This window comes from Streptomyces sp. NPDC057486, from assembly GCF_042802415.1.
GTDB classification, from domain to species: Bacteria; Actinomycetota; Actinomycetes; order Streptomycetales; family Streptomycetaceae; genus Streptomyces; species Streptomyces yanii.
Map to the genome: position 1 here is coordinate 47,501 of NZ_JBHVEE010000002.1, position 114,844 is coordinate 162,344.

Consider the following 114,844-nt stretch of genomic DNA (forward strand, 5'->3'; position numbering starts at 1 on the left):
ACGCTGGAGACGGCGCTGGCGGCGGGCGTCACCCTCTTCGACACCGCGGACGTGTACGGTCGCGGCGCCAACGAGACGTTCCTGGCGCCGTTCGTCGCGGCGCACCGGGGCGAGATCACCCTCGCCACGAAGTTCGCCATAGAGCGGACCGACGACCCGCAGTACCGGGGCGTGCGCAATGACCCCGCGTACATCCGCCAGGCCGTGGAGGACAGCCTGCGCCGGCTGAACACCGATGTCATCGACCTGTACTACATGCACCGCCGCGACCCGGCCGTCCCGCTGGCCGAGTCCGTCGGTGCGATGGCCGAGCTGGTGCAGCAGGGCAAGGTCAAGCAGCTCGGGCTGAGCGAGGTCACCGGCGCGGAGCTGCGCGAGGCGTACGCCGTGCACCCGATCGCCGCCCTGCAGTCCGAGTGGTCGCTCTTCAGCCGGGACGTCGAGCGCAGCGCCGTGCCCGCCGCGGTCGAGCTCGGGGTGACCTTCGTGCCGTACTCGCCGCTCGGGCGGGGCTTTTTGACCGGGGCGTTCACGGACGCGGCCAAGGACCTGTCGGACGGCGACTTCCGCAAGTACCAGCCGCGCTTCACCGGCGACAACGCGAAGACGAACGCCGCCCTGCTGGAGCCCGTCCACAAGATCGCGGCGGCGCACGGGGCGTCGGCCGCGCAGGTGGCGCTCGCCTGGGTGCAGCAGCGGGCCCAGGTGCACGGTCTGACCGTGGTGCCGATCCCGGGCACCCGCAAGAGCAGCCGGCTGCTGGAGAACGTGGCCGCCACCCGGCTCACGCTGACCGCGGAGGAGCTGGCATTGCTGGAGCCGATCGCGGGGCAGGTGGCGGGGGACCGGTACCCGGACATGAGCTCGACGTCCGCGGCGCGCGAGTAGTCGTTTCCGGGCGGCCGGGGCGCCCGGCAATCGCGCGGCCCTCAAGCGCCGGACGGGCTGGATGTGCGCCGCCCTACGCCAGCCCCAGCGCGAACACGGCGAACCCCGCCGCGAGCAGCCCCGCCGCTGCCCGGCGGGCGTTCGCCGCCCGCGTCCCGGCCTGCCACGGTGCCTCGAAGCGGCGCGCGTACCGGGCGATGAGCACCAGCAGCCCGGCGAACACCGGCATCCACGCCAGCCGCGCCAGGACCCAGCCGATCGTGTCCGGCCCGGTCGTCAGCCCGGGCACCGCACCGGCGAACGACGCCGGGACGGCCGCGGCCAGCATCGCCGTCTGGTGCCAGCACAGGATCGTCATCGCGGACAGATTGATGACGACGACCGGCGCCCACAGCCGTGGACGGCGCAGCAGCCGGCCGATCCGGTCGCGCAGCAGGATCGCCGCGCCGCTCTGCGCCGCGGCCAGGGCGAGGACCAGCAGCGACGGCGGATGCGAATTGGTGCGTGCCTCGCCCGGCACGCCGACCATCGACGCCGGGTAGTGGAAGGCGAGCAGGAGCGCGGCGAACAGCACGGTCCCGCCGACAAGCAGGAACCTGGCGCCCCGCTTCCCGATCCGTCCCTCTGCCCATGAGACCCCGAGCTGGTACGCGAAGAGCCAGCCCGGAAGGATGTTCAGCACGCTCAGCCAGGACGGCATCGCCCCGGCGTACGGTCCGTAGCGCAGGAAGTCCACGGCGGCGACCGCCCCGAGCAGTGGCGCGGCCGCCCAGCCGCCCAGCCGCCGCGCGATCAGCAGGCAGTACGGGGTGAGGGCGGTGACCACTGTGTACACCCCGACGAACCAGAGTGGCTGGATCACCAGCGTCGACCCGGTCCGCAGCGTGTCACCGGGTACCCCGAGCGTGTACAGCACGGGGATCATCGCCGCCCAGACGGCGGTCACCCCCAGCACCGGCCTGCCCAGCCTGGCCATCCGCCCGCGCAGCCAGGCTGCGGTGGTGGACTTCCTGCGTCGGTACGAGAGCACGGAGGCGTACCCGCCGACCAGGAAGAAGATGCCCAGCATCTGGAGGATCCAGCTGACCGGGGCGAGGAATCCGAAGGCGGAGAGCGGGCTGGTGTTGTGAAGTGCGCCGACGCTGTCCAGCCGGAAGCCGCCGAGCAGCCAGTGCCCGGTGGGCACGGCGAGCAGGGCGAGGGCGCGCAGTCCGTCGACGGCACGGTCACGGTTCGCGGGGGTACGGGCGTCGATCCGGGCCGCAAGATGCTTCAGGCTCATCGGCCCGCCCCTTGCGCGATGGCCGCGAAGGCGCGCAGCGAGTCGGTGCCGGGGGCGAAGTAGCCGGTGTGGCCGTGCGCGTCCTCGGCGGGCACCCGGCGGGCCCCGAACTCCGGATCGGCGGGATCGGGCCCGTGACCGAGCCCGGCCACCTCGACGTTCGGGACGTCGTCGATCCAGTCGGTGGCGTCCTTGGCCGCCCAGACCCGGGCGGTGGTGTGCAGATCGGCTACGTCGTCGGCGCGCATGCCGGGCGAGCCGAGGACGACCAGGTCGCTGACGTGGAGCCGGGACGCGGCGAGACCGCACACGACGGACCCGTAACTGTGGCAGAACACGGCGGGTTCGGTGATCCTGTCGGCGGCCAGCCCGTCCGCGAACCGGGTCAGCCGGTCGGCGCCCGCCTCTGCGAGCGAACCGGTCGCAGCATCGACCCCGACGCCGACGGGAGTGGTGTAACCGGCCCAGGCGATCACCGCACTGCCCGTCCCGGTCTCCGCGTACAGAGACTTCGCCATGCCCGCCGGAGTGCCGTACACGTCATGCGTACGGTCGAAGGTCCCGGCGTCGATGTCCGAACCCGGCACCACGACGGAGACCCGGCTCGCGGTCCTCAGGTCCCCGAACACCTCGGCGACCTGTCCGCGCCCGCGCGGATCGAAGGCCAGGATCTGCCGTCCGCGATCGACGCCCAGATGCGCGTACCGGGGATCTTGACCGGCCTGCAGGGAAAGGGCGTTGGCGCGGTAGCGCAACTCGACGGGCACCCCGTCGAGATTGCCGACGACCGATGGATGCCGAACGACCAGCTGCTGCCGCTCGTCCTTGCTCAACCCCCGGAAGAATTGCGCTACTTGGGCGGGTGTGGACCGCTCCGGATCCGGCAGCTTCCGCCCCAGCACACGATCCGACCGCCATGCGGCACTCCCGGGCGGCGGCCCGGTCACGGCCTGCTGTGCATTCCCGGACACCCAGCCGGCGGTCCCGGCCACCACGGTGGTCGCCAGTGCGACCGTGACCAGAGTCCTCGCGTAACGGCGCATCTCGCCCTCCCTCTTCGGCTCGTGCACGCCGTTCGGCGCGACGGGAGGGAAGGTAGGAAGAGGATGGGTGAGAGGGCGTCACACCGGGGAGCCACGTTCGCAGTGGTACCGGGGTAGGGGGTGTACCGGGGGAATTCCCCACCTCACGCGGTCATTCGAGCCGGCTCGGGGCTGATTCGCCCACTCACGCCCGCGGTGCGTGCTCGGGCCCGTCCTGCCCGGTCAGGCCGTGCCCGACCCTACTCGCCCGGCGTCACCAACCCCGACTCATACGCAAAGATCACCGCCTGCGCCCGATCCCGCAGATCGAGCTTGGCCAGCACCCGTCCGATATGCGTCTTCACCGTCTGCTCGGCCAGCACCAGCCGCCCCGCGATCTCCTGGTTGGACAGACCCCGGGCAATCAGCTCCAACACCTCCGTCTCCCGCGGCGTCAGCCCGTTCAGCCGCAGAGCGACGGCATTGCTCCGCCCGCCCACACCGCTCCCGCCCGGCCGTTGCCGCGCGAAGTCCGCGATCAGCCGTCGCGTCACGGACGGCGCCAGCAGCGCCTCGCCCGCCGCCACCACCCGTACCGCCGAGATGAGATCGGCGGGCGGCGCGTCCTTCAGCAGGAACCCGGACGCACCGGCGCGCAGCGCCTCGTACACGTAGTCGTCCACGTCGAAGGTGGTGAGCATCAGTACCTTCGGCCGGTGGACCACCCCCACCGGCGGGTTCAGCAGCTCACGCGCGGCCGCGAGGCCGTCCATCTCCGGCATCCGCACATCCATCAGCACCACGTCCGGACGGACGTTCCGGCTGACCTCGATGCCCTGCCGCCCGTCCGGCGCCTCGCCCACCACATCGATGTCGCTCTGCGCCGACAGCAGCGCCGCGAACCCCGCCCGCACCATGGCCTGGTCGTCGACGATGATCACGCGGATGGTCACAGGTCCTCCAGGGACGAGGGGGTGGCGGGCGACAGCGGCAGCCGTGCGGTCACCCGGAACCCGCCGTCGGGCAGCGGCCCGGTGTCCAGGGTGCCGCCGGTCAACCGTACGCGTTCGCGCATCCCGACCAGCCCGTGTCCGGTCCCCGTCGGCTCCAGCGGCGAACCGGGCCGTTCCGCCCGGTCGTTGGCGACCACCACGGTCAGAAGCTCGCCGTCCGACGCGATCGACACCCGGGTCCGCGCTCCCGGCGCATGCCGGACCACATTGGCCAGCGCCTCCTGCACGATCCGGTACGCGGACAGGTCCACCGCCTGCGGTACGTCGCCCAGGTCCGCGGCGAGCGACAACTCCGCGGGCAGCCCCGCCCGTACCGTCGCCTCGACCAGCTGCTGCAGCCGGTCGAGCCCCGGCTGCGGCGCCCGTTCGCCCTCCGTTCCGTCGCTGCGCAGCACCACGAGCAGCCGCCGCATCTCGGCAAGCGACTCCCGGGCGCTCGCCGCGATCGAGCCGAACTCCTCGACCGCCTCCTCGGACAGCCCGCTGATCCGGTACGGGGCGGAGTCGGCCTGCACCGTGATCACCGACATGTGGTGCGCGACCACATCGTGCAGCTCACGGGCGATTCTGGTGCGTTCCTCCAGCAGGGTCCGCTGCGCCCGCTCCGCCTCGCTGATGGTCTCCTGCTCGGCCAGCCGCCGTTGCGCGTCGCCCCGTTCCCGTACCGCCGCGGCGATCACCAGCACCACCGCACCGAGGACGGGCAGCAGCAGGGCGCTGCCGTTGCTGCGCCCGGGCGAGATCACATGCAGCACCACACCGGCGGCTCCCGTGGCCAGCCAGACGGCGATCGAGGTCCGGCGGGTCTCGCGCAGCCCCAGGGCGAGGAGCAGGAAGAGATACCCGACGATGGCGGGTGGTGTCCACGGCCAGACGGTGTAGGTCGCCACCGGATACCCCAGGAGCACCAGGGCACCGATGATGTCGGCGGGGAAGACGATCCACCACGCCTGCAACGGTCGGTGCGCCAGCATCAGCAGGGGCGCCGCCTGGGCGACACCGAGGGCGCCCGCCACGCCTCCGGGCACCCCGTACTCCGAGATCAGGAAGTTGATCGTGACCGGGATGAGGGTGGCGGCGAGGACGAGGACGACACCGTACGGAAGCAGCCGCTGCCACGGTCTCGGGGCGTCGGCGAACAGCGGAGTCGGAGGGTGGGACGCGTGGGTCAGCCCGTGGGCCGCCTCGCGCAGATTGCGGCGGGCCGCGCTGAGCAGGCCGTCGGCGGGTGGCGGGGGCTGGGGAGAGGAAGTCGGCATGGCCCGATCAGCGTAGGCAGCGGACCCGCCGCGCGGCGTCATACCGGGGTCTCGATCGGGGCCCGGCGCCCCGTACGGAGGTACTACGTGCCCGCCCCTCACGGCCCCCCACGACAGGGAGTGGGGGAGACCGTCGGCCCGCCGCTACAGCTCCGCGAGCAGCTGGGCCTTCTTCGCGCTGAACTCGTCGTCCGTCACGAGTCCCGCCCGGTGCAGCTCCCCAAGGTGCCGGATCCGCTCGGCGATGTCCGCCGGATCGCGGCGCCCCGCGCCTGCCAGGACGGCGGTTGCCGCCACGGGTGCGGACTGGTTCCTGCGTACGGACTCCAGGACGGCGGCGGCGAACGGCAGCGACTCGTGCACCGGGCCGTAGCCGAGTCCGAAGATCACCGCGGCCGGGTCCTGATCGGCCTGGGTGGGCAGCGGGGGTATGGCATGGGGACCGGGTGCGGTGTCCGTACGGGGCGCCCCGCCCTCCGCGGCCGCTTCCGCGCCCGCCAGGGAACCCGCGCTCCCGGCGCCTCGCGGAACCAGCCGCAGGTAGCCGTCGAACGCCTCGGGCGACCGCCACTCGACCCCGCTCAGCTCGGTGACCGGAAACGTCTGGTCGCCCGCCTTCCACTTCGCCGTGGAGGCACCCGTCCAGAACCAGCGGAAGGAGATCCGGTCCCCGTCGAAGCTGGCCCGGCCGTCGTACGCCTTGAACTGCATCGGCGCCTCGGGGGCCGCGACCATGAAACGTTCGGCGGGCTCCCCCGCGTCCGCTCCGAGCAGTGCGCGCAGCTCGTCCGCGTAGTACTCGGCGAGCGTCTCGCGTTCGGCGGGCAGCACCAGCCGGTACGGATCGCAGCCCTGTTTCAGCTGCCCTGCCGCAGCCTCGAGCAGGGGATCGGCACCCGGTCTCGGCACCGCATGCAGCACCACCGTGCCCCGCTTGCCCGGGTTCAGCGTCACCGACGACAACGCCGCATGCGGAATGCGGCGTTCACGCAGGCTCTGGAAGAGCTTCGGCGTGCGAATACCCCGTTCGAAGCGGATGAGCACGGAGTCGGTGTCGAACTCCCAGGTGGCATGAATTCCGGCCAGCACATCACCCATGTGCCTCATCGTATGCGGCACTTGCCCGCACGTCCCCCCTCGGCGTATGCCGCAATTCATGCTCCCTTGCGGCTCTTTACGCGCGTCACATGCCTTCGGCGCCGGAAATTCCCTTGTGACAGGCGCTGTCGGCGCTCGCACAGGTCACCGAGCCGTAGGCGCCCACGCCGATGGCGGCGAAGTTGCTGAGGCTCTCGGTGCCCGGCACGAAATAGCCGCTGTGCCCGTTGGCGTCGCCCGCCGAGACGACGCGCGCACCGAAGCCCCGGTCCACCGGATCGGCCCCGTGGCCGAGCCCGCCGACCTCCATGTTCGGTACGTCCTCGATCCAGTCGTTGCGGTCCCGCATCGCCCAGACCGCGGCCGAGGTGTGCAGCTGCGCGGCACGCTGCACCCGCATGCCGGGGCTGCCCGCGACCGCGATGTCGGTGACCCGGGACGGCAGTTCTCCCGCGGCGACACCGCACAGCACGGACCCGTAGCTGTGACAGAACAGCGAGACCTTCGACGTGCCGGGCAGCGCGCCGACGAGCGCGTTCAGCCGGACCGCGCCGCGCTCGGCGAGGTTTCCCAGGGCCGCGTCCATACCGATGCCGGCGGGCGCGGTGTAGTCCGCCCAGGCGATGACGGCGGTCCGGGTGCCGGGGCGGGCGGCGCGCTCCGCCGCGTACAGCGACTTCGCCATGCCGACGGGGGCGGCGTTGACCTTCGGCCCGGTCCGCTCCAGCGTCAGCAGATTGGTGTCGACACCGGGCACGACCACCGAGATCCGCTCGGCCTTGTCCAGGTCACCGAACACCTCGGCGGCGTGGCCCTTTCCGGACGGGTCGAAGGCCAGGAAATGCCGGCCGTGGGCCAGCATCGACCGGAAGCGCTCCATCCGGCGCAGCGCGTCGGCGCGGCCGTCAGGGGAGAGCCTGACGTCGTGCATGCGCCGTCGCTCGACCGCCCTCGCCTGAACCAGGGCCCGCCGGTTGGCGTGGTAGCGCAGGGTGATCGGGGCGCCGTTCAAATTGCCGACGACCAACGGGTACCTGTCGGCGAGCGCCGTCCGCTGCGTGGCGGTGAGCGTGGCGAAGAACTGCGCCAGCCGGTAGGGCGGTGCATCGGCGTCCGGCAGCGGGTGACCCGCTATCCGCCCCCGCGCCCAGGATGCGAGTGCGATGTCGCGTGGCTCGTGGGAGGGTTGATGACGTACCGCTGTCCAGCCGGTGGTCGCCAGCATCACGAACACGACCGCGACGGCGAGCAGTGCGCGCCATGCGGTGAGCGTGGGGGAGGAGTCGAAGGAAGTCACTCCGGCCCACATTAGGAGACGCGCGACGGCCACCGTGAAGCGGGTGACACACATCACTCTCCTGCAGGGAATTGGAGCGGGTTTCCCTCACGCTCCGTGCGCGCTTCCGGTACGCTCCGAAGGATTTCGTGCCGCTCCCGTCCCGCACGGATCGGCTGTGGTACGGCAGTTGTGAAGTCCGTCATGTTCCGTCATGAGGCGTTCGGCACATGACGGGTCCGGAGCTGTCGGGCGGAAGGCGCAGGCCCTGCGGTCACGGGTTCGACCGGCGCATGCCAGTTCCCCGCGAGCGCCGGGCCCAGTTGGTCCAGATAGTTCTCGGTCAGCGCGCGCAGCGACTCCATGCTCGCGTCCCGCCCATGCCCCCACAGCTGCCCGGTCACCCGCATCACCCCGCAGAACGCGGCGACGGCGACCCGCGGTCGCGGATCCGTCCGGATGTCGAGGCCCTCGCGCCCGGCGATCACCTCGGCTATCTCGGTCTCCAGATCGATACTGCGCCGCAGGTGGGCCGCGAGCAGGGAAGGGGTCGACTCGATCATCCGGTACGTGCGCATGTGGAGTTCGACCGTGACGGTCTCCTCGATCGCCTCACCGATACTGTTCCAGGCGCACAGGACCGCACTGCGCATGGCCTCGAAAGGGGTTTCCCCGGCGGGCCGTTGGCGCAGCTCGGAGAGGAAGCGCGACTCCACCATCTCCTGGACGGCGAAGGCGGTCTCCTCCTTGCTGGCGAAATAGCGGAAGAAGGTGCGCTGGGAGACCTCGACGGCGTCGACGATCTCGTCGACGGTGGTCTCGTCGTACCCCTGGGTGGTGAAGAGGTCGAGGGCGGCACGCAGCAGGGCGTCCCGGGTGCGTCGCTTCTTGCGTTCGCGCAGTCCGGTCGGTTGCTCTGCGGCGCGCCGGTCATCGGTCACTGAGCGGCCCTCTTTCGGTCTCTTTGTCCAGCTCAGGGTACCTGTGAGCTACGTGACAGTTACCGGCTTGTGAAATGGTTTGTCAACTGTCAGCGACTGACACTAATCTCCCCCGCATGACTAGTCAGACCACAGCAGAAAAGGCGTTGCGGGAGCCGCAGGGCACCCCTGCTCCCGCCCCGGCCAAGGGGCTGCGCGGCCACCCCTGGCTGACGCTCTTCTCCGTGGCCATCGGCGTGATGATGGTCGCGCTCGACGGCACGATCGTCGCGATCGCCAACCCCGCCATCCAGCAGGACCTGCACGCCTCGCTCGCCGACGTCCAGTGGATCACCAACGGCTACATGCTCGCACTCGCGGTCTCCTTGATCACCGCGGGCAAGCTCGGTGACCGGTTCGGCCACCGCCAGACCTTCCTGATCGGTGTCGTGGGCTTCGCCGCGGCATCGGGAGCCATCGGATTCTCCAGCAGCGTGGCCCTGGTCATTGCGTTCCGGGTGCTGCAGGGCCTTTTCGGCGCTCTGCTGATGCCGGCCGCGCTCGGCCTGCTGCGCGCCACCTTCCCGGCCGAGAAGCTGAACATGGCGATCGGTATCTGGGGCATGGTCATCGGCGCCTCGACGGCGGGCGGTCCGATCCTCGGCGGCGTCCTCGTCGAGCACGTCAGCTGGCAGTCCGTCTTCTTCATCAATGTGCCGGTCGGGGTGATCGCGCTTCTGCTCGGCGTGGTGATCCTCAAGGACCACCGCGCCGAGAACGCGCCGCGCTCCTTCGACATCGGCGGCATCGTGCTGCTGTCGCAGGCGATGTTCTGCCTGATCTGGGCGCTCATCAAGGGTGCGGAGTGGGGCTGGGGCGACTTCAGGACGCTCGGCTTCCTGGGGGCGGCCGTAGCCCTGTTCGTGGTGTTCGCCCTCTCCCAGAAGAACGTCAGGGAGCCGCTGATCCCGCTGGCGATGTTCCGCTCGGTGCCGCTGTCCGCGGGTGTGGTCCTGATGGTGCTGATGGCGTTCGCCTTCATGGGCGGACTCTTCTTCGTCACCTTCTACCTGCAGAACGTGCACGGCATGAAGGCCGTCGACGCGGGCCTGCACCTGCTGCCGCTGACCGGGATGATGATCGTCGGCTCCCCGCTCGCCGGCCTGCTGATCACCAAGCTCGGCCCGCGCGTCCCGCTCGTCGGCGGCATGGTGTGCACCGCGGTCGCCATGTTCGGGATGTCCCAGTTGGACACCGGCACCGGCACCCTGGCCATGTCCGTCTGGTTCGGCCTGCTCGGCCTCGGCCTCGCCCCGGTGATGGTCGGCGCCACCGAGGTCATCGTGGGCAACGCCCCGATGGAGCTCTCCGGCGTCGCGGGCGGTCTGCAGCAGGCCGCCATGCAGGTCGGCGGCAGCCTCGGTACGGCGGTGCTGGGTGCGGTCATGGCCTCCCAGGTCGACGCGAAGCTCGCTGACAACTGGGCTGCCGCGGAGCTTCCGCCGCTCTCGCCGCAGCAGCTGGACCAGGCGTCCTCGGCCGTCGAGGTCGGGATCCCGCCGGTGGCGTCCGGCACGCCGGGTCCGGTCGCGGAGAAGATCACGAGCGTCGCGCATGACACGTTCGTGTCGGGCATGGGCACGGCCTTCATGGTCGCCGGCGTGGTCGCGGTGATCGCGGCGCTGGTCGCCACGCTCACCAAGCGCGGTGCGAATGCGGAGGCGGGCGCGGGCGCGGGCCACATCTGAGCCCGCCGCCGGCCCTCGCCGACTCCTCGCGCCGAGGAGACCCGAGCGTCAACACAGCGCCCACGACAGCCCCGCCGGACCCGTCCGGCGGGGCTGTCGCCTATCCGGGTGGTCCGGCCCTGCCCCCCTTCCCGTGGCGCTGCCCCGCAGGTCAGGGTGCGTGCAAGTGATCCACACCACCACGGGGGTTGACTGATATGCGTACGACTGCGCTTGCCGCCGCACTGACCGCCACCACGCTCGTCCCGCCGGCCGTACAGGCCTCAGAGACCGCACCGGCCGCACAGACCACCCGCACCACGCAGGTGGCATCGGCTACGAGGGCCGCGCCGGTCCGGCTCGGGGCGTGCGGGACGGGGCAACTCTGCCTCTGGGAGAAGCCTGACTTCACCGGGGCCCGGCAGGTCCACGAACTGTCCACCGTCGACATCGAGAGCTGTGTCCCGTTGCCACCGGCCGGCCAGGCCCAGGCGCTCGCCAACCGCACCGGCCGCCCCGTCACCACCTATCAGTCGGCGGAGTGCGCCGAGACCGGCGAGTTCGAGACCTATCCGGGCGGTGGCACCTGGGTGCCGCAGTCGCCGTACCGGGTCAGGGCCTTCAAGGTCTGGGAGAACTGACGCCGAAGGGCGGCGGACCAGGAGGTCCGCCGCCCTTCGGATCTGTCCCGCCGTGCCTACGCGTCGCCGCCGGCGGCGCCCGGGTCGGCCGCGGTCACGTCCATGAGTTCGTACCGGTCGATCGCCTGCTTCAGCAGCGAACGGTCGACCCGTCCCTCCTTCGCGAGCTCGGTGAGCACCGCGAGGACGATCGACTGCGCGTCGATGTGGAAGTACCGGCGGGCCGCGCCGCGCGTGTCGGCGAAGCCGAAGCCGTCCGCGCCCAGGGACTGGTACGCACCGGGAACCCAGCGCGCGATCTGGTCCGGCACCGAACGCATCCAGTCCGAAACCGCCACGAACGGGCCCTCGGAGCCGGAGAGCTTCCGGGTCACGTACGGGACGCGCTGCTCCTCCTCCGGGTGCAGCAGGTTGTACCGCTCCACCTCGACGGCCTCGCGGCGCAGCTCGTTCCAGGAGGTCGCCGACCAGACGTCCGCCTTCACGTTCCACTCGTCGGCGAGGATCCGCTGCGCCTCGACCGCCCACGGGACCGCCACACCGGACGCCATGATCTGGGCCGGGATCATGCCCTTCTCGCCGCTCTTGTAGCGGTAGACGCCCTTGAGGATGCCCTCGACGTCCACGTTCTCCGGCTCGGCCGGGTGCTGGATCGGCTCGTTGTAGACAGTGAGGTAGTAGAAGACGTCCTCGCTGTTCTCGCCGTACATCCTGCGCAGACCGTCCTTGACGATGTGCGCGATCTCGTAGCTGAACGCGGGGTCGTACGCCACACAGCCGGGGTTCGTCGAGGCGAGCAGCTGCGAGTGGCCGTCCGCGTGCTGCAGACCCTCACCGGTCAGCGTCGTACGACCGGCGGTCGCACCCAGCACGAAGCCGCGCGCGAGCTGGTCGGCCATCTGCCAGAACTGGTCACCGGTGCGCTGGAAACCGAACATCGAGTAGAAGACGTACACCGGGATCAGCGGCTCGCCGTGCGTGGCGTACGCCGAACCCGCGGCGATCAGCGACGCCGTGCAACCCGCCTCGGAGATGCCGTCGTGCAGCATCTGACCGGTCGGTGACTCCTTGTACGCGAGCAGCAGATCGCGGTCCACTGCCTCGTACTGCTGACCCAGCGGGTTGTAGATCTTCGCGCTCGGGAAGAACGCGTCCATGCCGAAGGTGCGGTACTCGTCGGGTGCGATCAGCACGAAACGCTTGCCGATCTCCTTGTCCCGCATGAGGTCCTTCAGGATGCGGACGAACGCCATGGTCGTGGCGATCGACTGCTGACCCGAACCCTTCTTCGCGGTCGCGTACGTCTTGTCCTCGGGGAGAACCAGCGGCTTCGCGCGCACCACACGGGTCGGGACGTAACCGCCCAGACTCTTGCGGCGGTCGTGCATGTACTGGATCTCTTCCGAGTTGCGGCCCGGGTGGTAGTACGGCGGGTAGCCCTCGTCCAGCTGCTTGTCCGTGATCGGGATGTGCAGCCGGTCGCGGAACCGCTTGAGGTCCTCGACCGTGAGCTTCTTCATCTGGTGGGTCGCGTTGCGGCCCTCGAAGTTCGGGCCCAGGGTCCAGCCCTTGACCGTCTGCGCGAGGATCACCGTCGGCTGGCCCTTGTGGGCCTTGGCCGCCGCGTACGCCGCGTAGACCTTCCTGTGGTCGTGACCGCCCCGGCCCAGGTGCAGGATCTGGTCGTCGGTCATGTCCTTGACCATGTCGCGCAGCCGCGGGTCGTCACCGAAGAAGTGCTCACGGATGTACGAGCCCGACTCGGTGGCGTACGTCTGGAACTGGCCGTCCGGCGTGGTGTTCAGCTTGTTGACCAGGATGCCCGTGCGGTCCTGCGCCAGCAGCGGGTCCCAGGAGCGGTCCCAGACCAGCTTGATGACGTTCCAGCCGGCACCGCGGAACTGCGACTCCAGCTCCTGGATGATCTTGCCGTTGCCGCGCACCGGACCGTCGAGGCGCTGCAGGTTGCAGTTGACCACGAAGGTCAGGTTGTCCAGACCCTCACGGGCGGCGATGGAGAGCTGGCCCAGCGACTCGGGCTCGTCCATCTCGCCGTCGCCCAGGTATGCCCAGACGTGGGACCGGGAGGTGTCGGCGATGCCGCGCGCCTCCATGTAGCGGTTCATCCGGGCCTGGTAGATCGCGCCGAGGGGGCCGAGGCCCATCGAGACGGTCGGGAACTCCCAGAAGTCCGGCATCAGCCGCGGGTGCGGGTAGCTGGACAGGCCGTTCGGCGCCTTCGACTTCTCCTGGCGGAAGGCGTCGAGCTGCGCCTCGTTCAGCCGGTCGAGCAGGAACGCGCGGGCGTAGATGCCGGGGGAGGCGTGCCCCTGGAAGAAGATCTGGTCGCCGCCCAGACCGTCGTCCTTGCCCCGGAAGAAGTGGTTGAAGCCCACGTCGTACAGCGAGGCGGAGGAGGCGAACGTGGCGATGTGACCGCCGACGCCGATACCCGGGCGCTGGGCGCGCGACACCATCACGGCCGCGTTCCAGCGGGTCGCGTTGAGGACCTTGCGCTCGATCTCCTCGTCGCCGGGGAAGAACGGCTCGTCCTTCGTGGCGATCGTGTTCACGTAGTCCGTGCTGCGCATCTCCGGCACGGCGACGCGCTTCTCGCGCGCGCGCTCGATGAGCCGGAGCATCAGGTAGCGGGCCCGCTCACGGCCGCGCTCGTCGACGGCGGCGTCGAGGGAGTCGAGCCATTCCTGGGTCTCCTCGGGATCGAAGTCCGGGACCTGGCTCGGAAGGCCGCCAATGATGATCGGGTTGCGATCGGATCCGGAAGCCACGCTGTTCCTTCGCTGTTCGGTGCTGCTCTACGGGGCCTGGTTTCGGGAGGCACGCCCCCGGGATGTATGCATGTACGCCAGCACCATCGTGTACCGCGACGACGCATACGTCATCTCTACCGAGGGGTAACCGCCAGGTGGTGAGACATCATGTCCGGTGCGCCGGGGCGGCCCGGACAGACGGGTTGGATCAAACCGCAACCATACGCCCAACCCTTCCAAGCGTTCCCAAAAGCTGTTCGACTCCGATTGGCGGACCGAAACGGCATAAGCTGTGGAAGGACGTAAAGGGTGTGGACGGCCGTGTGGAGCCCAGTCAGAGGCCTGCCGATCGTGCGGCGACGTGGCAGGGAACGTCACCGTTTAGGCGGTCTCGCACGCTGGGTACTTGCGCGATCCGCCGCGCCCGTGTGGACTACGGCCAACGCCCCGCGCACGCGCGTGGCTGAAGCATTTTCCGAAACATGATCAGGAGGCAACCCGTGAGCGCGACCGCGGACCACGCGGAGGAACGGACCAACTCGGCTGCACGGCTGGGGTTCGAGCCCGGACAGGTGGTCCAGGAGATCGGCTACGACGACGACGTCGAGCAGGAGCTCCGTGAGGGCATTGAGGCCACTACCGGCCAGGAACTCGTCGATGAGGACTACGACGACGTCGCTGACGTCGTCCTGCTGTGGTTCCGCGACGAGGACGGCGACCTTACGGACGCGCTGGTGGATGCCATTGGTCTGATCGACGAAGGCGGTGTGATCTGGCTGATGACGCCGAAGACCGGCCGCGAAGGCTACGTCGAACCGAGCGATATCAACGAGGCCGGCCAGACAGCCGGTCTTTCCCAGACCAAGAGCATCAATGCGGGCAAGGACTGGACGGGCAGCCGTCTGGTCACCCCGAAGTCGGCCAAAGCCAGGCGCTGAACCGCACTCACCACGAGGCCCCCGCCGGTCGTGCACCGGCGGGGGCCTTCGTATGCCCGTTCACATGTCCCCCGCCCGCGCACATCCCTGTCCGCGGGCCCGCCGAGGTCTCTGCGTAGGGTGGGAGCCCACCCGGACAGCCCAGCCCGGTGAAGCATTGAAGGGACGCGTTTCCATGGCGATCGAGGTCGGTACCCAGACCCCGGATTTCGAGCTGAAGGACAACCACGGCCGGACCGTGAAGCTCTCCGACTTCCGCGGCGAGAAGAACGTGGTGCTGCTGTTCTACCCGTTCGCCTTCACCGGCGTCTGCACGGGTGAGCTCTGCGCCCTCCGCGACGAGCTGCCGCGGTTCGAGAACGACGACACGCAGCTGCTGGCCGTCTCCAACGACTCCATCCACACCCTGCGCGTCTTCGCCGAGCAGGAGGGCCTCGAGTACCCGCTCGTCTCGGACTTCTGGCCGCACGGCGCCACCTCCCGCGCCTACGGCGTCTTCGACGAGGAGAAGGGCTGTGCGGTGCGCGGCACCTTCATCATCGACAAGGAGGGAGTGGTGCGCTGGACCGTCGTCAACGGCCTGCCGGACGCGCGCGACCTGAACGACTACATCAAGGCCCTCGACGCGATCTGATCCGGTTCCGGACGATCCCGCGTCGGTGTTCCGGAGGATCTCCCGGCGCCCCGGCCAAAAGCCTGCTTTGGCCGGGAACCGGTCACTAGGATCCACTCGTTGATCCGATGCCAACGCAACGTGGAGGCGCCGGCAGTCGTCGGCCCCCAAGAAACCAATGGGAGGACTCGTGGGAGTCAGCCTCAGCAAGGGCGGCAACGTCTCGCTGACCAAGGCCGCGCCCAACCTGACCGCTGTCGTCGTCGGTCTGGGGTGGGATGCCCGTACCACCACCGGTGGAGACTTCGACCTCGACGCCAGCGCGCTGCTGACCAACGCCGAGGGCAAGGTCGGCAGCGACGGTAATTTTGTCTTCTTCAACAACCTCAAGAGCCCCGACGGCTCCGTCGAGCACACAGGTGACAACCTCACCGGTGAGGGCGAGGGCGACGACGAGGTCATCAAGGTGAACCTGGCCGGAGTCCCGGCCGACGTCGACAAGATCGTCTTCCCGGTCTCGATCTACGAGGCCGAGACCCGCCAGCAGAGCTTCGGCCAGGTGCGCAACGCGTACATCCGCGTGGTGAACCAGGCGGACAACAGCGAGCTCGCGCGGTACGACCTGAGCGAGGACGCCTCGACGGAGACCGCCATGGTCTTCGGCGAGCTGTACCGCAACGGCGCCGAGTGGAAGTTCCGTGCCATCGGCCAGGGCTACGCCTCGGGTCTGCGCGGCATCGCGCAGGACTTCGGCGTCAACGTCTGAGTACGGCCCAGAGAGCGCGACCGGGCCGTTCCTGAGAAGGCGCAGCCCGGGCCGCGCCCAGGGGGCGTCCGGCCATGATCCGCCGTACACCCCCCAGCACGTCCCCGTCCGGCGCCGCACCCAGTGCGGCGCCGGACGCGCTCAACAGACCGTTCATCGACTCGGGGAGGACTCACATCATGGGCGTCACACTCGCCAAGGGGGGCAATGTCTCCCTCTCCAAGGCCGCACCCAACCTCACCCAGGTGCTCGTCGGCCTCGGCTGGGACGCACGATCCACCACGGGCGCCGACTTCGACCTCGACGCCAGCGCACTGCTGTGCCAGTCGGGCCGGGTGCTCGGCGACGAATGGTTCGTCTTCTACAACAACCTCACGAGTCCGGACGGCTCCGTGGAACACACGGGCGACAATCTCACCGGTGAGGGCGAGGGCGACGACGAGTCGGTCATCGTGAACCTCAACCAGGTCCCCGCCCACTGCGACAAGATCGTTTTTCCGGTCTCGATCCATGAGGCCGACAACCGTGGGCAGACTTTCGGCCAGGTCAGCAACGCGTTCATTCGCGTGGTGAACCAGGCGGACGGCCAGGAACTCGCGCGCTACGACCTGAGCGAGGACGCCTCCACCGAGACCGCGATGATCTTCGGCGAGCTCTACCGGTACAACGGCGAGTGGAAGTTCCGTGCAGTGGGACAGGGGTACGCGTCGGGGCTGCGGGGCATCGCTCTAGACTTCGGGGTCAACGTTTCGTAAAGCCGCGCACGGCGCGGGGGAGCCCCGTACACATCCGGGGGAGACCCGTTACATACACGATGGGGTAGCCAGTGCTTCTGAAAACCTTCGGCTGGTCGTTCGCGATTACCGCGCTCGGCCTGGTCGCAGCGGTGTTCTACGGGGGGTGGGAAGCATTCGGTGTGGTCGCGATTCTTTCCGTCCTCGAGATCTCGCTGTCCTTCGACAATGCGGTGGTCAACGCCGGGATCCTGAAGAAGATGAATGCCTTCTGGCAGAAGATCTTCCTCACGGTCGGTGTACTCATCGCGGTCTTCGGTATGCGGCTGGTCTTCCCCGTCGTGATCGTGGCCATCACTGCCAAGATCGGGCCCATAGAGGCGGTCGATCTCTCGTTCAACCAGCCCGAGCGCTATCAGGAACTGGTCACGGACGCCCACCCGGCGATCGCCGCCTTCGGTGGCATGTTCCTTCTGATGATCTTCCTCGACTTCATTTTCGAGGACCGTGACATCCAGTGGCTGCGCTGGATCGAGCGCCCGCTCGCCAAGCTCGGCAAGGTCGACATGTTGTCGGTCTGCATCGCGCTCATCGTGCTGCTGGTCGCTGCCATGACCTTCGCGACCCAGGCGCACCAGCACGGCGGCGGGCACGCGGACAAGGCGGAGACCGTCCTGCTCGCGGGTGTCGCGGGTCTGATCACGTACCTCATCGTCGGCGGCCTCTCCGGCTACTTCGAGAACAAGCTCGAGGAAGAGGAGGAGCGCGAGCACGAGGCCGAGGAAGAGGCCAGGAAGACCGGCAAGAAGCTGTCCGCAGTGGCGCTCTCCGGCAAGGCCGCGTTCTTCATGTTCCTCTACCTCGAAGTCCTCGACGCGTCCTTCTCGTTCGACGGTGTCATCGGAGCCTTCGCCATCACCAACGAGATCGTGCTGATGGCCCTCGGCCTCGGCATCGGCGCCATGTACGTCCGGTCGCTCACGGTCTACCTGGTCCGCCAGGGCACCCTGGACGACTATGTCTACCTGGAGCACGGCGCGCACTACGCGATCGGCGCGCTCGCCGTGATCCTTCTCGTCACCATCCAGTACCAGATCAACGAGATCATCACCGGTCTTGTCGGCGTCGTCCTGATCGGCTGGTCCTTCTGGTCCTCCGTCCGGCGCAACAAGGCCCTGGAGGCCGGGGGCGACGGCTCGGATTCCAGGGCGGAAGTCCCGTCCGGGGTGTGACCCGGTAGGGATTGAGGAACGCTCTCAGCGGGGCGGTCCGTACGGCGACGGTTCTCCGGGAACACCCGGACCCGGCCCGGGGGCCGCCCCGCAGTGATGCGTGCGGGGCCTGGGCACTACCGAGACGTGTGGGGGTTGGGGATGGCGTTCTGGGACAGCCTGTGGCCGGGGCGGGAAGCACAGTTCGAGTCGGGCAACGCGGCGACCAACTCCATCGTGCTGTCCAAGCGGCACGCCACGGTCTCCCTCACCAAACAGGGCGCGCTGACCGGCAACCTGCGGGTCAACCTCTCCTGGCGGATGCGTACGTCCGACATCGAGGGCAGGTCACGGCAGAGCGGGCGGCTGCTGCGGCCCTTCAAACTCTTCCAGCCCGATGTGGTCCAGGCGCACACCCAGGGTGTCGTCAACGTCGACCTGGACCTGGGCTGCATGTACGAGCTGAAGGACGGCACCAAGGGCGTGGTGCAGCCGCTCGGCAACCTGATCGGCGACCTGAACGCGCCGCCGTACATCAGGCTCAGCGGGGACGACCGCTTCGGGGCGCCGTCGGGGGAGACCGTGTACGTCAACCTCGACCAGCGGGACCAGATCAAGCGGCTGCTGTTCTTCGTCTACATCTACGACCAGACGCCGGCCTTCGACCGTACGCACGCCAAGGTGACGCTCTACCCGGGCAACGGCCCGCGGATCGAGATCGAGCTCGACGAGCGGGCCCCACAAGCACGCTCGTGTGCCGTGTTCACCGTGGAGAACGTCAAGGGCGAGCTGATCGTGCGGCGCGAGGTGAAGTTCGTCTACGGCTTCCAGTCGGAGCTGGACCGGCTGTACGGCTGGGGAATGCAGTGGGGGCGCGGCTACAAGTCCCGGGCCTGAGCGGCAGTCTCCCGCCGCGGCGGTCAGGAGCGGACGAACTGGGGGCCCTGCGGCGGCAGCACGAAATTCGGGTCCGGGGCGGGCGCGGCGGCCGCCGCGGGCTGCGGATAGCCGTATGCAGGCTGCGGCGCGGCCGGCTGAGGGTAGCCGTAGGCGGGCTGAGGCGCGGGGGCGGCCGCCGCGGGCTGCGGGTAGCCGTAGGCCGCCGGGGCCGCCGCGGGCTGCGGGTAGCCGTACGCGGGCTGCTGGTGCTGGATCGTGGCCTGCAGGTCGGGGCCGGGCGCCGGTGCCGGGGCGGACAGGGGGGCGACCGTCGGCACGGCCGGGGCCGGATCGGGCTCGGCCGCGGCCTCCGCCTCGTCGACCGAGATACCGAATGCGGTCGCGAGTCCGACCAGCCCGGTCGGGTAGCCCTGACCGACCGCCCGGAATTTCCAGCCATCGCCGCGCCGGTAGAGCTCACCGCAGATGATCGCGGTCTCCTCACCGGTCTCCGGCCGTACATCGAACACGGCGAGCGGGTCGCCGCCCGCCGACGCCGCGTCGTAGAGAAGTATGCGGAGATCGCGGACCTGCTGGAAGGCGGCCCCGTCGGAGGAAGCCGCGATGACCACCTGTTCGACCGACGGGTCGAGCGCGCCCAGGTCGGCCTCGATGGTGTCGGTGAGTCCCTCGGCGACACTGCGCTTCGGTAGCCGTCGTACCAGGCCGGAGGGGTGCCGGGGCTGGTTGTAGAACACGAAGTCCTCGTCCGAGCGCACACGGCCACCGGCGCCGAGAAGCAGGGCCGAGGCGTCCACATCGGGCACCCCGACGCCCGGAGTCCAGCGCAGCACGGCTCGTACGGCCATGGCATCGAGGGGGACGTTCGAGCCCTTCAGCATCGCGTGCGTCATGGCGGTCATCCTGCCTGCTGGCAGCCTGCGCAGACAACGTGGGGGCCCGTCCCATGTCCCGGCAGCGCGTCGGAACCACGTCCTCCGGGCCTTGCGGAACCGTCGGGAAATGGACGAGTTACCCGAAATTCATGCACGTGGGGAACTGTCGACACCCGTCCATACGTACTATTACCGGCCACACGTTGTCGGGCCGGTCCAGCAGTACGGGGGAATCACATGCGTCATTTCGGGCACATCTCGCCCGCGGTGCGGGAAGGCCTGTTCTTTCGGCAGCCGTGCGAATTCGGGGCGGACTCCCCCGCCCGGATACTTTCGGCCGCCCTCGGCGCCACTCTGTACTCCCCGGCCACCCGGCCGCGGCTCGCCGATGACATCCTCAAGCAGGCCGGGCGCGGTGTCGTCTCGATGGTGCTGTGCCTGGAGGACTCCATCGACGACTCCGAGGTGTCGGACGCCGAGGAGAACCTGGTCAGGCAGTTCGCCGACCTCGCTGCGCGCGGCGCCGAGGTGCCGCTGCTCTTCATCCGGGTCCGCGAACCGGAGCAGATGACGGACCTGGTGCAGCGGCTCGGAAGCTCCGTCCGACTGTTGTCCGGTTTTGTACTTCCGAAGTTCACGGAAGAGCGTGGTCTTCCTTTCATGGAGGCGCTCACCAAGGCCGAGACGGCCGGGGGACAGCGCCTGTTCGCGATGCCCGTCCTCGAATCGCCCGAGCTGCTGCACCTGGAGACCCGCGCGGCGACGCTCCAGGGAATCGTCCGCACCGTCAGCATGTACCGGGACCGGGTGCTGGCCCTGCGGCTCGGGGTCACCGACTTCTGCTCGGCGTACGGACTGCGCAGGGCGCCCGACATGACGGCGTACGACGTCCAGCTCGTCGCCGCGGTCATAGCCGATGTGGTCAATGTGCTGGGCCGGGCGGACGGGACGGGCTTCACGATCACCGGACCGGTGTGGGAGTACTTCCGGCTCCAGGAGCGCATGTTCAAGCCGCAGCTGCGCCGCAGCCCCTTCCTTGAGGGTCGGGCCGACGGGCTGCGTACGACACTGATCGAGCACGACCTCGACGGGCTGCTGCGGGAGATCGAGCTCGACCGGGCCAACGGGCTGCTCGGCAAGACCTGTATCCACCCGTCGCACGTAGCGCCGGTGCACGCACTGTCCGTGGTCAGCCATGAGGAGTTCAGCGACGCACGGGACATCCTGCGGCCGGAGCGCGTCGGTGGCGGAGTGATGCGCTCCGCGTACACGAACAAAATGAATGAAGTGAAGCCGCACCGCGCCTGGGCCGAGCGCACCCTGCAACGGGCCGAGGTCTTCGGCGTGGCGAGGGAAGACGTCGGCTTCGTGGATCTGCTGGCCGCGGGGCTCGCGGAATGAGCGCGTCTCGATGAGCGAGCGCGCAGCAAGGAAAGAGGACGGCGAACGTGGTGTGGTCGGGTAGCTGGGTGGCGGAGCGACTGGGCGTCGAGCTCGTCGGCAACGGGAAGCCCGAAGGCGACGGCGAGCTCCGGGAGCTGCTGGGCCTCGCCCTGCGCCGCAACCCCAAGCGGGCCCATCTGCTCGTCTCCAATGTGCTGGGCAAGCATGTGCCGCAGCGACCCTCCGTGGTGTACGGCGCGGGGGTCGAGCTCGGCCTGCGCGTGCGCGCGCTCCTCGGGGAGGCGGAGGCCCGCCGGGCGGTGGTGCTCGGGTACGCGGAGACGGCCACCGGCCTCGGCCACGCGGTCGCCGACGGGCTGGGCGTGGCCCCGTACCTCCACTCGACGCGGCGTCCGGTCGAGGGCGTGGCCCGGGCCGGCGGCTTCGAGGAGTCGCACTCGCACGCGACGTCGCATCTGCTGCTGCCGGAGGACCCCGCCCTGCTGGCGCGCGGGAGCGGGGCGCCGCTCGTGCTGGTGGACGACGAGTTCTCCACGGGCAACACCGTGCTCAACACGATCCGCGCGCTGCACGAGCTGTACCCGCGCGACCGCTACGTCATCGTGGCTCTGGTGGACATGCGGTCCGCGGCCGACCGCGAACGGCTGACCGGGTTCGCCGCCGAGATCGGCGCCCGCGTCGACCTGGTGGCCAGGGGTACGGGCACGGTGCGCCTCCCGGACGGTGTTCTGGAGAAGGGCCAGGCCCTGGTCGCCGCCCACGAGCCGGAGCGGGAACCCGCCCGGGCCGGTGCGGCAGGACCCGTCACCCCCCGCACGCGGGTGGAGCTGGAGTGGCCCGCCGGTGTGCCCGACGGCGGACGCCACGGCTTCACCCCGGCCCACCGGGAGACGCTCGAATCGGCCCTTCCCGCCATGGCTGCGCGCATCGCCGGCGCCCTGGGCGGTGAAGCCCGCCGCATACTCGTCCTCGGCTTCGAGGAGCTGATGTACGCACCGCTCCGGCTGGGCACCGCCCTGGAGGAGCACACCGACGCCGAGGTCAGCTACTCGACCACCACACGGTCCCCCGTCCTCGCCGTGAACGACCCCGGCTATGCGATACGCAGCCGGCTGGTCTTCCCGGCCCACGACAATCCGGCCGACGGCCCCGGAGTCCGCTACGCGTACAACGTCGCGGATGCCGGTTTCGACGCCGTGGTGGCCGTCGTCGACTCCGCCGCCGACACCCCGGAACTGCACGCCCCGGACGGCCTGCTGGCGGAACTCGCCGCACACACCTCCCACGTCCTGCTGGCCGTCGTCCCCTCGTACGTCCCGTCGCCCGCCCCCTCCACCGCCCCCGAACGGCAGGAACCCCCCATGCTGTCCGAGCCCCTCCGCGGCCCAGCCTTCTCCTCCTACGCGCCGGAAGAAGTCGGCTGGTTGCTCCAGGACCTCTCGGACACCGAGCTGGAGGCGCCCACCGAGGAGCGCGAGGAGGCGATACAGAGCGGGGGCGCGCACTACGCCGAGTCGCTGCCCGTCGAGTACCAGCCGTCCGCCGAGTACCAGGACCTGTTCAAGGCGGCCCTGGACCTGTCGGCGGCCCGCATCGCACGGGCCGTCGGAACCGTCACCGAGACGGTCCTCGCCGAGCGCACCCCCCGCCCCGTGCTGGTCTCCCTCGCGCGGGCCGGCACCCCGGTCGGCGTGCTGATGCGCCGCTGGGCCCAGCACCGTCACGGGCTCGATCTGCCGCACTACGCCGTCTCCATCGTGCGCGGCCGGGGCATCGACGCGAACGCCCTGCGCTGGCTGGCCGCCCATCACGACCCCGCCGACGTCGTCTTCGTCGACGGCTGGACCGGCAAGGGCGCCATCACCCGCGAACTGGCCGCCGCACTCGGCGAGTTCGACGGCTTCGATCCCGAGATCGCAGTCCTCGCCGACCCGGGCGGCTGCGTCCGCACCTACGGCACCCGCGAGGACTTCCTCATCCCGTCCGCCTGCCTCAACTCCACTGTCTCCGGGCTGATTTCCCGTACCGTCCTCCGCTCGGACCTGGTCGGCCCCCATGACTTCCACGGCGCGAAGTTCTACCGCGGGCTCGCGGATGCCGATGTGTCCGGTCACTTCCTCGACACCGTCGCGGCCCACTTCGACGAGGTCGTCGACGCCGTGGACGCCGAGGTCAAGGAGCTGCTCACGGCCGACCGCGTTCCCACCTGGGAGGGCTGGGCGGCCGTCGAGCGCATCAGCGAGGAGTACGGCATCCACGATGTGAACCTGGTCAAGCCGGGTGTCGGCGAGACCACCCGCGTACTGCTGCGACGCGTCCCCTGGAAGATCCTCGCCAAGCGCGGAGCCGGTGCCGACCTCGAACACATCCGGCTGCTGGCCGAGCAGCGCGGCGTGCCGGTCGAGGAGGTCGACGGTCTCCCGTACACCTGCGTCGGACTGATCCACCCGAAGTACACCCGCGGAGCGACGGGCGCGGACGGCAAGGCGGTGGCGTCACAGTGACCCACCCGGCCACTACGACCACCCCCACCACCCCGACCACCCCTGTGACGCTGGTCGCCAGCGACCTCGACCGCACCCTCATCTATTCGACGGCGGCACTCCAGCTCGCCATGCCGGACGCGGACGCCCCCCGGCTGCTCTGCGTCGAGGTGTACGAGAACAAGCCGCTCTCCTACATGACGGAGACGGCCGCCGCACTCGTCGACGAACTGGCCCGCACCACGGTCTTCGTACCCACGACCACCCGTACCCGCGAGCAGTACCACCGCATCCAGTTCCCCGGCCCCGCACCGAAGTTCGCCATCTGCGCCAACGGGGGACACCTCCTGGTCGACGGCGTCTCCGATCCCGACTGGCAGGACCGGGTGGCCCGCCGGCTCGCCGACGAGTGCGCCTCGCTCGCCGAGGTCCGCGCCCACCTCGTGGCCGCCGCCGACCCCGCCTGGCTGCTGAAGGAACGAGTCGCCGAGGACCTCTTCGCCTATCTCGTCGTCGAACGCTCGCTGCTGCCCACGGACTGGGTGGAGGAGCTGGCCGAATGGGCGGGGCCCCGTGGCTGGACCGTGTCCCTCCAGGGCCGCAAGATCTACGCCGTGCCCAAGCCGCTCACCAAGAGCGCCGCGATGAACGAGGTCGCCCACCGCGCCGGCGCCACCCTCACCCTCGCCGCCGGCGACTCGCTCCTCGACGCCGATCTGCTCCTCGCCGCCGACCTCGCCTGGCGTCCGGGCCACGGCGAACTGGCCGACACCGACTGGAGCGCCCCGCACGTCGACGTCCTGAGAGAACGCGGTGTGGCGGCGGGCGAGGAAATCCTCCGCCGGTTCATTCGGGCCTCCGTCGCCCGGCGCGGCCTCTGACTCCTGCGCGGCCCTCGCCGAACGGCTGGACCCTGCGCGGCGAAACACGTCGACGCGATCTTCGACAAGCTCGGACCGACAGGGAACAGTGGCTGACAGCCGACGCGTTCCCCCCGTACTCCGGTACGGGAGGAACTGACCAGCCTGCCCGGCACGCACAGAGAGAGTCTGCGATGTCCAAGGGAAACGAAACCAAGATCACGGACGAGTTGTACGCGTACATGCTGGCGCACAATCCGCCGCTCGACGCGGTGCAGCGGGAGCTCGTCGAGACCACATACGCGCGCCTTCCCGATCAGGCCGGCATGCAGTCCGCCGAGGAGCAGGGGCCACTGCTCGCCTTCCTCGTACGGCTGACCGGGGCCCGGCACATCGTCGAGGTCGGGACATTCACCGGGTTCTCCGCTCTGGCCATGGCGCAGGCGCTGCCCGCCGACGGGCGGCTGATCGCCTGCGACATCTCGGAGGAGTGGACCGCCTACGGCAGGGAGGCGTGGGAGAGGGCAGGCGTCGCCGACCGGATCGAGCTGCGCATCGCCCCCGCGCTCGACACGCTGAGGGCGATGCCGTCCGAACCGCACATCGATCTCGCCTATCTGGACGCGGACAAGGGCAACTACATCCCGTACTGGGAGGAGCTGGTGCCCCGCATGCGGCAAGGCGGTCTCGTCGTCACCGACAACGTGCTGTTCCACGGCGGCGTGACCGACCCGCAGGCGACCGGCGGGGCGGCGGCGATCAAGGAGTTCAACGAGCATGTGGCCGCCGACCCGCGGATGGACAGCGTGATGCTCACCGTGGCGGACGGGCTGACACTCTCCCGCAGGAGGTAGCGCCGCCCGCCGGCCGGGTCGAGCCGTTCGACGCCGCGGCCGGGTCAGCCGCAGCAACCACCACCGCAGCAACCCCCGCCGCCACCGCCACCCGACGGGGCGGCGGGCGCGGACTTCGTCGAACCCCCGCCCACGGCCACGGTGGAGAGGAGCTTCACGGTGTCCTCGTGCCCGGCGGGGCAGGAGGCAGGGGCCGAGGACTCGGCCATCGGACGGCTGAGTTCGAACGTGTCTCCGCAGGAGCGGCATCGGTACTCGTAACGAGGCATGACCCCAGGCTAACCGGCGGCCCTCCTCGGCAGCAGTATCCGGCGACAGGACCCGGGGACGGTACGGGGAGGGCGCACCGCCGCGGCGGCACCGCTCCTACGACCGGGCAATCGGCATGGACTGCCGTCGGCTGTGGCGCAGTTCCTGGGCTGCCTGCTCGGGATGGCGGGCCTGCCAGTACGGGTTGTCGTGCGGGAGCCCGCCACTGACCCTCCCGTACATCCCGAACATCATCAGCATCAGTCCGACGACAAAGCTGAACAGCACGTTCTGCAGGTGGAAGGCCAGGAAGTTGTAGGCCGTGTCGAGCAGCGCGAGATTGATGAAGCCGCTGAGGATGAACGCGACACCGAGGACCATGTTGAGCATCGAGGCGAAGTTGCCGCCGATCACCATTCCGATGAACAGGAGCAGGCCGACGCAGATGGACAGGATGCTGAGCGTGCCGTTGGTGTTCAGGCCCGCGACGGTGGCACCACCCGTGTCGAAGAAGCCGATCTTGTTGATGAGCCCCAGGATGCCGAAGGCGAGCAGCACCAGTCCCATCAGCCCTGCCCCGACACGGTAGACGCTGCTCAGCCGGTGATCGACCGGGAGGTGTTCGTCGAGCCGCGCCATTCTGCCGGGTCTTGCCGGCCCTCGCGCCGCTTGCTGCGGGTGATGAGGGAGGTGCGGGAGACGCGGAGCATGAGTGTGGGCCATGGCGGCCTCCTTCGGACAATCACCATGATCCGCCCCGCCCCGGGCCCCGACAACTGGGCTCAGCCCCCGGCGCCACGCTCCTCCCGGATCTCGGCGACCACCCTCGCAGCCGTCTGCCGCACCGCTTCCGTCTCGGTCAGAAAGTGCCAGTAGTCGGGGTGGCGGCCCTCCAGTCCGGCGACGGCCCGCTCCAGCCGGGCCACTGCGTCGTCCAGCGGCCGGGCATGGCGCGGGTCGGGCGTGTTGCGGCCCGCCATGGCAAGACGCTGCGCGTCCCGGATCGCGAACCGGGTCCGCTGGATCTCCTGCTGCGGATCCTTGGCCACGGCGTCGAGCCGCTGCAGCCGGTCACCGGCCGCGGACACCGCCTCGTCCGTCGCGTTCAGCAGGGCCCGCACGGTGGAGAGCCGCGAGGTCGCATCCGCCCAGCGCTGCTCGTCCCGCGCCTTGGCCGCCTCCTTGAGCTTCTCCTCGGCCTGCCGCACATTGACCGCCGCCTGCTCCGGAACCGGCTGAAGGTCCTGCCAGCACGCTGCCGAGAAACGCCGCCTCAGCTCACTCAGCACCGGCTCCACCGAGCCCGCGCGGGTGGTCAGCGCCTGGGCACGGGTACGCAGCGAGACCAGGCGGCGGTCGATCTCGGCGGCACGCTCGGGAAGCTGCTCCGCCTCCGCCCGTATGGCCTCCGCACCGCGCAGCACCTGATCGGCGCGGAGCAGCGTCTCCGGCACGCCGTGCCGGCCGGCGCCCTGGTTGAGCTTGGTCAGTTCGGGGGCGAGGGCCGCCAGGCGCGCGGCGAGATCGTCCGCCCGCAGCCCGGACGCGCGCACCGCGTCGAGAGCATTGCTCGCACCGAGCAGCGCCTGCCGGGCGCGCTCCACGGCGGGCGCGAGCCGGGCCAGCTGTGTCTCCGCGTTTCCCAGGAGCGGACCGAGTCCCCGGGCGAACCGGTCGAGCTCGCCCTTGACCCGTACGAGCTCGTCCTTGGCGCCCGTCAGCTCCGTCCTGGCACGCGCCGCGATCGCCGGTTCGAGATCGTCCCGGTCCAGGTCGTGCGCGTCCACCGCCGTGATGTACGCATGGCTCGCCTCGTCGATCCGCCGCCCCAGAGCGGCGAAATCGTCCACCACCTTGCGCGCGGCGGGCGAACTGTCCACCGCCGTGATCGTCTCGATCGAGATCTGCAGATCGCGCTGAGCGGTGTCCAGCTCGTAGAACGCCTCCGCGGCCGCATCCTTCGCCGCCTGCGCCTCGACACGCTGGCTCGCCCCACGACCGCCGAACCAGCGCCGTGTACCTCCACCGGTGAAAGCGGCCGGCATCGCGGCGGCGAGCAACGGCACCGGAAGCAGCATCAATACGAGGACGTCCCTGACGACGGAAATGCCACCCGCTTCTGCCCGCGGCCGCGCGTGTGTCGCCGTCACATCCCTCTCCCGTGCCGTTTCGCCCTGCCCGGTTCATTCTCCCACCAGTAAGGACGAACACACGGGCCGGTTAGTTCGCCGTTCGCACCGTGATCTGACCGTTGTCGCTGTGCGCCTTCACCACATGAGGACTGCCGTCGCTGCGCGGCACCTTCACCGAGGTGCGCCCGTTCCTCGCGGTGGCAGTCACCGCGTACGCCTCCGAACCGCTCGGCAGATCGATGGTCACCCGGCCGTTGTCGCTGACGGCGTCCACCAGATCCGGCACAGCGCTGAACCCGAGCCGGATCCCCCCGTTGTCCGAGCGCGCGGAGACGGACCTGCTGGAGATCCGCTCCGTGTCGAGGCCCCCGTTGTCGCTCTCCAGCTTCAGCGGACCGCTGGAGTCACGGACGGTCACCCGTCCGTTGTCGGAGTGGAGTGTGAGCGGAGTGTCGAACCCGGACGCGACGACCCGTCCGTTGTCCCCGTTCACCGTCACCGCGACGCCACGCGGCACCCTCACCTGATGGCGCGAACCGCAGTTACTGATCAACGCGTCGCACTTCACCCGCAGCGTGAGCGTGTCGTCCCGCATGGACCACCGGGCATCGGGCCCGTTCCCGAGCACCACCCACCCGTCGACGCGCCGGGTCACCTCGACCTTGCGCACATCGGCCGGCACGAGCTCCACGGTCGTACCGCCGGACTCGATGGTCAGCGTCTTCCCGCTCAGCGCGAACGACCGGTGCTCGGCCGGCGCGTCGTCCACGTCCGCGCTGCCGCAACCGGTGAGGGCCAGAGAGACGAGGACAGCCCCGCCGGACGCGACGAGCGCGCGGGGCCGGGTAAGGGTGTGGGTGCGGGTGCGGAGTGCCACGGTGATCGATCCCCCATCCGGTCCGGCGGGCTGTCCCGCCGGTGTGGTTCCACCGTAGGGAGCACGCCTGCCCGGGGAGAATCCGGGCGGCTACCGTAAGCGGGGTGGGGATATCCCCCGTCTCCCCGTCGGCCCGGACAACCGTTTGTGAGCATGAGCCGTGTGCCATGTAGGCTGTTCCTTCATCCACGGGTGCGTAGCTCAGGGGTAGAGCGCTGCTCTTACAAAGCAGATGTCGGCGGTTCGAAACCGTCCGCGCCCACCAGCCAGAACGCCCCCGCAGCCGTCTGCTGCGGGGCGTTGACGGTAGTAGTTGACGGCAGTCCCTCAGGCGCATCGCGTAGTTGTGGGCTGCGTGAGTAGAAACCTTCTCTACGGGTTCGAGCAGCGCGAGCGCCTGTCGGGGGTCAGGCACCGTCGCGGGGTCCAGCTCCTCTTCCACCTGCTCAGGTGCCTTCCACTAGACCTGAGGGGGGAGGGTTCTGGGGCAGAAGCCCGGCGTCGACCGCGTAGCCGAGCGCGTTGTGGAAGATTGCTTGCTTCCTGCGAATGGTCGAAGCGGATGCCGTGGCGCGCCGCGACCACAGCCACGGCGGCCATGAGTCCGGCCAGCGGCAGGAACGCTGTGAACCGGTGGGGGATCAGGACTTAGTCGACCGGGTTCTTGAAGAGCCACACCGAAGCGACTTCACCCGCGGACCCCGCGATGAGGAGGACGACACTCGCGGCGAGCCGGTACCGGTCGGGGCGTGCCCACGGCCAGAAGCGGCGGAACGCGTCGGCCGAAGACACGGCCGCCGCAAGGGGCACTGGACTGTCCTCGGCTGCCGGGGCCACGGGCTTGATGTGAGCCGAGTCGGCGGGTGTCGCGTCCACCAAGCGGGGTCACCTTCTCGGGAAGGGAGCCGGGTGGGGGCATGCGGCGGAAGGGGGGCGACGGACGGGATCCGCCGTCGCCCCCCGATGACGATCCTCGGGCGAGGCGGCGATGCTTAGTAGCCGCCGCCGAAGCCGCCGCCGTAGCCGCCGCCGAAGCCGCCGCCGTAGCCGCCGCCGAAGCCGCCGCCGTAGCGGCCACGGCCGCCACGGCGGCCACGTCCGCCGTAGCCGCCACGTCCGCCGTAGCCGCCGTAGCCGCCGTAGCCGCCACGGCCACCACCGCGGCCACCACCTCGGCCACCGCGGCCGCTGAAGATCGAGAAAGCGCTCATGACGTACCTCCTGTGTGACTGGATGTGCCGGAAGGACTTCGCAGCCCATTGGTTGCCTGAGATCGGCCCCAACGGCACCGAAGACATTCATGCAGCTGGGGTGGGACCCCTTGGGCAATCCGGCGTGGACTGGGGTGATCGATCAGAACCCTCTATGAACGTACCTAGATCAGCCTAAGAGTGCTCGTTCATGCACAGACAGTGACAGCCCTCGTGTGGGTGCGTGACACCTCGGCGGATGTCTCCCGAGGGCGGTAGAGAAGCGACCCAGTTCGCGGCGCCGCCACACGGCTGCCGAACCTGCCTTTGAGGCTGTGAGATCAATGCCTGACGTGAACTCAGTAGCCCTTCGCCAAATACATACTGACGCCACATCATGTGTCGTCGGACGGGATGTGCCGTTGACCGCCGCCCGCTATGGGACCGCGCTCGGGCAGCATCGGAGCAGGGTGCCACGACCCTTGGGCAGCGTCGGAGCGGGGGCCACGACCCTCGGGCACGTGATCGGAATGGTCGGGAATCGCGGCAGCCATTCAGGTGACGTGACCACCTGAAGAACTCTGTCGCCGGAGGACATCGAGACCGCTGGTCTGACTGCAGTCTTTGACGGCAACACCGGTGCACCCTGCCGTACCAGGAAAGTCGATGCCGGACGCTGCGCAGGACGCTAGCGAGTCGCATACCCGGCCCTTGGGCCGCCGGAAGGAACTCCCCGTTCACCTCCGACGCGGAGGACGACACCGCCAAACTGTTCCTATGGATGCTGGTGGTGTGGCGCTCGTAGGCGTCTGTGCGGGAGTAATAGGAGCGGCAGTGGGTGCCGCCGGTGCAATCGCCTCAGCATGGATTACGGGGCGTAGCCAGGGCCGCGTTCAGCACAGTCATTGGCGTCGACAGGTGCGACGGGACGCCTGCAGCAGCCTGCTAACGGTGGCCAATGGCGTGTACGCCAGTCACGGCCCGGCGGCGCGCGCGATGAAAGCGGGTCGCAGGTTCCCAACCGGAGAGCTCCCCGATCAACTGACATCAACGACGCTGAACGAAGGCGGACTGCAGCAACGCAAGCCGGAATGGCAGGCAGCCACGTGGGCGCGTTCTGGGAGGCCAAGCTGCAGAGCGATCGAACTTACAAGGCAGATGTCGGCGGTTCGAAACCGTCCGCGCCCACCACAAGGAAGCACGACGAAGGCCCAGGTCACCGGTACCGAACCGAGGGCCTGGGCCTTGTTCGTTCCTCAGCCGCGGAAGCGGGGGAGAGGCATCGTGCCGGATGCGTCGCCGGGCTCTGCCGGCCGGACCTTTTTGATCTGCTCGTCGACGTGAGCGGCGATCGTGTGGTCACGGCCGTTCACCAGGTGCTGGTAGATCAGCGCGGCACGCACTGACGAGTGGCCCATCCGTTGCATCAGCTCGCGCGTGGTCGCACCGCCGGTCGCGGCGAGGGTGTTCCCGGTGTGGCGCAGATCGTGGAAGTGGACGTCTCCCAGGCCGGTCGTCTCCAGGGCCCGCAGCCACAGGCGGCGGGATGTTGTTCCGGCGGCGCAGCTCCGCAGCACCCCACGCAAGTCGCATCACCCCATGGGACATGGAGCAGGCGTGGGCGACGAGGACCAGCCCCGCGTTCGGCGGAAGTTGGCCGAGGTCTCGATGAGCCTCTTGCTCCTCTAGTTCTTCAAGTCCCAGGTCTAGTTCGCCCTGCATGGGTTCAGGTCCGTGACGTCGGATGAGGTCAGCGCGTAGGCCCGTAGCTCGCCGGAGTCGTGCTGCGGTGACAGGTAGATCTGTTTTGGCGCAGCGGATCGGGTAGATCACGTTGTCGCCGACGATCATGACGGTTCGAAACCTTTCCGGTCGCAGCACTAGCGTGCCCGACGGGTCGGCACAGTCCCTGCGACTCTCCCGGCTACGCGCGAGCGCCCCGCGGCGCGTGGCTGCGGGGCGCCTTGTGGGGTTTTAGTCGATCTGCTCCCCGTTGTGCGTACCGCCCTTGCAGAGGTTGTCCGCCAGATCGGGCATTCCGCCGCCCTGCCTGCACTCAGAAGGGGTGACGTAGGTTGGGGCACCCTGTGCGGTGGCGGCGGTGGCGGTGGCGACGCCTGTGAGGCCGAGTCCGGCTAGGGCTGCCGTGGCGATGACGGCGGCGAGGATTCGTTCAATGCGCATTTGGTTCCCCTTTCACGCATTGCCTCGGTTGGGGCACTAGTCAGCTTGATCTTCACCAATGGGGGTGGCACGTCGTGTTGCGCCATTCGGGTGACGGTGTTGTCGGGTGCGCGGTTGGTGACGCGACCCGTCGGACAGGCCCTGGAACGAAGAGACCACCCCAGCTGGATGGGTGGTCTCTTCGTTGTTCCGGAGGGGGCAGCGTCCGTAACCGGCCCAATGCAAGAGCCGTGTTGACCTGCGGAAACGCGCCCTTGGTAGCGGAGGGTGGCCGGACGCTGCACATTCTGTTCAGCGGCGGCAGGAAAAGTGTAGGTCAGAGGGGGCGAGCGATCCCCGGCGGACGCTATTTTCCCTTAACTCTCAAGTTTTGCTGGGGATGGCTTTTCAGGCGGGGCGGGATCGCGGGCCCGGATGCCCGCCCGCCCCCCTGAAAGCCGTGGTGAACCACAGAGAGCGGGGGAGGCCCGGCGGCACCTGCCCACGTAAATCTGCCGGCTCAGCGGATCGGCGTCGTGCATGCGGTGCGCGTGCACGACGTCCCGCTCAGTCCGCAAAGGCAAAAGCAAGGCCAACGACCATGAGCCCGCCCGGAGCGACCACACCTCCGCCCGCGGGAATCTTCCACGCGCGCCGGCGGGCACGGCTGCCACCCTGGCGAACTGGGGCAACCCGAGTTCCTTCCAGCGGTGGCCGACGGCACCCTCCCGTACGGCACGCCCGGCACCCGTTCACGTATCTCGGCAAACACCCGGCAAACGCCCGTCCAACACTCGCTTTGGTTGTCCCTGCAACCTTCCAGCCCTTCCAGAGGTCTGGAAGGGCTGATTAGATCTTGATTCCCTGGGGGGAACACATGAGAAGACGCACTCTCTCGGCGCTGTGCACACTTGGCGCGCTCGGTGGCGTGCTCGCGGTTCCGACGGCGGCACAGGCGGCCGACCCGCACCCGTCGGGCCCCTCGGTCCGGGCCGACGAGACCCGGATCTACGTGGACTTCGGTACGCGTACGCTGCCGAAGGACCTGAAGGTGCTCCTGCGCAAGACGGGCACCGACACCCCGGTGGCGACCATCACCGAGTTCGGTTTCCTGGAGGACACGGACCCCTGCAACCCGTCCTGCCAGGACGACCCCGGTGAGACCGCCGTCGAGACCTCCCCGCTGCGCCTGGCGGACCTGGGCCGGTACGCGGTGGACGTCGAGTACGACGGCACCGAGGGGGAAACGATTCTCCACAAGGACGAGGCGGTATTCGACTATCACCTGATCCCGCAGGTCAAGACGTTCGAGGTGAGCGGGAAGCCGGACCTGGAGCACAGGACGGTGACCGTCAAGGCGGACGCGACGCTGCGCGACCCGCGCGACGGCTCCGAGACGCCGATGGCGAACGGCCGGCTGGTGCTGGAGACGACCGCGGCGAGGACGGGACTGACCACCGATGCCGCAGGTCATGTCGAGACGCCCTTCACCTTCACGGGCACGGAGAAGCACGACACGACGACGTGGCAGAACGACGTCAGGATGGCCCTCCGGCCAGCCGGCGCGGACGCCGCGCACGGTCTGACCCGCCAGGTCGAGGTCGGCTACGCCGCGACCGACATCACGCTGGACTCGCCCACGGTGAGGGGCGCGGACGGGACGGACGCCCCGCTGACCGGCCGGGCCACCTACCGTGACAGCAGCGGCGTCTCCAAGCCGGTCCCCGTCGGCACGCCCATGTCGGTGTACACCGTACGGACCTTCAAGACCGGGGAGGACGGGCGCTTCACCACCCAGGTCCCCGTCGACGGTACCCGACGGCAGACGATCGCCCTCCTGGGTACGCCATGGCTGTCGACCAGGTACGCGTACGTCACCCCGGACCCGACGACGAGCGCGGGCTTCCACAGGCTCCCCACGGTCACCGTCAGCCGGTACAAGAAGGTCACAGTGTCGGGCATCTTCGACCGCTACGACCTCCCGGCCGCGACGACCCTGAAGGTGAACCTCCAGTTCAAGGCGAAGGGCACCACGACCTGGGTCACCAAGAAGACCATCGACAGCCCCGCCATCGCGGGCGACAGCTCCCGCACGGTCACGGCCGCGGACCTGCCCTACCAGGGCGTGGGCGTCTGGCGGTTCCAGTTCCCCGGCACCAAGCAGATCCCGGCCGGCCCCGCCCCGGAGTCGTACTCGGTGTACCGCCAGATGACCGCCTTCCCGGAGTTCAACGCGAGCCCCGAGCCGGTCAAGGCGGGCGCCCCCCTCGTGATCACCGGCAAGCTCAACACGAAGAACGAGGACAACGGGCAGTGGTCCGCGTTCGCCGGCGCGCGGATCGACATCTACTTCCGCGCGAAGGGCACGACCACCTGGCGCGGGGCCGGCGTCGCCGTGACGGGCAAGGACGGCAGGTTCACGAAGACGTTCACGGCGGCCAAGGACGGCGACTGGCAGGCCAAGTACGACGGCGACGAATGGAGTCACTTCTACAGCTACAGCCGCCTGGACTTCGTGGACGTCCAGTGATTACGGCCCGCGTGAGGTGACCGTACCCGCCCGCTCGCGTCCCGGGGCTCTTCCGGGCAGCGGGCGGGCGGCACGGGCCGCGCAGTGCGGCCTGGACGCGCCCGGTCCGCCGGCAGACCATGCGCGCGATGGCTGCGGCCAGGGAAGTGGAACTCGCCCGCGCCCTCGGCGGCTATGTCCCACGGCTGCTGCCTGCTGATGCCGACGAGTCGCGCTGGACGTGTTGAAGGTGCGGGGTGTGGTCCCGGCGGATGGCGAGGAGGGCGACGTCGTCGCCGAGGCGTCCGCCGGTGTGGGCGAGCAGGTCGCGTTCGATGCGGCGGAGCAGTGCCTCGGGAGGGTGGTCGGTCCACTGCGCTGCGCGTTCCGCGAGCGGGTAGAAGACGCCGTTGTGGTCACGGGCTTCGATGACACCGTCGGTGTACAGGACCAGCGTGTCCTCAGGGCCGAAGGGCAGGACATCGACGACGAGGTTGCCGGGATCCGTGACGCCGACGCCAAGTGGGGGCCCGGGGTGGAGGCGGGGCACGTGGACGGTGTTGCCCGGGCCGAGCAGCAGAGGCGCCGGGTGACCGCAGCTGGTCATGCGGACCACGGGCTCGGCATCGGCGATCTCGAGCAGAAGAGCGGTCACGAAGCGTTCTCCCGCCTCGCCCTCCGGTTCGAAGTCGGCGAGGTAGCGGGTCATGCTCCGTTCCAGGGAAGCGGCCAGGTCGGGCAGGGAGGCGTGCTGGTGGGTGGCTTCGCGGAAGGCACCGAGCAGGAGGGCGGCCTCGCCCAGGGCGGGCAGGCCCTTGCCCCGCACGTCGCCGATCATCACGCGGGCCGCGCTGCCGGTGCGGGCGGCGGCATACAGGTCGCCGCCGATATTGGCCTCCTCCTCGGCAGCCAGATAAACACAGGCGAGTCGCAGCGGGCCGAGCCGGCTCGGCAGCGGCCACATCAGCACCTGCTGGGCGGCCTCCGCGACCGATCGGACCTGAGCCATCTGGCGTGCGTGCCGGTCGCGCACCGCACACAGGAACACGATCAACGAGGTGATCACCGCGATGGCGAGCATCTCCACCACCACGTTCCGCGAGGACACCGTTCCGGTCTGCCAGCCGCTGATCGCCTCGCCCACCAAGGCCAGGACCCCGATGCCGCCCGTCGTCCAGGGGCCCGCGAACCACGCGGTGAGCGTGGGCGCGACCACCAGCAGGGGACCGAGAACTATGTTCGGCCCGCTCGCGATGTCCGAGACAGTGATCACAATGATGAGCACAACAGGGATAAGCAGCAGCAGGTGGCTCGGCTGCCACGGCTGCCCGAGACCCTCACGTCCCTGCCTGGAGCCCACGCCTTCCACACTGCACTGCTACGGATCGCCCCGCGACCGCAGGAGACGGTGAGGGCAGCAACCACGCAGGCGCGGCCTCGGGGGTGGACCGTGAGCGGTGGCGGGCCTTCCGAGCGGCTCGAACCCAGCGGGCTCAAGGCACTCTCCGGAGCCGTCGCGACAGCGGCAGTGACGTCAGTCCTGAGGCAACGAGGGCGGACGGCGGCGGATCCGCGCGACCGTCGGCGGCGCCCGCCACGATTGCGGCGGTACGCGCTCGACGGTGGCGCCCGTGTCTTCTGAACGCCGGGTCGCATCCCGGGGGAGTGTCCAACTGCGTGACGACGCCGACGCACATCGGCGGGCAAGCGCGGACGTCTGTGCACCAGCGCCGCAGGTGAGAGGAACAGTCGGCCGATGTCGAGCGCCCAGCCGAGTTCCTTCGGGACGAAGAGGTCGTGGGTTTCAAACCCCGCCACCCCACACGGTTCTCAGCCAGAACTGGCGATGACCTGCCCGACGACGGAGAGGCGCTGCTCGCATTCTGGGCAGGTCGCCTCACCGAAGGCATAAGTCAGGGCGCGCGCGACCTCCTCGTGGCCGTCGGTCAGGGCAAGGTCGTAGAGGCGGCGGCCGAGACCTTCCAGGGTGCGGGGGTCGGCCGGATGGAGAGGGAAGGTATCGATGTCGTCGGAGAGGGCATGGTCTTCCGCCGCGCTGAAGAAGCCCTGCTCTCCGATGATCACCCACAGCGACGCGCACCCGTCGGGATCGGGGCACTCGAGTTCGTATTCCTCGTTGACGACGCCCCAGATCAAGTCCTGTGCCCAGTGGATGTCGCCCTCCAGGTTCAGGACCGCCTCAAGCAGGTGGCAGTAGTCATTCCCGTCGGCGGTGACCTCCCGCCACCGGTTTGCGGCGGCCAGCAGGCGTGCGACCTCCGGCGCGTGCCGGTCGCGCAGGTGCCGGGTCTCGTACCGCTGGTCCGCCTGGACGAGAAGGGCGCCGGCCAGGAGGAGGGCCGAAGCCGCCGTGTCGGCATGGTCGTCCTCCGCCATGTCGGTCAGCGTGTGCAGCACCAACGGTTGGGCGACGTCCAGGGAACCGTTGTGGTAGAGCTCCGTCCAGAGGTCGCTCCAGGCCTGACTGTCCCGACCCGTGGCGGCACGTTCCAGCAGGGCCCTCAGGCGGTCGGAATCGGCGTCGTCCGCGCGGGGAACAGGAGAACTCGTCGTCATCTCCGGCATCCAAGCAGACTGCCGCGAGCGCACTCTCGCCGCCCCGTCGACTGCGGTGGAAGTGTGCCGGTCGGCATCTGGTGGGGCTGGGCCGCCGGCCGGGCGAGCCGTTGCGAGTCTGCCCGATGCGGGAGATGTTCCGCTGACATCCGGTATTGACATCGACGGCGGCGGTCCGGGACGGAGTCGCACCCTGGCGGCAGTGCCGCGAGAAGGGGGGCCGATCGAACTCCTAAAGCGGGTGTCGAGCAGCCCGGGCCGTCACGTGCTGGATGGACTCCGTGATCGCGGCCCAGGGGAGCTGTCGAACCGCCGGCCCTTCGCGGGGTTCATGGAGCGGCCAGACGTCAGGACCGTGGATGAGCTCTACGTCCGCCTTCCGTAGGGCCGCGACATGCGCGTCCCAGGCTGGGTGTCGTACGTGTGCTGCGTTGACCCGTGGGAACACCACGACGGGAACGCCGATCGTGCCGAGTGCCTCGCTCACTTGCGTCAGTGCTTGGTTGTCGGCGATGCCCGTCGCGAGCTTGGCGACGAAGTTCGCGCTGGCGGGGGCGACGACGTAGCAGTCGGCGACCGGGTGGGGGCGGGCCTCGGTCGGTAGGCGAGGCGTATCGCGGACCGGCAGGCCGGTTACGGCCTCCAGTCGGTCCAGTTCACCGTTCGCCCGAAGCCAGTGGCCGGCATTCGGGGTCAGGGTCACGGCTACCTGCCAGCCGACGGCGATCGCCGGCTCGACCAGGCCGGTGCGTAGTCGTTCGACTCCATCGGCTGCCGTGCCCACGACTCCCAGCACTCCGCGACTGCCTGCGCTCACGGTTCCACCACCCCGCATCGGTCCGTCCTCTCGGCCAGAAGTACAGCAGAGAGGTACCGCAACCACAGCGACCATGAGTGAGGGGCGGTACTCCCGCGACCGCGGCGCCAGTACGGTCCGGTGCGATGCTCGCTGTGCGCTGAACCGGGCCCGGCACTGGCTGATCGGGGGCTGTTTTCATGGCTGACGCCACGTCGACGTGGTCACCCGTACGGACGCGTCCGGGTGGTCGCGCGGGTGGGTGCCGCGCAGGGTCGGATTCGTTCAGTCGTTCCGCTCCGGCCAAGGAGACTTCCATGGCACAGTCAGCTCCCGCCCCCGGCACCCGCCGTACCTCCGCCCCCATGGGCGAGAATCCCTGGGCGGCCGGGGGTGTCATGTTCGCCGGTGTTCTGCTGATGGTGGACGGCGTCATGGGGGTCATCAAGGGGATCGCCGGCATCGCGTCCGACGACGTCTACGCGCGCATCAGCAATTACACCTTCAAGTTCGACGTGACGGCCTGGGGTTGGATCCACCTGGTGCTCGGCGTGGTTCTCCTGGTCGTCGGCTGGGGCATCCTCAAGGGTGCCGACTGGGCCAGGGCGACGGGTGTCGTGCTGGCCGCGCTCAACATGATCGCCAACTTCATGTGGCTGCCGTACCAGCCGATCTGGGCGATCATCTCCATCGCGATCGACGCGTTCGTGATCTGGGCTCTGTGCACGTACCGTTCGGCGGCGATCATCTAGTGGTGGCCGTGACTGCGGCGGAGGGGGTCCGGGTCCGGGGCCGTCCGCTGTTGGAGAACGTCCGGCCTGCACCCGTGGGCCATCGATCCCGACGATGCCCGGTCGGGCGTTTCCCGGAGGGTGTGTAGGTGATGGGCGAACCGATCGGGCAGGGGGGCGACCTCGTCGCTCTTGCCGCCGAGGCGTACGTGTACGGGTATCCGTTGGTCTCCGGTCTGTCGACGGTCGAGAGATCGATGCAGGAGGGCGTCGGCCCGCTCGCGCCGACTCCGTTCAACCACTTCGCGCACGCGGGGCAGTGGGCGGCTCCCGACACCCACTTCGCCCCCGTCGGCCACGACACCGTCTGCTCGATGGCTCAGCTGGACCTGTCCGGAGGGCCGATCCGGCTGCATGTCCCGGACACCGGCGGGGCCTACTACGTGCTGCAGTTCGTGGACACCTGGACCAACAACTTCGCCTATGTGGGACGTCGGGCCACCGGCACGGACGCGGGTGACTGGCTCATCGTGCCGCCCGGCTGGTCGGGCAGGGAGCCCGGCGGGGTGCGCGGGGTGATCGATGCGCCGACCTCCGTCGTCTCTGTCATCGGGCGCAACGTCTGCGACGGCCCGGACGACATCACGCGGGTGCGGGCGCTTCAGGAGCAGTACACGCTCACGTATCTCGAACCCGGCACGCACCGGACGGGGCTGCCGGCGCCCGACCCCGACGTACCGGCGGAGCTGCGGTTCTTCGAGCAGCTCAGGGTGTGGCTGGCCGACTTTCCGCCGGCCGCCGCCGACTGCGCGTACCAGGACCGCTTCCAGCCGCTGGGGTTGCTGGAGGAGGGCCCCTCGCCGTACGTCTCCGCCGGTTCCGCCCTCGTACGCGCACTCACCGAGGGGATGGCGCAGGGCAGGGAGCGGGTCGAGGCGGCCGCCCGGCCGACCACGGTGACGGGCGGGGGATGGGAGATGGATCCGCATCTCTACGACTACAACCTCGACCACTTCGGGGTGGGGACGATCGACTCGCCGGAGTGGAAGATCGCCGACCGGGAGGCGTCCTACCTGGTCAGAGCGGTGGCGGCGCGCGTGGCTCTGTGGGGGAGCCACGGGTACGAAGCGGTGTGCGCCCACACCTCCCACGACGCCGACGGCAATCCGCTGAGCGGTGCGCACTCCTATGTGATGCGCTTCGAGCAGCCGCCGCCGGTGGAAGCGTTCTGGTCCGTGACCATGTACGAAGCGCCGGACCATCACCCCGTCGCAAACCCGGCGGGCCGACGCTCGCTCGGGGACCGCACCCCCGGGCTGGTGCGCGGGGCCGACGGGTCGCTGACGGTCCACATCGGCAAGGAGACGCCCACGGACCCTGCCGCGGTGGCGAACTGGCTGCCCGCGCCGGACGGGGAGTTCCGGCCCGTGCTCAGGTTCTGCATGCCGGGGCGCGCGATCATCGACGGCAGCTATGCGCTCCCCGCCATCGAACTGAGCTGACCCGGGTGTTCCGGCCCGTTGTCAGTGGGGCGGTCCACACTGGAGTCATGTGCCGCAGTATCAAGACCCTTCGCCCGCCAGCCATCCCCGATGAGGCCACCGAGGAGGACATTCGGGCGGCCGCCCTGCAGTTCGTGCGGAAGGTGTCCGGCTTCCGGGCTCCGGCCGCGCACAACCAGGAGGTGTTCGACCGGGCCGTGGACGAGATCGCCGCAGCGACCGTCAGACTGATGGACGGTCTTGAGGTGCGGGGGGCAGCCGTCAGGACGCCGTAGAAGCCGAAGCGGGTGCCGGAGCGGAAGCCGTCGCGGCCGCCGCTCCGGGGCGGCGCATGAGGTACGCGGCGAGGGCGCCTGCCATGAACAGGGCCAGGACCGAGACCGCAGTGCCCAGCCATGTCGTGCCCAGCCACTGGCCGCCGAAGTAGCCGAGGCCCACGCTGTAGACCGCCCAGGCCACACCGGCCAGCGCCGACCAGGGCAGGAACTCCTTCACCCTGCGGTGCGCCGCGCCCGCGCCCAGGGAGACGACCGAGCGGCCGGCCGGGGCGAAGCGGGCGATGACGACGAGGATTCCGCCGCCGCGGCTCAGAGCCGCGCCGAGTCGTTCCTGGGCGGTGGTGAGGCGGCGAGAGCGGGCAATCGCCCGGTCGAGGCGGTCGCCGCCGCGCCAGGCCAGCCGGTACGCGACGAGGTCGCCGAGCACCGAGGCGGTGGCCGTGCTCAGGATCAGGGCGAGGAGCGACGGAACCTGGGGGACCTCACCGGGGCCGCCCGCCGTGCCCACGACCGTGGTCGAGCCTGCGGCGGCGGCTGTCGCAGCGGTGATCACCAGGACCCCGCTGGGGAGGACGGGCAGGAAGACGTCCAGGAGCACCGAGAGGGCGACCACGGCATAGATCCATGGGCTGCCGGTCAGCGCACCCACACTCTCAAGCACCTTCTACTCCCCGATTCGTTTCAACGCCGCGACGTCGCAGGGGAGCGGCAGGAGCGGCAGGGCCAGCTGTACAGCGTACGCCTGCCGTTTACCTGCACATCATCAATGTGCGGGGGATGTTGTGTACCTCACGCGTCACATCTGCACCGTGGGGAGCGGTGCCCGGCCCTCACTGTCGCAGAGGGCCGGGCATCCGGTACCGGGCCTCGGATCAGACCGTGACCGCCGACGCCTGCTCGCGGGCGCGGTCGTCACTGCGCTCCGCGTCGTTCCGCGGGGTGAACAGCCGGTCCAGGGCGAAGGCGCCGGGGCCGGTGAAGACCAGCAGCAGGAACACCCAGCAGAAGACCGCTGACGGCTCGCCGCCGTTCTGCAGCGGGAAGAGGGCCTCGGGCTGATGGACCTTGAAGTACGCGTACGCCATGGAGCCGGAGGAGATGAAGGCGGCGATGCGGGTGTCGAGGCCTAGGGAAACCTTACCAATGCTTGCAAGTTCAACATTCTGTCGACTAGCTGAAAATTTCCTATGCGTCGGTGGTCAGGTTCCGGTCCAGCACCGTCTCCAGCTGCGCACCTGCACTGCCCTCTTTGGCCTGAACCAATGTCAGCGCAGCTTTTCGGCCACGCAGGGTGAGGGTCATCAACTGATTGCCGAACCACGGTCCGCCGGTCTTCCGCCACTGGATCGGTGACGGCCCCGTCCGCCCGTGGCGTGCCAGTGCCCGCCCCAGCCGCCGTCCCGTCCGGCTCCAGGCGAAACGGAATCCCGCCCTGAGCGCACCGGGTATCGAGTTGTGCACGGGTGAGCAGGTCAGCTGCAGGATGCGTGCCCCGGGCGCACCTCCCGGCGCGTCGGCCGGCCATGAGGGCTCCGCGATGTACGCGTGGTGCACATCGCCCGACAGCACGCACACCGTCGCCGGAGCGTCCGGACCGCTCCCCGCCTCCCGGATCAGCTCGGTCAACCGGCGGAACGAGGCGGGGAACGCCGCCCAATGTTCCAGGTCGGAGCGTCGGCGCAGATTCTCGCCGAACCGTGCCCAGCGCCCGCCGGGCCCACCCCGCTCGCCCCGGCACAGCGCGGCGTCCCACTCCTCCGCGTCATGGACGAGCGGCGGAAGCAGCCACGGCAACGACGTACCGATCAGGAGATGGTCGTACGAACCGGGGTCGGCGAGCGCCTCCTCGCGCACCCAGCGCGCCTCCTCGGCGTCGAGCATCGACCGCCGCTCCTCGTCGAGAACGCGAGCCGCGCGGGTGTCCACCATCAGCAGCCGTATTCGGCCGAAAACACGTCGGTAGCTCCACCGTGTACCGGCGGGTTCGGCGTCCGCCTCGGCGGCGAAGCGGCGCAGTGGCTCCGTGCCGTCGGGGACGGCACACACCTCGGCGTAGAGCGGGTCCGCGGCCAGGGCGGTGGGGGAGAGATTGCCGAGGTGCTGGTAGACCCAGTACGAGGCCAGCCCACTGACGATCCGCTCGTGCCACCAGGGGGTCGCCCGGACATCGGCGAGCCAGGCGGCGCTGGTGTTCCAGTCGTCCACGACGTCGTGATCGTCGAAGATCATGCAACTGGGGACGGTCGAGAGCAGCCAGCGCACCTCGGGGTCACGCCAGGACTCGTCGTAGAGGTGGGTGTACTCCTCGTAGTCCGCGACCTCGGCGCCCGGCGGTTCGCTCAGGTCCCGGCGTGCGGCGAGGCGGCGGCGGGTCGCCTTCGACATCTCGTCGGCGTACACCTGGTCGCCGAGCAGGAGCAGTACGTCGGGGCGTGCGGCACCCGGGTCGGCGGCGAGCCGGGCGGCGAGGGCGTCCAGGGCGTCGGGGCCGACGGTGTCGGGCTCGCCGGAGGGTGGAGCGGCCCAGCGGCAGGACCCGAAGGAGATCCGGACGGGCCGTTCCCCGGTGTCATCGGCCGGAGCCGGTGGCGTGGTGATCGTGCTCGCGGGGAAGCCGGAGTCCTTGAGCGGCCAGACCCGGAGGCCGTCGAGCAGTACCTCGTACGCGGTGGTCGAGTCCGGGGTCAGACCGGTCACCACCACCAGTGCGTAGTGGTGACCGGCGATCGCGAACGTCCGGGACGAGCCGGACGCGCCGTCCGCGCATCGCACGTCGACCGTGGTGGGCCGGTCGGCCTCCACCCAGACGGTTGCGGTGGAGCCCGTCTCCCAGTCGACGTATCGCAGCAGTGGTCCCAGGCGCAGCCCGGCCATGAGGTGCCCTTCTCGCGTCGTCCCGCACGGACGGGGCTCGTCACATACGGACGGGGCCCGTACGGTACAGGCGGCTCCGTACCGTACGGAACGACGGGGAGGGGGCGGGCGGTTCCGGGGTCAGCAGCCGTTCAGGACCGACTGGAGCGCGCTCTTCTCCGCGGAGTCGACGGTCAGGTTGTAGTAGTGCTTCACATGCACCCAGGCGCGCACGTAGGTGCACCGGTACGCGGTACGCGACGGCAGCCACTTCGCCGGGTCCTGGTCGCTCTTGGACTGGTTGACGTTGTCCGTGACCGCGATGAGCTGTGGGCGCGTCAGATCGTTGGCGAACGACTGGCGTTGGGCGGTGGTCCAGCTGCTCGCGCCCGAGCGCCAGGCCTCGGCGAGCGGGACCATGTGGTCGATGTCCAGGTCGGAGGCGGCGGTCCAGGTGGCTCCGTCGTACTGCGAGTACCAACTGCCGCTGACGGCGGCGCAGCTGGAGTCCTGGACCACGTTCGTGCCGTCGCGCTTCAGGACGACCTCGCGGGTGTTGCAGGTGCCCGACTGGGTGATCCAGTGCGGGAACTTGTCCCGGCTGTAGCCGGTCGACGAGCCTTCCGCCGATACGGTCAGCTCGCTCAGGTAGGTGCGGGCGGTGGAGGCGCTCACCGGGGTGGGCATGGCCGCCTGGGCGGTGGGCGCGGTGAGCAGCCCTGTGGTTGCGGCAAGTGCGGCGGATGCGACGACCACACCTATGCGACGCGCGTAGACACCAGACATGCGAACTCCCTCGATGTGGGGGGACCTTGGACGGGCGACCTGTGGAGCCCGGCCATCGTGGCGGCGCCAGGTTTCTGTGGGGTGGGCGCCAGGTAACAGGGTGGCGACATGGGCACGTCACATCAAGGGCTGGGGCGGAGCGGGCTGCGCTGCGAGGGCGTACGGAAGGAAATGTGCGGGCGTACGCGAATGTTCGCGGCCTATGGGGTGTCCGGTCCCGTACGCGAGGCATATGAGGAAGCGGCAGTTGACGTATCGACAGGTCGCGAATGCCGGGGCCGGCCGGACTTATGGTTGCCGCGTGCTGCTTCCGGTCAACCTCACGCTCGGCATCGTCCTCGCCGTGCTGCTCGCGGCGGCCGCCGCCGTCGCCGCCTGGGCCTCGCTCGGCCGGTCGCGCGAGATCGTCCTCGCCGGGCTGCGCGCCGCGGTCCAACTCGCCGGTGTCTCCGTGCTCATCGGCTGGGTGGTCCGCTCGCTGCCGCCGCTGCTGTGCTTCGTGGCGCTGATGTATGCCGTGGCGGTACGGACCGCCGGACGTCGGATCACCGGGAACCGCACCTGGTGGTGGGCGGCTGTGCCGATCGCCGCGGGGGTGGCGCCGGCGGTCGCCCTGCTGCTGCTCACCGGGCTCCTGCCGGTCCGGGGCATCGCGCTGATCCCGGTGACGGGCATTCTCATCGGGGGCGCGCTCACCGCGACCGTACTCGGCGGACGGCGGGCGCTGGACGAACTGACCACGCGGCGCGGGGAGGTGGAGGCGGGAATGGCGCTCGGGCTGCTCGACCGCGATGCCCGGCTGGAGATCGCCCGGCCCGCGGCGTCGGACGCGCTGCTGCCGGGGCTGGACCAGACGCGGACGGTGGGGCTCGTCACGCTGCCCGGGGCGTTCGTGGGCATGCTGCTGGGCGGCGCCTCACCGGTTCAGGCGGGGGCTGTGCAACTGTTCGTCCTGGTGGCGCTGATGGCCGTACAGGCGGTGGCTGTCGCCACGGTGCTGGAACTGGTGGCGCGGGGGCGGCTGCGCCGCGACTGAACCGGGGCGGGGTCAGAGGGCGCGGATGTGCAGACGGGTCGAGCCGTCGGCCGACGCCTCGACCCGGATCTGCGTCAGATCCCCGACGTGCGCATCCGGCGCCAGTGCCGCGGCGCGCGGGCCCACGCCCACGACGCGCATCCCGGCCGCCCGGCCTGCCGCGATACCCGCCTCCGAGTCCTCGAAGACGATGCAGTCGGCCGGGGCGAAGCCCAGTTCGGCCGCACCCTTGAGGAAGCCCTCGGGGTCGGGCTTGCTGGCGCCGACGCATTCCGCCGTGACGCGGGTGACCGGCATCCGCAGTCCGGCCGCCGTCATCCGGGCCTGGGCGAGCGCCTCGTCGGCCGAGGTCACCAGGGCGTGCGGGAGCGTGGCGATCGCGTCCATGAAGGCCGGGGCGCCGCCGATCGGGACCACGCCGTCGGTGTCGGCGGTCTCCTCGGCGAGCATGACCCGGTTGTCGGCGTAGTTCTGCTCCATCGGCCGGTCGGGCAGGAGGACCGCCATGGTGGCGTACCCCTGCCGCCCGTGGACCACCTTGAGCGCGGCCTCGGGGTCCAGTCCCTCCCGCAGCGCCCAGCGCCGCCAGCAGCGCTCCACCACCGCGTCGGAGTTCACGAGTGTGCCGTCCATGTCGAGCAGGAGGGCACGTGCGGTGAGGACGGTGGCCGGCATCGGCGGGCTCCAGGGCGCGGGGGGAGGGGGCGACGTGGGGTGAAGAGAACAAGCGGCCCCGCCCGCCGGTCAGGGAGTGCAGGCGAGGGCCACTTTGTTCCATCACGATACAAAAACCTGCCCGGGAAAGCGAATCCCTTTCCGAATACGGGAGGAGAAGGATGGCTCTCCGGGGCCGGTCGCCGCCTCAGGACCGGCCGCGGCCCGTCGTCTCCGCCTCCAGCGCGCTCCGGGTGTTCGGGCCGTAGACGCCCGGCGGGTCGCCCTCGATGGACTCCTGCGACTGGTAGGCGCGTACGGCGCTCGCGACCCGCTCCGAGTAGTTGCCGTTGTCGGGTCCCTGGTAGAGCCACACCTCCTGCAGCCGCCGTTGCAGCTCGGCCACCGCGGGACCGTGGTCGCCGGTCTGCAGCGTGCTGCCTTCCGGTTTCCCGAGTGACGGGGCCGTCGAGGTTCCGGTGGGCTGCGAGGCCGTCGCCGATGCCGACGGGGCGGACGGGCGCGATGAGGCAGCGGATGCGGAGGGGGAGGGCGAGGTGCTCGCCGACGCGGAGACGGACGCGGACGGCGACGCCGAAGCCGACGGGGAGGTGGACGCGGACGGCGACGCCGGAGCCGACGGCGATGCGTCCGGCGAAAGGGGCGCATCGGGGACGCTCGACACCCGGGCGCTCGGGAGCGCCCGGTCGTGCTCGGAGTCCCCGTCCCCGCCCCCGCCGAACAGACCGCCGGCGAACGCCGCGGTGCCCACCACGCCGATCACGGCCGCGCCGACCGCGACCATCGCGAGGGGCCGTCGGCGGCGTGGCTGCACCGGGTCCACCAGGTCCACCAGATCCGTGGCCGTGGCGTCCGTACGGAGATCGTCCGCCCCGGCGCTCTCCTGCGACAGAGGCGTCAGGGGCGGCAGAGGCGTCAGGGGCGTCAGAGGCGGCGGATCCTCGGGCGTCGCCCGGTCGAGGAAGAGCGGCATCGTCATGGCGGGATCGCCCGGGGCGGCGTCCATGGGCGCCTCGTCGCCCCCCAGCGTCACGTACGGCCGGATCCGCAGTGGATCGAAGTCCTCTGCCGCCGCGGTCTCCGCCCGCTCCGCCGCGCGCCGTGCCGCGCGCTCCGCGCACCCGCACCCGGGCCCCGCGTCAGGTCTGCCGTGCGGTCCCCCGTCCCATGCATCCGTTGCTCTGTCGTCCGTGCCGCATTCCGGGCAGACATGTCCGGTCATTGTGGGTCCCTCCCCTTGAACTGCCTGCGATTATGCAGTCCTCCGCAGCGATGCCCCAACAGGCCATAACCGTCCACAACGGCCAGGATGGTGATGTAGCGGAACCGAGGAGATGTTCATGGCCCACCAGCTGAACCCTCCGGCCCTGGCCCCTGGCGAAGGCCGTTCCCAGCGGACGGTCCTGGTCGCCATCGGTGCCCTGCTCCTCGGCATGCTGCTCGCCGCGCTCGACCAGACCATCGTCTCCACCGCTCTGCCGACCATCGTCAGCGAACTCGGCGGCCTGGAGCATCTGTCCTGGGTGGTCACCGCCTATCTGCTCGCGTCGACCGCCGCGACCCCGCTCTGGGGCAAGCTCGGCGACCAGTACGGCCGCAAGAAGCTCTTCCAGCTCGCCATCGTCATCTTTCTCATCGGCTCCGCGCTCTGCGGCATGGCCCAGAACATGCCGCAGCTGATCGCCTTCCGCGGCCTCCAGGGCCTCGGAGGTGGCGGTCTGATGGTGCTCTCGATGGCGATCGTCGGTGACATCGTCGCCCCGCGCGAACGCGGCAAGTACCAGGGGCTGTTCGGCGCGGTCTTCGGTATGACGAGCATTCTCGGACCGCTGCTCGGCGGGCTCTTCACCGAACACCTCAGCTGGCGCTGGGTGTTCTACATCAATCTGCCGATCGGCGTCGTCGCCCTGCTCGTCATCGCCGCCGTACTGCACATCCCGGTCCGTCAGGCCAAGCACACCATCGACTACCTGGGCACCTTCCTCATCGCCTCCGTCGCCACCTGCCTGGTTCTCGTCGCCTCGCTGGGCGGATCGACCTGGGCCTGGGGCTCGGCGCAGATCATCGGACTCGCCGTCGTCAGCGTGGTGCTGCTGATCGCCTTCGTGTACGTCGAGCGGCGCGCCGCCGAACCCGTACTGCCGCTGAAGCTGTTCCGGATCCGGACCTTCAGCCTCGTCGCCGTGATCAGCTTCGTCATCGGATTCGCGATGTTCGGAGCGATGACGTATCTGCCGACGTTCCTGCAGGTCGTGCACAACATCTCGCCGACCCTGTCCGGTGTGCACATGCTGCCGATGGTGCTCGGTCTGCTGCTCACCTCGACCGTGTCCGGTCAGATCGTCAGCCGTACGGGCCGGTGGAAGGTCTTCCCGATCCTCGGCACCGGCATCACCGCGATCGGCCTGCAGCTCCTGCACCGGCTCACGGAGAACAGCAGTACCTGGCAGATGAGCGCCTACTTCTTCGTCTTCGGTGCCGGGCTCGGTCTGGTGATGCAGGTCCTCGTACTCGTCGTGCAGAACGCCGTCACGTACGAGGACCTCGGCGTCGCGACCTCCGGGGCCACATTCTTCCGCTCCATCGGTGCCTCGTTCGGCGTCGCCGTCTTCGGCACGATCTTCACCAACCGGCTCACCGGCAAACTCGGCGCGGCTCTCTCGGGCGTCCCGCTGCCACCGGGCATCGACGCCGGTCGACTGGCCGCCGATCCGCGCGCCATCTCCCAACTGCCGCCCGTGCTGCGGGCCCCGGTGATCCACGCGTACTCGACCTCGATCACCGACGTCTTCCTGTACGCGGCGCCCGTGGTCCTGGTCGCCTTCGTCTTCGCCTGGTTCCTCAAGGAGGACAGGCTGCGCGGCTCCGTGACGGCTCCCGACAGCACCGAGACCCTGGCCTCGAACCCGGTCGAGCGTTCCTCGTACGACGAATGCGCAAGGGCCCTGTCGGTGCTCGCCACCCGCGAGGGGCGCCGCGACCTCTATGTGAGGATCACCGAGCGTGCGGGGTACGACCTGCTGCCCGCGGCCGGCTGGATACTGCTGCGCATCAAGCGCCACGGCACCGTCGAACCCGGGCTGCTCGCCGACGCCACCCCTGTACCGCTGCGCGTGATCAGCGAGGCGGTGCGACAGCTGGAGGAGCGCGGTCTGGCCCGACGCGAAGGAGTGCAGCTGGTGCTCACCGACCGCGGCTCGGAGGCCGTGGTGAAACTCGCCGAAGCGCGTGAGGAGTTGCTGGCCGAGCTGTTGGGCGACTGGTGGGGGCCGGAGCGGCCGACCGACCTCGTCGGACTCGTCGCGGAGCTGACCGCCGAGACGACCGGATCGAGCAGGGAACAGCCACGCTGTCCGGAGCCGAGGCGGGACCACGCGCGCTGACCCGGGCCCGGGGGATCCCCGGACCGGGGGCAGCTCCCGGTCACAGCTCCTTCGCGAACCAGTGCTCCGCGTACTGTCGCCGGTGGAACGCGGGCACCTCCCGGTAGCCGTGCTTGGCGTACAGCCCGCGCGCCTCCACCAGGTCGTTGCGGGTGTCCAGCCGGATCTGTCGTACGCCGAAGGCACGCGCGGCGCTCTCGACGGCCGCGAGCAGCAACCCGCCGCCGCCCGTGCCGCGGAACTCGGGGCGCACGAACACGCGGGTGAGCTCCGCGGTGTCCGCGTCCACCACCAGCAGCCCGGCGCAGGACGCGGGATTTCCGTCGAACCTGCCGACGACGAACGCGCCGGTCGGCCCCGTGAGCAGGTCGGCGCCGTCGCCGGAGAGTCCCTCGTCGATCTCCTCCGCGGTCGCGGGCCGCTGCCAGTAGCGGCTGGCGACCTCGTCGTAGTAGTCACGACGCAGGGCGCTCGCGTCGGGGGAGTCGAAGCGTTCAGGGGCCACGGTCCAGGTCATGTGCGCCATTGTGACCTGAGCATGACCGGGGAGCCCAACGGTTTCTCGGGGGGCGACAGCGCAGGACGAGCAGGGGAGCGACGAGCGGGCGGTACGGGCCGGGGTCGTTCGGCGTGACCGACGCCTGGGCACCCGAGCGGATGCGGACCGCGGTGGTGGCGGACGAGGTGCGGATCTCTGTACCGCGATTCACCCTGCGTACAAACGTTCAGGTCACCGAGCGGTTGCCCGCACTCGGCGTACGGACCGCCCGCGGCCCTGGCGTGCCGCACCGGCAGCACGCACAGCCGCACACTCACGCCAACGGCGGTGGGACCGTGACCGGCGGCGGGGGCAGCACAGGGCGCCGCAGGTGCGCCCGGACGCCCAGCAGCACCGCCGCGGCCGCGACCAGCACGACACCCAGGAGGGTCAGCAGCCAGGCCGGGACGCCGGCCACGGTCAGCAGCTCGTTCCGGTAGGTCATGGTCCGGTACGGGGTGTCGGCGGCGCTCGCCCGCAACTCGTGATCCCCGTCGATCCGCTCCGGGTGCGGGAACGACTGCTCGATGGCGGTGACGAACACGGGCTTCTTGCCCGCCAGCTCCCGGATCGCCCCCGTAGCCGTGGAGCTCGTCGCAGAGGGCGTCGAATCAGTCGGGTCGACCTTTCCCGCGTACGTCACGCGCGGCGCCTCCCCGCCGATCGGGCCGGCCGGCTCCATCCGGTGGGCGGCCAGCACGTACAGCCCCAGCGACTGCGGTGTCGCGGCGAGCTTCGACAGCCGCATCGGGTAGACGAGCCGGTCGCTCGCGAACCTCAGCCGCAGCGGGTCGAGTTCGCCCAGGAGGAGCGCACCCTTCTCCCTGGGGGCGAGGCGGACGGCCACGTACTCCCACTTCCGGTCGACGTACGGCTGCAGCGCGGTCGCCAACCGGTCGGGCAACTCGAAACCGTTCCGCCGCAGCCAGGTCTGCAGCGCCTCGGGGTCGGTCGCCGTCAGCCGCGCCACATCGAACGGGCCGAGCCGCTCCCGCCCGACAACCCCCACCGGCGGTGCGCCGGCCGCGGACGGCGGTGCTGCCGCGTCCACCCCACCCCCGGAACCGGCGAACGGCCAGTCCCCGGAGCGTGGCCAGAAATAGTGCCGGGTCGCGAGGACCGGCGCGGTGAGGGTTTCCAGCTCCGAGAAGAGCGCCCGATCACCCAGTTCGACGGAGGCGCGGTGCGGTACGGGCATGATCCAGGCCGCCTCCGGGGCGTCCCCGCGCACCGTCAGCTGCATGACGATCTGCTCGGTGCGGCCGTCCCAGCCGACCACCGATGTCTCCCGGTCCACGGTGACGTGCGCGTCCTTGCCGGGGACCATTGCCCCGCAGCCGCATGCGTACGCCGGGCTGATCAATGATCCGAGCTGCAGAGAGACCAGCATCAGCAGCAGCGACAGGGCGCGGATTCCCCACGGACCTCGCTTCCCCCATGGGCTTCGCCTTCCCCGCACCCGCCGCATGAACCGCGTCCCCCCGTGCCCGTTGAGCCCCGTCGCGACCAACCCATCGGTCGATCAGGGGGACAGACGTCGGAGCGAACGATCCGGTTCCGGCCGGCTGTGTCCGGGCTCGACCAGGCTCTCCGGCGTTCTCTCGAAAAAGGGCGGGATGACAGTCAGGCGAAGAAGGGGTTGATTGTGTCTATCTCATAGCGCAATGCGAAGGTTTCACAGCACGTCCCGCGTCGAGGGACGGCGGTTGGACGGTGGGAGGGTCGGCGCAGCGTGGCGAATGCGGAGCACAGTGTGCGCGGAAGCGCGGTGACCGGGGCGAGGACCGGGGCTGCCCGGGCCGTGCTCTGGCTGGTCGTCGCAGTGCTGGCGGGGCGGCAGATGGCGGTGGTGCTTCGGCAGCCACCCGGTGAACGGCTCACCGACCTGGAGACCTGGATCGGCGAGAACGGCGTACTGCATGTGGCGGGCTCGCTGTACGACACCGACCGCTTCACCGGCACCCCCTTCGCCGGACTGGTGCTGAAGCCACTGACGCGTACGGCCGAACAGAGCCTCGGTGTCGCCTGGACCTTCGGTTCGCTGCTGCTCGTCGCCGTCCTCGGCATCGTCGCGGCGCGCGCCCTGCCGGGACCCGTCTCCCGCCGCACCTCGCTGCTGGCCGCACCCGTCGCGATCAGCCTGCTCATGCTGTCCCTTCCGGTCCGTAACGCCCTCCACCTCGGCCAGACCAGCATTCTGCCGGTCCTGCTGGTGCTCCTGGGCTGCTTTGCGGCCCGTGGGGAACGGGCATCCGGTGCACTGATCGGGATCGCCGCCGCGCTCCAGCCGACCATGCTGCTCTTCGCCGCCCTGTTCTGGTTCACCGGACGCCGCCGGGCCGCCGTGACGGGCGGTGGCGCGTTCGCCGCGTGCACCGCCCTGGCCTGGGCCGCGATGCCGAACGACTCGGTCACGTACTGGGTGCACCATGTCGCGGGCACCGGGCTCGGAGACGGCGCGGACAGCCTCGCCAACCAGTCCCTGCACGGCGCGCTGCTCCGCTTCGGCCTTGCGGGCCCGCTCGAGATCGTGCTGTTCCTGCTGCTGGCCGCCGCCGTCTGCTACGTCGGGCTGCGCCGCGCCATACGCTACGCGCAGGACGGCCAGCTGCTCCTCGCCGTCGCCGTGACCGGCTGCGTCGCCGTCGCCGTCTCGCCGACCGCCTGGCAGCACCAGCTGCTGTGGGTGCTTCTCGCCGTCGTCGGCCGGGCCGGTACCCGCGCCTCCGAGCGGCTGGTGTGGCCGGCCGTCGTGGTGCTCGTGCTCACCCTGCCCGGGAAGGTACTGCTGCCGAACCTCCCGGTCGTCTACCCGGTACGGGACAACGTGCTGCTCCTGGCGGCACTCGGCGCGGCCTGCGCCGCACCGTTCCTGCCGCGAACCTCGCCGTACTGGCAGCACCCGGTCCCCACGGACTACGCGGCCCCGGTTCCGGCCCGCTGGAGCCGCGTACCGTTGCTGCCGTTCTGGCGGCGGGTGCTCAGCCGCCCCAATCTGCTGCTCGAACTTCTGCTGATCCGGGTCGTCTACTCCGCTTACGGACAGGTCAGGCTCGCGGCCACGGCCGGCCGCGCCACCGCCGAGGAGCACGGACGGCAGATCCACTCGCTCGAACAGTGGCTGCACATCGACATCGAGCACTGGGCCAACCACGCGGTCGTCCGCACCGGCTGGCTGCGGGACTTCTTCGACCACTACTACTCGACGTTCCACTTCATCGTGCCGCTGACGATCCTGGGTGTGCTGTACGTACGCCGCCCCGCGGACTACCGCTGGGCCCGCTCCACCCTCGGCTTCGCCACCCTGGTCGCACTCCTCGGCTTCTGGCTCTACCCGCTGGCCCCGCCGCGGCTGATGCCCGGGCTCGGCTTCATCGACACGGTCCATGGCGTCCAGGACTTCGCGAAGCCCGACTACGGGACGTTGACCTCGATGACCAACCAGTACGCGGCGATGCCCTCGCTGCACTTCGGCTGGTCGCTCTGGTGCGGCATCATGATCGTGATGCTGGCCCCGAAGGCGTGGATGAAGGCGCTCGGGCTGCTGCACCCGCTGTTCACGGTCTCCGCGATCGTCGCCACGGCCAACCACTGGGTGCTCGACGCGGTGGGCGGGGCGCTGGTCATCGGGACCGGATTCCTGCTGACACACGTCCTGGCGGGGCCGCGGAGACTGCAACCCGTGGCGGGGCCGACGCACGGGGCGGACGGCACGACATCCACGGAACACGTGCCGGAGGAGACCGGCGAGGCGGTGGGCAGCAAGCGCTGACCGGGCCGCACCCGGTCCTGCTCCGCAGGGGCCGGGGCGGTGGGAGGTCGTGGGCCGAGGCCTTCGTCAGCCGAGACCCTGGTACGACGCCGTCACGCGTTCCTCGGCGACGTCGAGGGCACGTCGCACCGCACCCAGGGCGACCGCCCGCTCGCCCGACCCGGAGGCGTCCACGGCGACCGGTACCAGGGTGTGCGACCGCAGGTGCCTGCGCACGGGGTCGAGGAGGACGTCCCCGGCCCGTGACACCCCGCCGCCGATGACGATCCGGCCGGGATCGAGCACCAGCACCAGTGCGGCCAGCCCTCGGGCGAAGCGGGCGGCCACCCGGTCCACCACGCCGACGGCCGCCGGGTCGCCCGCCCGGGCCGCCGTGAAGAGCGGTGCGATGTCGTGGGCGTCACCGACCGCCACCCCCGCCTCCAGGGCCAGCCGGTGAATCGCCTCGGCGCCGACGAGCTGCTCGAACGGTCCCATGCCGTCGGCCGGACGCGGTCCCGGAGGGGCGTCCGGATCGCGCACCAGGTCGATGAAGCCCAGCTCACCGGCCGCGGCCGAATTGCCCCGGTAGGGCCTGCCGTCGATGACGATGCCGGTGCCGATCCGGCGGCCCCACTGGACGAAGACCAGGCAGTCGGTGCCCGCACGCGCACCTGCGCCGGTACCGGCCGCCGCGCCGCTTCGGCGTTCCGAGAGCACGGCGAGATTCACGTCGTTGTCGATGGTCACGGGGCAGTGCAGCCAGTCGCGCAGCAGCGAAACCGCCGGCAGCCCGGCCCAGTCGGGGATGCTGGGGGCCAGCAGCACCTCGCCGCGTTCGCGGTCGACGATGCCGGGGGTGCCCGCACTCACGGCCCACAGGTCCGACAGCGGTACCCCAGCCTCGGCCGCTGCCGCGGTCAGTGCGCTCCGCACCGTGGCGAAGAGCTGGGGCCCGGCCGCGCCCGGGTCCACGGTCGCGCGATGGGAGGCCAGCACCTGGCCCGCCAGGTCCGCGATCATCACCAGCACCTTGTGGGGGCCGATGTCGACTCCGGCGACGTACCCCGACTCGGCGCGGAACCTGGCGTACTGGGCCGGTCGGCCGAGCTGCGGGGACCCGGCGGCCGCGGTGAACTCCACCAGGCCGCAGTCCCTCAGCTCGGTCAGCGCCCTCGTCACCGCGGGCCGTGAAAGGCCGGTGAGCGAGGCGAGGTCGGTGACGCGGGCGGTCGGAGCGTCGCCCTCCCGCAGTGCGGCCAGGACCGCGGCGACATTCATCCGGCGAAGGACGTGCGGACCGGTGGCCGCGGCTCTCCCGACTGGCATATGCGTCAACTCCCTTGCCCCACCGTGCTGTCGGCACTGTATCCAGCAAGCCGGGAACCCGGACCGCCCGTCCTCTTGACGGCCACATGACACCCAACTCATATTAACGAATGCTCCGTTACTAAGTCTGATGAGCACCGGTACACGTCCTGGCAACTCCCGCATCCCTTCACCGGACGAGGTCACCCTTGAGAAGCCTCAGATCCTGGGCCGTCGCCTGCACGGCTGCCCTCGCTGTCGTCGCCACGGTCCTGAGCGCCCCCGTCGCCACTGCGGAAACCGGGCCGCCATCGGCCCCTCGTGGCACGCCGGCCTTCGCCCCCGAACCGGCCGAGGAGGCGCTGGCCCGCCTGCTGCCGCACCATGTCTCGCAGTTCGACCTGGTGCCGGTGAACCGCCCCGCCTCCGGCGACTACTTCACCGTGTCCGGCACCACCGGCAAGGTGCGCATCCAGGGCACCACCCCCGCCGTGCTGCTCAGCGGCGTCAACTGGTACCTGAAATACACGGCCAAGGTGGACATCGGCTGGCCCGGTGACAGCACGTCAAGGCTGCCGAAGAAGCTCCCCGCGCCCAGCGGGACCATCCGCCAGGACGCCTCGGTGCCGCACCGGTTCGCCCTGAACGACACGGACGACGGCTACTCCGGTGCGTACCGTGACTGGGCCTCCTACGAGAAGCAGACCGACGTCCTGGCCCTGCACGGCGTCAACGAGGTCTTCGTGCAGATGGGCGCGGACGCCGTGTACTACGACACCTTCCAGGAGTTCGGGTACACGAAGGAGCAGCTGAAGTCCTGGATACCGGGCCCGGCGCACCAGCCGTGGTGGCTGATGCAGAACATGTCCGGCTTCGGCGGGCCGGTCACGGACCGGCTGCTGGCGCAGCGCGCACAGCTCGGCCGCAAGATCGCGGACCGGCTGCGCCGGCTCGGGATGACGCCCGTCCTGCCCGGCTACTACGGCACGGTCCCGCCCGGGTTCACGGACAGGAACCCCACCGGCCCCGTGGTTCCGCAGGGCGGATGGGTCGGCTTCGAACGGCCGGACTGGTTGGACCCGCGCAGCGAGATGTATCCCAAGGTCGCCGAGGCGTTCTACCGTCATCAGCGCACGATGTTCGGTGACTCCACCCTGTACAAGATGGATCTGCTGCACGAGGGCGGCAAGCCCGGCAACGTGCCCATCGGGGACGCCGCCCGGGCCGTCATGAACGCCCTGCAGGTGGCGCACCCGGGCGCCACCTGGGTCCTGCTCGGCTGGCAGAGCAATCCCTCCACTCAGCTCATCGACGCGGTCGACCGGAGCAAGCTGTTCATCGTGGACGGACTGGCCGACCGCTACAACGGCCTCGACCGCGAAGCCGCCTGGCACGGAACCCCCTATGCCTTCGGCACCATCCCCAATTTCGGCGGGCACACCACCATGGGCGCCAACACCGCTGTCTGGACCGCGCGGTTCCAGGAGTGGCGCACCAAGCCGAACAGTGCGCTCCGGGGGATCGCCTACCTCCCGGAAGGGACCGGCGGCAACCCCGTTGCCTACGAGCTGTTCACCGAACTCGCCTGGCATGCGGGCCCGGTGGACCGGACGGCCTGGTTCGCCGACTACGCGGAGCGTCGCTACGGCGGCGTCGACCCGCACGCCGCCAAGGCCTGGGAACTGCTGCGTACCGGCCCCTACAGCACTCCGTCCGGCAGCTGGAGCGAGTCCCAGGACAGTCTCTTCACCGCACGCCCCTCACTGACCGCCGGTACCGCGGCCAGCTGGAGCCCCTCGTCCATGCGGTATGACGCGTCGACGGTGCAGCGGGCGCTCACGGAGCTCCTGCAGGTTGCCCCGGAGCTGCAGAAGTCCGATGCGTACCGATTCGATGTGGTGGATGTGGCCCGGCAGGCCCTGGCCAACCGCAGCCGCACGCTGCTGCCGCAGATCAGGGCGGCGTACGAGGGGAAGAACCTCACCCTGTACCGGCAGCGGGCCACCGAGTGGAAGCAGGACCTCGCCCTGCTGGACCGGCTGCTGGCCACCGACAGCCGGTTCATGCTGGGGCCCTGGCTGCAGGACGCCAGGTCCTGGGGACGCACCGACGCCGAGCGGGCCGCCGCGGAATTCGACGCCCGCTCGATCCTCACCACCTGGGGTGACCGGTCCGGCAGTGAATCCGGCGGGCTGCGCGACTACGCGAACCGCGAATGGTCGGGACTGGTCTCCGACTTCTACGCGAAGCGCTGGACGATGTACCTCGACTCCCTGGACGCGGCCCTGGTCACAGGGCAGCCGCCGGCCGCGATCGACTGGTTCGCGCGGGACAACGCCTGGAACCTGGAGCGCACGAGCTACCCGGTGCGGCCCGAGGGCGACCCGGTGGAGCTGGCCGACACCGTGCGCACAGCCCTTCCGGCACCCGTCGTACCCGGCCCGATCACCGGTATCGGCGGCAGGTGCGTCGCTCCCGAGGGCGGCTCCTCCGCCGACGGAACCGCCCTGCAGCTCTCGGCCTGCGACGGCACCCCCGCCCAGACCTGGACCGTGCCGGGCGACGGCACGCTCGTCGCGTACGGCAAGTGCATGGATGTCCGCAACGGCTCGACGGCCGACGGCACCGCCGTCCAGCTCTACCAGTGCAACGGCACCCCGGCCCAGTCCTGGACCCCGTTGCCCGACGGCACCCTGCGCAACGTCAAGTCGGCGCTGTGCCTGCACGCCGAGGGCGGCGCCACGGACGGCGCGCGTCTGCTGATCCGGGCCTGTGGAACAGCCTCCGAACAGCAGTGGAAACTTCCCGGGTAGCCGGATCCCGGTCCCTGAGGGCCGAAGGGGTGCCGGGACGAACCGCATCGTCCCGGCACCCCTCCGGCGTGGATCGCCGCGTCTTCCAGCATCCGCCTGTCCGGGGCGTCCCGCCACTCGAACGGCTCAGTGGCGGGACGGTGCAAGCGCCCAGGTGGCCAGCGACAGCGTGGCCATGGACACGACCGTGGACGCCACCACGGAGTTGCGGGCGAGGCTGGTGTCCAGGCCGTACTGACGGGCGTAGATGAAGGCGTTCTGGGCCGTCGGGAGCGCGGAGCAGAGGACCACGGCGAGTAGCTGGTGGTCCGGCAGGTGCAGCAGCGGGCCGCCGACCAGGAAGGCGATCAGGGGCTGGACCAGCGTCTTCAGCACGACCGCCAGGCTCATCTCCTTACGCCCCGCGGGCACCGTCGTCGCGGCCGTTGCCGGATCCGGGCGGCCGTGCAGGGACAGGCCGAGGGTGATCAGGGCGGTGGGCACGGCGGCCGCGCCGAGCAGATCACAGGAGTGTTCGAGGGCGTGCGGCAGCCGCACCCCGAGCGCGGAGACGACGACGCCGAGCATCGAGGCCATGATGATCGGATTGCGTACGGGCATGGTCACCATCCGCCGCAGCGCGACACCCCTTCCGGAGCCCGCCCCCGTACCCGTGTCCAGCAGCGTCAGGATCACGGGGGAGACCAGCAGTACCTGGAAGAGGATGATCTGGGCGACGAACGATGCGTCACCGAGCACCTGGACCGCCACCGGGATACCCAGATTGGCGGAGTTGACGTAGCCGGACGCCATGCTGCTGATCGCCTGGTCGGCCGTCTTGCGGCCGAAGAAGCGCCGGGCGAGCAGGAATCCGAGGGCGGACACGAGCGCCGTGCCCGTCCCGAAGGCCACCATCGAGGAGTTGGCGAAGGCGTCCAGTCGCGCACCGGAGACCATCGTGAACAGCGCCGCGGGCATGGCCACATGGAAGACGAACCGGCCGAGCACGGCCTCCGCCTGCTCACCGAGCAGACCGCTGCGGCCGACCGCGTAGCCGATCGCGGTGAGTGTCCAGATCGGAGCGAAGGCGGAGAGCAGGGCATGCATGGACGCCATGATCCTCGGACGGCTGTCCACTGCCTGTGCCGGGGTGCGGAGGCCGAAGGGGAGGGGGCGCGGACGGGTGGCGGGGGCCGGGGCGTGGGAGGGACGGCCCCCGCCGTCCGGGAATCCGCGGGCCGGTCAGCCGACGGAGGTACTGACCCGGAGCTGCTTGATTCCGTTCAGCCAGGCGGAGCGCAGCCGCCGCGGGTCCTCGACCAGCCGCAGATCGGGCAGCACGTCCGCGATCGCGTTGAAGATCAGGTTGATCTCCATGACGGCGAGGGACTTGCCGAGGCAGAAGTGCGGTCCGCCGCCACCGAATCCGAGATGGGGGTTGGGGTCCCGGGAGATGTCGAAGAGTTCCGGGCTCTCGAAGACCTCGGGGTCGTTGTTGGCGGAGGAGTAGAACAGCCCGACCCGTTCGCCCTTCTTGATCTGCTGCCCGCCCAGTTCGACGTCCTGGGTGGCGGTCCGCTGGAAGGAGACCACGGGGGTGGCCCAGCGGACGATCTCCTCGGCGGCGGTCTCCGGGCGCTCGCGCTTGTAGCGCTCCCACTCCTCGGGGTGGGTGAGGAAGGCGTGCATGCCGTGGCTGATGGCGTTTCGGGTGGTCTCGTTGCCGGCGACGGCGAGGAGGATCACGAAGAATCCGAACTCGTCCGAGGAGAGGTTGCCCTCGCCCTCCGCGGCGACCAACTGGCTGACGATGTCCTTGGCGGGGCACTCCTTGCGTGCCGCTGCCAGGTTCATCGCGTACGAGACGATCTCCATGGCCGCCTCGGTGCCGACCTCTTCGGTGATCGCGTACTCGGGATCGTCGTACGCCGCCATCTTGTTGGACCAGTCGAAGATCTTGGACCGGTCCTCCTGAGGTACGCCGATGAGCTCGGCGATGGCCTGGAGCGGCAGTTCGACGGCGATGCGGGTGACGAAGTCGAACGAGCCGTCGTCGGCGGCCGAGGCGAGGGCCGTCTCGACGATCGACCGGGCGCGGTTGCGCAGGGCCTGTTCCAGGGAGCGGATGGCACGGGGGGTGAAGCCGCGCTGGACGATCTGGCGGACCCGGGTGTGCTCGGGCGGGTCCATGTTCAGCATGATCAGCTTCTGGACGTCGATCTGGTCGCGGCTGATCGTCTCGTTGAAACGGATGACCGCGGTGTTGGTGTGGGAGGAGAACAGTTCAGGGTGTGTGGAGACGTACTTGACGTCCGCATGCCGGGTAACCACCCAGTAGCCCTCGTCGTCGAAACCGGAGATACCGGCCGGCTGGGTGCACCACCAGACCGGTGCGGTCTCCCGCATCCGGGCGAACTCCGGGTGCGGGATGCGGGCTTGGAGCAGGTCGGGATCGGTGAAGTCGAACCCTTCGGGCAGATGGGGGCAGGACATCGGCAACTCCAGGTCGGTCCGAGGGCGTCCGAACATTGCCTGACGACCCATCAGAAGTTGCCCGCAAGGTAGTAACGAGTTCTACAACTGGCAAGAGTCGCGGCCCGATCTGTTGCGCGAGGGGGCGCGCACGGGCTTCGAGGTGCGCCCATTGTGCGCGCAAGGTGCGTGCACGGCTCTTGCGTACCGGGGGTAAGCCTCATAAGACTGCTGGCAGAACTAGAACGCGTACTAGTTCCTTCCGCGGGCGCCGGGACGCCCCCTGCGGAAGCGCGAGGAGAGGACGAGCTCATGGCCGCGGAACCCGTCATCGTCGAAGCCGTACGCACGCCCATCGGCAAGCGCGGAGGCGCGCTCGCCAATCTGCACCCCGCCTACCTGCTGGGCGAGACCTACCGTGAACTTCTCGGCCGTACCGGCATCCACGCCGACTGCGTGGAACAGATCGTCGGCGGTACGGTCACCCACGCCGGCGAACAGTCCATGAACCCGGCCCGCAACGCCTGGCTCACCGTGGGACTTCCGTACGAGACCGCCGCCACCACCGTGGACTGCCAGTGCGGCTCCTCGCAGCAGGCCTCCCACATGGTCGCCAACATGGTCGCGGCCGGAGTCATCGATGTCGGTATCAGCTGCGGTGTCGAGGCGATGTCGCGCGTGCCGCTGGGCAGCGGCTCCAAGCACGGCCCGGGGAAGCCCTGGCCGGACGAGTGGAACGTCGACCTGCCCAACCAGTTCGAGGCCGCCGAGCGCATCGCCCGTAAGCGGGGCCTGACGCGGGAGAACGTCGACTCGCTCGGGCTGATCTCGCAGGAGCGGGCAGCCGTGGCCTGGGCCGAGGAGCGGTTCAAACGGGAGACGTACGCGGTCCAGGTGCCGACCACCGAGGAGGAACAGGCGGCCGGGCAGGGCATGTGGCGCCTCGTCGACCGGGACGAGGGGCTGCGGGACACCACGATGGAGGGGCTCGCCCGGCTCAAGCCGGTCATGCCCACCGCGATCCACACGGCGGGCAACGCCTCGCAGATATCCGACGGCGCCTGCGCGATCATGTGGGCGTCCAAGCGGATGGCGCGGGCACTGAAGCTCAAGCCGCGCGCCCGGATCGTCGCCCAGGCGCTCGTCGGTTCCGACCCGCACTTCCACCTCGACGGGCCGATCGACGCGACCCGCGCGGTGCTGGGCAAGGCCGGAATGTCGCTCAAGGACATCGACCTCGTCGAGATCAACGAGGCGTTCGCGTCGGTGGTGCTGAGCTGGGCGCAGGTCTTCGAGCGGGACCTCGACGGGCTCGCGAAGGTCAACGTCAACGGTGGCGCCATCGCACTCGGCCACCCGGTGGGCGCCACCGGGGCCCGGCTCATCACCACGGCGCTGCACGAACTGGAGCGTCGCGACAAGGAGTTCGCGCTCATCACCATGTGCGCGGGCGGGGCGCTGGCCACCGGAACGATCATCCAGCGGCTGTGAGGAATTCCCCCGGCCGGGGGGTGGTGCCAGGTGCACCCCGGCCGGGGGTCCATGCCGCTGTCGGCGCCGCTCACGGATGCATAGCGTCACGGCCATGGAGAACAACAACAGCAGGACGTGCAGCAATACCCCTTCTCCCCGGGGAGGTCGGCGTGGTGCCCGGCGAGGACTGGCGGTCGCCGTGGTCATCGCCCTCGCCGCCCTCGGCTCCGCGCCCGCCGTGGCCCAGCAGGCCGGACCGGTGGCCGGGGGATCCCACGCCGCCCCCACCACCGGACGGGGCACGCTCCTCGCCGTCACGCCCGTCGCCACGCTCGACCGCACCGAGGTCGGCGCCTTCCTCGCCTCGGCGGGCATGGACACGGGCACCGTCCGCTACGGCGTTCACGCCTACCGCCTCACGTACAGCACCCTCACCCCGCAGGGCGAACCCACCACCGCCACCGGTCTGTTCGTCCTCCCCAGGGGTGGCGCCGACCGCCTGGACCTGGTCTCCGACACCCACGGCACGATGGTCCACCGCGACTACGCCCCCTCAGTCGGTGAGGACTTCGGCCGTTTCGCCCCGTACCTGCACGCCTCCGCCGGCCGCGCCGTCGCCGCCCCCGACTATCTCGGCCTCGGCAAGGGGCCGGGCCCGCACCCGTACATGGACACCGCGTCCTCCGTCACCGCCTCCCTCGACATGCTGCGCGCCTCCCGCACCGCGGCGCGGGAGCTGGGGCGCCCCCTCACCGGAGAGGTGTACGCCAGCGGTTTCTCCCAGGGCGGCCAGGTCGCGACGGCTCTGGCCAAGGCCCTCGCCGACGGCGCGGACCGGCACTTCAGGCTGCGGGCGCTGGCACCGGTCTCGGGGCCGTACGACCTCCGGGGCGCGGAGACGCCCGCCCTGTTCGACGGCCGGATCAACGACATCAGCGCCGTCTTCTACATGTCGTACTTCCTTACCGCGCAGAACCGGCTGCACCCGCTCTACAAGGACCCCTCGGAGTTCTTCCGCGAGCCGTACGCGGACATCGTCGAGAGCCTCTTCGACACCCACCACTTCGAGGAGGACATCATCCCGGCGCTGCCCGGCACGCTGAAGGAACTCCTCACCGACGAGGCCTATCAGGACCTGCAGCATCCGGCGGGGGTGCTGCGCGACGTACTGAACGCCCAGGACGGTCAGTGCGACTGGAAGCCCGAGGTGCCCGTGCGGCTCTACTCGTCAGCCGGCGACCGGGACGTGGCGATCGCCAACTCCCTCAACTGCGCGGATGACTTTGCCGCGCACGGCACGCGAGTTCCGGTCATCGACCAAGGGACGACCGATCACAACGGGACCTTCATGAAGTCCGGCCCGCAGATCGTCCGCTGGTTCGACACGGTCACCGCAGCGGGACGGCGTCACCGCTGATCGGACCGGGCCGGACCCGGAGCCGACGGCGGGCCGGCGGCGGCCGTCGGCGCGGACGCCGGTGCGGCCGTGGCCGGGGTGACGCCGAGCGCCGGGCCGGTGGCGCCGAGGAGCACGGCGGCTCCGGCGACGGTGGCCTTGCGACGGGCGGGTGGCGCGAGGCCGGGCTGGGACGGTGCGGGCGAACGACACAGTTCCGGGGTGGAACGGCTACTGCTCCCGATGGTGCAGGACCAAGGCCCTGCGGGGGCCCTCACGCCTTCGGGGCGTCGAAGGTGACCTGGGCCTCGAAGGCCGCACGCCGCGTGGCCCGGCGCAGTGCCTTCAGCAACGTCCCGCCGACGACGAGGGTCAGCGCCACGGTCAGCACGGCCCGTCCCAGGTCCCAGCCCAGCGAAGTGGCCAGGCAGTACGCGAGGAAGCGGACCAGGTTCTCGGTCAGCGGATCACCGGGATGGAAGGAGATGCCCGAGCCGAGGCCCGGCACGATCGTCCAGCCGTACAGGTTCATCACCGTGCCGTACGCGAACGCCGCCACACCTCCGTAGGCCGCGAGCATCAGCAGCTCGGCCCGCCCGCGCAGCCGGTCCGGGCCCGGCAGCAGCCCGGCGCCCATGGTGAACCAGCCCATCGACAGCATCTGGAACGGCAGCCACGGGCCCACCCCGCCGGTGAGCAGCGCGGACGCGAACATCGTCACCGAGCCGAGCACGAACCCGAAGCCCGGGCCGAGCACCCGGCCGCTCAGCACCATCAGGAAGAACATCGGCTCCAGGCCCGCCGTCCCCGCGCCGAGCGGGCGCAGCGCGGCGCCGACCGCGGCGAGCACACCCAGCATCGCCACCGCCTTCGCGTCCAGGCCGGAGTCCGCGATCGTCGCGACGACCACCCCGACCAGCAGCGGAAGCAGTGCGGCGAACAGCCAGGGCGCGTCCTGGGAGTGCGCGAGGCCCGAGTCCGCGCCGGCCAGCAGCGGCCAGCCGATGGCGACGACACCGATCGCGCTGATCAGGAGGAGCGCGGCGATCGCACGCGGCCCGAGCCGCACCGCCCGCGCCTGCCGGTCGACCGTGCGCCGGGCCCCCGGTGTTTCGGCCGCTCGTACGGTCCGTTCCCGGTGCTTCATGCCTCCGCCCCCAGTGCCGCGCGCACCTGCGGCACGGTCAGCCACTCCTGCGGGGCGAGAATCTTCGCGGTCTGCGGTGCGAACGCCGGGGACGAGACCACGACCTGCCGGGTCGGCCCGTCAGCGACAATCTCCCCGTCGGCGAGGATCACCACCCGGTGGGCCAGCTCGGCGGCGAGCTCCACATCGTGGGTCGCCAGGACGATCGCATGACCCTCGGCGGCCAGACCGCGCAGCACGCGTATCAGGCGGGCCTTCGCCGCGTAGTCCAGACCACGCGTCGGCTCGTCGAGCAGCAGCAGCGGGGGGCGCGCGGTCAGCACGATCGCCAGAGCCAGGGCGAGGCGCTGCCCCTCGGAGAGGTCGCGCGGGTGGGTGTCGTCCGGCACGTCCGGCAGCAGCTCGGAGACCAGGGCCCGGCAGCTGCCCGCCGCGGCGCCCGCGTCCGTGTCAGCCGTCGCGCACTCGGCGGCGACCGTGTCCGCGTAGAGCAGATCGCGCGGTTCCTGCGGTACGAGTCCGACCCGGCGCACCATGTCGCGCGGCGGCGTACGGTGCGGAGCCAGGCCGCCCACGTGAACGGTGCCGGCCGTGGGCTCGACCGTGCCGACGAGGGTGGCGAGCAGTGTGGACTTGCCCGCGCCGTTGCGGCCCATCAGGGCGACGGTCTCGCCGGGCGTGACGGAGAACGTCACCCGGCGTAGCGCCTCGACGCGACCGCGCCGCACCCCCAGACCCTCGGCCCGGACGGCTGCTTCCCCCGCGGGACCCGGAGCGGGCTCTGCACCGGGTGCGCGACGGCGTCCGAACAGCCCACGCCGTACCGGGGCGTCGGGCAGCGGTGCCGGGGCGGCGGGCGCCGCCGACGGGACGGCCGACGGCGGCTCGGCCGACGCCAGCCGTTCCCGCAGCCCGGTCGCCCGGCGTCGCGCATCACGCACGGAGAGCGGCAGCGGTTCCCAGTCCGCCAGCCGTCCCAGCGCGACCACCGGCGGGTGGACCGGGGACACGGCCATGACGTCGGCGGGCGCACCCGTCACGGGTGCGGCGCCCGGCGACGGCAGGAGGACGACCTGGTCCGCGTACTGGACGACGCGTTCCAGCCGGTGCTCCGCCATCAGGACCGTCGTGCCCAGGTCGTGCACCAGTCGCTGGAGCACCGCGAGGACCTCCTCGGCCGCCGCCGGGTCCAGAGCGGACGTCGGTTCGTCCAGGACCAGCACCTTGGGGTGCGGGGTCAGCACCGAGCCGATCGCGACCCGTTGCTGCTGGCCGCCGGAGAGCGTGGCGATCGGCCGGTCGCGCAGTCCCGCGAGGCCCAGCAGGTCGAGAGTCTCCTCGACCCGCCGCCGCATGACGTCAGGGGCGAGCCCCAGCGACTCCATGCCGTACGCCAGCTCGTCCTCGACGGTGTCGGTGACGAAATGGGAGAGCGGGTCCTGGCCCACCGTGCCGACCAGATCGGCGAGTTCGCGTGGTTTGTGGGTACGGGTGTCGCGGCCGTCGACCGTGACCCGGCCGCGCAGCGTGCCGCCCGTGAAGTGCGGCACGAGACCGGAGACGGCCCCCAGCAGCGTCGACTTGCCGACCCCCGACGGACCGACGAGCAGCACCAACTCGCCCTCTGGGACCGTCAGATCGACGCCGGACAGGGTGGGGTGCGCCATGCCCTCGAACTGCACCGAGACCTGCTCGAACCGGATCATCACTGTCCCTTCTCGGAGTGCGCGACGGGAGCGCCGGCCGGACCACCCGCCGGTGGTGGCGCGGGCGCCACCACCGCGGGCAGCAACCCGATCAGCACCGCCGCAGCGGGCCACAGCGGGAACACCGGCGCGACCAGGGGGACGACCCCGGGGTGCAGCGCCTCCGGGTCGACGCTGCCCGCCAGGATCATCGCCGCCGCGACCACCGCACCCGACCCCGCCACCAGCCAGGCCCGCACACCCCACCGGTCGGGCCGGTAGCGGGTACGGACCGAGCGGGCGCCGCCGAGCCGCAGCCCGGCCGCAGCGGCGACGAGCCCGGCGAGCAGCAGCGGCAGCCCGAAGACCGCACCCTGCGAGGCCAGCAGGCCGTAGGTACCCGCGCAGACCCCCAGCAGACCGCCGAGGGTGAGGACGTTCGTGGTGTGCCGGACGGCGGGCGGGACCTGCGCCGTACGCCCGTACCCGCGCGCGTCCATCGACGCCGCCACCGCCACCGACCGCTCCAGCGCACCCTCCAGCACCGGCAGTCCGATCTGCAGAACGGCCCGGATGCCCCCGGTCGGGCGGCCCCGCAGCCGGCGTGCGGTGCGCAGGCGCGCCACATCGGCGACCATGTTCGGCGCGAACGTCATCGCGACCACGACGGCGACTCCCGCCTCGTACAGCGCACCCGGCAGCGACTTCAGCAGCCGGGCCGGGTTGGCGAGCGCGTTCGCCGCGCCGACGCAGATCAGCAACGTGGCCAGCTTCGCCCCGTCGTACAGCGCGAAGAGCAGCTGCTCGGCGGTGACCCGGCCGCCGATCCTGACGCCCTGCGCCCAGTCCGGCAGCGGGACTTCGGGGAGAGTGAACACCAGGTGCGTACCGGGGATCGGCGAGCCGAGGAAGACGGAGAACAGCAGCCGAACGGCGACGACGAACAGCCCGATCTTGATGAACGCCCCGTACGAACGCGCCCACGGCGCGTCCGTCCGGCGCGCCGCCACGACATACCCGGCCACGCCCACCAGCAGTCCGAGCAGCAGCGGATTGCTGGTCCGGGACGCGGCGGTGGCCAGCCCGAGCGCCCACAGCCACCAGGCCCCGGCGGGCAGGGCATTGCTGCGGGTCGCTGCGGGCGCCCGCAGTGCATGGCTGAGCCGGGCGGCGCCCGGGGAGGCGGTCATCCGCGTCGGCGGCGGGCCTGCAGGACGGCGGCGATGCCGAGCAGCAGGACGGCACCGAGCCCGACGAGCACCCCGGTGGACGGACCGCTGCGCCCGTTCCCGGGGTGGGTGGACGAGGGAGAGGCGGACGCCGTGTGCCCGCCGCCGGAGACCTGCTCGCCGCACCCCGAGGCGGGGTAGCCGGAGATCGCGCAGAGCAGGGCATCGCTGTTGTAGCGCAGCGGCTTGGCCACCGAGGCGAGCGCCTCGGCGGTGCTCGCCCCGGGGGCCACCTGCGCGCAGGCGGTGCGCAGCGCGGGCGGTGTCTCCCCGGCCGGGGCGTCCGCCGGCGCGCCGGGGTCGATGACGAGCGCGACGCGCTTGGTGCCGCCCTTGGCGGGGGTGTCCGCGCAGACGGTCGCGAAGTCGGGGGTGCGGCGCGGCTTCGCCGAGTCCTGGGAGTCCTCGCTCACGGAGAACCGGAAGCCCTGCACTGACCCGTCGGCGGGCCGGACGAGCGAGGGGCCCTGGGTGGCATAGGCCCAGCCGGACCCCTTGCCCTCCCAGAACGACCAGTAGCGGTAGCCGGCCGCATGGGCGGTGCCCGCGCCGAGCACGGTCAGAGCGGCGCCGAGCACCAGCAGCAGCGCGACGGCCACCCGTCCGCCGAACGCATTCCCCGCACGATTTCCCGCTCGGTTCACGGCTGCTGGGGCTTCCGGCGGCTGCTGATCAGGAAGCCGATGCCCGCACCGGCGGCGAGGCCGATACCGACCAGCCACCACACCCCGAGACCGGCGTCGTCGCTGGTGCCGGCCTCGGCCGAGAAGTCGTCCGGGGTCTCACTGGGCGTGATGACGGCGGCGGGCGCGGGTCCGCTCGCGTTCAGCTCCCGGATCAGGTCGACGCCGCCGAAGTCGTGGGCGTCGGCGCCGGTCGCGTGCGCGGCCAGGACCAGCTGGGCGTAGGCGGCGGGGCCGCCCTCCTCGGCCCAGCTCCTGGAGTTCTTCTGCAGCCAGCCGACCGCGCCGGCCGCCTTGTTCTTGTGGCCGGCCGAGGCCAGGGCGACGACCGCGTCCGCGGTGTTGCCGACGTCGGGCTGCGGGGTGGTGTCGTCGGCGCCCGGCATCGGCGGCAGGTTCAGGTGGTTGCCGTTCTTCGCGAGGGCGTCCGCGAGGTAGAAGGCGCCGTTCCGGGCGGCCTGCTCCGGCTTGACGACGTCGCTCGTCCCGCAGGCCGGCGGCTTGCCCTCGACCGCGGCGTTGTCCCCGGCGGCCAGTCCCTTGCCCATCGAGCCGAGTACGGCGGCCGCGGTGGCATCCGCGTTCGCGGCGAGCTTCCCGGCCTTGTCGGGCTGGTACGCGAACGCGCCGCCGTCCTTGTCGCCGCACGGGATCGCGAGCGCGAGCAGCGCGTCGTACGGGGTTTTGCCGCCCGGATTCGTCATGTCGCCGATCCGCTGGCCCTGCCGGGCCAGCGCGCCGATCACGACGGAGGTGGAGTTGGCGTCGCTGGGGGAGCCCGGGTTGTAGCCCCAGCCGCCGTCCTCGTTCTGGATGGACTTCAGCCAGCGGACGCCGTTGTTGACGATGTCGCCGTGCCCGCCGATTTCCGCCAGCGCCTGCACCGCGGCGGCGGTCGCATTGGTGTCCAGCATGGTCTTGGCGTCGCACGGCTTGGAGACATCGGCGCGGTACGAGGCGTAGGCGCCGTTCGCGCACTGCTGGGCGATCAGCCAGTCCACCGACTTCGTCGCGGGCACGACCCCCTCGATGCGCTGGGCGAGGAACGCCAGCGACTGCCGCCAGACCCCGTCGTACGTCGGGTCCTTGGTGCCGTACAGCCCGGAGGGCAGCGCGACGGACGGGGTGGGGGAGGGAGACGGCGCCGCGACCGCGGCCGGGGCAGCGGCCGCACAGAGCACGGTGGCGGTGGCGGCGAGCGCTGCTGCGCTGCGGCGTACGGTCATGGCGGGCTGGGCCTCTCCTGTGGGGAACCGGGCACAGGCACACACAGGCACCAGGCTCCGGCCCCGTATTCCTCGACGGTGCCGGTCACCGGGGTTCCGGTGACGCGAGCCGGTCACGACCGCGGACAGGGCAGCCCGACTCACCGCTGTGTCGGCGGCTCACGGTTGCGTGGTCAGTGCCGGATTTGCACCGGCTTCCCCCTGAACGGGCATGATGACGACTCGCACATTCTACCGGGGCATAGCCCGCCCCTTCCGGGCGGAGGGCCGCCTCACACCGCGACGTACGTCACCGGCCCGCTGCCCGGCACCGCCTCCGCGCGCCCCAGCTTCACCAGCCGGCGCACATGGGCCTCCGCCTCGGAGACGGCGATGTTCCGCGAGCCGTACGGGATCTGTTCCCAGGGCCGGTTCCACTCCATCCGCTCGGCCAGTTGCCACGGCGTCAACGGGGTGGCGAGCAGAGCGAGCAGTCCGGTCAGCCGCTCCTCGTGATGGTCGAGGAGTTCCCGTACGCGCCCCGCCGCGTCCGTGAACGCGTGCTGGTGGGCGGGCAGCACCTCGGCGACCCCGAGCCGGCCGATGCGCTCCAGTGAGTCCAGGTAGTCGCCCAGGGGGTCGGTGACCGCCGCGTCGTCCGGGTCTTCGTACAGCCCGATGTGGGGGCTGATCCCGGGCAGCAGATGGTCGCCGGAGAAGAGGCGGCCGCGGCCGGGCAGATCGGCCGGATGGTCCTCCTCCAGGTGCAGGCAGACATGGCCGGGGGTGTGGCCCGGCGTCCAGATCGCCCGGAGCCGCCGGCCCGCGAGGTCGAGCAGCTCGCCGGGGACGATCTCGCGGTCCGGAAGGGCGGCGCGCAGTCCGGGGAGCGTGCGCATCCGGCCGCCCGTGCGGGCGGCGCGCAGCGGGGCGAGGTGCTCCTCGGGTGCGCCGGCCGCGGCGAGCTTCGCCGCCAGGTAGGTCAGCCAGGTGCCCGGTTCGGACTCACGGGTACGGCGCACGATCGCCGTGTCCGCGGCATGCATCGCGATCCACGCCCCCGACGCCTCGCGGACCTGTCCGGAGAGTCCGTGGTGGTCGGGATGGTGGTGGGTGATGACCACGCCGTGGATGCCGGCGATGTCCACACCCACGGCGGCGACTCCGGCGGCCAGGGTGTCCCAGGCGTCGGGGTCGTCCCAGCCGGTGTCGACGAGGACCGGCCCGCGATCGGTGTCGAGGACATGCACCAGGGTGTGGCCGAGCGGGTTGTCCGGGATCGGGACCTTGATGGACCACACGCCGCCGCCGTGCTCGGTCACCTGTGTCATGGGCTCCCCATCTCTCGCGTCGGCCCCTGGCCGCGCTGTGCCACCCCCACTGTAACGAGAACTTGTTTCATTAGTAGCCCAAGTCGACCATCCCTGCAGGGGTGTTGCAGTGGCCCTGTCCGGGGCGTGGACTCCTGGAACTGGAACTGGTATCAGTTCTGACACAGAGTCAGATATGACATCGGGTGTGGAGTCGGTACGTGCCGGGTCGCGGGAGGCAGCAGCCATGACCGAGCTTGTGGAACACGGAAAACTGTTCATCGGCGGGGAGTTGGTCGATCCGCTCGGCCAGGACGTCATCCAGGTGATATCGCCCCACACCGAGCAGGTCATCGGCCGGGTGCCGCACGCCTGTGAAGCGGATGTGGACCGGGCTGTCGCCGCCGCCCGCCGGGCCTTCGACGAAGGACCCTGGCCGCGCGCGTCCCTGAACGAGCGGATCGAGGTGATCACGCGGATCAAGGACGCGTTCGCCGTTCGCTACGAGGAGATCGCCCGCGTCATCAGCTCCGAGAACGGAACTCCGTACAGCTCCAGCGTGATGGTGCAGGCGCTCGCCGCGATGATGGTGTGGGACGCGGCGATCACCGTCGCCGGCACCTTCCCGTACGAGGAGCGCCGCGACGGCGTCCTCGGGCCGCTGCTGGTGCGCCGGGAGCCGGTCGGGGTGGTCGCGGCCGTCGTGCCGTGGAATGTCCCGCAGTTCACCGCCGCCGCCAAGCTCGCGCCCGCGCTCCTGGCAGGCTGCTCCGCCGTGCTCAAGGTCTCGCCCGAATCACCCCTGGACGCCTACATCCTGGCCGAGATCGCCGCCGAGGCCGGGCTCCCCGAAGGGGTGCTGTCGATCCTTCCGGCGGACCGCGAGGTGAGCGAGTACCTGGTCGGCCATCCGGGCGTCGACAAGGTGTCGTTCACCGGCTCGGTCGCGGCGGGCCGTCGGGTCATGGAGGTCGCCTCACGGAACCTCACCGGTGTCACCCTGGAGCTCGGTGGCAAGTCCGCCGCTGTCATCCTTCCCGACGCCGATCTGGACACGGCCGTCGCGGGCATCGTCCCGTTCGCCTGGATGATCAACGGCCAGGCGTGCGTCGCCCAGACCCGCATCCTCGTCCCGCATTCCCGCTACGACGAGATCGCCGAGGCGTTCGCCGCCGCGGCGGGTGCGCTGAAGGTCGGCGACCCGCTCGACCCCGCCACCGAACTCGGCCCCCTGGTCGCGCGGCGCCAGCAGCAGCGCTCCCTCGACTACATCCGGATCGGCCAGGAGGAAGGCGCCAAGATCCTTACGGGCGGCGGCCGTCCGGCCTCCCAGGAGCGCGGCTGGTACGTCGAGCCGACTCTCTTCGGATCCGTCGACAACTCCATGCGCATCGCCCGCGAGGAGATCTTCGGGCCGGTCGTCTGCCTGCTGCCGTACGGCGACGAGGCGGAGGCGGTGAAGATCGCCAACGACTCCGAGTACGGGCTCAGCGGCAGTGTCTGGACCGCCGACACCGAGCGAGGCATCGACGTCGCCCGCCGGGTGAGGACGGGCACGTACAGCGTGAACACCTTCAGTCTCGACATGCTCGGGCCGTTCGGCGGCTACAAGAACTCCGGCCTGGGGCGGGAGTTCGGACCCGAGGGGTACGGCGAGTACTTCGAGCACAAGATGATCCATCTGCCCGCCGGGTACCGGCCCGCGCAGCCCGGCCCGCAGGAGGGGTGATGGGGGACCGCTGGCATGTGGAGGTCGACCGGAGCGTCTGCATCGGCTCCGGGATGTGCGTGAACCACGCTCCGGACGGCTTCCGGCTGGACTCCGCCCGGCAGTCCCACCCGGGCGATCCGGAGACCGATGCCAACGAGCGGGTGCTCGCGGCGGCGGAAGGATGTCCCGTCGAAGCGATCACGCTGACGCTGGCCGATTCGGGCGAGGTGGTCTTCCCGCCGGAGGACTGACGGTCGGGTAAGCCAGTTGGTTCGCCATCAACAACTGGCCGACAGGCGCGAGGTGCAGCCCGGCACAGCCCCCGGGCTGCACCGCGGAGCTCCCGGACCCTCAGGCGGTACAGCCGGTGTCGGCGATGACGAACCAGCCCGCCGGTGACTCCCGCAGGGTGTGCGTGACGAACACGTTGTACAGCCCCATGTTCTGCTCCGAGCCGTTGGCGTACACGTAGCCGCCGGTCGTGTGCGCCCTGCCCGCCGCCACCTGCGCGTAATTGGTCGCCGTGTAGCAGGTGCCGGTCGCTCCCGAGGTCGTGGTCGCCGTCACCTGGGACGAGACCCCGCCGACCGCGCCCGAGGCGTCGACCGCGGCCACCGTGTAGCGGTACGCGGTCCCGGCGGACAGCCCCGTGTCGGTGAACGCCGTCGACGTGGGCTGGGCGACCTTGCTGCCGTCGCGGTAGACGGCGTACGAGGAGGCTCCCGCGACGGCGTCCCAGGACAGCGAGGCGCTGGTCCCGGTGACACCGGTGACCGTCAGGCCGGAGGGCGCAGGCAGTGGGTCCTCGCCGCCACCGCCCGGTGAGCCCTGGTCCAGCCCCCAGAAGACGCCCGTGTGGTAGGTCGAGCAGATCGAGCTCAGGAAGTATGCGGCGGTCCTCCCGCACTGATCGGTTCCGGAGCCCGGGGAGACGGCCAAGCCGTGGCCCATGCCTGAGACGGAGTACGTCTCCACGGCCGGCTGCCCGGAGGCGTCGTTGTAGACGCTCCGGGTGGTGTTCCCGGGCAGGGTGGTGGTGCTGGAGGGGGTCTGACCGATGCCCCAGACATCGGTCCACTGGTCACGCAGGGCGGTGGCATTGGCGGGATACACCGTGTAGTCGGACGTGCCCTGCCAGATGGCCACGCGCGGCCACGGACCCGAGTAGCCGGGGTAGGAGCCGCGGACCTTGTCGCCCCACTGGGCCGGGGTCAGCTTCTGCGGGCCGGTCTGGCAGCCGGAAGCGGCCGCCTGGCTGGTTGCGCACTGGGCGGGCAGACCGGAGGCCACGGACCCGCCCGCGAACACGTCCGGGTAGGCGGCCAGCAGATCGGCGGTCATTCCGCCGCCCGCCGAGAGCCCGGTGACGTACACCCGGCGGCCGTCCGAGCCGTACTGCTGCTTCGCGTGCTCCACCATCTGCACGATGGAGGCGGCCTCGCCCTTGCCCCTGGTGTCCTCGGCCGGATCGAACCAGCCGAAGCAGGAGAGTGAGTTGTTCGCGGAGGTGGTCTGCGGGAAGACCACGGCGAACTTCCACAGGTCGGCGTATTTCGGCCAGCCCGAGTTGGTGTAGTAGTCGTTCGCCGTCTGCGTGCAGCCGTGCAGGGCGATCACGAGGGGGGCGCCCGTGGGCAGACCGGCGGGGGCGTACTCGTACATCTGCAGATTGCCGGGGTTCGAGCCGAAGCCGGTGACCTGCTGGAGGCCACCGGCGGCAGCGGCGGGCGGGGCTGCGGCCGCGGTGCTCGGTGTCGCCGCGACGACACCGAGGACAGCGGTGGACGCGATGCTCCGGAGCAGGCGTCGCAGGATGGATGGGCGCACGGGGGCCTCCCTGTTCGGAACGTGCGGACGCGCGGACGTACGGACTGCTGCCGGAACATAGGAGTCCGGGCCGCCCCGGCCCATGGGGCGGGCTGACATCCCTCGGACCCCGCTGTGTGCGACGCCGCTCTTGCGTCGCCAGTGCGAGCCGGTGAACCCTTCCGGTCGCAGCACCAGCGCCGGTGGGAAGCGGGATTGACATCGAGTGTGCTCGAACATACAGACTCCCGGTCATCAACGCCCGCACCCGAGACGGGCTGTTGGGAGGGGACAGACATGCGGTACCGCACGATCGGCACGGACCCGAAGAGCCGCCGCGAGGTCAGCGTGCTCAGCCTCGGTGCCATGCTGATGGGCACAGCCACCGACGAGGCGACATCCTTCGCCATCCTCGACCGGTACGCCGAGGCCGGCGGCACCTTCATCGACACGTCGAACAACTACGCGTTCTGGGTCGACGGCAGCCAGGGCGGGGAGAGCGAGCAGTTGCTCGGCCGATGGCGCCGGAGCCGCGGTGTCGGCGACGAGATCGTCATCGCCACCAAGCTCGGTGCCCGGCCGAACGCCCCCGCCACCGGCTTCACCCACGACATCGAAGGGCTTTCGCCGAAGGCGATCCGGGAGTCCGCGGAGCGGAGCCGGGAACACCTCGGCGTCGAGAAGCTGGACCTGCTGTACGCACACGTGCAGGACCGGAGCGTGCCGATGAGCGAGACCGTCGAGGCCTTCGGCGAACTGGTGACCGAAGGGACCGTCGGCCTGCTGGGCGTGAGCAACCACTGGGCGTGGCAGGTGGAGCGGGCCCGGACCCTCGCCGCGGCCGCCGGACTGCCGGGATACGAGGTGCTCCAGTACCACCACAGCTATCTGCGGCAGCGCACGGACCTGCCCGGCCTGCGGTCCCCGGACGGCCAGGAGGGTGTGCTCTCCGGGGACCTGCTCAGCTATCTGCGGGCCGAACCCGCCCTTGTGCCGGTCGCCTACTCGCCGCTCCTGGCCGGTGCCTATGTCCGGGCGGACAAGCCGCTGGGCCCGGAGTTCGACCATCCGGGCACACCGGCCCGGCAGGCGGCGCTGCGGGCGGTGGCCGAACAGACCGGGGCGACCGTCAACCAGGTGGTCCTGGCCTGGCTCATCGGCGGCGACGTCCCGTTCGTCCCGCTGGTCGGCGCCTCCTCGGTGACACAGCTGGACGAGAGCCTGGCCGCGGTGGACCTGGAGCTGACGGCGGAGCAGCGGGCGACGCTGGACGCGGCCCACTGAGCGCCCGTCGTCGAACCCGGGCCCGACCCGGGCTCGACGACAGGCGCCGACGGGTTCCGCGCCCTGCCTCGCACCATGTACGCCGCCACCATGCCGATACGCGACGGTGTGTGCACCGACCCCGTGTGACGTGGGCTTCCGCCTCCTTACGGTGACGACCATGGAGACTCCCCAACGCCCGGAACCCGGGCCCGCACCGCTCACCGTCCCCCCGCCCGCAGACCGGTCCCTCGCCGGCCGTACCGCCCTGGTGACCGGTGCGGCGAGCGGTATCGGACAGGCCTGCGCGCAGGCTCTCGCCGCCGCGGGCGCCCATGTGTACGTCGTGGACAAGGCAGCCGACGCGGCGGAAGAACTGGCGGAGCGGATCGGCGGAACGGCCTGGGTCGTCGATCTGTCCGTGCCCGAGGCGGTGGACTCCCTGCCGGACGACGCGGACCTGGTGGTCAATAATGCAGGGCTGCAGCATGTGGCCCCCGTGCACGAATTCCCGCCGGACCGCTTCGCCCTGATCCACCGCGTCATGGTGGAAGCACCGTTCCGCATCTTGCGCCGCACCCTGCCCGGCATGTACGAACGCGGCTGGGGGCGTGTCGTCAACATCTCCTCCGTCCACGGGCTGCGCGCCAGTCCGTACAAATCGGCCTACGTGTCGGCCAAGCACGCACTGGAGGGACTCAGCAAGGTGGTCGCCCTGGAAGCAGCACCGCACGGAGTGACCAGCAACTGCGTCAACCCCGGCTACGTACGCACGCCCCTGGTCGAGAACCAGATCGCGGCCCAGGCCCGTACCCATGGCATCACGGAGGAGGAGGTGGTGGGCAAGGTGATGCTGGAACGCAGTGCCATCAAGCGCCTGATCGAACCCGAGGACGTTGCCGGGGCGGTGCTCTGGCTGTGCGGGCCGGGTACCTCACACATCACCGGCACCTCCCTTTCCATGGACGGCGGCTGGACCGCCAACTGACCCTCCCGGCTCCCCGCCCCTCCCGACGAACGATGGCCGCCCATGTCTGCACCCACCCCCTCCGCCGCGCCCCACCTGCGCCTCCTCCTCGACCTGTTGGCCGAGGACGCCCCCGCCGAGGCGCTGGGAGCCGTGTCCTCCCAGGCGCGGGCGGCCGGTGTGCCCGCGGGCGAACTCGCCGAGGTGGAGGCGGCCACCGCCACCGCCCTGCGGATCAGGGGCGCCCTGCGCCAGCACCGGCGCCGCGAGCTCCAGCTCACCGCGCTCTTCGACACGGCGGGCGATCTGGCCGCCTCCCGGGATCTGGACGACGTGCTGAAGGCGATCGTCCGGCGGGCCAGAATGCTGCTCGGCACGGACACGGCGTATCTCACGCTCCCCGACGAGGAGGCGGGGGACACCTACATGCGGGTGACCGACGGGTCGGTGTCGGTCCTCTTCCAGCGGCTGCGGCTGGAACTCGGCGAAGGGCTCGGCGGCCTGGTCGCGCAGACCGCGAGCCCGTACGCCACCCCCGACTACCGCACCGACGACCGCTTCCGCCACACCCGCAACATCAACGCCGGGGTCCTCGACGAGGGGCTCGTCGCCATCCTGGGCGTGCCCCTGCTCCTGGGCTCCAGCCGCGGCGGTACGGGGAAGGTCATCGGCGTCCTCTTCGCCGCCGACCGGGCATCCCGCGTCTTCAGCCCCGACGAGGTCGCCCTGCTCTGCTCGCTCGCCGCGCACGCCGCGATCGCGATCGACACCGCCCGCGCCCTCGCCGACACCCGGTCCGCCCTCGCCGACCTCGCCGAGGCGAACGCCGAGCTGGCGGAGGCGAACGCGGCGGTACGCGCGCACTCGGCCGCCATGCAGCGGGCCGAGGAGGCACACGACCGGCTGACCGACCTGGTGCTGCGCGGCGGTGACGTCAAGGACGTCGCGGCGGCCGTCGCCGGGCTGCTGGACTCCCCGCTGACCATCCACGACCCGGGCGGGCGACCGCTGGCGGCCGTCCGGCCGGACGGTGCGGGTCTCGCCGCCGACTCCATGGACGCCGGATGGCTGGTCGAGACCGCCGAGGAGTCCCGCACCGGAGCGCGCGCAGTGCACCGCGACGGCCGGTGGATCTGCGCCGTGCTCGCCGGGCAGGAGCTCCTGGCCAGTCTGGTCCTGCACCAGCGCGGCCGGCTCGACGACTCGGACCGGCGGCTCTTCGAACGCGCCGCCGTGGTCACCGGCCTCCTCCTGCTGCTGCGGCGGACGGTCGCCGAGACCGAGAACCGGATCCGCGGCGAGCTGATCAGCGATCTGCTGACCGACGCGGACCGCGACCCCGCCGGACTGGCCGAACGCGGCCGACGCCTCGGCATCGACCTGGACCGCCCGCATCTGCTGCTCGTGGCCGAGGCGGGCGCCAGGGAGAAGCTCTGCGCCGCAGCCCTGCGCTATCTGTTCGGCGGGGACATCCGCGGCGTGAGTGCCGAACACGCGGGAACCGTGGTGCTGTTGATCGGCTGCGACGCGGACACGGACGCCGGACCCGATGCGGGGGACGCGGCGCGGGCGGCGGCCGCCCAGCTCGGCCAGCTGGTCCAGGCCCCCGTCACCGTGGCCGCCACCGGTCCGGCCCGGGGGCCGCGGCAGCTCGCCGCTGCGTACGCCGAGGCGGCACGCTGCCTGCGGGCCATGCGGGTCCTCGGCCGTACCGGAGAAGGCGCCTGTGTCGACGAACTCGGCTTCCTCGGCGTGGTGCTGGGCAACGCGCAGGACGTCGACGGCTTCGTCACAGCGACGCTGGGACCCCTGCTGCGGTACGACGCCCAGCGCGGCACCCACCTCGTACGCACGCTGAGCGCCTACTTCGGCTCCGGCGGCAGTCTCATCCGCGCCAAGGACGAACTCCACGTCCACGTCAACACGGTGGTTCAGCGGTTGGACCGGATCCAGGTGCTGCTCGGCCGCGACTGGAACGAGCCCGACCGGGCGCTGGAACTTCAACTGGCGCTGCGGCTGAACCTGTTGTCGGGTGGTCAGGAGCGGTAGCCGGCCATTCGGCCGGCTACCGCTTCTTCCTCAACCGCCGCACGGGCTCGGTATGTTCGAGAGCGCCACCAGTCGTGCGGCGATCTCCCGTGCGCCGGTTTCCCCGGTGAGCACGGTGTAGTGGTTGACGTCCGGCACCGCCACCGGCTCCAGCAGGGTGCCGGAGAGGTCGGCGGCCGCCAGCCGCTGCTCGTCGTACAGTCCCTGCGGCTCGTCCATCAGACCGCGCGCCGCCCACAGCAGCGTCGCCGGCGCCGGCAACTTCCGTACCGCCGACAGGACGTCGTCTTCGAAGAGGCCGATCCCGTCGGTGCGCACCGCCTCGATCCGGCACGTCGAGTGCATCGCCGGTTCGTCGCCCGTCAGATCGCGCTGGATGTACGCGTCCACCTCGGGCGACCAGGCGTCCCCGGCGAACGCGGGATGCGCCTGCCAGAACTCCCGGTAGGCGGCCCGGTCGGGGAACGTCATCGACAGCCGGTCCATGGCCGGGCCGATCACCGCCGTCATCAGCTCGTCCGGGGAGAGATGGGTGGGGGCGGGGAAGCCGATCCCGCCGTCGACGAGCAGCAGCGGACCGAACCGGTCCGGATGCCGTACGGCGGCCAGCGCCGCCACGAACGCGCCCATCGAGTGGCCGGCCAGCACCACCCGGTCCAGGCCGAGCGCCCCGGTGAGGGCCGCGATGTCATCGGCGTGCACCGCGATGCCGTACGGTCCGGGCAGCCCGGAGCTTCCGGCCCGGCCGCGCAGGTCCGGGGCGACCAGCGTGACCCGGCCGGCCAGCAGCCGCGCCACCGTGCCCCAGGAGAGTGAGTTGGCCGTGATGCCGTGCAGGGCGACGACCACCGGCGCGTCGGGCTCCCGGGCCGGCCAGCGCAGGGCGGCCAGCTCGCCCCCGGCCACCGGGACACGTATCTCCTCGTACGCGGTCATGAGCGCCGGTCCTCCTTCTGGGCGGGTACGCCCTCATCGGTCGCACGGAATACGGAACGTATCCGGGACGGCAGCCGTGCCAGCCCGCCCGGCAGGAGATGGACCACGGCCACGAACACCACACCGAGCAGGAACAGCGGCTGGGAGAGCGGTACCCGCAGTACCGCGGGAAGGTCGGCGACCGCACCCGATCCGGCGAGATCGCCGAGCCGGTGGTCGGCCCACGTGTAGAGGATGCCGCCGACCATCGGTCCCCAGCGGGTGCCCGAGCCGCCCAGCACCACCATCACCAGCAGCGACAGCGTGAAGTCCGACGTCGTCGTCTGCGGGGTGGAGCCGCCGGTGAGCAGCAGGTGGACGAGCCCGCCGAGCGCGGCCAGCGCACCGGCCAGGACGAACGCCGTCAGTTTGAACCCGTACGGCTTCAGCCCCAGCACCTCCACCCGGCGCTCGTTCTCCTTGATGCCCTCCCAGACCCGCCCCGTCGGGGAGCGGACCGCCCAGTGGACGACGGCCAGCGTGAGGACGAGATAGCCGAGCGCGACCCAGTACAGGTTCGCCGTGTGCTCGATGCCCACGAGCCCGGACGGCAGCAGCTCGGCGGGCGCGGCCCGGCCCTCCTCGCCGCCGGTGAAGCCGCCGGGGTTGCGGGAGACGAGGATCGAGCCCGCCTGGGCGAAGGCCAGCGTCACCATGGAGAAGCCGATGCCGGTGACGCGCAGGCTCACCGATCCCAGCACCAGTGCGAGCGCGATCCCGAAGCAGACGCCGACCGGTGCGGAGACGGCGAACGGCAGTCCGGCCTCCAGCATGATGGTGTTGGTGGCGTAGCTGCCCGCCGCGAAGTACAGGGCATGCCCGAAGGAGAGCAGCCCGGTCCGGCCGAGCAGCAGGTCGTAGCCGGTGGCCAGGGCTCCGAACAACAGGCAGGTGGCGAGGAGTTGCAGGCTGCCCGGACTGCCCAGCGGACCGTCGAGCAGTCCCGGCAACGGCAGGGCGCTGTACGGTGCGACGATCAGCAGCACCAGCACCACGGCCGGCCACCAGCGCAGCAGCCGCGCCGTGTTCGCGCGCACCGGTGCGTCGGACGGTGCCGCCGGTGTTCCGCTCGTGCGGTCGGGTGTCCCGGTCACGGTGCTCACGCGAGCCTCCCGGTCAGTCCGCGCGGCCGTACGAGCAGCAGCGCGGCGAGCAGGACGACGACGGCCAGGTCGCCGAGGCCCGCTGCGGTGTAGTAGTTGGCGAACTGCTGGACGAGGCCGATCACGACGGACGCCACGGCGGCGCCGGTCACCGAACCCATGCCCCCGGTGACGACCACGACGAACGCGAAGATCAGCAGCGAGGTGCCCTGCCGGGGGTCGACCGAGCCGAAGTACAGCCCGCCGAGCGCCCCGCCGAGCGCGGCGGCGCAGCCGCCGATCGCGAAGACGAGCGTGAACGCCTTGCGGACGTCGATGCCGAGCGCGGTCACCATCGCCCGGTCCTCGACCCCCGCCCGTACGACCAGTCCGTGCCGGGTCCGCCCGAGGAAGAGCCGCAGCGCGATCAGCACCACGACCGCCGCCGCGATCAGCACCAGCCGATTGACCGGGACCTCCGCGCCCAGCAGGGAGAACGTGCCGGACAGCGACTCGGGCCCGGGGAAGGTCCGGGCGTCCGAGCCCCAGATGCCCGACAGCAGCGCCGGGACGGCGAGCCCCACCCCGACCGTGGCGAGCACCTGCTCGCGCGGCCGGGTGTAGAGCGGGCGGACGACGGTCAGTTCCAGCAGCACAGCGGCGGCGGTGCCCACCGCCGTACCGAACAGGACCGCGAGGACGAAGCCCGCACCGCCGGGGCCCGCGCCCGGCAGATGGCCGGACGCCGCCCACCAGGTGCCGTACGCGCCGATGGAGAGCAGCGCCCCGTGCGCGAAGTTGAGCACGTCCATCAGACCGAAGATCAGCGAAAGCCCCGACGCGATCAGGAAGTAGAGCGCCCCCAGACCGAGTCCGGTCATGGTGAGCAGCACAAGGGTGGACATCAGGAATCATCCTCCGCGTTCCGGGAAGGCACGTGGGCGGCCGGACCGTGTCCCACGCCCAGCAGCCGGCGAGCCGCCTCGGCGTCGCCCAGCAGCTCACCGGCCGGTCCCTGATGGACGGTCCGGCCGTCGGCGAGCACCGTGCAGTGCGCGGCGAGGCGCCGCACGACGGCGAGGTTCTGCTCCACGAGCAGCACCGGCACCGCCTCGGCGGCTCGCTCCAGCACCTCGGCGACCTCGGTGACCACCTTGGGCGCCAGACCCTTGGTGGGTTCGTCCGCGATGATCAGCCGGTTTCCGTTGAGGAGAGTGCGTCCGATGGCGACCATCTGCTGCTGCCCGCCGGACAGCGTCTCGGCCAACTGGCGCTCCCGGCGCTTCAGTTCGGGGAAGAGCTCATGGACGAGGGGGTACGCCGGTGCGCCCGCCCCGCGCCGCTCGGCCAGCCGCAGGTTCTCCGCCACGGTCAGTCCGGCGAAGATGCCGCGGTCCTCGGGGGCGTAACCGATGCCCCGCCGCACCAGCGTGTGGGTGGGCAGCTCCACGGTCTCCTCACCGTCGAGCCGGACGCTTCCGGTGCGCGGGACGAGGCCCAGGACGCCGCGCACGGTCGTGGTCTTCCCGGCACCGTTGCGGCCGAGGAGCGCGGTCACCCCGTGGCGGGCGACATCGAGGTCCACGCCGTGCAGGATGTGCCGTCCGCCGATGAGAACCCGCAGGTCCCGTACGGCGAGCAGGGTCTCCGTCGTCACAGCCCCTCCCCGAGGTATGCCTGCTGCACGGTCGGGTCGGCGGTCACGGCCTCGGGGGTGTCCAGCGCCAGCAGCCGGCCGTGGTGCATCACGGCCAGCCGGTCGGCCAGCCCCAGCAGTACGTCCATGTGGTGCTCGACCATGAGGACGGTGCGGCCCTCGTCCCGGTGCAGGGTGCGGATCAGTTCGGTGAGCGCGGGGACCTCCTCCGCGCTCACCCCGGCCATCGGTTCGTCGAGCAGCATCAGCCGCGGCTCGCCCACGAGCAGCACCGCCAGTTCCAGCTTCCGCTTCTCGCCGTGCGACAGCTCGGACGCCAGCGCCCGTGCGCGGTGGCCGAGTCCGGTGCGCTCCAGCACGCCGCGCACCTCGTCGGTGTACGGGGAAGCGCGGCGCCACACGCGGTACGAGCCGCCCCCGGCGGCCTGGGCGGCCAGCCGGACGTGGTCGGCCACGCTCATCCCCGGCCACAGACTGGACGTCTGGAACGTCCGGCCGATCCCGCGCCGGGCCCGGACGTGCGCGGGACGGCCGGTCAGGTCCGTACCGTCCAGCGCGAGGGTGCCCGAGGTGGCTGTCGTCAGCCCGCTGATCAGATTGAACAGCGAGGTCTTGCCGGCCCCGTTGGGGCCGATGAAGGCCAGGAACTCGCCCTCGCGGACATCCAGGGTGATGTCCTCGACGATGGTCGCCCCACCGACGCCCCAGCCCAGTCCGGCCAGTCGAAGCACGGGGGCGGCGGAGTGCGCCGCGCTCCCGTGATCCGTCGTGATGTCAGGTGCTGCCACCGGTCAGCCCGCCGAGGGCTTCGCGGGCGGCGCCACCTTGTCCATCGGCTCGGTGGTCACCAGCTCCGGCTTCGCGGTGGCGCCCTTCCCGGTCAGTTTCGCCACGAACATCGGCTGCAGCAGCGCGTGGTCCTCGGCGCGGATCTGCTCCTTGCCCTTCACCCCGTCGAAGCTCCAGCCCTCCAGGGCCTTCGCCATGGCGGCGGGATCGGTGGCGCTGCCCTCCTCCACGGCGTGCACGATCATCTGGGCCGCGGTGAAGCCGTCGGGGGTGAACAGATCAGGGGTGCCGCCCGCCTTGGCCACCGCGTCCAGCATGGCCTTCTCCACGGCGTTGCCGCCGCCCGCACCGGGGAAGTAGTGCGCCAGGAACGAGACCTTGGAACCCGCCGCGCCGAAGACCGGGTACGAGGCGGTCCCGGCCAGCCCGGTGACCACCTTGGAGGCGCTCGGCACCCCCTGCTGGTCCAGGGCGGTCCACAGCGCGGGGGCGGTGGAGCCGGCCCAGGCGACGAAGACCAGATCGGGACCGGCGGCCTTCACCTGCCGGGCGAACGGGGTCAGGTCCGTGGCGCTCGGCGGGGCCAGCACGGAACCCACCTTCGCGCCCTGGCCGCCGAGCACGGCCTTCACCGCGGCGACGTTGGCCTGGCCGAACGTGGAGTCCTGGGCCAGCACGGTGACCTTCTTGCCCTTGGCCCCGCCGAGCATCGTCCCGGCGGTGAGGATGTCCTGGTAGGACTGCCGGCCGGAGCGGAACGTGTAGGCGTTGATCCCGGTCACGGCGTCGGTGGCCGCGGGCCCGCTGACGTACAGCACTTTGTTCTGCGCGGCGAGCGGCGCCATCTGCAGGGCGACACCGGAGTCCGTGGTCCCGGCCAGTACCTTGTAGCCCTTGCCGATCAGGTTCTTCGCCGCGGCGACCGCCTTGCCGGGGTCGCCCGCGTCGTCCTGCTCGGTGACCTCGATGCGGCGCCCGGCCACTTTGCCGGTGCCCTTCGTCGCGTAGTCCAGACCCGCCATGAAGCCGTCGCGGTACTGCTTCCCGTAGGCCGCGAGCAGCCCGGTCCGGGAGTAGACCAGCCCCACGTCGATGGTCTGGTCCTTCGCGCCCTTGCCGGACGCGGTGTCGGCCTCGCCCGCCTTGCCGGCGGCGGTGCAGCCGGTCAGCAGGACGCCGGCGGCGGCCAGCGTGGCGAGTGCGGAGAGAGATCTGCGGTGGGCGGTGCCTGTGGCTCTGCGACGCATGGTGACCGGCTCCTCGGCGGGATTCCTGTGATGTCGCCGAACCGTATGAACCCCGCGCCGCAGTCGACATGGTGCAGGGGCCCCCACCTGACGCGGTGCACATGTGGGGGTCGCACATGGGCCCGAGCCGGGGGCAGGGTGGCGCGGCCCGGTAGGACCGCGCCCCGTCACCGCCGCGCCATCCGCCGGGCGGATGGCCGTCGGCGATGTCAGACGCCGCTGACCGCCTGGATCGTGGCCGCGAGGAACCCGAGGCAGGCGAAGGCGCAGCCGATGATCCCCATCACCATTCCGGCGGTCGCCTGGCCGCGGGCGCCGCCCTCGCCACGGTCCGCCATGCGGCGGGCCGAGATGCCCAGGCACAGGGCGATGATCGGCGCCACGATCGGGACGAGCAGCAGTCCGACGATGCCGAGCACCATCGAGGCAGTCGCCTTGCCGGTGGGCAGCGCGGCGCCCATGGGGTACCCGTAGCCGTAAGGGGCCTGGGCGCCGACGCCGTACCCCGGCGCCGTCCCGGGGTGGACGCCCACGTTCTGCCCGTCCGCCGTGCCGCCTGCCGTGCCTGACTCGTCAGCCATGTCTTCCTCTCCATCGGTGCTGGTCAGGTTCATGCTAGGAGAGATTCGAGGGCGCCCGGCACAGAGATGTGAGGGGTGTGTGGTCGACAGGTGAGGCCTCGGGGCAGGTCCGCCAGGAGCGGTCCGCGGCTGATGACGGACCGGCCCTCAGGGGGCGTCCGGAGCCGTCACGTCGATCAGCCGGCACACCGTCTCGATGTCTATCTTCACCTGCGCGATCGACGCCCGCCCCGACAGCCAGGTGATCAGCGCCGAGTGCCAGGTGTGCTCGATGACCCGGACCGCGGACAACTGCTCCGGCGTCGGGTGCTGGAGTCCCATCGAGTCCAGGATGATTGCGGTCGTGATCCGCGAGACGGTGTCCACCTCGGGACTGACGCTGCGGTCCGCGAAGGTCAGCGCACGCACCATCGCATCCGCCAGATGCGGTTCGCGCTGCATGGCGCGGAACGCCCGCATCAGGGTGTCGGCGACGCGCGCCGCCGCGTCGTCCCCGGCCGGGGGGCGCTTGCGCAGCGTCCCGTGCATGTGCTGGAGCTGGTCCTGCATGGTGGCGACCAGGAGGTGGATCTTGGAGGGGAAGTATCGGTACAGCGTGCCCAGGGCGACCCCGGCGGCCTCCGCCACCTCGCGCATCTGCACCGCCTCGAAACCGCCCCTGCTGGCGAGCTGGGCGCTGGCGTGCAGAATGCGACGACGGCGGGCCTCCTGCCGTTCCGTCAGGGGCGGCGATGCCGGCTTGGCTTCCGCTGTCATGTGTCCCCATCCATGGCTTCTGTCCGCAACCGAGGGAGGCGTCTGGGCCCCGGCGGCGCACAGCATGCCAGGGTGCCCGGTGGTGGCGCGAATCACCTGATCCGGCCGTTGCGCCGACGCTACCTGCCGGTAGATTCGTAGCTCATTGAACGATCCAGTCTGAAACTTGTTCTAGATTAGCGCGAGCGGTTACGCTCCGGCGAACACGCAGTGAGAAGGGGGCCGAGTGTGACCGCTGAGGCCATAGAAGCGGGCCCCCGCACGGGCGGCCACGCGTCGGGCAGCACCGACGGGCGACCCCTGCGCATCGCACTTCTCACCTACAAGGGCAACCCGTTCTGCGGTGGTCAGGGTGTGTACGTACGCCACCTCGGCCGCGAGCTCGCCCGCCTCGGTCACAGCGTCGAGGTGATCGGCGCCCAGCCCTATCCCGTACTCGACGAGGGCGTCCCGCTCACCGAGTTGCCGAGCCTGGATCTCTACCGCCAGCCCGACCCGTTCCGCACGCCCGGGCGCGGCGAGTACCGGGACTGGATCGACGCCGCCGAGGTCGCCACCATGTGGACCGGCGGTTTCCCGGAACCGCTCACCTTCAGCCTCCGTGCCCGCCGCCATCTCGCCGCGCGCCGAGGCGAGTTCGACGTCATCCACGACAACCAGACCCTCGGGTACGGGCTGTTGGCGGATCTCGGCGCCCCGCTCGTCACCACCATCCACCACCCCATAACCGTCGACCGGCAGTTGGAACTGGACGCCGCCGACAGCCGTCGCCGCCGCGCCTCCGTGCGCCGCTGGTACGCCTTCACCCGCATGCAGAAGCGGGTCGCGCGCCGGCTGCCGTCGGTCCTCACCGTCTCCGGCTCCTCCAAGCAGGAGATCGTCGACCACCTCGGGGTGCGACAGGACCGGATCCATGTCGTGCACATCGGTGCGGACACCGACCTGTGGTCGCCCGACCCGAAGATCGCCGAGGTGCCGGGCCGGATCGTCACCACCTCCAGTGCCGACGTCCCGCTGAAGGGCCTCGTCCACCTCGTCGAAGCGCTCGCCAAGCTCCGTACCGAGAACCCGGAGGCGCACCTCGTGGTCGTCGGCAAGCGGGCCGAGGACGGACCGGTCGCGCAGGCCATCGAGCGCTACGGACTCCAGGACGCCGTCGAGTTCGTCAAGGGCATCAGCGACGCCGAACTCGTCGACCTGGTGCGGAGCGCCGAGATCGCCTGTGTCCCGTCGTTGTACGAGGGGTTCTCACTGCCCGCCGCCGAGGCCATGGCCACCGGTACCCCGCTGGTCGCCACCACCGGCGGGGCGATCCCCGAGGTGGCCGGCCCGGACGGCGAGACCTGCCTGGCCGTGCCGCCCGCCGACGCCGGGGCGCTGGCCGCCGCACTCGCACGGCTGCTGGGCGACCCGGAACTGCGGGCCCGGCTCGGCGCCGCAGGCCGCGAACGGGTGCTGTCCCGGTTCACCTGGAAGCAGGCGGCCATCGGCACCGCGGAGCTCTACCGGCAGGCGATCGCCGCCCGCGCAGCCACCACGCACTCCGGCGGCCGTCGGTGACCCCGACGCCCGTCCCCGCCGTCCCTGCTCCCTGACCCCCCTCGACCCCCGACCGCGAAAGCAGGCATTCGTGCTGACCGTGGACTTCACCCGCTTCCCGCTCGCCGCAGGCGACCGAGTGCTCGATCTGGGTTGCGGCGCCGGACGCCACGCCTTCGAGTGCTACCGGCGCGGCGCCCAGGTGGTGGCACTCGACCAGAACGGCGAGGAGATCCGCGAGGTCGCGAAGTGGTTCGCGGCGATGAAGGAGGCCGGCGAGGCCCCCGAGGGTGCCACCGCCACCGCGATGGAGGGCGACGCGCTCAACCTGCCGTTCCCCGACGAGTCCTTCGACGTCGTCATCATCTCCGAGGTGATGGAGCACATTCCCGACGACAAGGGCGTGCTCGCCGAGATGGTCCGGGTCCTCAAGCCCGGCGGCCGGATCGCCATCACCGTGCCGCGGTACGGCCCCGAGAAGATCTGCTGGACGCTCTCCGACGCGTACCACGAGGTCGAGGGCGGCCACATCCGCATCTACAAGGCCGACGAACTGCTGGGCAAGATCCGCGGCGCCGGTCTCAAGCCGTACGGCACCCACCACGCCCACGCCCTGCACTCGCCGTACTGGTGGCTGAAGTGCGCGTTCGGAGTCGGCCGCGACGGCAAGGACGCAGCGCTCCCGGTCCGCGCGTACCACAAGCTGCTGGTCTGGGACATCATGAAGAAGCCGGCCGTCACCCGGGTCGCCGAACAACTGCTCAACCCGGTCGTCGGCAAGAGCTTCGTCGCCTACGCCACCAAGCCGCACCTGCCCAGGGCCGCCGCCGCGGACGACCTTTCGAAGGCCGAGGCGTGACCACTCCCGAGCAGACCGAACACCTCGTGCTGCCCGGAGTGCTCACCGCCGAGCAGGCCACCGAGACCGTCGGGGCTCTGCTCGCCGTGCAGTGCGAGGACGGCGCGCTGCCCTGGTTCCGCGGTCACCACCTGGACCCGTGGGACCACACCGAGGCCGCCATGGCCCTCGATGCCGCGGGTGAGCACGCCGCGGCGGAACGCGCCTACGACTGGCTGGCCCGGCACCAGAACAAGGACGGCTCCTGGTACGCCGCCTACCACGACGGCGACCCGGACCGGCCGACCGACCGGGGCCTGGAGTCCAACTTCTGCGCGTACGTGGCGGTCGGCGTCTGGCACCACTACCTCGCCACCGGCGACGACGCGTTCATCGACCGGATGTGGCCGACCGTCTACGCGGCCGTCGAATTCGTCCTGCGGCTCCAGCAGCCCGGCGGCCAGATCGGCTGGAAGCGCGAACCCGACGGAACCCCGGTCGACGACGCCCTGCTGACCGGCTGCTCCTCCATCCACCAGGCGCTGCGCTGTGCGCTCGCCATCGCCGAGCAGCGCGAAGAGCCGCAGCCCGACTGGGAGTTGGCGACCGGTGCGCTCGCGCACGCGATCCGCAACCACCCCGAGCGCTTCCTCGACAAGAGCCACTACTCGATGGACTGGTACTACCCGGTCCTCGGTGGCGCGCTCACCGGAACGGCCGCCAAGGAACGGATAGAGGAAGCCTGGGACCGATTCGTCGTCCCCGGCCTCGGGGTCCGCTGTGTGGTGCCCAACCCCTGGGTGACCGGCGGCGAGAGCTGCGAACTCGCCCTGGCACTCTGGGTGATGGGCGAGTCCGACCGGGCGTTGGAGATCCTCCAGTCCATCCAGCACCTGCGCGCCGAGGGCGGCATGTACTGGACCGGCTACGTCTTCGAGGGCAACCGGGCGTTCTGGCCGGAGGAGCACACCACCTGGACCGCCGGCTCGCTGCTGCTCGCGGTGGCTGCCCTGGGGGGCGACGAGGCGACCACTGCGGTCTTCAGCGGCGAACGGCTGCCGAAGGGGCTGGAACCGGACTGCTGCGGCGAGGCTTCGCGCACCTGATGGTCTGCTCGGACCACTGAGCGCGTCCTCGCCGGCAGGTCAGTGGCGGCGGATGCGGCTCGCCACCGCATGTCCGACGAAGAGGTAGACGGCGGCGGCGAGGCCGTATCCGGCGACGACCCGTGCCCACGCCTCGTCGAACGTGAACAGGTCGTACGACCAGCCGGCCAGCCAGCGGGCCGCGCCCCTGACGAAGTCCACCAGGTCGTTGGCCCGGTTCGCGTCCAGGAGGTACATCAGGATCCACAGGCCGATGATGGCGGCCATGACATCGGCCACGACGGCTATGACACGTGCGGCGGTGCTGCTTCTCGTGCCTTTTCCAGGAGACATGAGCACCGGGTTGCCGCTTTTCCCGGCCCGAAACCCGGACGGCGCCCCCTGGGTGGCGCGGCACCCGGGCCGGGATGAGCCTGGCCGGGAGAGCCGGACCGCGTCACTCACCGCAGAACTCACCGTGTGCCCGTCCAGGGAGGCCCGCTGTGCCCCGTTCCGTACCGCTCCGCCGTCTGTTCGTGGCGTTGCTGCTGTCCTGCACCGTGCTGGTGGGCGCCACCGCGTGCGGCAACGACTCCGGCAGCAGTTCGAGCTCCTCCCCGGCCCCGAGCGGTACGGCCTCGGCGGAGAAGCAGAAGCTCGCGAAGACGCGGTTCGTCGCCAACGCGGGGCTCGCGGCGGGAGCCACGTATCAGTGGATCGTCAAGCCGTACCGTGCGGGCAAGTTCAAGAAGGGCGCCGACGGGCGGAAGACCGCACTGGTCAAGGCGGGGCTCGCGGGCGGGTTCGTGTACAACCGGCTCAAGGCGGCGGCGGACAACGCCAAGGGCGACCCGCTGCTGTCGAAGGCGGTCGCGCCGCTGACGGCGGGCATCGCATCGCTCAAGGGGCTCGGGACCAAGCTCCGCACGGGCGAGGCGGGCGCGGGGGATGTCAGTGCCTTCGAGAACGTCATCAACGGCATCAAGGACGCGGGCAACAGCGCGGGCGCCGAGGTGAAGGACAAGGTGCCGTCCACGTCCCAGCTCGGCGGATAACCGGATGTGGGCTGCGAGGCGGCCGCATTAGGGTGCCGCCATGACGCTTCTGGCACATGATCGCTACTGCGACGAAATCGTCCGGCAGACCGACGAGTTGAGGGCGACGCTCAAGGGCGCGGATCTCGCCGGGCACGTCCCGACCTGCCCCGACTGGACGCTGCGCGATCTCGCCGTGCACGTCGGCGGCGCCCACCGCTGGGCCGGCGAGATCGTCCGTACCCGGGCGACCGGGCAAGTCCCGGACGAACAGGTGCCGGAGTTCACGCCGGACGGCGACGACCCGGCCGTGCTGGACGCCTGGCTGGCCGACGGGGCGGCGAAGACGGCTGACGTGCTGCGCGACGCAGGTCGTGACCGGCAGGTCTGGAGCTGGTCGTGGGACAGGAGCGCCGGGTTCTGGGCGCGGCGCATGGCGCACGAGACGGTCGTCCACCGCGCCGACGCGGTGCTCGCCGTGCGGGCCGACTACGCGGTGGCGCCCGAGCTGGCGGCCGACACGATGGACGAGTGGCTGGAGATCGTCGCCTTCGCCCAGTCCCAGGGGGACCCGGAGGCCGCGGAGCTCCGGGGGACCGGCCGGTCCCTCCACTTCCATGCCACGGACGTGCCCGGGGCGGAGTGGCTGATCGAGTTCGGCGAGGACGGGTTCACCTGGCGGCGGTCGCACGAGAAGGCGACCGTCGCGGTGCGCGCGCCGCTGACGGACCTGATGCTGCTGCTCAACCGACGGCTGGACGTGGACAGCGGGCGGGCCGAGGTGCTCGGGAACCGGGAGTTGCTGGACTTCTGGCTGGAGCGGGCGACGTTCCGCTGAGGCGGGCGCTCAGGCGCTGTTGAGGTCTGCCAGTACGCGCAGGGTGTGCGGGTCCGGTGCCGTGACCAGCAGGTCGGTCACCGGGCCCTTCCGCCACAACTCCAGCCGTTCCGCGATCCGTTCACGCGGGCCGACGAGCGAGATCTCATCGGCGAACGCGTCCGGCACGGCCAGCACCGCCTCCTCCTTGCGGCCTTGCAGGAACAGCTGCTGGATCCGCCGCGCCTCCTCCTCGAAGCCCATTCGTGCCATCAGATCGGCGTGGAAGTTACGGGCGACGTGTCCCATCCCGCCGATGTAGAAGCCGAGCATCGCCTTCACCGGCAGCAGGCCTTCCGCGACATCGTCACAGACGTGCGCGCGGGCCATCGGCGCGATCATGAAGTCGTCGGGGAGCCCGGTCAGCGACGCCTCGTACACATCGGTCCGCAGCGGCGACCAGTACAACGGCAGCCAGCCGTCCGCGATCCGGGTCGTCTGCGCGATGTTCTTCGGACCTTCGGCGCCCAGCAGTACGGGCATTCCGGCCCGCAGTGGATGGGTGATCGGCTTCAGCGGTTTGCCGAGCCCGGTCGCGTCCGGACCGGTGTACGGGTGGGAGTGGAATCGCCCGTCCAGCTCAACAGGGGCCTCGCGCCTCAGTACTTGCCGGATGACCTCGACGTACTCGCGGGTGGCGGTCAGCGGGCTCCTCGGGAACGGGCGCCCGTACCAGCCCTCCACCACCTGGGGCCCTGACAGCCCGAGCCCGAGCATCATGCGGCCGCCGGAGAGGTGGTCGAGGGTCAGTGCGTGCATGGCCGTCGCGGGCGGGGTGCGCGCCGCCATCTGCGCGATGCCGGTGCCCAGCCGGATGCGGGAGGTGTGCGCAGCGATCCAGGTCAGCGGGGTGAAGGCGTCGGAGCCCCAGGCCTCCGCCGTCCACACCGAGTCGTAGCCCAGCCGTTCCGCCTCGCGGGCGAGGTCCAGGTGGGCGGGGTTCGGGCCGCGGCCCCAGTAGCCGAGAGCGAGTCCGAGCCGCATACCGGTCCCTCCAGCAATACATAACTGACGACACATCAGATCGCCCTGTACGGACGGAGAGTACGGCAGCGGCCCCCCGCCCGGAAGAGGCGAGGGGCCGCGGAGCGGGAGTGCTGTCAGCCGCGCTGGATGCCCGTGGTGTCCTGCAGAACGCCACGACGGCCGTCCTGGGTCTGGGCGATGAGGCCCGGACCGCGCTGCTCGACCGCGAGGTACCAGGTGCCCGGCGCCAGTTCGGCGATAGGGCTCGGCGAACCGTCCTCCCCGTACAGCGGACGGGCCACCGGAACGGCGAACCAGAACGGCGCGAAGTCACCGGCCGGCGCGGCGCCGCCCTGCGGGGCCTGCTGCGCCTGGGCGGGGTCGGCCTGACCGGGCTGCGGCTGGGCACCGTACGGCTGGGGCTGACCCGGCTGCGCACCGTACGGCTGCTGCTGGGCACCCGGGTAGCCGTACCCCTGGCCGGGCTGCGGCTGGCCGCCGTACGGCGCCTGCACGGGCTGCGGACGCGGGGCACCCATCAGGGGCGCCTTCAGCGCGGGGACCAGCGGGGTGGCGACCGCGCCGCCGGCCAGCGCGAGCGAGGCGATCAGGCCGAGGATGAGACCGGCACCGGCGTCGACCTGGCCGAGGTCGATGATCGTCCAGAAGATGTTCCACGCGGTGAAGACCGTGGCCGCGACGCCGAACTGGGCGAGGTCCAGGCCGACGACCTTGCGGGGCTGGGGCTGCGAACGGGAGAGCACGATCAGTGCCGCACCGATCACCCCGACCAGGTAGACGCCGATCGCATTGCCCAGCGAGTCCCAGGCGTTCGGCGCGTCGACGCTGAGGCCGCTGTAGGAGAAGAAATCGAGGAAAGAGGCGATGAACAGCACCACCGCTGCTCCGATCACCACGCCATCGCCTCTAGTGAGCGAGCGGATATTCACGTGAAGGTCCTTAGTCGGTCGTCTCGTCGGGGCGGTCGTCGCTACCGCCGGTACGGCGGGCACGGCACGAAGCTCGGGGGCGGCTCCCCATCGTACGGATGAATCTATCGTCTGCCAGGGCAGGTTGTGCCCTGGCCCGGACCTTGGGCGGTCATCCCCCTGAATAACCCTGCATAACCACCGCACAACCACCGCATAATCAGGCGTGCTTACCCGCGCAGGTAGGAACTGATGCCGTTCGCAATGCCCTGTGCGGCCTTCTGGCGCCAGCCCGCGCTGGTGAGCAGGGCGGCGTCCTTCGGATCACGCATATTGCCGCACTCGATGAACACCTTGGGCACCGTGGACAAATTGAGTCCGCCCAGATCCTTACGGGTGTCCAACCCCGTATTCCCGCCCACGTAATTGGAAGGCACACTTCCGGTAGCCCGGACGAAGAGGCCGGCGATCCGGGTGCCGAGTTCGCGCGACGGTTCGACGATTTTCGAGGTGTCCGCGGCCCCGCCGCGCACGAGTGCGGGAAGGATCACATGGAAGCCGCGGTTGCCGACCGCGGAACCGTCCGCGTGCACCGACACGACCGCATCGGCCCCGGCGCGGTTGCCGATCCGGGCCCGCTCGTCGACACACGGCCCGTACGGGCGGTCGTTGTCGTACGTGAGGACCACCTCGGCGCCCTGCGCCTGCAGCAGTGCCCGCAGCCGGTGCGCCACATCCAGGGTGAACTCGGCCTCGGCGTAACCCGAGTCGGTGGACGTACCGGTGGTGTCGCACTCCTTGTGCGCGGTGCCGATGTCCACCTGGCGGCCGATCTCGCGGGTGTGCTCGTGGTTGCGCGGGTTGTGCCCGGGGTCGATCACGACCGTCTTCCCCGACAGCGGCCCGGACACCGTGCGGTTCGCTGACTTCGACGGGGAGGGCGGCACCGAGGACGTCCTCGCCGCCGGACCGCCCTTCGCGGGCGAAGGCGACAGGGACGGCGGGGACGACGTGCCACCACCGCCCTCGCGCGGCTGCGCCGCTCCACCGCCGCCGCCACCCCCGCAGCCCGCGATCAGGCACACGCAGCCCAGCGCGGCGGCGGCGAGCAGGGTCCGGCGGCGCCGCGCGGGGCGCGGGGTGGAAGAAAAGCTGGTGTCGTACGGCACGTCGCGATGCTATCCGGCGGCTCAGATCCCCGTTCCGGTACGGCGCAGGACGCGCAGCGAGTCCGTGACCGACACCTCGGTGAACGCCCCGGACTCCAGAGCCCGCAGATACACCCGGTACGGCGCCTGACCACCGTGCGCGGGGTCGGGGAACACGTCGTGGATCACGAGCAGCCCGCCCTCGGCGACATGCGGCGCCCAGCCCTCGTAGTCGCCGTTCGCATGCTCGTCGGTGTGCCCGCCGTCGATGAAGACGAAGCCGAGCTGCCCGCCCCAGACGGCCGCGACCTGCGGGGACCGCCCTACGAGCGCCACGACGTGGTCTTCGAGGCCCGCCGCGTGCAGCGTGCGGCGGAAGGTCGGCAGCGTGTCCATCCGGCCGACCTCCGGGTCCACGACGGTCGGGTCGTGGTACTCCCAGCCGGGCTGCTGCTCCTCGCTGCCCCGGTGATGGTCGACAGTGAGTGCGGTCACACCAGCCGCCCGGGCGACGTCGGCGAGCAGGATCGTGGACCGCCCGCAGTACGTCCCGACCTCCAGCAGCGGCAGACCGAGCGCGGCGGCGTCGGTGGCGGCCGCGTGGAGGGCGAGCCCCTCGACCACCGGCATGAAGCCCTTGGCCGCCTGGAAGGCGGCGAGAATCTCCGGCTCGGGCTCGGCGGCCACGGGGTTCCTCCTGGTCGTACGGGAATGAAACGGCGCCTCATCGTGCCGTACGGGCCGGTCGGCGCTGTCGGCGGGGTGGCCTCCGCCGGCAGGGCCGACACCTGGTGCGGCCGCAGGAGCGGTGGGCCCGTCGGCCCACCGCTCCAGGGGGTGTCCCGGCGCGTCAGCGGGTGAACGTCAGCGTCGTGGCCGGGGAGGCGTTGCCGTACGCGTCCACCGCCACGACCCGCGCCTCGTACGCGTGGCCGGCCACCGCGCCCGGGACCGGGATGTCCAGGGTGTTCGGGCGCGGCATGATGTAGAAGTCGGAGAGGACCTTGGACGAGACGGCCTTGGTGCCGGTCGTCGTGTCGGTGATGTCGACCTCGTAGTGGTGGACCATCTGGTCGTCCTTGGCCTGCGCGATCCGCACGGCCGTGGCACCCTCGGGGCCGCGTACCGCCGTCAGCGGCTCGTCGGTGGTGAACTCCGGTGCCACCTTGTTCCGTTCGGCGGCCGTGTACCGGAAGTTGTCCTTGATCTGCTGGTTCGTCGAGCCCTTCAGACGTACCGTCCAGCCCGGACCGCTCAGCGTGCCCGCGCTGGCGTACGGCGGCTGCCAGCTCGCCGACCACTGTCCTCCGGCGTAGATGTCGTGCTGGTCCGCGGCCATGTTGATGCGGTCGATCTCCGTACGGTCCTTGTAGACCTCGACGAAGAGCGCCTGGGCGGTAGGCGACTCGAAGCGGTTGGCGAGGCCCGTCTCGGTGACCATCTGGTAGCCGTGGTCGATCTCGACGTACGACATCGAACCGTCGTTGACCGACGTGAAGTCGCGCTGGTGGATCGACCGGTCGTCGTTGATGTTGAGGTGCGAGTGGCCGCTGAAGAGGATCGCCTGCGGGAAGGCGCTCAGGTCCTCGGCCAGCCGCGGGTTGGACGCCTGCTGGCCGTCCATCGCCGTTCCCGTGGTGGGGCGGTGGCCCTGGACGAGGATCGGCCGGTCGGCGTTGGCCGGGTCCGCGGTGAGCTCGGCCAGGCGGGTCTTCAGCCAGGTGCGCTGCGCGGTGTCGTTGTTGTAGGTCTCCGTGTTCACCGTGAAGAGGTGCACACCCTTGACGTCGGACTCGTAGTAGCCGCCGCCGGAGTCCGGGAACCACGCCTTCGGGTAGCCGGCCCGTATCGCGGCGAGGCTCGCGTCGTGGTTGCCGTTGGAGATCAGCAGCTGGGTGTTGTCCATGCCCTTGCGCTTGAGGTTCGCCTGGAAGATCTCCGAGACGATCCTGTGGTCCGGGCCCTTGCCGTCGCCGTTGTCGTTGATCATGTCGCCGTTGGACAGGATCGCGTCCGGGTTCGGGAAGATCGAACCGATGGTGTCGAAGAAGCTCTCGTACTTCTTGTCGTTGTGCGCGTGGTCCCCGACGTGGACGTCCGACATGACGACGAACGTGGCGAGCGGCTTCTCCTGCGTCTTGATCAGGTAGCCGTACGAGACGGCCGGGCTCGCCTGACTGCCGTGGAAGGCGACGGCCGTGACGTTGGTGTCCTCGGTGATCCGCAGCGGGCGGCCGGGGGAGTAGACGCTGCTTTCGCGGGTCGGGGTCGAGCCGTCCAGCGTGTAGCGGACGGTGGTTCCGCGCTCGGCGCTGAACTTCAGTGTCACCGCGTGCTCGTACCGCCCACCGGGCGCACTCACGCCGGGTGCCGCGGGCGGGTGGGAGGCGTCGGGCTCGGCGTGGGCAGCGGTCGGTGCGGCGAGCGCTGCGGACGCGGCAACGATCACAAGAGGGGTGATTCTCACGGGGGTTCCTTGTCTCTGGCGCGGTCACCATAACGAGTCGGTAACCGGTCTGAACCAAGGACGCTAGGTGGTCACAGGGAGGAGGAGGGGCGCCGCGGCTGTCCGTTCCGTGAAGCGGTCGTGAACGTCCGTGTACGGCTCGCACAGGGGCTGCGCGCCATGCCGTACGCCCCCGCCGGAACAGGTCCGGCGGGGGCGTACGAGGGGTGGGCCCGGGTCGGGGCGGCCCCCGGCGGAGCTGCTGGATCGGCTCAGCAGCTCTGCCAGAGTCGGGTCATGACACGCACCCCGAACCGCAGCCCCTCCAGCGGGACGCGCTCGTCCACGCCGTGGAAGAGCCGGCCGTAGTCCAGGTCGTGCGGCACCTTCAGGCCCTTGAAGCCGAAGCAGCGGATGCCGAGGTGGGTGAAGGCCTTGGCGTCGGTGCCGCCGGGGTTGCAGTACGGGACCGGGTGTCCGTCCGGGTCCTCGGCGCGTACGGCCTCGCACATCGCGTCGACGAGCGGGCCGTCGAACGTCGTCTCCATCGCGATGTCGTGGTTGACCCACTCGCGGCTGACCGACGGCAGGAGCAACTGGTCGATGGTGTCGATGAGTTCCTGCTCGTGTCCGGGGAGGAACCGGCCGTCGACGCGGGCCGTGGCCTTCCCCGGGATGACGTTCGTCTGGTAGCCGGCGCTGAACATGGTCGGGTTCGCCGAGTTGCGCAGGACGACCTGCATGAAGTCGGAGACCGGGCCCAGCTTCGCCAGGCTGCCCTCGATGTCGTCCTCGTCGAAGTCGACCCCCTGGAGGCGGGCGGCCTCTTCGAGCAGCGCGCGGACCGGCTCGATCAGGCGGATCGGGAACGTGTGGCGGCCGATCCGGGTCAACGACTCGGCGAGGTCGGTGACCGCGTTCTCGTCGTTGGGGGACGAACCGTGGCCGGCCCGTCCGGTGGCGGTGAGCTCCATCCAGGCCATGCCGCGCTGGGCGTTCTCGATCGGGTAGAGGCGCCGGGTGTCGTCGATGGCGAAGGAGAAACCGCCGCCCTCGCCGATCGCCTCGGTCACCCCGGAGAACAGTTCCGGACGGTGCTCGACCAGCCAGTGCGCGCCGAACCTGCCGCCCGCCTCCTCATCGGCGAGGAAGGCGAGGACCAGGTCGCGGGAGGGCTTCGTGCCCGTGCGGGCGAAGTGCCGGGCGGTGGCGATCATGACCGCCACCGTGTCCTTCATGTCGATCGCGCCGCGGCCCCAGAGGTAGCCGTCGCGGATCTCGCCGGAGAACGGCGGCACCTGCCACTCGGACGCGTCGGCCGGGACCACGTCGAGGTGACCGTGGACCAGCAGGGCGCCGCGCTCGGGGTCGCGGCCGGCGATGCGGGCGACGACGTTGGCCCGGCCCGGGGCGGATTCGACCAGTTCGGAGTCGATGCCCACCTCGGCGAGACGGCCCACCACCCAGTCGGCGCTCGCGCGTTCGTTGCTGGTGGGGTTGGAGGTGTCGAACCGGATCAGTTCGGCGCAGAGGTCGATGACCTCGGCCTGAGCCCGGTCGGACGCCGGGACGAGGGGGGCGGCGGGGTCGGGGGTGGTCATGCTGCTCCCACGGAGGTTGTTGCGCGGGCGGCGGGGACGGCGCTGTCCTCGTCGCCCAGGGTGGAGGTGCCGTACGGCTTGACCCAGCCCAGCAGGCCGAGCACCGCGTACAGCACGAAGGCCGTGCCCAGCGAGTTGAGCGCCGGGATGCCGCCGTCGTAGAACTTGCCGACGCAGAACGCCACGATCCAGATGGCTATGGACATCGGCACCCAGGTCGGCGAGGTCCTCGGCAGCGTCTCGGCCTCGCGGGTGTCGTCCAGCGGCTTGCGCATCCTCTTCACGACCCAGTACTCGGCCACGATGATGCCGCCGATCGGCGGGATGGCCACACCGAGGATCGAGAGGAACTCGGTGAAGTGGGTCATGATCCCGATCGCGGACAGGACCGTGCCGGCGATGCCGAGGACGATCGTGACCGCGCCGCGGTGCAGCCGCTTGCCGAAGACGACCTGGAAGAAGTTGACGACGCCGAGCGAGGAGCCGTACAGGTTCCAGTCGTTGATCTTCGCGGTGGACATCAGGACCACGATGACGCCGAAGGCACCCGAGGTGGAGAGCACGATGTGCGACACCTCGTTGCTCTTGACCAGGTGGCCGAGGAGCACACCGGTCATGCCGACGATGTACTCGGAGAGGATCATCGACGAGGCGCTCTGGATGAAGACGTGCGAGCCCTTGCGGTTGTAGCGGGTCATCTCAGGGGCCACGATCGCGCCGGTCATGAAGCCGCCCGCGATGGCGGTGGCGGCGACGGCGAGCGGGATCGTCTGGCCGGGCGGCGGCGAGTCGATCAGGTCACTGATCGAGTGGTCCTTGAGCGTCGAGACGACGGACCAGGCGACCATCGCGAAGAACAGCGGGGTGACGATCTTCGCGAAGACCGCCATGTAGCGGAAGCCGAAGATCACCAGGGCGGTGATGGCCATGCCCGCGAGCACGCACCACATCCAGGACGGTCCGCCGACCAGCGCAGAGACGCTGTTGCCGAAGATCGTGTTCTGGACCCCGAACCAGCCGACCAGGCTGACCGCGATGACGAAGCTCACCAGTGCCGAGCCATTGCGGCCGAAGCCGACCCAGCGGGTCAGCATCGGGGTCGCCAGACCCTCGCGCATCCCGGCCAGACCGATCGCGAAGATGACGATCTCCAGGATCACCGCGCCGAGCGTGAAGGCGAGGAAGGCGTTCCCGAAGGTCATGCCGACACCGATGGTGGCGCCGAGCGTGAACTGCGAGATCGAGCCGGACTGGGCCAGCCACTGCAGCAGCATGGACCAGAATCCGAACCTCTTGTCGCGCGGGACGCGCGAGAGGGAGTAGTCGTCGCTGCCGATGCTCTTGGCCTCGGCCTGCGGGGCGGCGGCTGCCATCAGGACTCCTGGGGTGTACGGCCGAAGGTCTGCAGGTGAGCCAGCGACCCGTAGCGGTTGACGAGGTTGTCGAACTCCACCGCGTCGTGGAAGTCCAGGTGGCCACTGCCGTAGGCCTTGGCGACCTCCACGGCGTAGCGGGCGGCGGACGCGATGTCCGTCTCGTGGCTCGCGCCCGTCTGGCAGCCCGGCACCGCGGCGGCCGAGGTGACCGCGAGGCCGACGACCGGAGCGGCCGTCGCGGTGGAGGGCTGCAGGATGGAATTGATGTGATGTGCACCGTTACCGTACGGCGTGATGTCCTGTGTGGTCACCGGGTAGGTGACCAACGGCTCACCGGTGACGACGGCGAGCAGCTCACCGAGCTGCTCGCTGACCCGGAGCACCCATCCCTCCTTGACGGTGGGGGAGAGGGCCAGGCCCTTGTGGTTGATGATCCGGTTGCCCTTGGTGGTGTCGATGGAGAGCACGGCCTCCATCTCGCCGGTCACCTCGTGCCGGTTCATCGTGGCGATGTCCACGGGCGAGCCCATGAACGGCACCGGATCGTGGGGCTCGGTCGGCGCGTCCGGGCAGATGTGGGTGGCGATGATCACGTCGCCGGGCAGCACATCGCCGCGGCGGCGCATGTCGAGCAGCTTGGCCGCGGTGGCCACGGCGGCTGCCGCGCCGTCGGCGTCGGAGACCAGACCGGTCACCTCGGGCCGGGCGCCGATGCCGCCGAGACGGCCGACCACACCGAGGGTGCGGGCGCTGCCGCCGGAGGTGCGGCCCTGGCTGCCGGGGATCCTCACGAGCACGAAGTCCGTGGAGCCCTGTTCGCCGGCGACCGTGGTGACCTGTGCGGACGAGCCCTCGGGCCCCGCTACGGAGTCGAGGTACTCGACGACCGTCTTGCCGTTGACCTGGGGGTCGTCCAGCAGGTCAAGGATGTCCAGCACGTACTTCAACATGGGGGGCCTTTCTCACGCATCCATCACACCCGTCCGGCGCCCGGCAGGGAGTCACGGACGCCGGACGGGGTGCTGAGAGCAGATTCGGGATCGGATAGCGTTGAGCGCAACTGTTTCCCGTTATTTGCAATTCAGGTCTGAATGGTGAGATGACGATGGCGGACTTCGATCTGGACCGGCGCACCCCCGCCGGGGCCCTGCAAACCGTCGACCGGGCGCTCCTCGTGCTGCTCGCGTTCGAGCGGACCAGGCCGGACTGGGGTGTGACCGAGGTCGCCGAGGAGTTCGGCTGGGACACGTCGGTGGCCCAGCGGCTCCTCGCGACGCTCGCCGGCCGCGGCTTCCTGGTCTCCGACCCGGCCACCCGCCGCTACCGCATCGGCCCCGCCGTGCTGCGGCTCGGCCGGCTCTGGGAGCGCTCCGGATCGCTGGAACTGCTCGCCGGGCCGGTCCTGGAGGAGCTGCGCCGGGCCACCGGTGACACCGTCCTGTTCTGCCTGCCGGACAGCTTCCACATGAGGTGCGTGGCCGCCGAGGAAGGCGAGACCGGACCGCTGCGCTACTACCCGCTGGTCGGCGAGCTCTACCCGGCGCACGCCGGGGCGACCAGTAAGTCGTACTACGCCTACCTGCCCGATGAGCAGCGCCACCGGCTGTTCCGCGGCCGTCCCATGGCCCGCTTCACCGAGCGGACCGTCACCGACCCGGACCAGTTGGAACAGGAGTTCCTGAAGGTCCGTGCCCAGGGGTACGCCTGCACCGTCGGCGAGTACGACACCGGGATCGCGACCGTCGCCGTTCCGGTGTTCCTGGGGCGCGAGCCGTACGGGAGCCTCAGCCTCGGCGGTGGCGAGGAGCGGTTCCGGGGGGCGCCCGAGGACCGGCTCGACGCCCTGCGCCAGGCGGCCCAGCTCCTGGAGCAGAGGCTCACCCACCCACCGCAGCGCCCGAAGCCGCGGGCCCGCCGCCCCCGTACCACCGACTGACCCGTCCGAACCTCCGGGTCACCGGTGCCCCCGAGTCGCCCGAACCGTCTGAATCACCCGAACCGTCCGAGGAACCCTGTGAATCTGCTTCTGCTCTCCAACTCCACCCAGCACGGCCGTGGTTACCTGGAACACGCCCTCGACACCGTCATCGAATTCCTGCCGTCCGGTGCCCGGCTGGCCTTCGTCCCCTACGCGCTGGCCGACTACACCGCGTACACCGCACGCGTCCGTGACGCCCTGGAGCCGTCCGGCATCACCGTCCGCGGTGTCCATGAGAACGCCGACCCGGCCGCCGAACTCGCCGCGTCCGACGCCGTGTTCATCGGCGGCGGCAACTCCTTCCGGCTGCTCAGCGCCCTCTACCGCACCGGGTTGCGCGACGCCGTCATCGAGGCGGTGCGCGCCGGGCTGCCGTACATGGGGGCCAGCGCCGGTACGAACATGGCGGCGCCCACCCTCCGTACCACCAACGACATGCCCATCGTCCAGCCGCCGTCCTTCGAGGCGCTCGGCCTCGTCCCGTTCCAGATCAACCCGCACTACCTGGACCCGGATCCGGCCAGCACCCACAAGGGCGAGACCCGCGAGGAGAGGCTGACCGAGTTCCTGGAGGAGAACGACGTGCCGGTGCTCGGCCTGCGCGAGGGATCCTGGCTGCGCGTGAGCGGCCGCCAGGCCCGCGTGCAGGGCGCCCGCCCCGCCCGGCTGTTCACCCGCGGCGCGCAGCCTCAGGAGCTCCCGGCGGGGTCGGACGTCTCCCATCTGCTCATGACGGCACCGCGGTTCGACGCTCCGGTGCGCTGACCGTCAGCACGAGGTCGATCTCGACGGGCAGTCCGCTCGCCGGGTACGCCGCCGGGCACGCACGCGGCGCGTACCCGGTGGCGGACCCGGCCAGCACGAAGCTGCTGCCGGAGGACGGGGCGGCCAGGGCGTACCGACCGGCCTCGTCCGTGACGGTGAGTCCCGCCTGCCGGCCCGTCCGGTCGATCAGCGTGACGTTGGCGCGGGCCACCGGCGTGCCGTCCGAATCCAGCACCCGGCCGCGGAACCCGCCCGAACCGGCGACGGCATGCGACGCCTCCCGGACGGGCGCCGCCTCGTCCGTGCTGCTCGCCAGCAGGACCGGCCGCATGGCGTCGCGCTGCGAGGGCAGGAACGCGGCCAGCACCAGACCGATCGCCACCGCACCCGTCGCGATCATGAACGAGGTCCGGAATCCCTCCATCGAGGGAACCGACACCGGTCCCATCCGCACCGAGGTGTTGGCGAGCACCATGCCGATCACGGCACTCGACACCGACGTACCGATCGACCGCATCAGGGTGTTCAGACCGTTGGCCGCACCCGTCTCGGACGGATCGACGGCCCCGATGATCAGCGCGGGCAGCGAGGAGTACGCGAGCCCGATACCGGCCCCGAGCACCACCGCGATCACCACGGTCTGCCAAGCGGCACTCATCAGACCGAGCCCCGCCCCGTAACCGATCGCGATGACCAGCAGTCCGAGCATCAGCGACACCTTGGGCCCGCGGCGGGCGGACAGCCGGGCGTACAGCGGGGCGACGAACATCATCGTCAGACCCAGCGGGGCCACGCACAGCCCCGCCACGACCATCGACTGCCCCAGGCCGTACCCCGTCGACGTCGGCAGCTGCAGCAGCTGCGGCAGGACGAGCGAGACCGCGTAGAACGCGACACCGACCATCACCGAGGCGAGGTTGGTGAGCAGCACCTCGCGCCGGGCCGAGGTCCGCAGATCGACCAGCGGCGCCGGGCTGCGCAGCTCGAAGAGCCCCCACAGCGCCAGGATCAGCAGGGACGCGGCGATCAGACCGAGCGTGGTGCCCGAGGTCCAGCCCCAGTCGCTGCCCTTGGTGATCGGCAGCAGCAGACAGACCAGACCGAGCGAGAGTCCGAGCGCACCGGGCAGATCGAACCGGCCGGGCGCACGCAGCGAGGTCTCCGGTACGACGAGGACGGTCAGGGCCATCGACAGCACCCCGAGTCCGGCGGCGCCGAAGAACAGCGTGTGCCAGTCGGTGTGCTGCGCGACCAGCGCGGCGCCGGGCAGCGCGAGCCCGCCGCCCACGCCGATCGAGGAACTCATCAGCGCCATCGCCGAGCCGAGCTTCTCGCGCGGCAGCTCGTCGCGCATGATGCCGATGCCCAGCGGGATGGCGCCCATCGCGAAGCCCTGGAGCGCGCGCCCCACGATCATGACGACGAGTTCCTCGGTGAAGGCGCAGACCAACGAGCCGATCACCATGACGGCGAGGCTGGCGAGCAGCATCCTCCGCTTGCCGTAAAGGTCGCCGAGCCGACCCATGATCGGCGTGGCGACGGCCCCGGCGAGCAGCGTCGCGGTCATCACCCAGGTGGCGTTGGACGGATCGGTGTGGAGAAGGGCGGGCAGGTCCTTGATGACGGGGACGAGCAGGGTCTGCATCACCGCGACGGTGATACCCGCGAAGGCGAGTACGGGGACGACACCGCCGCCCGCACGTCGCTCCCGCGGATCGGGGAGCTGCTGCTCCTCGGCGTGCTGATCGTTCGTCGTCTGTGGCATACGTGCGGCCTCCGGGCGGCGGAAGGAAGAGGAGCGAGGACGGAGTGCGGGTCCGGCGCCGGGCAGCACCGACCGCCAAGTGTGTGCACGCTGAACGCTTCCGGAGGTCCGGGGTATTCCGGTGAACGCGGTACCAACAGGACATGGCGAGGTACGCGGCCGGAAACGTGCGGCCATCTGACCTTCCGTCAGATTGAAACGTGTTCTACTCTTGCGCCGTTCCAGTGGCCGCGACCGGCGAGGATCCGTACATGGGCATCGGAATCACCCAGGAACAGCGGGATTTGGCGCAGGCCGTACGGGGGTGGCTGGCGCGCGCCGTACCCCCGGACGAGATCCGCAAGCTCCTCGACGCGAGCGCTCCGTCCGCACCCGGCGCGCGCCCCGGCTACTGGGACGGTCTCGGCGAGCAGGGGCTGCTCGGCATCCATCTGCCCGAGGAGCACGGCGGAGCGGGCGGCACACTCCTCGACCTCGCCGTCGTTCTGGAGGAGGCGGGACGGGCCGCGCTCCCCGGCCCGTACCTGGCGAACGCGCTCGCCTCGGCGGTGCTGGGCGACGCGGGCGGGAGCGACCTGGTGGGCGCCCTCGTCGCCGGTACCCGTATCGGCGCCGTCGCACTCGGTCCCGGCACCCTCACCGTCGTGGAGGGCGAGGACGGTCACCTGCTCGACGGCACGGCCCCGCCCGTGCTCTCCGGTGCGGACGCCGACCTGCTGCTGCTCCCCGCCGAATCGGCCGCCGGCACCCTCTGGTTCGCCGTCGACACCGCCGCCGAGGGGCTGACCGTGCGCCCGCACCGAGGCGCCGACCCGACCCGCCCCACCGCCGAGGTCCGGGCCGACGGCGTACTCGTACCCGCGGACCGTGCCGTACGGATCGACTCCGCGGCCGTCCGTGATCTCGCTGCCGTCCTCCTCGCCGCCGAGGCGTGCGGCACCGCCTCCCGGGCGCTGGACACCGCCGTCGCGTACGCCAGGGTCCGCGAGCAGTTCGGCCGTCCCATCGGGCAGTTCCAGGGCATCAAGCATCTCTGCGCCGACATGCTCGTCCGCGTCGAACAGGCCCGAGCCCTGGTGTGGGACGCCGCCCGCGCGGCGGACGAAGCCCCGGAGGTACGGGGACTGGTCGCCGCCCTCGCCGCGGGCACCTCGCTCGACGCCGCGTACAGCTGCGCCAAGGACTGCATCCAGGTCCTCGGCGGCATCGGCTTCACCTGGGAGCACGACGCCCACATCCATCTGCGCCGGGCGCTCGTGGCACGGCAACTGCTGGGGGCCGGGGACGCCCACCGGCTGCGGGCCCTCCGGCTGGCCGAGGGCGGAGCGCGCCGCGAGCTCGCCCTCGAACTCCCCGCCGAGGCCGACCGTCACCGCGCCGAGGCGCGCGAGGCCGTCGCCGCCGTCCGGGGGCTCGGCCCGAAGGAAGCCCGCCGCGTCCTCGCCCCGACCGGCTACGCCGCCCCCCATCTGCCCGCCCCCTACGGTCTGGACGCCGGACCCCTCCACCAGCTCGCCGTGCAGCAGGAGTTGAAGGAGCAGGGAGTGAAGGTGAGCGACCTGGGGATCGCCACCTGGGTGGTGCCGTCGCTCCTCGCACACGGGACACCGGAGCAGCAGGACCGCTACCTCATGCCCACCCTGCGCGGCGAACTCCTCTGGTGTCAGCTGTTCTCCGAGCCCGGCGCCGGCTCCGACCTCGCCTCGCTCCGCACGAGGGCCGAGCGGACCACCGGGGGCTGGCGGATCAACGGCCAGAAGGTGTGGACGAGCGCCGCCCAGTGGGCCGATCACGGCATCCTGCTCGCCAGGACCGACCCGGACGCCCCCAAGCACCAGGGGCTCAGCTACTTCCTCGTCGACATGAGGAACACCCAAGGCATCGACATCCGCCCGCTGAAGGAGATCACCGGCGACTCCCTCTTCAACGAGGTGTACTTCGACGACGTCCTGCTGCCCACCGACGCCGTCGTCGGCGACGTGGGCGACGGCTGGCGGGTCGCCCGCAACACCCTCGGCAACGAACGCGTCCACATGGCCGACCAGATGACCTTCGACACCGGACTGGAAGCGCTCATCGCCCGTTCCGGCGAGCTCGACGGCAGCTACCGGGCGCGGATCGGCGCCCTCGCCGCCGAGGCGCACGCACTCGCCTGCATCGGACTGCGGACCACCCTGCAGCAGGTGTCCGGACTGGAGCCGGGCGCCGGAGCCTCGGTACGCAAGCTCGTCCAGACCACCCACCAGCAGAAGGTCGCGGAACTCGCCCTGGAACTGCTCGGACCTGCGGGGGCGACTGCGGAAGGTCCCGGGGACCGGGCCCTGCACGGATTTCTGATGTCCCGCTGCCTGACCATCGCGGGCGGCACCACCCAGGTTCAGCTCAATGTCGTCGCCGAGCGCATTCTCGGCCTCCCGCGTGACTGAAGGGACGTGACCTCTCCATGAAGGCGTACATCGTCGGCGTCGGGATGACGAAGTTCGAGAAGCCGGAGACACGCGACTGGCAGTACTGGGACATGGTGAAGGAGGCGGGGAACGCCGCGCTCGCCGACGCCTCGGTCGCCTACGAGGAGGTGCAGCAGGTCCCCGTCGGCTACTGCTTCCAGGCCTCCACGGCCGGCCAGCGCGCCGCGTACGAACTCGGACTGACCGGCGTACCCGTCTACAACGTCAACAACAACTGCGCCACCGGCTCCACCGCGCTGATGCTGGCCCGGCAGTTCGTCGAGGGCGGCATCGGCGACTGCGTCCTCGCGCTCGGCTTCGAGAAGATGACGCGCGGGTCGCTGGGGAGCGGGTCCGACGGCGGAGCGGACTTCAGGACCTCGCCCGTCGCCCGGCACTACGGGATCATGGCCGCCGCCCACGGTTTCGAGATGTCCCCGCCCACCGCCCAGATCTTCGGCAACGCGGCCCGCGAACACATGGAGCGGTACGGGACGACCGAGGCGCAGCTCGCGGCGGTCGGCGCCAAGAACCACCGGCACTCGGTGAACAACCCGTACGCCCAGTTCCAGGACGCGTACACGGTCGACGAGATCCTCGCCGCCAGGACCGTCCACCGCCCGCTGACCAAACTCCAGTGCTCACCCACCTCCGACGGGGCGGCCGCAGCCGTCGTCGTGTCGGAACGCTTCGTCGGGAGCCACGGGCTGGAGGACAGGGCGGTCGAGATCGTCGCCCAGGCCATGACGACCGACACGGGCGATTCCTTCGCCTCCGGCACCTGCATCGACGCCGTCGGACTGCCCATGTCGCGCGCCGCCGCCCGGCAGGTGTACGACACCTCGGGGCTCTCGGCCGCGGACCTCGACGTCATCGAGCTGCACGACTGCTTCTCCATCAACGAACTCCTCACCTACGAGGCGCTCGGCCTGTGCGGTGAGGGCGAGTCCGGCAAGCTCGTCGAGTCCGGGGCCACCACCTACGGCGGCCGCTGGGTGGTCAACCCGTCCGGTGGCCTGATCTCCAAGGGCCACCCGCTCGGTGCCACCGGCATCGCCCAGGCCGCCGAGCTCACCTGGCAGCTGCGCGGCGAGGCGGGCGACCGGCAGGTGCCCGGTGCCCGGGTCGGACTCGCCCACAACATCGGGCTCGGCGGCGCGGCGGTCGTCACCCTCCTCCGTCGATAGTCGGAGCCGGGTGTCCGGCCATATACCGATGTACGGGGCACAGGGCGCCTGCGAGTATGACGCTCATGGTTGACGTCACGGCGCCCGCGCCCCCGCAGAAATCCCGCACCTGGGCGGTGGTACTCGCCGCCTGCACAGGCCAGTTCCTCGTCATCCTCGACGTGTCCGTCGTCAATGTGGCGCTGCCGTCCATGCGGTCCGACCTGGGGCTGAGCGCCGGTCAGCTGCAGTGGGTCCTCAACGCGTACGCGATCGCGTTCGCCGGGTTCATGCTTCTCGGCGGGCGCGCCGCCGACATATACGGCCGCAAGCGGATGTTCCTGGTCGGTCTCGGCCTGTTCACCGCCGCCTCGCTCGTCGGCGGGTTCGCCCAGGAGGGCTGGCAGCTGCTCGCCGCCCGTGCCGCGCAGGGGCTCGGTGCCGCCGTGCTCTCTCCCGCGACCCTCACGCTTCTCACCGCCGCGGTTCCCGAGGGCCCGGCCAGGACCAGGGCGATCGGCACGTGGATGGCCGTCGGCGCCGGAGGCGGCGCGGCCGGCGGACTGGTCGGCGGGGCGCTCACCGACCTCCTCTCCTGGCGCTGGGTCCTGCTGATCAATGTGCCGTTCGGCGTGCTCGTCCTGATCGGCGCCACGGTCTGGCTCGCCGAGAGCCGGGCGGGCGGGCGGCACCGCATCGACCTGCTGGGCGCGGTGCTGGTCACGGTGGGGCTGGCCACGGTCTCGTACGGCATCGTGCAGACCGAGCGGGAGGGCTGGACGGCTGCGGCCACCCTGGTGCCGCTGCTCGGCGGGGTGGCGCTGCTGGCCCTCTTCGTCCTCGTGGAGGCGCGGACGGCGGTGCCTCTGATGCCGCTCCGGGTGCTGGGCACGCGGGCGGTGGCGGCGGCGAACGTGGCGATGATCGTGATGGGTTCCGCGACGTTCTCGATGTGGTACTTCATGACCGTGTACGCGCAGTCGGTGCTGGGCTACACGCCGATGCAGGCCGGACTGGCCCTGATGCCCACCTCGTTGGCGGTTGTGCTCGGCTCGACGTTCGCGCCTCGGATCATGGCACGCGTCGGCGCGAAGAACCTCGTCCTGATCGGTCTGGCGATCACCGCCACGGGCTTCGGCTGGCAGTCCACGATGGGCGCGGACGGCTCCTACCTCACGTCGATCTGCGGGCCCGGCATCCTGATGATGGCCGGTGCGGGGTTCGCGTCCACGCCGCTCGCCTCCCTCGCCACCTCGGGCGCGGCGCCCGGGGATGCCGGTCTGGTCTCCGGGCTGGTCAACACCTCACGCACGATGGGCGGAGCGCTGGGTCTCGCCGTGCTCTCCACGGTCGCGGCGGCACGGACCGGGGGCGGCACCGGCGCGGAGGAGCTGACCGCAGGATTCGCGCTGGCGTTCCGGACGGCCGGCACGGTACTCCTCGGCGGACTGCTGCTGATGGCCCTGTGGCTGCCGCGCCACGGCTCGTCGCGCTCCGGAAGGTCGGGCCCGTCGGCCACGTCGGGCCCGTCGAGCACCTCGACTCCGTCCCGCGCGTCGAGCGCGTCGGGCATGTCGAGCCCGTCCGGCGACTGAGGGCAGGCGGGGCGCCGGTCACGTCGGGCGCCCCACCTGCGAACACCGCCTACAGCCAGCCCTGCTGCCGCGCCGCCCGCACCGCCTCCATGCGGTTCCGTGTCCCCGTTTTCCCGATCGCCGACGACAGGTAATTACGTACCGTCGACTCGGACAGATGCAGCTTTGCCGCGATGTCGGAGACCGTCGCCCCGTCCACCGAGGCGTTCAGCGCGTCCCGTTCCCGCGCCGTGAGCGGGCTGGGGCCGGCGCTCAGGGCGGCCGCGGCGAGGGCGGGGTCGATGACGGTCTCACCGGTCAGCACCCGGCGGATCGCCGCCGCGAGCTCCTCGACCGGGCCGTCCTTGACCAGGAACCCCGCCGCGCCCGCCTCCATCGCGCGGCGCAGATACCCGGGACGCCCGAAGGTGGTGAGGATCAGTACCCGGCAGTCCGGTACCTCCTCGCGCAGGTCGGCGGCGGCGTCCAGCCCGCTGCGGCCCGGGAGTTCGATGTCGAGGAGTGCCACGTCGGGACGGGACCGCACCGCGGCGTCCACGATCTCGTCCCCGGCGGCGACCTGGGCCACGACCTCGATGTCCGGTTCGAGCCCGAGCAGCAGGGCGAGCGCGCCGCGCATCATGCCCTGGTCCTCGGCGAGCAGCACCCGGACGGACGTGTGGGGCAGGTGATCTCGGGGCATCTCGTTCACCGGCCCAGCGTAGGGGGTGAGGAGGGACTTCCCGCGGCGTCCACGGTGTCCACCGGCAGCTCCGCGCCGACCACGAAGCCACCGCCCGGCCCGGGGCCCGCGGTGAGCGAGCCTCCCGCCGCGGCGAGACGTTCGGTGAGGCCCTTCAGGCCGGTGCCGCCGATGCCGGGTGCGGGCGGCGGGCCCGCCGGTCCGCGGCCGTCGTCGGTGACGGTCAGCCGGACGTGCTCGGCCGCGCCGGCCACGACGAACGAGCAGGTGGTCGCGTTGCTGTGGCGTACGACGTTGGTCACCGTCTCCCGCACCACCCAGCCCAGCAGCGCCTCCGCCTGCGGGCTGAGCGGCGGTCCCGAGCGGTGGACCACCGCTTCGATCCCGGCGGCGGTCAACGCGGACCTGGCCCGGTCGAGTTCGGTGGCCAGGCTCCCCTCGCGGTAACCCGTGACGGCCTCCCGGATCTCGGTGAGGGCCTGACGGCCGACGGACTCGATGTCGGCCACCTGGGCCAGTGCCGCGTCCATGTCGCGCGGCGCGAGCCGACGCGCGGCCTCCGACTTCACGACGATCACGGAGAGCGTGTGCCCCAGCAGATCGTGCAGATCGCGGGAGAACCGCAGCCGCTCCTTCTCCACGGCGGTCGTGGCCAGTTCCTGCCGGGTGGCCCGCAGCTCCGTCACGGTCTCCGACAGAGTCAGGATCGCGGCCGTCACCGCACCCGAGATGAAGGTGCCGTATCCGATGGTCCAGGGGTCCGAGTTGTTGCCCCCTCGCCAGATGGCGACACACGTGGCGACGGCCGCGAGGCCCAACATGCCGAACATCAGCTGCCGGTTGCGCAGGATGGTGCCGCAGGCCAGCGAGAGCAGGGGGAAGAACAGCAGCCAGCTGCCGCCGTACCCGATCGCCAGCCCCAACGTGACCAGGGCCATCACGGCGAGCAGCACGTACGACACCGGGCTCTCGCGTTTCCTCTTCTCGAACCCCCGGAACACCACAGAGGGGTAGAGGGAGTTGAAGACGAGGAGACCGAGACCGCCGATCCAGGGGTTGGAAGTCTCGCCCTGGAAGAGGTTGGAGAAGGCGCCGAGACCCAACAGCAGCCAGGGCAGCAGGGCGTACGGCCCGGGCGGCCCGAGGCGCCCATTCTCCCGGTGCTGCCTGCGTCGTTCCTTCCACGATCCTGATCCGTTCCGGGACATGCTCGCTCCTGTCACACGGTTCTCGCGGACCGACGGTACGAGGTGACGGCGTACGTACCGAACAGCAGGAGCCACCCGGCGAGCACGGCGATCGTTCCGGCGGAGGGCGCGTGGCCGCCCGTGGTCGCCCAGCCCAGGTCGGCGAACCGGTGGGCGGGCGTGTACGTGCCGACGGAGCGCAGCCACGACGGGTACTCGGAGAGCGGGAACCACAGTCCGCCGACGATCGCGAACCCCATCAGGCAGGCCACGTTGACCACGCCGGTGGCCTGCGGGGTGAGCCGGTAGCCGTTGCCGATGCCGAGCATGGTGAAGGGCAGCGCACCGATCCACAGCAGCAGGGGCAGCGCGATCCACTGCCAGACCTCCAGTCGCACGCCGTTGACCAGCGCCCCGGCGAGCAGCACCGTCAGGATGGTCGGCAGCACGGTCACCGAACCGCTGATCGCACGGCCCACGACCACTCGGGACGGGTCGAGCGGGGTGATCCGCAACTGCTGGAGCCAGCCCAGGGACTTGTCGGACGCGACGCCCGTACCGATCGACATGGCGGCGCCCAGCGCCCCGTACGCGGCCATACCGACCATCGAGAAGGCCTTCCACCCGCTCGCGTCGTTCCCGTCCCCGCCCCCGCCGAGGTTGGTGAAGAGCAGGTACATCAGGACCGGCATCCCGATCCCGAAGATCATGAAGACGCCGTCGCGCAGGGTGCGCCGGATCTCGAGCACGATGTAGGGGAGCATCACACGGTCTCGCTCTCGGAGTCGGTGGCGGGGGAGGTCAGTGAGAGGAACGCGTCCTCGAGCGTGGCCGGGGAGACCCGGAGATTGCGGACCCGGCCGAGGCGGGCCAGCTCGATCACCGTGGCGTCCGAGTCGTCCGTACGCAGCAGGGCGCGGTCGCCGCGGATCTCGACGGCGTTGACGCCGGGCAGCAGCTCCAGCCCCTGGGTCGGTCCGCCCGCCAGGTCGAAGGAGACGTGGTTGCCGCCGACGGACTCCTTGATGAGGTCGCCGCTGCCGTCCGCGACGATGCGGCCGTGGTCGATGACGACGATCCGGTCGGCGTTCTCGTCGGCCTCCTCCAGGTAGTGCGTGGAGAAGAGGACCGTGTTGCCGCGCCGGGCGTAGGCACGCATGGAGCCCCAGAACGCCCGCCGGGCCTCGACGTCCAGGGCGGCGGTCGGCTCGTCCAGGACGACCAGCTCCGGGTTGCCGGCCAGTGCGACGGCGAACCGGACGCGCTGGATCTGCCCGCCGGAGAGCTTGTCGATGCGCCGGTCGGCGTACGCGGAGACGCCCGCCAGGGCCAGCGATTCGGGGACCGGCATGGGGCTGGGGTAGGTGGAGGCGACGAACGCGATCAGTTCGCGGACGGTGACCCGGGGGATCGGCCGCCCGTCCTGCAGCATGGCGCCGACCCGGCCGGCCCGTACCGCCTGCTCGGGGGCGGAGCCGAGCAGTTGCACACCTCCGGAGTCCGGCTCGTTCAGACCGAGGAGCAGACTGATGGCGGTGGACTTGCCCGCGCCGTTGCGGCCGAGCAGTGCGACGGTCTCGCCGCGCTCCACGGTCAGATCGATCCCGTCGACGGCCCGTACGGTCCGCTCCGCCCGGCCGAAGACCTTGACTGTCCCGGTGAAGACCACCGCGGGCCCGTTCCCCGTTGTCTTTTCCATGACACTGACGGTACGGAGCCGGGCCCGCGCCACGGCAGAGGCGCTTGTACGGACTCCGCGATGACAAATGTCATGGCCCGGGTGCGCCTGAACTGCCCCCGACGGGCACCTGATCGCCTGCCCGGCAAGGTATCTGACGGGACGTCAGCAGTCTTCACAACTGCTGGGAGCTGCGTTATACATAGGGCCAACCGGCTAGAACGCGTTCTAGAACGAGCGTGACGGCCGGTCCCGCACGACCTCGGTGCGGCCGACGGTGCGGACGGCCGCGCCGAGGTCTTCCCACCATCAAGGAGCAGCTCCCCCATGCCCATTGATGCCGTAAAGGCGATGGCCGCCGACCCCCGGACCACAGAGATCGGTTGGGACCACAAGGACATCCAGCTCTACCACCTCGGACTCGGCGCGGGCATCCCCGCCACCGACCCCGACGAGCTGCGCTACACCCTGGAGTCCCGGCTCCATGTCCTGCCCAGCTTCGCCACCGTCGCAGGCGCCGGCATGGGCGTCGTCGGCGGACTGTCCTCGCCCGGGATCGACGTCGACCTCGCCGCCGTGCTCCACGGCGGACAGACCGTTCGGGTGCACCGGCCGATCCCGGTGAAGGGCAGGGCCGTGCAGACGTCGAAGGTCGCCGCCGTGTACGACAAGGGCAAGGCGGCCGTTCTCGTCCTGCGCACCGAGGCCGCCGACGACGACGGCCCGCTGTGGACCAACGACGCCCAGATCTTCGTCCGCGGCGAGGGCGGCTTCGGCGGCGAGCGCGGCCCGTCCGAGCGGCTCGCGCTCCCCGACCGGGCACCCGACCGGGTGGTCGAGCGGGCCATCCGGAAGGACCAGGCACTGCTCTACCGGCTCTCCGGGGACTGGAACCCGCTGCACGCCGACCCCGAGTTCGCCGAGCTGGCCGGCTTCGACCGGCCGATCCTGCACGGTCTGTGCACCTACGGCATGACGCTCAAGGCCGTGGCCGACACGCTGCTCGACGGTGACGTGGCCCGGATCGGCGCATACAGCACCCGTTTCGCCGGAGTGGTCTTCCCGGGCGAGACCCTCCGCATCCGGATGTGGGCGGGGGACGGGCGCATCCAGGTGGCCGTGACCGCCGCCGAGCGGGACGACGCACCGGTCCTGGCCGACACGCTCGTCGAACACTCCTGAATCACGCAACGACCCGAGGGGAGCCGCACCATGCGCGCAGCCGTACTGCACGAGATAGGTCAGGACAAACTGGAAGTCCTCGACGACGTCGAGGCGGTGGGCTTCGGTCCGGGCAAGGTCAGGCTCCGCATCCGGGCCACCGGGCTGTGCCACTCCGACGTCTCGGCGATGAGCGGCGTGCTGCCGCAGCCCGCCCCCTTCGTCCCGGGCCACGAGGGCGCAGGTGAGGTCCTCGACACCGGCGACGGCGTGACCGGACTGAGTGCGGGGGACCGGGTGCTGGTCTGCTGGCTGCCCGCCTGCGGGGTGTGTCCCGCCTGCAGGCGCGGCCAGACACAGCTCTGCCTGGCCGGGTTCATGAACGCGGGCACACCCAACTTCAAGCGCCCCGGCGGCGATGTGTTCGGCTTCGCCGGGACCGGCACCTTCACCGAGGAGGTCGTCGTCGACGCGGGCTGCGCGGTGCCGATCCCCGACGACGTGCCGTTCGAGATCGCTGCGCTGATCGGCTGCGGAGTGACCACCGGACTCGGTGCCGCGATCAACACCGCACAGGTGCAGGCAGGTTCATCGGTCGCCGTGATCGGCTGCGGTGGCGTCGGTATCTCCACCATCCAGGGGGCCAGGGTCCAGGGCGCCGCCCAGATCGTCGCCGTCGACCCGGTCGCGTCCCGGCGCGAGGCGGCACTCCGGTTCGGCGCGACGGAGGCGGTCTCGCCCGACGAGCTCGCGGATGCCAAGCAGCGGATCACCGGCGGCGAGGGCTTCGACTACGTCTTCGAGGTCGTCGGCAAGTCGGCGACGGCCCGCACGGCGTACGAGAGCACCCGGCGCGGCGGCACGCTCTGCATCGTCGGCGCGGGCGCGATGGACGACAACTTCCAGGTCAACATGTTCGAGCTGTTCTTCGACGAGAAGCGGATCCTGCCCTCGATGTACGGGGGAGGGGACGTGCTCCGCTCCTACGAACGGGCCATCGCGCTCTGGCGGGCGGGCCGGATCGACCTCGAATCGATGATCACCCACCGGGTGCAGCTGGCCGAGATCAACGACGCCCTCGGCCAGATGAGGACCGGCGAGGCGCTCCGTACCTGCATCGAACTCTGACCCCGTCGCTTCCGAGAGGACTCCGAGATTCCGATGTCACAACCCCTTCCCCTGGACGGGCTGTCCGCGATCGTCACGGGCGCGGGCCGCGGCCTCGGGCGCGCCGAAGCACTGGAACTGGCGAGACTCGGCGCGGCCGTCGTCGTCAACGACTACGGGCAGCCGGGCCGCGACGGCTCCGGTGAGGCATCGGCGACCCCCGCCGAGGAGGTCGCCGAGGAGATCCGCGCGGCGGGCGGCAGGGCCGTCGCCCACCTCGGCGACGTCTCCGACCACGAGCAGGCCCGGGCCCTGGTGGAACTGGCCGTC

100 protein-coding genes, 1 tRNA gene, 1 pseudogene and 1 riboswitch (2 of these 103 cut by a window edge) are annotated in these 114,844 nt (G+C 70.8%); of the genes and pseudogenes, 42 read left to right on the top strand and 60 right to left on the bottom strand.

What is annotated here, in order from left to right:
• On the top strand, positions 1-888 hold the 3' portion of the coding sequence (locus ACFU6I_RS01820) for an aldo/keto reductase (RefSeq protein ID WP_384360299.1). The gene continues 126 nt to the left of window position 1, outside the view; only the last 888 of its 1,014 coding nucleotides appear in the window; its start codon lies beyond the left edge, outside the window; the stop codon is at positions 886-888.
• A gap of 73 nt (positions 889-961) precedes the next feature.
• Here ACFU6I_RS01820 and ACFU6I_RS01825 read toward each other — a convergent pair whose 3' ends face one another.
• The 7 genes from ACFU6I_RS01825 to ACFU6I_RS01855 form a co-directional block, all read right to left on the bottom strand.
• Complete coding sequence (locus ACFU6I_RS01825; protein WP_384360301.1) at positions 962-2,170, bottom strand: acyltransferase; 1,209 nt, start codon at positions 2,168-2,170, stop codon at positions 962-964.
• Positions 2,167-3,213 carry an alpha/beta hydrolase gene (locus tag ACFU6I_RS01830; protein ID WP_384360303.1) on the bottom strand — a complete coding sequence of 349 codons (1,047 nt, stop codon included), beginning with the start codon at positions 3,211-3,213 and terminating at the stop codon, positions 2,167-2,169. The genes ACFU6I_RS01825 and ACFU6I_RS01830 overlap by 4 nt, the downstream gene beginning before the upstream one ends.
• A 239-nt stretch (positions 3,214-3,452) precedes the next feature.
• Positions 3,453-4,145, bottom strand: coding sequence for a response regulator (locus tag ACFU6I_RS01835; RefSeq protein ID WP_384360305.1), 693 nt, complete (start codon positions 4,143-4,145; stop codon positions 3,453-3,455).
• Entirely contained in the window at positions 4,142-5,464 is a 1,323-nt protein-coding gene (locus ACFU6I_RS01840) for a sensor histidine kinase (protein WP_384360307.1), read from the bottom strand. Before ACFU6I_RS01840 ends, ACFU6I_RS01835 begins: the two co-directional genes overlap by 4 nt.
• A 144-nt stretch (positions 5,465-5,608) precedes the next feature.
• Positions 5,609-6,562 carry a DUF4429 domain-containing protein gene (locus ACFU6I_RS01845; RefSeq protein ID WP_384360309.1) on the bottom strand — a complete coding sequence of 318 codons (954 nt, stop codon included), beginning with the start codon at positions 6,560-6,562 and terminating at the stop codon, positions 5,609-5,611.
• Positions 6,563-6,647: 85 nt separating this feature from the next.
• Entirely contained in the window at positions 6,648-7,859 is a 1,212-nt protein-coding gene (locus ACFU6I_RS01850) for an alpha/beta hydrolase (protein ID WP_384360311.1), read from the bottom strand.
• A gap of 191 nt (positions 7,860-8,050) precedes the next feature.
• Positions 8,051-8,779, bottom strand: a complete 729-nt coding sequence (locus tag ACFU6I_RS01855; protein ID WP_384360313.1) for a TetR/AcrR family transcriptional regulator — start codon at positions 8,777-8,779, stop codon at positions 8,051-8,053.
• Between the two features lie 116 nt (positions 8,780-8,895).
• Here ACFU6I_RS01855 and ACFU6I_RS01860 point away from each other — a divergent pair, with 116 nt between their 5' ends.
• The gene (locus tag ACFU6I_RS01860) at positions 8,896-10,506 is read left to right on the top strand and encodes an MFS transporter (RefSeq protein WP_384360315.1); all 1,611 of its coding nucleotides are present in this window, start codon (positions 8,896-8,898) and stop codon (positions 10,504-10,506) included.
• A 197-nt stretch (positions 10,507-10,703) separates the two neighbouring features.
• Positions 10,704-11,126 (top strand): peptidase inhibitor family I36 protein, encoded by a 423-nt coding sequence (locus ACFU6I_RS01865; protein ID WP_384360317.1) that lies wholly within the window; start codon positions 10,704-10,706, stop codon positions 11,124-11,126.
• Between the two features lie 56 nt (positions 11,127-11,182).
• On the opposite strand, the gene aceE is transcribed toward ACFU6I_RS01865, so the two are convergent.
• On the bottom strand, positions 11,183-13,915 hold the full coding sequence (aceE, locus tag ACFU6I_RS01870) for a pyruvate dehydrogenase (acetyl-transferring), homodimeric type (RefSeq protein WP_384360319.1): 2,733 nt from the start codon (positions 13,913-13,915) through the stop codon (positions 11,183-11,185).
• A 482-nt stretch (positions 13,916-14,397) separates the two neighbouring features.
• On the opposite strand from aceE, the gene ACFU6I_RS01875 reads away from it, so the two are divergent.
• The 6 genes from ACFU6I_RS01875 (at position 14,398) to ACFU6I_RS01900 (ending at position 19,056) form a co-directional block, all read left to right on the top strand.
• Positions 14,398-14,835, top strand: a complete 438-nt coding sequence (locus tag ACFU6I_RS01875) for a DUF3052 domain-containing protein (RefSeq protein ID WP_037696857.1) — start codon at positions 14,398-14,400, stop codon at positions 14,833-14,835.
• Between the two features lie 175 nt (positions 14,836-15,010).
• Positions 15,011-15,469, top strand: a complete 459-nt coding sequence (locus ACFU6I_RS01880; protein WP_384360321.1) for a peroxiredoxin — start codon at positions 15,011-15,013, stop codon at positions 15,467-15,469.
• Between the two features lie 169 nt (positions 15,470-15,638).
• Complete coding sequence (locus ACFU6I_RS01885; protein ID WP_037696943.1) at positions 15,639-16,214, top strand: TerD family protein; 576 nt, start codon at positions 15,639-15,641, stop codon at positions 16,212-16,214.
• A 179-nt stretch (positions 16,215-16,393) separates the two neighbouring features.
• Entirely contained in the window at positions 16,394-16,969 is a 576-nt protein-coding gene (locus ACFU6I_RS01890) for a TerD family protein (RefSeq protein ID WP_266986046.1), read from the top strand.
• A gap of 71 nt (positions 16,970-17,040) precedes the next feature.
• Positions 17,041-18,180 (top strand): DUF475 domain-containing protein, encoded by a 1,140-nt coding sequence (locus ACFU6I_RS01895; RefSeq protein ID WP_384360323.1) that lies wholly within the window; start codon positions 17,041-17,043, stop codon positions 18,178-18,180.
• 141 nt (positions 18,181-18,321) lie between these two features.
• Positions 18,322-19,056 (top strand): Tellurium resistance, encoded by a 735-nt coding sequence (locus ACFU6I_RS01900; protein WP_384360325.1) that lies wholly within the window; start codon positions 18,322-18,324, stop codon positions 19,054-19,056.
• Positions 19,057-19,079: 23 nt separating this feature from the next.
• Here ACFU6I_RS01900 and ACFU6I_RS01905 read toward each other — a convergent pair whose 3' ends face one another.
• Positions 19,080-19,952: a TerD family protein gene (locus ACFU6I_RS01905; RefSeq protein ID WP_384360327.1), complete on the bottom strand. Its 873-nt coding sequence runs from the start codon at positions 19,950-19,952 to the stop codon at positions 19,080-19,082.
• A 219-nt stretch (positions 19,953-20,171) separates the two neighbouring features.
• Between ACFU6I_RS01905 and ACFU6I_RS01910 the strand changes: the two genes are divergently transcribed.
• The 4 genes from ACFU6I_RS01910 (at position 20,172) to ACFU6I_RS01925 (ending at position 25,535) form a co-directional block, all read left to right on the top strand.
• Entirely contained in the window at positions 20,172-21,335 is a 1,164-nt protein-coding gene (locus ACFU6I_RS01910) for an HpcH/HpaI aldolase/citrate lyase family protein (protein ID WP_384360329.1), read from the top strand.
• 47 nt (positions 21,336-21,382) lie between these two features.
• Positions 21,383-23,842, top strand: a complete 2,460-nt coding sequence (locus tag ACFU6I_RS01915) for a phosphoribosyltransferase (RefSeq protein WP_384360331.1) — start codon at positions 21,383-21,385, stop codon at positions 23,840-23,842.
• A complete protein-coding gene (locus ACFU6I_RS01920; RefSeq protein WP_384360333.1) occupies positions 23,839-24,702 on the top strand; it encodes an HAD family hydrolase in 864 nt (287 codons plus the stop codon). Before ACFU6I_RS01915 ends, ACFU6I_RS01920 begins: the two co-directional genes overlap by 4 nt.
• A gap of 173 nt (positions 24,703-24,875) precedes the next feature.
• Positions 24,876-25,535 carry an O-methyltransferase gene (locus tag ACFU6I_RS01925; protein ID WP_384360335.1) on the top strand — a complete coding sequence of 220 codons (660 nt, stop codon included), beginning with the start codon at positions 24,876-24,878 and terminating at the stop codon, positions 25,533-25,535.
• Positions 25,536-25,579: 44 nt separating this feature from the next.
• Here ACFU6I_RS01925 and ACFU6I_RS01930 read toward each other — a convergent pair whose 3' ends face one another.
• The 4 genes from ACFU6I_RS01930 to ACFU6I_RS01945 all read right to left on the bottom strand — a co-directional run bounded on the left by ACFU6I_RS01930 (position 25,580) and on the right by ACFU6I_RS01945 (position 28,793).
• A complete protein-coding gene (locus ACFU6I_RS01930) occupies positions 25,580-25,804 on the bottom strand; it encodes a zinc ribbon domain-containing protein (protein ID WP_384360337.1) in 225 nt (74 codons plus the stop codon).
• Positions 25,805-25,901: 97 nt separating this feature from the next.
• The gene (locus tag ACFU6I_RS01935) at positions 25,902-26,423 is read right to left on the bottom strand and encodes a DUF4383 domain-containing protein (RefSeq protein ID WP_384360339.1); all 522 of its coding nucleotides are present in this window, start codon (positions 26,421-26,423) and stop codon (positions 25,902-25,904) included.
• A 143-nt stretch (positions 26,424-26,566) separates the two neighbouring features.
• Positions 26,567-27,934, bottom strand: coding sequence for a hypothetical protein (locus ACFU6I_RS01940; RefSeq protein WP_384360341.1), 1,368 nt, complete (start codon positions 27,932-27,934; stop codon positions 26,567-26,569).
• A gap of 70 nt (positions 27,935-28,004) precedes the next feature.
• A complete protein-coding gene (locus tag ACFU6I_RS01945) occupies positions 28,005-28,793 on the bottom strand; it encodes a DUF4097 family beta strand repeat-containing protein (protein WP_384360343.1) in 789 nt (262 codons plus the stop codon).
• 190 nt (positions 28,794-28,983) lie between these two features.
• Here ACFU6I_RS01945 and ACFU6I_RS01950 point away from each other — a divergent pair.
• Positions 28,984-29,058: transfer RNA gene (locus tag ACFU6I_RS01950), tRNA-Val, on the top strand.
• A 383-nt stretch (positions 29,059-29,441) separates the two neighbouring features.
• Here the strand turns inward: ACFU6I_RS01950 and ACFU6I_RS01955 are convergent.
• From ACFU6I_RS01955 to ACFU6I_RS01970, 4 genes are all read right to left on the bottom strand, one after another.
• Positions 29,442-29,672: a hypothetical protein gene (locus ACFU6I_RS01955; RefSeq protein ID WP_384360345.1), complete on the bottom strand. Its 231-nt coding sequence runs from the start codon at positions 29,670-29,672 to the stop codon at positions 29,442-29,444.
• A 113-nt stretch (positions 29,673-29,785) separates the two neighbouring features.
• Positions 29,786-30,004, bottom strand: coding sequence for a hypothetical protein (locus tag ACFU6I_RS01960; RefSeq protein WP_384360347.1), 219 nt, complete (start codon positions 30,002-30,004; stop codon positions 29,786-29,788).
• A gap of 1,235 nt (positions 30,005-31,239) precedes the next feature.
• Complete coding sequence (locus ACFU6I_RS01965; RefSeq protein WP_384360590.1) at positions 31,240-31,560, bottom strand: tyrosine-type recombinase/integrase; 321 nt, start codon at positions 31,558-31,560, stop codon at positions 31,240-31,242.
• A 397-nt stretch (positions 31,561-31,957) separates the two neighbouring features.
• A complete protein-coding gene (locus ACFU6I_RS01970) occupies positions 31,958-32,167 on the bottom strand; it encodes a hypothetical protein (protein WP_384360349.1) in 210 nt (69 codons plus the stop codon).
• Between the two features lie 856 nt (positions 32,168-33,023).
• Here ACFU6I_RS01970 and ACFU6I_RS01975 point away from each other — a divergent pair.
• Positions 33,024-34,676, top strand: coding sequence for a hypothetical protein (locus ACFU6I_RS01975; protein ID WP_384360351.1), 1,653 nt, complete (start codon positions 33,024-33,026; stop codon positions 34,674-34,676).
• Positions 34,677-34,848: 172 nt separating this feature from the next.
• Here ACFU6I_RS01975 and ACFU6I_RS01980 read toward each other — a convergent pair whose 3' ends face one another.
• The 3 genes from ACFU6I_RS01980 to ACFU6I_RS01990 form a co-directional block, all read right to left on the bottom strand.
• The gene (locus ACFU6I_RS01980; RefSeq protein WP_384360353.1) at positions 34,849-35,928 is read right to left on the bottom strand and encodes a PP2C family protein-serine/threonine phosphatase; all 1,080 of its coding nucleotides are present in this window, start codon (positions 35,926-35,928) and stop codon (positions 34,849-34,851) included.
• Positions 35,929-36,485: 557 nt separating this feature from the next.
• Entirely contained in the window at positions 36,486-37,232 is a 747-nt protein-coding gene (locus ACFU6I_RS01985) for a hypothetical protein (protein ID WP_384360355.1), read from the bottom strand.
• Between the two features lie 232 nt (positions 37,233-37,464).
• Positions 37,465-38,049 carry a flavoprotein gene (locus tag ACFU6I_RS01990; RefSeq protein ID WP_384360357.1) on the bottom strand — a complete coding sequence of 195 codons (585 nt, stop codon included), beginning with the start codon at positions 38,047-38,049 and terminating at the stop codon, positions 37,465-37,467.
• Between the two features lie 296 nt (positions 38,050-38,345).
• Here ACFU6I_RS01990 and ACFU6I_RS01995 point away from each other — a divergent pair, with 296 nt between their 5' ends.
• The 3 genes from ACFU6I_RS01995 to ACFU6I_RS02005 all read left to right on the top strand — a co-directional run bounded on the left by ACFU6I_RS01995 (position 38,346) and on the right by ACFU6I_RS02005 (position 40,536).
• The gene (locus ACFU6I_RS01995; RefSeq protein WP_384360359.1) at positions 38,346-38,780 is read left to right on the top strand and encodes a hypothetical protein; all 435 of its coding nucleotides are present in this window, start codon (positions 38,346-38,348) and stop codon (positions 38,778-38,780) included.
• A gap of 131 nt (positions 38,781-38,911) precedes the next feature.
• Positions 38,912-40,261, top strand: coding sequence for a DUF1254 domain-containing protein (locus ACFU6I_RS02000; RefSeq protein ID WP_384360361.1), 1,350 nt, complete (start codon positions 38,912-38,914; stop codon positions 40,259-40,261).
• 47 nt (positions 40,262-40,308) lie between these two features.
• Entirely contained in the window at positions 40,309-40,536 is a 228-nt protein-coding gene (locus ACFU6I_RS02005; protein WP_384360363.1) for a DUF2277 domain-containing protein, read from the top strand.
• Here the strand turns inward: ACFU6I_RS02005 and ACFU6I_RS02010 are convergent.
• The 4 genes and pseudogenes from ACFU6I_RS02010 to ACFU6I_RS02025 all read right to left on the bottom strand — a co-directional run bounded on the left by ACFU6I_RS02010 (position 40,523) and on the right by ACFU6I_RS02025 (position 44,178).
• A complete protein-coding gene (locus tag ACFU6I_RS02010) occupies positions 40,523-41,200 on the bottom strand; it encodes a DedA family protein (RefSeq protein ID WP_384360365.1) in 678 nt (225 codons plus the stop codon). The genes ACFU6I_RS02005 and ACFU6I_RS02010 overlap by 14 nt on opposite strands.
• Positions 41,201-41,411: 211 nt before the next feature.
• Positions 41,412-41,675 (bottom strand): annotated as a pseudogene (locus tag ACFU6I_RS02015) (DoxX family protein); the annotation flags it as partial.
• Between the two features lie 49 nt (positions 41,676-41,724).
• A complete protein-coding gene (locus tag ACFU6I_RS02020) occupies positions 41,725-43,413 on the bottom strand; it encodes an alkaline phosphatase D family protein (protein WP_384360367.1) in 1,689 nt (562 codons plus the stop codon).
• Between the two features lie 120 nt (positions 43,414-43,533).
• The gene (locus tag ACFU6I_RS02025) at positions 43,534-44,178 is read right to left on the bottom strand and encodes an HNH endonuclease family protein (protein WP_376334010.1); all 645 of its coding nucleotides are present in this window, start codon (positions 44,176-44,178) and stop codon (positions 43,534-43,536) included.
• 301 nt (positions 44,179-44,479) lie between these two features.
• Between ACFU6I_RS02025 and ACFU6I_RS02030 the strand changes: the two genes are divergently transcribed.
• Positions 44,480-45,214 (top strand): ABC transporter permease, encoded by a 735-nt coding sequence (locus tag ACFU6I_RS02030; RefSeq protein ID WP_384360369.1) that lies wholly within the window; start codon positions 44,480-44,482, stop codon positions 45,212-45,214.
• A gap of 12 nt (positions 45,215-45,226) precedes the next feature.
• Here the strand turns inward: ACFU6I_RS02030 and ACFU6I_RS02035 are convergent, their stop codons facing one another.
• Positions 45,227-45,889, bottom strand: a complete 663-nt coding sequence (locus ACFU6I_RS02035; RefSeq protein WP_384360371.1) for an HAD-IA family hydrolase — start codon at positions 45,887-45,889, stop codon at positions 45,227-45,229.
• A 187-nt stretch (positions 45,890-46,076) separates the two neighbouring features.
• Complete coding sequence (locus tag ACFU6I_RS02040) at positions 46,077-47,111, bottom strand: peptidoglycan-binding protein (protein WP_384360373.1); 1,035 nt, start codon at positions 47,109-47,111, stop codon at positions 46,077-46,079.
• Positions 47,112-47,229: 118 nt separating this feature from the next.
• Between ACFU6I_RS02040 and ACFU6I_RS02045 the strand changes: the two genes are divergently transcribed.
• Complete coding sequence (locus ACFU6I_RS02045) at positions 47,230-49,272, top strand: MFS transporter (protein WP_384360375.1); 2,043 nt, start codon at positions 47,230-47,232, stop codon at positions 49,270-49,272.
• 40 nt (positions 49,273-49,312) lie between these two features.
• Here ACFU6I_RS02045 and ACFU6I_RS02050 read toward each other — a convergent pair whose 3' ends face one another.
• Entirely contained in the window at positions 49,313-49,789 is a 477-nt protein-coding gene (locus ACFU6I_RS02050) for a GNAT family N-acetyltransferase (protein ID WP_384360377.1), read from the bottom strand.
• A gap of 295 nt (positions 49,790-50,084) precedes the next feature.
• Positions 50,085-51,200: a DUF2330 domain-containing protein gene (locus tag ACFU6I_RS02055; protein WP_384360379.1), complete on the bottom strand. Its 1,116-nt coding sequence runs from the start codon at positions 51,198-51,200 to the stop codon at positions 50,085-50,087.
• Positions 51,201-51,611: 411 nt separating this feature from the next.
• On the opposite strand from ACFU6I_RS02055, the gene ACFU6I_RS02060 reads away from it, so the two are divergent.
• Positions 51,612-53,582 (top strand): bifunctional glycosyltransferase 87/phosphatase PAP2 family protein, encoded by a 1,971-nt coding sequence (locus tag ACFU6I_RS02060; protein WP_384360592.1) that lies wholly within the window; start codon positions 51,612-51,614, stop codon positions 53,580-53,582.
• 66 nt (positions 53,583-53,648) lie between these two features.
• Here the strand turns inward: ACFU6I_RS02060 and ACFU6I_RS02065 are convergent, their stop codons facing one another.
• Positions 53,649-54,890, bottom strand: coding sequence for an ROK family transcriptional regulator (locus tag ACFU6I_RS02065; protein WP_384360381.1), 1,242 nt, complete (start codon positions 54,888-54,890; stop codon positions 53,649-53,651).
• 188 nt (positions 54,891-55,078) lie between these two features.
• Here ACFU6I_RS02065 and ACFU6I_RS02070 point away from each other — a divergent pair, with 188 nt between their 5' ends.
• Complete coding sequence (locus ACFU6I_RS02070; protein WP_384360383.1) at positions 55,079-57,682, top strand: alpha-N-acetylglucosaminidase TIM-barrel domain-containing protein; 2,604 nt, start codon at positions 55,079-55,081, stop codon at positions 57,680-57,682.
• A 126-nt stretch (positions 57,683-57,808) separates the two neighbouring features.
• Here ACFU6I_RS02070 and ACFU6I_RS02075 read toward each other — a convergent pair whose 3' ends face one another.
• Entirely contained in the window at positions 57,809-58,777 is a 969-nt protein-coding gene (locus ACFU6I_RS02075; protein ID WP_384360385.1) for an AEC family transporter, read from the bottom strand.
• A gap of 126 nt (positions 58,778-58,903) precedes the next feature.
• Positions 58,904-60,154 carry a cytochrome P450 gene (locus ACFU6I_RS02080; protein WP_384360387.1) on the bottom strand — a complete coding sequence of 417 codons (1,251 nt, stop codon included), beginning with the start codon at positions 60,152-60,154 and terminating at the stop codon, positions 58,904-58,906.
• Positions 60,155-60,445: 291 nt separating this feature from the next.
• On the opposite strand from ACFU6I_RS02080, the gene ACFU6I_RS02085 reads away from it, so the two are divergent.
• Both ACFU6I_RS02085 and ACFU6I_RS02090 read left to right on the top strand, forming a co-directional pair.
• Positions 60,446-61,624: a steroid 3-ketoacyl-CoA thiolase gene (locus ACFU6I_RS02085; protein WP_345512972.1), complete on the top strand. Its 1,179-nt coding sequence runs from the start codon at positions 60,446-60,448 to the stop codon at positions 61,622-61,624.
• Positions 61,625-61,718: 94 nt separating this feature from the next.
• Positions 61,719-63,023 (top strand): alpha/beta hydrolase, encoded by a 1,305-nt coding sequence (locus ACFU6I_RS02090; protein ID WP_384360390.1) that lies wholly within the window; start codon positions 61,719-61,721, stop codon positions 63,021-63,023.
• Between the two features lie 253 nt (positions 63,024-63,276).
• Here ACFU6I_RS02090 and ACFU6I_RS02095 read toward each other — a convergent pair whose 3' ends face one another.
• From ACFU6I_RS02095 to ACFU6I_RS02120, 6 genes are all read right to left on the bottom strand, one after another.
• The gene (locus ACFU6I_RS02095; protein WP_384360392.1) at positions 63,277-64,149 is read right to left on the bottom strand and encodes an ECF transporter S component; all 873 of its coding nucleotides are present in this window, start codon (positions 64,147-64,149) and stop codon (positions 63,277-63,279) included.
• Positions 64,146-65,855 (bottom strand): ATP-binding cassette domain-containing protein, encoded by a 1,710-nt coding sequence (locus ACFU6I_RS02100; RefSeq protein WP_358859561.1) that lies wholly within the window; start codon positions 65,853-65,855, stop codon positions 64,146-64,148. The genes ACFU6I_RS02095 and ACFU6I_RS02100 overlap by 4 nt, the downstream gene beginning before the upstream one ends.
• The gene (locus ACFU6I_RS02105; protein ID WP_384360394.1) at positions 65,855-67,024 is read right to left on the bottom strand and encodes an energy-coupling factor transporter transmembrane protein EcfT; all 1,170 of its coding nucleotides are present in this window, start codon (positions 67,022-67,024) and stop codon (positions 65,855-65,857) included. Before ACFU6I_RS02105 ends, ACFU6I_RS02100 begins: the two co-directional genes overlap by 1 nt.
• Positions 67,021-67,662 carry an SCO2322 family protein gene (locus ACFU6I_RS02110; protein ID WP_384360396.1) on the bottom strand — a complete coding sequence of 214 codons (642 nt, stop codon included), beginning with the start codon at positions 67,660-67,662 and terminating at the stop codon, positions 67,021-67,023. The genes ACFU6I_RS02105 and ACFU6I_RS02110 overlap by 4 nt, the downstream gene beginning before the upstream one ends.
• A 41-nt stretch (positions 67,663-67,703) precedes the next feature.
• On the bottom strand, positions 67,704-68,972 hold the full coding sequence (locus ACFU6I_RS02115) for a prenyltransferase/squalene oxidase repeat-containing protein (protein ID WP_384360398.1): 1,269 nt from the start codon (positions 68,970-68,972) through the stop codon (positions 67,704-67,706).
• A gap of 106 nt (positions 68,973-69,078) precedes the next feature.
• A riboswitch (cobalamin riboswitch) is annotated at positions 69,079-69,213 on the bottom strand.
• 31 nt (positions 69,214-69,244) lie between these two features.
• A complete protein-coding gene (locus ACFU6I_RS02120; RefSeq protein ID WP_384360400.1) occupies positions 69,245-70,282 on the bottom strand; it encodes an MBL fold metallo-hydrolase in 1,038 nt (345 codons plus the stop codon).
• A 226-nt stretch (positions 70,283-70,508) separates the two neighbouring features.
• On the opposite strand from ACFU6I_RS02120, the gene ACFU6I_RS02125 reads away from it, so the two are divergent.
• Entirely contained in the window at positions 70,509-71,990 is a 1,482-nt protein-coding gene (locus ACFU6I_RS02125) for an aldehyde dehydrogenase (protein ID WP_384360402.1), read from the top strand.
• On the top strand, positions 71,990-72,223 hold the full coding sequence (locus ACFU6I_RS02130; RefSeq protein ID WP_358859555.1) for a ferredoxin: 234 nt from the start codon (positions 71,990-71,992) through the stop codon (positions 72,221-72,223). Before ACFU6I_RS02125 ends, ACFU6I_RS02130 begins: the two co-directional genes overlap by 1 nt.
• Positions 72,224-72,323: 100 nt before the next feature.
• On the opposite strand, the gene ACFU6I_RS02135 is transcribed toward ACFU6I_RS02130, so the two are convergent.
• Positions 72,324-73,799, bottom strand: coding sequence for a PHB depolymerase family esterase (locus ACFU6I_RS02135; RefSeq protein WP_384360404.1), 1,476 nt, complete (start codon positions 73,797-73,799; stop codon positions 72,324-72,326).
• 276 nt (positions 73,800-74,075) lie between these two features.
• Between ACFU6I_RS02135 and ACFU6I_RS02140 the strand changes: the two genes are divergently transcribed.
• The 3 genes from ACFU6I_RS02140 (at position 74,076) to ACFU6I_RS02150 (ending at position 78,057) form a co-directional block, all read left to right on the top strand.
• Positions 74,076-75,062, top strand: coding sequence for an aldo/keto reductase (locus ACFU6I_RS02140; protein WP_384360406.1), 987 nt, complete (start codon positions 74,076-74,078; stop codon positions 75,060-75,062).
• Between the two features lie 160 nt (positions 75,063-75,222).
• The gene (locus tag ACFU6I_RS02145) at positions 75,223-76,029 is read left to right on the top strand and encodes a 3-hydroxybutyrate dehydrogenase (protein WP_384360408.1); all 807 of its coding nucleotides are present in this window, start codon (positions 75,223-75,225) and stop codon (positions 76,027-76,029) included.
• 42 nt (positions 76,030-76,071) lie between these two features.
• Complete coding sequence (locus tag ACFU6I_RS02150; protein WP_384360410.1) at positions 76,072-78,057, top strand: helix-turn-helix domain-containing protein; 1,986 nt, start codon at positions 76,072-76,074, stop codon at positions 78,055-78,057.
• A gap of 30 nt (positions 78,058-78,087) precedes the next feature.
• Here ACFU6I_RS02150 and ACFU6I_RS02155 read toward each other — a convergent pair whose 3' ends face one another.
• The 8 genes from ACFU6I_RS02155 to ACFU6I_RS02190 all read right to left on the bottom strand — a co-directional run bounded on the left by ACFU6I_RS02155 (position 78,088) and on the right by ACFU6I_RS02190 (position 85,144).
• Complete coding sequence (locus ACFU6I_RS02155) at positions 78,088-78,993, bottom strand: alpha/beta fold hydrolase (RefSeq protein ID WP_384360412.1); 906 nt, start codon at positions 78,991-78,993, stop codon at positions 78,088-78,090.
• Positions 78,990-80,135, bottom strand: coding sequence for a branched-chain amino acid ABC transporter permease (locus tag ACFU6I_RS02160; RefSeq protein WP_384360414.1), 1,146 nt, complete (start codon positions 80,133-80,135; stop codon positions 78,990-78,992). Before ACFU6I_RS02160 ends, ACFU6I_RS02155 begins: the two co-directional genes overlap by 4 nt.
• Positions 80,132-81,019: a branched-chain amino acid ABC transporter permease gene (locus ACFU6I_RS02165; RefSeq protein WP_384360416.1), complete on the bottom strand. Its 888-nt coding sequence runs from the start codon at positions 81,017-81,019 to the stop codon at positions 80,132-80,134. Before ACFU6I_RS02165 ends, ACFU6I_RS02160 begins: the two co-directional genes overlap by 4 nt.
• A complete protein-coding gene (locus tag ACFU6I_RS02170) occupies positions 81,019-81,771 on the bottom strand; it encodes an ABC transporter ATP-binding protein (RefSeq protein WP_384360418.1) in 753 nt (250 codons plus the stop codon). Before ACFU6I_RS02170 ends, ACFU6I_RS02165 begins: the two co-directional genes overlap by 1 nt.
• Positions 81,768-82,559: an ABC transporter ATP-binding protein gene (locus ACFU6I_RS02175; RefSeq protein ID WP_384360420.1), complete on the bottom strand. Its 792-nt coding sequence runs from the start codon at positions 82,557-82,559 to the stop codon at positions 81,768-81,770. Before ACFU6I_RS02175 ends, ACFU6I_RS02170 begins: the two co-directional genes overlap by 4 nt.
• A gap of 3 nt (positions 82,560-82,562) precedes the next feature.
• Positions 82,563-83,807, bottom strand: coding sequence for a substrate-binding domain-containing protein (locus ACFU6I_RS02180; protein ID WP_384360422.1), 1,245 nt, complete (start codon positions 83,805-83,807; stop codon positions 82,563-82,565).
• Between the two features lie 209 nt (positions 83,808-84,016).
• Positions 84,017-84,388, bottom strand: coding sequence for a DUF4190 domain-containing protein (locus ACFU6I_RS02185; RefSeq protein ID WP_384360424.1), 372 nt, complete (start codon positions 84,386-84,388; stop codon positions 84,017-84,019).
• Positions 84,389-84,535: 147 nt separating this feature from the next.
• Positions 84,536-85,144, bottom strand: a complete 609-nt coding sequence (locus ACFU6I_RS02190; protein ID WP_384033186.1) for a TetR family transcriptional regulator — start codon at positions 85,142-85,144, stop codon at positions 84,536-84,538.
• A 228-nt stretch (positions 85,145-85,372) separates the two neighbouring features.
• Between ACFU6I_RS02190 and ACFU6I_RS02195 the strand changes: the two genes are divergently transcribed.
• The 3 genes from ACFU6I_RS02195 to ACFU6I_RS02205 all read left to right on the top strand — a co-directional run bounded on the left by ACFU6I_RS02195 (position 85,373) and on the right by ACFU6I_RS02205 (position 88,627).
• Entirely contained in the window at positions 85,373-86,704 is a 1,332-nt protein-coding gene (locus ACFU6I_RS02195) for a glycosyltransferase family 4 protein (protein WP_384360426.1), read from the top strand.
• A gap of 70 nt (positions 86,705-86,774) precedes the next feature.
• Positions 86,775-87,542 (top strand): class I SAM-dependent methyltransferase, encoded by a 768-nt coding sequence (locus ACFU6I_RS02200; RefSeq protein WP_327246643.1) that lies wholly within the window; start codon positions 86,775-86,777, stop codon positions 87,540-87,542.
• Positions 87,539-88,627: a prenyltransferase gene (locus ACFU6I_RS02205; protein ID WP_384360428.1), complete on the top strand. Its 1,089-nt coding sequence runs from the start codon at positions 87,539-87,541 to the stop codon at positions 88,625-88,627. Before ACFU6I_RS02200 ends, ACFU6I_RS02205 begins: the two co-directional genes overlap by 4 nt.
• A 39-nt stretch (positions 88,628-88,666) precedes the next feature.
• Here ACFU6I_RS02205 and ACFU6I_RS02210 read toward each other — a convergent pair whose 3' ends face one another.
• Positions 88,667-88,960: a hypothetical protein gene (locus ACFU6I_RS02210; protein WP_384360430.1), complete on the bottom strand. Its 294-nt coding sequence runs from the start codon at positions 88,958-88,960 to the stop codon at positions 88,667-88,669.
• Between the two features lie 149 nt (positions 88,961-89,109).
• Here ACFU6I_RS02210 and ACFU6I_RS02215 point away from each other — a divergent pair, with 149 nt between their 5' ends.
• Both ACFU6I_RS02215 and ACFU6I_RS02220 read left to right on the top strand, forming a co-directional pair.
• Complete coding sequence (locus ACFU6I_RS02215; protein WP_384360432.1) at positions 89,110-89,661, top strand: hypothetical protein; 552 nt, start codon at positions 89,110-89,112, stop codon at positions 89,659-89,661.
• Positions 89,662-89,701: 40 nt separating this feature from the next.
• Positions 89,702-90,478 (top strand): maleylpyruvate isomerase family mycothiol-dependent enzyme, encoded by a 777-nt coding sequence (locus ACFU6I_RS02220; protein WP_384360434.1) that lies wholly within the window; start codon positions 89,702-89,704, stop codon positions 90,476-90,478.
• Between the two features lie 9 nt (positions 90,479-90,487).
• Here the strand turns inward: ACFU6I_RS02220 and ACFU6I_RS02225 are convergent, their stop codons facing one another.
• The 8 genes from ACFU6I_RS02225 to ACFU6I_RS02260 all read right to left on the bottom strand — a co-directional run bounded on the left by ACFU6I_RS02225 (position 90,488) and on the right by ACFU6I_RS02260 (position 99,933).
• Positions 90,488-91,501 (bottom strand): LLM class F420-dependent oxidoreductase, encoded by a 1,014-nt coding sequence (locus ACFU6I_RS02225; protein ID WP_384360436.1) that lies wholly within the window; start codon positions 91,499-91,501, stop codon positions 90,488-90,490.
• 116 nt (positions 91,502-91,617) lie between these two features.
• Positions 91,618-92,400 carry a hypothetical protein gene (locus tag ACFU6I_RS02230; RefSeq protein ID WP_384360438.1) on the bottom strand — a complete coding sequence of 261 codons (783 nt, stop codon included), beginning with the start codon at positions 92,398-92,400 and terminating at the stop codon, positions 91,618-91,620.
• A gap of 242 nt (positions 92,401-92,642) precedes the next feature.
• On the bottom strand, positions 92,643-93,581 hold the full coding sequence (locus tag ACFU6I_RS02235; RefSeq protein WP_384360440.1) for an N-acetylmuramoyl-L-alanine amidase: 939 nt from the start codon (positions 93,579-93,581) through the stop codon (positions 92,643-92,645).
• A gap of 21 nt (positions 93,582-93,602) precedes the next feature.
• The gene (locus ACFU6I_RS02240) at positions 93,603-94,190 is read right to left on the bottom strand and encodes a class I SAM-dependent methyltransferase (protein ID WP_384034252.1); all 588 of its coding nucleotides are present in this window, start codon (positions 94,188-94,190) and stop codon (positions 93,603-93,605) included.
• Between the two features lie 220 nt (positions 94,191-94,410).
• A complete protein-coding gene (locus ACFU6I_RS02245; protein ID WP_384360442.1) occupies positions 94,411-96,027 on the bottom strand; it encodes a chitobiase/beta-hexosaminidase C-terminal domain-containing protein in 1,617 nt (538 codons plus the stop codon).
• 251 nt (positions 96,028-96,278) lie between these two features.
• Entirely contained in the window at positions 96,279-97,607 is a 1,329-nt protein-coding gene (locus ACFU6I_RS02250; RefSeq protein WP_384360444.1) for a M20/M25/M40 family metallo-hydrolase, read from the bottom strand.
• On the bottom strand, positions 97,604-98,980 hold the full coding sequence (locus ACFU6I_RS02255) for a cytosine permease (protein WP_266986187.1): 1,377 nt from the start codon (positions 98,978-98,980) through the stop codon (positions 97,604-97,606). Before ACFU6I_RS02255 ends, ACFU6I_RS02250 begins: the two co-directional genes overlap by 4 nt.
• Positions 98,980-99,933, bottom strand: a complete 954-nt coding sequence (locus ACFU6I_RS02260) for a DUF1177 domain-containing protein (RefSeq protein ID WP_384360446.1) — start codon at positions 99,931-99,933, stop codon at positions 98,980-98,982. Before ACFU6I_RS02260 ends, ACFU6I_RS02255 begins: the two co-directional genes overlap by 1 nt.
• 155 nt (positions 99,934-100,088) lie before the next feature.
• Between ACFU6I_RS02260 and ACFU6I_RS02265 the strand changes: the two genes are divergently transcribed.
• Both ACFU6I_RS02265 and pepE read left to right on the top strand, forming a co-directional pair.
• Positions 100,089-100,919 (top strand): IclR family transcriptional regulator, encoded by an 831-nt coding sequence (locus ACFU6I_RS02265; RefSeq protein ID WP_266986191.1) that lies wholly within the window; start codon positions 100,089-100,091, stop codon positions 100,917-100,919.
• A 78-nt stretch (positions 100,920-100,997) separates the two neighbouring features.
• Complete coding sequence (gene pepE / locus ACFU6I_RS02270; RefSeq protein WP_384360448.1) at positions 100,998-101,726, top strand: dipeptidase PepE; 729 nt, start codon at positions 100,998-101,000, stop codon at positions 101,724-101,726.
• Here the strand turns inward: pepE and ACFU6I_RS02275 are convergent.
• On the bottom strand, positions 101,689-103,491 hold the full coding sequence (locus ACFU6I_RS02275) for an MFS transporter (protein WP_384360450.1): 1,803 nt from the start codon (positions 103,489-103,491) through the stop codon (positions 101,689-101,691). The genes pepE and ACFU6I_RS02275 overlap by 38 nt on opposite strands.
• A 251-nt stretch (positions 103,492-103,742) precedes the next feature.
• On the opposite strand from ACFU6I_RS02275, the gene ACFU6I_RS02280 reads away from it, so the two are divergent.
• From ACFU6I_RS02280 to ACFU6I_RS02290, 3 genes are read left to right on the top strand one after another with little or no spacing between them, the layout of a single operon-like run.
• Positions 103,743-105,917, top strand: a complete 2,175-nt coding sequence (locus tag ACFU6I_RS02280) for an acyl-CoA dehydrogenase (RefSeq protein ID WP_384360452.1) — start codon at positions 103,743-103,745, stop codon at positions 105,915-105,917.
• 17 nt (positions 105,918-105,934) lie between these two features.
• Positions 105,935-107,125 (top strand): lipid-transfer protein, encoded by a 1,191-nt coding sequence (locus ACFU6I_RS02285; RefSeq protein WP_384360454.1) that lies wholly within the window; start codon positions 105,935-105,937, stop codon positions 107,123-107,125.
• 56 nt (positions 107,126-107,181) lie between these two features.
• Entirely contained in the window at positions 107,182-108,699 is a 1,518-nt protein-coding gene (locus ACFU6I_RS02290; protein WP_384360456.1) for an MFS transporter, read from the top strand.
• Positions 108,700-108,748: 49 nt separating this feature from the next.
• On the opposite strand, the gene ACFU6I_RS02295 is transcribed toward ACFU6I_RS02290, so the two are convergent.
• From ACFU6I_RS02295 to ACFU6I_RS02310, 4 genes are read right to left on the bottom strand one after another with little or no spacing between them, the layout of a single operon-like run.
• Complete coding sequence (locus ACFU6I_RS02295; protein WP_384360594.1) at positions 108,749-109,381, bottom strand: response regulator; 633 nt, start codon at positions 109,379-109,381, stop codon at positions 108,749-108,751.
• A 5-nt stretch (positions 109,382-109,386) separates the two neighbouring features.
• A complete protein-coding gene (locus tag ACFU6I_RS02300) occupies positions 109,387-110,589 on the bottom strand; it encodes a sensor histidine kinase (RefSeq protein ID WP_384360458.1) in 1,203 nt (400 codons plus the stop codon).
• Between the two features lie 11 nt (positions 110,590-110,600).
• Positions 110,601-111,332 carry an ABC transporter permease gene (locus ACFU6I_RS02305; protein WP_384360460.1) on the bottom strand — a complete coding sequence of 244 codons (732 nt, stop codon included), beginning with the start codon at positions 111,330-111,332 and terminating at the stop codon, positions 110,601-110,603.
• Positions 111,332-112,267 (bottom strand): ABC transporter ATP-binding protein, encoded by a 936-nt coding sequence (locus ACFU6I_RS02310; protein ID WP_384360462.1) that lies wholly within the window; start codon positions 112,265-112,267, stop codon positions 111,332-111,334. The genes ACFU6I_RS02305 and ACFU6I_RS02310 overlap by 1 nt, the downstream gene beginning before the upstream one ends.
• 306 nt (positions 112,268-112,573) lie before the next feature.
• Here ACFU6I_RS02310 and ACFU6I_RS02315 point away from each other — a divergent pair, with 306 nt between their 5' ends.
• The 3 genes in view from ACFU6I_RS02315 to ACFU6I_RS02325 are tightly spaced (at most 33 nt apart) and all read left to right on the top strand, a layout consistent with a single transcriptional unit that may run on beyond the window.
• Positions 112,574-113,428, top strand: a complete 855-nt coding sequence (locus ACFU6I_RS02315; protein ID WP_384360464.1) for a MaoC/PaaZ C-terminal domain-containing protein — start codon at positions 112,574-112,576, stop codon at positions 113,426-113,428.
• Positions 113,429-113,458: 30 nt separating this feature from the next.
• Positions 113,459-114,535, top strand: coding sequence for a Zn-dependent alcohol dehydrogenase (locus tag ACFU6I_RS02320; protein WP_384360466.1), 1,077 nt, complete (start codon positions 113,459-113,461; stop codon positions 114,533-114,535).
• Positions 114,536-114,568: 33 nt separating this feature from the next.
• Positions 114,569-114,844, top strand: the 5' end (the start) of a protein-coding gene (locus ACFU6I_RS02325; protein ID WP_384360468.1) for a 3-oxoacyl-ACP reductase. The gene runs 672 nt beyond the window's last position; only the first 276 of its 948 coding nucleotides appear in the window; its start codon is at positions 114,569-114,571; the stop codon falls past the right edge of the window.

Bases quoted from the DNA above. Each gene is read 5' to 3' on its own strand.
- ACFU6I_RS02285 (WP_384360454.1), top strand. From the start codon at position 105,935: ATGAAGGCGTACATCGTCGGCGTCGGGATGACGAAGTTCGAGAAGCCG.
- ACFU6I_RS01900 (WP_384360325.1), top strand. From the start codon at position 18,322: ATGGCGTTCTGGGACAGCCTGTGGCCGGGGCGGGAAGCACAGTTCGAG.
- ACFU6I_RS02065 (WP_384360381.1), bottom strand. From the start codon at position 54,890: ATGCCAGTCGGGAGAGCCGCGGCCACCGGTCCGCACGTCCTTCGCCGG.
- ACFU6I_RS01985 (WP_384360355.1), bottom strand. From the start codon at position 37,232: ATGACGACGAGTTCTCCTGTTCCCCGCGCGGACGACGCCGATTCCGAC.
- ACFU6I_RS02240 (WP_384034252.1), bottom strand. From the start codon at position 94,190: ATGCCGGTGGTCGAGGGGCTCGCCCTCCACGCGGCCGCCACCGACGCC.
- ACFU6I_RS02020 (WP_384360367.1), bottom strand. From the start codon at position 43,413: ATGGCCGGGCTGCGCCTGGGACCACTGCTGCGATACGTCGACTGGGAG.
- ACFU6I_RS01840 (WP_384360307.1), bottom strand. From the start codon at position 5,464: ATGCCGACTTCCTCTCCCCAGCCCCCGCCACCCGCCGACGGCCTGCTC.
- ACFU6I_RS01995 (WP_384360359.1), top strand. From the start codon at position 38,346: ATGGCACAGTCAGCTCCCGCCCCCGGCACCCGCCGTACCTCCGCCCCC.
- ACFU6I_RS02150 (WP_384360410.1), top strand. From the start codon at position 76,072: ATGTCTGCACCCACCCCCTCCGCCGCGCCCCACCTGCGCCTCCTCCTC.
- ACFU6I_RS01905 (WP_384360327.1), bottom strand. From the start codon at position 19,952: ATGACGCACGCGATGCTGAAGGGCTCGAACGTCCCCCTCGATGCCATG.
- ACFU6I_RS01970 (WP_384360349.1), bottom strand. From the start codon at position 32,167: ATGCGCATTGAACGAATCCTCGCCGCCGTCATCGCCACGGCAGCCCTA.
- ACFU6I_RS02050 (WP_384360377.1), bottom strand. From the start codon at position 49,789: ATGACCTGGACCGTGGCCCCTGAACGCTTCGACTCCCCCGACGCGAGC.
- ACFU6I_RS02185 (WP_384360424.1), bottom strand. From the start codon at position 84,388: ATGGCTGACGAGTCAGGCACGGCAGGCGGCACGGCGGACGGGCAGAAC.
- ACFU6I_RS01880 (WP_384360321.1), top strand. From the start codon at position 15,011: ATGGCGATCGAGGTCGGTACCCAGACCCCGGATTTCGAGCTGAAGGAC.
- ACFU6I_RS02095 (WP_384360392.1), bottom strand. From the start codon at position 64,149: ATGAAGCACCGGGAACGGACCGTACGAGCGGCCGAAACACCGGGGGCC.
- ACFU6I_RS01865 (WP_384360317.1), top strand. From the start codon at position 10,704: ATGCGTACGACTGCGCTTGCCGCCGCACTGACCGCCACCACGCTCGTC.
- ACFU6I_RS02320 (WP_384360466.1), top strand. From the start codon at position 113,459: ATGCGCGCAGCCGTACTGCACGAGATAGGTCAGGACAAACTGGAAGTC.
- ACFU6I_RS02005 (WP_384360363.1), top strand. From the start codon at position 40,309: ATGTGCCGCAGTATCAAGACCCTTCGCCCGCCAGCCATCCCCGATGAG.
- ACFU6I_RS02115 (WP_384360398.1), bottom strand. From the start codon at position 68,972: ATGACCGTACGCCGCAGCGCAGCAGCGCTCGCCGCCACCGCCACCGTG.
- ACFU6I_RS02305 (WP_384360460.1), bottom strand. From the start codon at position 111,332: ATGCTCCCCTACATCGTGCTCGAGATCCGGCGCACCCTGCGCGACGGC.
- ACFU6I_RS01860 (WP_384360315.1), top strand. From the start codon at position 8,896: ATGACTAGTCAGACCACAGCAGAAAAGGCGTTGCGGGAGCCGCAGGGC.
- ACFU6I_RS02155 (WP_384360412.1), bottom strand. From the start codon at position 78,993: ATGACCGCGTACGAGGAGATACGTGTCCCGGTGGCCGGGGGCGAGCTG.
- ACFU6I_RS02300 (WP_384360458.1), bottom strand. From the start codon at position 110,589: ATGTCCCGGAACGGATCAGGATCGTGGAAGGAACGACGCAGGCAGCAC.
- ACFU6I_RS02225 (WP_384360436.1), bottom strand. From the start codon at position 91,501: ATGCGGCTCGGACTCGCTCTCGGCTACTGGGGCCGCGGCCCGAACCCC.
- ACFU6I_RS02180 (WP_384360422.1), bottom strand. From the start codon at position 83,807: ATGCGTCGCAGAGCCACAGGCACCGCCCACCGCAGATCTCTCTCCGCA.
- ACFU6I_RS02260 (WP_384360446.1), bottom strand. From the start codon at position 99,933: ATGTTGAAGTACGTGCTGGACATCCTTGACCTGCTGGACGACCCCCAG.
- ACFU6I_RS02315 (WP_384360464.1), top strand. From the start codon at position 112,574: ATGCCCATTGATGCCGTAAAGGCGATGGCCGCCGACCCCCGGACCACA.
- ACFU6I_RS02165 (WP_384360416.1), bottom strand. From the start codon at position 81,019: ATGTCCACCCTTGTGCTGCTCACCATGACCGGACTCGGTCTGGGGGCG.
- ACFU6I_RS01830 (WP_384360303.1), bottom strand. From the start codon at position 3,213: ATGCGCCGTTACGCGAGGACTCTGGTCACGGTCGCACTGGCGACCACC.
- ACFU6I_RS02290 (WP_384360456.1), top strand. From the start codon at position 107,182: ATGACGCTCATGGTTGACGTCACGGCGCCCGCGCCCCCGCAGAAATCC.
- ACFU6I_RS02045 (WP_384360375.1), top strand. From the start codon at position 47,230: ATGGCCCACCAGCTGAACCCTCCGGCCCTGGCCCCTGGCGAAGGCCGT.
- ACFU6I_RS02295 (WP_384360594.1), bottom strand. From the start codon at position 109,381: ATGCCCCGAGATCACCTGCCCCACACGTCCGTCCGGGTGCTGCTCGCC.
- ACFU6I_RS01935 (WP_384360339.1), bottom strand. From the start codon at position 26,423: ATGGCGCGGCTCGACGAACACCTCCCGGTCGATCACCGGCTGAGCAGC.
- ACFU6I_RS02220 (WP_384360434.1), top strand. From the start codon at position 89,702: ATGACGCTTCTGGCACATGATCGCTACTGCGACGAAATCGTCCGGCAG.
- ACFU6I_RS02090 (WP_384360390.1), top strand. From the start codon at position 61,719: ATGGAGAACAACAACAGCAGGACGTGCAGCAATACCCCTTCTCCCCGG.
- ACFU6I_RS02075 (WP_384360385.1), bottom strand. From the start codon at position 58,777: ATGGCGTCCATGCATGCCCTGCTCTCCGCCTTCGCTCCGATCTGGACA.
- ACFU6I_RS01960 (WP_384360347.1), bottom strand. From the start codon at position 30,004: ATGAGCGCTTTCTCGATCTTCAGCGGCCGCGGTGGCCGAGGTGGTGGC.
- ACFU6I_RS02140 (WP_384360406.1), top strand. From the start codon at position 74,076: ATGCGGTACCGCACGATCGGCACGGACCCGAAGAGCCGCCGCGAGGTC.
- ACFU6I_RS02255 (WP_266986187.1), bottom strand. From the start codon at position 98,980: ATGGCAGCCGCCGCCCCGCAGGCCGAGGCCAAGAGCATCGGCAGCGAC.
- ACFU6I_RS02100 (WP_358859561.1), bottom strand. From the start codon at position 65,855: ATGATCCGGTTCGAGCAGGTCTCGGTGCAGTTCGAGGGCATGGCGCAC.
- ACFU6I_RS02130 (WP_358859555.1), top strand. From the start codon at position 71,990: ATGGGGGACCGCTGGCATGTGGAGGTCGACCGGAGCGTCTGCATCGGC.
- ACFU6I_RS02250 (WP_384360444.1), bottom strand. From the start codon at position 97,607: ATGACCACCCCCGACCCCGCCGCCCCCCTCGTCCCGGCGTCCGACCGG.
- ACFU6I_RS02190 (WP_384033186.1), bottom strand. From the start codon at position 85,144: ATGACAGCGGAAGCCAAGCCGGCATCGCCGCCCCTGACGGAACGGCAG.
- ACFU6I_RS02310 (WP_384360462.1), bottom strand. From the start codon at position 112,267: ATGGAAAAGACAACGGGGAACGGGCCCGCGGTGGTCTTCACCGGGACA.
- ACFU6I_RS01930 (WP_384360337.1), bottom strand. From the start codon at position 25,804: ATGCCTCGTTACGAGTACCGATGCCGCTCCTGCGGAGACACGTTCGAA.
- ACFU6I_RS02085 (WP_345512972.1), top strand. From the start codon at position 60,446: ATGGCCGCGGAACCCGTCATCGTCGAAGCCGTACGCACGCCCATCGGC.
- ACFU6I_RS02265 (WP_266986191.1), top strand. From the start codon at position 100,089: ATGGCGGACTTCGATCTGGACCGGCGCACCCCCGCCGGGGCCCTGCAA.
- ACFU6I_RS02040 (WP_384360373.1), bottom strand. From the start codon at position 47,111: ATGACCGGACATGTCTGCCCGGAATGCGGCACGGACGACAGAGCAACG.
- ACFU6I_RS01975 (WP_384360351.1), top strand. From the start codon at position 33,024: ATGAGAAGACGCACTCTCTCGGCGCTGTGCACACTTGGCGCGCTCGGT.
- ACFU6I_RS02275 (WP_384360450.1), bottom strand. From the start codon at position 103,491: ATGCCACAGACGACGAACGATCAGCACGCCGAGGAGCAGCAGCTCCCC.
- ACFU6I_RS02125 (WP_384360402.1), top strand. From the start codon at position 70,509: ATGACCGAGCTTGTGGAACACGGAAAACTGTTCATCGGCGGGGAGTTG.
- ACFU6I_RS02280 (WP_384360452.1), top strand. From the start codon at position 103,743: ATGGGCATCGGAATCACCCAGGAACAGCGGGATTTGGCGCAGGCCGTA.
- ACFU6I_RS02055 (WP_384360379.1), bottom strand. From the start codon at position 51,200: ATGCTGGTCTCTCTGCAGCTCGGATCATTGATCAGCCCGGCGTACGCA.
- ACFU6I_RS02105 (WP_384360394.1), bottom strand. From the start codon at position 67,024: ATGACCGCCTCCCCGGGCGCCGCCCGGCTCAGCCATGCACTGCGGGCG.
- ACFU6I_RS01890 (WP_266986046.1), top strand. From the start codon at position 16,394: ATGGGCGTCACACTCGCCAAGGGGGGCAATGTCTCCCTCTCCAAGGCC.
- ACFU6I_RS01910 (WP_384360329.1), top strand. From the start codon at position 20,172: ATGCGTCATTTCGGGCACATCTCGCCCGCGGTGCGGGAAGGCCTGTTC.
- ACFU6I_RS02145 (WP_384360408.1), top strand. From the start codon at position 75,223: ATGGAGACTCCCCAACGCCCGGAACCCGGGCCCGCACCGCTCACCGTC.
- ACFU6I_RS02025 (WP_376334010.1), bottom strand. From the start codon at position 44,178: ATGTCTGGTGTCTACGCGCGTCGCATAGGTGTGGTCGTCGCATCCGCC.
- ACFU6I_RS01845 (WP_384360309.1), bottom strand. From the start codon at position 6,562: ATGGGTGATGTGCTGGCCGGAATTCATGCCACCTGGGAGTTCGACACC.
- ACFU6I_RS02035 (WP_384360371.1), bottom strand. From the start codon at position 45,889: ATGCCGGCCACCGTCCTCACCGCACGTGCCCTCCTGCTCGACATGGAC.
- ACFU6I_RS02210 (WP_384360430.1), bottom strand. From the start codon at position 88,960: ATGTCTCCTGGAAAAGGCACGAGAAGCAGCACCGCCGCACGTGTCATA.
- ACFU6I_RS01825 (WP_384360301.1), bottom strand. From the start codon at position 2,170: ATGAGCCTGAAGCATCTTGCGGCCCGGATCGACGCCCGTACCCCCGCG.
- ACFU6I_RS02000 (WP_384360361.1), top strand. From the start codon at position 38,912: ATGGGCGAACCGATCGGGCAGGGGGGCGACCTCGTCGCTCTTGCCGCC.
- ACFU6I_RS02080 (WP_384360387.1), bottom strand. From the start codon at position 60,154: ATGTCCTGCCCCCATCTGCCCGAAGGGTTCGACTTCACCGATCCCGAC.
- ACFU6I_RS02120 (WP_384360400.1), bottom strand. From the start codon at position 70,282: ATGACACAGGTGACCGAGCACGGCGGCGGCGTGTGGTCCATCAAGGTC.
- ACFU6I_RS01925 (WP_384360335.1), top strand. From the start codon at position 24,876: ATGTCCAAGGGAAACGAAACCAAGATCACGGACGAGTTGTACGCGTAC.